Origin of the sequence: Bacillus cereus group sp. BfR-BA-01350 (genome assembly GCF_022663775.1) — a bacterium.
Lineage (GTDB): Bacteria > Bacillota > Bacilli > Bacillales > Bacillaceae_G > Bacillus_A > Bacillus_A paranthracis.
Window position 1 is genome coordinate 57672 of sequence record NZ_JAKUGD010000008.1, and the last position, 115343, is coordinate 173014.

Here is a 115343-nt window from a genome sequence, read left to right on the forward strand (position 1 = left end):
ACTAAAAAATCAAAATATTTAATATAATAAAAATAGAAGGAATTAACCTTCTATTCTGTTAATGCATATAGAAATTTTTGTAAAATTTTCTCTGTTGTTTTATTCAAATTCGGTAACTTATCTACCGGAAAATATTGAAGCTGTAATCCTTCATGGTCAAGCCTTAACTCCCCGCTCACATGATGTCCCTGATACAGATGAATGACATTAAAAATTTCATCTCCATTTGGATATTGGAAGTACACTTCTTTTCCCGAAAGAACCCCGATAAATTGCATAATTTTCGCATTTAGTCCCGTCTCTTCAAATAGTTCTCTGCGAGCAGTTTCTTCTGTCGTTTCTCCTAGCTCCATCGTTCCACCAGGTACACCCCAATCATATGTATCTGAACGATATTGAAGCAATACTTCTTGATTATCATTTAAGATAATAATTGCTGATCCTACTAGAATAAGCGGCCTTGTACCAACGACTTTGCGTAACTCTTCAATATACCCCAATATGTAAACTCTCCTTTCCTCACCCTCCCTTATCATAACAAAATTTTTCTCCTTTTGTTGATGTAATTTTAAAGAAAAAAAGGAAGCTTTCGCCTCCTTTTTTCACCTTTATTTCTTAAAACTTTCATATTTTACAGCTTCAAAAGCTTCTTCTATTTCATCATTACGATAATGGACATATGTAAAACGCCCTAATTCTACTAATCTTGCTATTTCTTGTAACGCTTTATGTTGCTCATATGTTTCCTCAAGCTTAATATGTACATAAAATTTCATTAATGGATGTTCGTATAAAGGTTCTCCCACCTCTACATATACATCTTCCACTCCTTGTACAACTCTTACATAACTTGCAAATTGATAAAGAGCTTCTCTGTCTGAAACGATTTTTAATGTATACATATATTCTCCCCCTTTCCTTTACTATATCAAAAAGACGGCCAAACCATGTTATAGAACTATGAAATTTTTTCGACTTGTAATAAACAAGGCGTTTATCCATACGTAGGATCTTTTCCCAACATATATTATAGGAAGAATTTTTTCAGTTGAGGTGTTCCTTATGGATCCATACGTCAATATATGTATTTGCATTACTCCAGGCGCCGATATTTCTGATGACCGTATTGCAAAGGATTTAGCAGTTGCAGAGTCAATTTGGCACCCGATTACATTTCAAATTCAAGAAGTAATTGTTTTAAATGAACTCTTCCGCTTTTCTGACCGTGAAATTAGTTATAAAGATTCTATTCAAAGTCAGGAAAAATTAGCATCCTTTTTTCAAACTTGTGTAAATGAAGCTCCTGAATGCGATCTTTACATTTGTTATATTGGCAGTGATTATTTTAAAGAAACAGCAGTAATTGCCTGTGCCTACTCTTTAGCAAAACAACAGCAACTTACAGGGTATATCGTTTTAACAAACTCGGCTGCTCCTATGAAAAATATATATACGCTCGCTCATGAAATTGGTCATATTTTATTTACAAGACGTGTTCACGGAAAACTTACTCACGCAGATCCTCATTCCCCAACTGGCTCGGAGCACCATCCTTCTCCAACAAATCTTATGTATCCGATCGTCCCTCGCCCTGAAAATGTCCATATTCAGTCTCTATTAACGAGCGAACAAAAAGCACTCTCTTTACAAAGCTCTTTATTGCAAAGAAAAAAACAGTAACAATTTTGTTACTGTTTAAAACAATAGATTCCAATCAATAAACCAAATTCCGGCTGCAACGGATGCAAATATACAACTAAACATAAATACAATTACTCTAAAAATCTCTATATAATATTTCTTTGGAAATAATTTTTTGCATATCCAGAGCAGCCCTTTACCTATTAAACCGAAGAACAAAACATAACCTGAAAATCGCTAAACCTAAAAATACAATAGACAATATACCTTAAAATATACTTTGCATATTAGTTCTCCTCTTAATAAAAATTAGAATTCAACTAATTTACACTTTTTCTCTCTTCAATTTTTAAAGACCATCTCATTAATCCATATATACTTCCATACATAAGTAAGATCTTTGCAATTCCCCAAAATACATTTCTTTCTTCTAAGTCTTTAAATAAGAACATAATCGCAAGAGGAACAATAAGTACCGCAACACCCATCCAACCAAGAACATATACTTCACCAATAAGAAGTAATAAAAATATAGTTACTGCTAATATATATGTCTGCATTGTCGACAATTGTAAAATTGGCGTCCCATACCATTTATTCATAAACATTAATAACACTAATAATAAAATAGGTATCATCACTATTACATAAATAATTCCAAACTCTACTAATTTACTTTTAAAAGAAGACATTCTAAACGCAACAATCGTTCCAATAATCGTAATAATTAAAACAATAGGATAACCAATTAACTGTACATTTGTTAACGTAAATTGTTGATTCGGATTTCCAAATAAAATATTTGTAAGTAACCAATACCCGCCAATACCAATTATCATTCCTAAGATACTTTTTATACTCCCGCCTTTATCCTTCTCCATCTCTTTCGCTAATTCTTCCGCATACTCTTTTGGCGAATTACCAAATATATCACTTACCGTCTTTCCCTCTTTCTCACCTTCAATTAAATGAAACTCTGCATCTTCTAGAAAGGCATCCACATCTTCTTCTTTCATTCCTTTTGTTATTAAATACACTTTCGTATCGATTAAAAACTTTTCTCCTTCTTTAGAAATCTTCATGATCATCCCTCCCTTATTAAACCGTTTCTCTTCTATTCGTCTTCATCATAATTTCAAGGAAAATTAAAATAAATAAACTTCCGTATAAACATATAATTTGAAATAACATTGGAACAAGGTCTTCTGATGTAAATGTTTTAAACAGTAACATAATCGAAAGCGGGATGATTAAATATAAGTTTTTAAACCATCCATTAAAATATATATTTATTGCTACTGTAATGATGAAAATACCACCAGCTAATATATAACTTTGCATTTGGGTGAATATAAACATTTTTGTAGGATAAATCACATCTAATATCGTTACAGCCCCTATTAGAAACATTGGTGCGATTATGACTAACGACCACATAGCAAACCATGTTTTTGTAAAACTTGTTACGAAAGTCATTTTGCGAAGTAGAAAATTAGGACCTATCACAACTAAAATTAATGACAAACTATATCCAACGCACTGAATAAGTGACATCTGTAATAGTCCGTTATTCACTATTAGAATAGAAGCAATAATCCAAAACGATACGATATTCATTACTGTAAAACCAATTTGCTTCCACGTTTCCTGTCTATCTCTTTCCATCACTTTTACAAGTTCATTTGCGTATTCTTTCGGTGAGCTTCCGAAAATTTCTTCTACACTTTTCCCATCACTCTCACCTTCTATTAAATGAAGTTCTGCGTCTTCAATAAAGCTTTCAATATCGCTTTCTTTCACACTCTTTGCAGTCAAAAACAACCTCATATCTAATAAAAACTTTCGTGCTTCATTTGATAGCATTATCTTCTTCTCCCCTTTCCTTCAAGTAGACGTTCCACACTACTTTGCATCGCTTCCCAGCGATCCATAAATTCATCCAGTGCATCTTCGCCATCTTCTGTTAACGTGTAATACTTCCGTTTTGGACCAGATGGGGATTCCTTCATTACACTTTTTATGAATCCTTCCTTTTGCATTCGTATTAATAACGGATAAATACTTCCCTCACTCGCCATTGTAAAGCCATACTTTGCTAGCTTCTCACTCATTTCATAACCGTATATTTCACCTTCAGAAATAATAGCAAGTAAGCATCCTTCTAAAATCCCTTTCAGCATTTGACTTGTCGACATAATTCAAATCCTCCTACTATCTTGTTTTACAAGATAGATAAGCGTAAGTATCTTGCTTTACAAAATAGTATAGCAAAGACTATTTTGCAAAACAAGATAGCTAGCAATATTTTTCCAAACCTTTGCAGGATTTTTCTTATCCACTCTCTAAATAGAGCAATATGAGAACTTTATTATGAAGGGATGTTTTTCATCATGGTTACAAATCGAGTTGTTTTTTTAACAGGTGCTGCAAGTGGTATTGGATATGAAATGGGAAACGCTTTTGCAAAAGAAGGGGCAAAAGTTGTTATTACCGATCGTCTTGAAGAGCGTGCAAAAGAAGCTGCTGAACAACTACAAAAAGAGGGCTTTCAAGCTATCGGCTTAAAATGTGATGTTACATCCGAAGAAGAAATAGAAGCATCCATTTCCCAAACTGTTAATCATTTCGGTTCATTAGACATATTAATTAATAACGCAGGAATGCAACACGTTTCACCAATTGAAGATTTTCCAACCGAAAAATTCGAGCTACTAATTAAAATTATGCAAATCGCTCCTTTTATCGCCATTAAGCATGCCTTTCCCATTATGAAAAAGCAAAAATATGGCCGAATTATTAATGTAGCTTCCATTAATGGCCTCGTTGGATTCGCTGGAAAAGCTGCTTATAATAGCGCAAAACATGGTGTAATTGGATTAACAAAAGTTGCCGCTTTAGAAGGGGCTACTCACGGAATTACTGTTAATGCACTTTGTCCCGGTTATGTCGATACCCCTCTCGTACGGAATCAATTACAAGACTTGGCCACTACACGAAATGTACCACTCGAAAATGTTTTAGAGGATGTCATTTATCCACTTGTCCCACAAAAACGCTTATTACAAGTACAAGAGATTGCTGATTATGCGATGTTTTTAGCGAGCGAAAAAGCTAAAGGTATAACTGGCCAAGCTGTCGTTATCGATGGTGGTTATACCGCTCAATAAAAAATAAAGTTTGCTCACGAAGAGCAAACTTTATTTTTTATCGCGAGGATCATCGTACTTTAGTAATTGCCTTGGCAACTTCTCTATTGCAACAATTACCCCATCTAATTTACTTTCAATTCGATGAAGTAAATATAATGTTACAACAATAGGAAACCCTACATTACCTATCATCTTGATCCACTCTTCCATCTTTTTCTCCTCCTTTCATTATATAAATAAGAGAAAAGAACACATTTAGGCATAAAAAAACAAGCTATTAAGTATTAGCTTGTTTTTTCAAACAATGATGCAATTTCTCGCTTATAATCTCCGCATATAATACCTTTCTCAGTAATAATACCTGTAATTAATTTATTTGGTGTTACATCAAATGCAGGATTATAAACAGTAGTTCCAACTGGTGCCACCTGTTTCCCAAAAATTTTCGTAACTTCTGTTTCATCTCTTTCTTCAATAACAATTTCTGCACCTGTTTGTTTCGTAATATCAAATGTCGATAGTGGAGCTGCAACGTAGAACGGGATATCGAAATACTTTGCTAATATAGCTAAATTCATCGTTCCGATTTTATTTGCTGTATCCCCATTTGCGACAATTCGGTCCGCTCCTACAATAATTGCGTTGATTTCTTTCGTTTGAATAGCATGAGCTGCCGTATTATCTGTAATAAGTGTTACATCAATACCTGCCTGTTTTAATTCCCAGGTCGTTAAACGTCCGCCTTGTAAAACCGGTCTCGTTTCACACGCATACGCATGTAACCGTACACCCTTTTCTTTCCCAATATAAAACGGTGCTAATGCAGTACCATATCTAGCAGTTGCAATACTGCCAGCGTTACAAATTGTTAAAATGTTATCACCGTCTTTAAAGCATGTTAATGCATGTTCTCCAATACTCCGGCATACCGCTTCATCTTCTTGCTGAATACGAAGCGCTTCTTCTTCTAATATTTTTTGCGCTTCTTTTATTGTAGTAATTTCTTGAATAGATTCTCTCATACGATCGATTGCCCAAAATAAATTGACTGCTGTCGGGCGTGACGTCCCTAAATAATTACAATCTCTATTAAACTTCTTTTGAAATTCTTCAATATGTAAAGTAGTATATTTTTTTGATGCAAGCGCCAAGCCAAATGCAGCTACAATTCCAATTGCAGGTGCTCCTCTTACTTCTAGCATGACAATACTTTTCCATACCTCTTCAATCGTCGTTAATGTTTTGTATTCTGTGCTATGCGGCAACTTTGTTTGATTTAATACTGCAATGGCATCACCTTTCCAACTGACAGACCTCGGAATCGTAACAACTGTACTCATGCTTTTATCCCTCCAGAAACTGTCTGTTGAAATAATGTTCGGAACAGTTGAATATCGGCGTTCTTAGACTCATATTTTATTAGTTCTTTCCCTAAGGATAACGCTTGTTTCTTAGCTTGAATTCTCGTTTCTTTATTTGTTATTTCATCTAAATCAGCTACATGTGCTAAGCCAATTGTTCTACGGATAAGCTCACATCCTGCAAACCCGACGGCATCCGTAAAAATGTTTTGCAAAATAATTGGTAGCCATTGCTTTTCTTTCGTATATGCTTCTACACCTTCTCCAATCCATAACTTCGTAAAAGTTTCTACAAAATAACTCCATGTCTTCTCTACATGAAAAAATAATACACCTCTCTGTTCTTCTTCTCTAGATAGAGCATTTAATAATAGATTTGCAATAAATTGCCCGATGTCAAATCCAAATGGACCATACGTTGCAAATTCTGGGTCAATCACTTTCGTTTCAGAAGGTGATGAAAAAATACTTCCAGTATGTAAATCTCCATGAATGAGTGCCTCTTTTCTCGTTAAAAATTTATATTTATATTGCGCTACTTTTAGTTTTAAAGTTTTATCACTCCATAGTTCATCTACAGCCAATTGTAACTCCGGCTCATAATCATTCGTATCGTAATGCCCAAACGGATCTGTAAACACTAAATCTTCTGTTATTTTGCAAAGGTCTGGATTTACAAATGTACCTTCTAGTACCCTTTTTTCTTCTGACTCTAACCCGAAATCTGAAGTATAAAACAAAACATGTGCTAGAAAACGACCAATATGTTGAGATAAAAGTGGATACTCCTCTCCATCTATTAATCCTGTTCTTGTAATGGTTAGCCTTGATAAGTCTTCTATAACTGTTACTGCTAACTCTTCATCATGACTGTACACTACCGGCACATATTCAGGTACATACTTCGCGAAAATTTGTAATGCTTTACTTTCAATCGTTGCTCTTTTTATAGACAACGGCCAGCTCTCACCAACTACTTTCGCATATGGTAGTGCTTGTTTTATTATAATTGACTTCTCTCCATCATCTAATTTGAACACGTAATTTAAATTTCCATCTCCAATTTCATGACAAACTACATTTGCTTTCTTTTCAAAATAACCGTGTTCTTTCGCATATTGTATAGCTGTTATTTCAGTTAATGCATAATATCCCATCGTCTTCTCCCCCTTTTTTCATTCAGAGGTTTTTCTGACGTAGAAAAACCTCTTTCCACTAAGAAAGAGGTTTGAAGTTTATCTTCTCCCCTCTTATCTGCCAGAAAGTTTTACTTTCTGCTGGAATTAGCACCGTGCCTTTTGGCGTCATAAACGCCCCATTTCACAATGGTATTACGGTCGGTTGCTGGGCTTCATCGGGCCAAATCCCTCCACCTGCTCTTGATAAGAGTTGTATAATTTTTTAGAATTTTTAACTTTATGTTGAAGACTATACCAAGAATAAAAATCACTTGTCAACATTTTATTTGTATAATTCTGGACGTCGATCTGCAAAAACTGGAATTCCTTTGCGTACTTCTTTAATTTTCTCGAATGTAAGCTCTCCAAATAGAATTGATTCTTCTTCATTCGCTTCTACAACAACTTCACCCCAAGGATCGACAATTAAAGAATGGCCAGCAAACTCATTATTTGGATCCTTCCCTGCCCTATTACATGCTACAACATAACACTGATTTTCAACTGCTCTTGCTTGTAATAGTAAACGCCAATGCGCTAAACGAACTAATGGCCATTCAGCTACAACAAATAAAACTTTTGCACCTTTAGCAGTATGAACACGCATCCACTCCGGAAAACGAATATCATAGCAAATGGTGCCGGCGCACTCTACATCATCTAACTTAAATTCACCAGTACGATTTCCAGCGATTAAATATTTATGTTCATCCATAAGCTGAAATAAATGCACTTTACTATATTCATTGACTAGTTCTCCTTTATTCGTTACAACATACATTGTATTTGTAACACCTTGTTCCGTTTGCTTTGCTATAGAACCACCAACAATATGTACACCATATTGTTTCGACCATTCTATCAACTTTTCTTTCGTTTCCAATCCATCCCTATCTGCAATTTCAGAGAGTCTCGTTAAATCATAACCTGTTGTCCATAGTTCTGGTAAAACAATAACATCTGGTCTTTCTTTCATCGCTTCACTTATTTTATTTTTAGCATTCTCAATATTTTTTTCTACATCTCCAAAGACAATATCCATTTGAATACATGCGACTTTCATTTTTTCAGCCCCATTCTCATTTTTTTCTTTACAAAATACTGGAAAGATTATATCATTTGTCACTAGAATTGTAACAACTTTCAAAAGAGGTGGAAAGTATGAAATTATTTCAACCTTCTGAGATAGTAACATCATTGCCAACACAATTTTTTGCTTCACTTGTTGCAAAAGTTAATAAAGTCGTTGCAGCTGGTCACGATGTTATTAATCTAGGTCAAGGTAATCCAGATCAACCAACACCGCAGCATATCGTAAAAGCTTTACAAGATGCTGCAGAAAAGACCATTCATCATAAATATCCGCCATTTCGCGGACATGAAAGTTTAAAAGAAGCCGTGGCAACATTCTATCAACGTGAATATGATGTAGTAGTAAATCCAAAAACTGAAGTTGCTATTTTATTTGGTGGAAAGGCTGGATTAGTAGAATTACCAGTTTGTTTTACAAACCCTGGTGATACGATTCTCGTTCCCGATCCAGGCTATCCAGATTATTTATCAGGAGTTGCTTTAGCGAAAGCACAATTTGAAACAATGCCGCTTATTGCAGAAAATAATTTTTTACCAGATTATACGAAAATCGATGACTCTATTTCCGAGCGTGCAAAATTAATGTTTTTAAACTATCCAAATAATCCGACCGGTGCTACTGCATCAAAAGATTTCTTTGATGAAACCATTCATTTTGCTAATAAACATAATATATTAGTCGTTCATGATTTTGCTTACGGTGCGATTGGATTCGATGGTCAAAAACCTGTTAGTTTCTTACAAGCAGATGGTGCCAAAGATACAGGAATCGAAATTTACACATTATCGAAAACTTTCAATATGGCTGGCTGGCGCATCGCTTTTGCAGTAGGGAATGAAAGTGTCATTGAAACCATTAACTTATTACAAGATCATATGTATGTTAGTATTTTTGGTGCCATTCAAGATGCTGCCCGCGAAGCACTATTAGGTTCACAGTCTTGCGTCATAGACCTTGTAAATAGTTACGAATCTCGAAGAAACGCTCTTATTTCAGCTTGTCACTCAATTGGTTGGAATGTAGACATTCCAACAGGGTCATTCTTTGCATGGCTTCCCGTTCCAAAAGGATATACTTCTGAGCAATTTGCTGATATTTTACTAGAAAAAGCACATGTTGCAGTTGCTCCTGGTGTTGGATTTGGTGAACATGGCGAAGGGTACGTCCGTGTTGGTCTCTTGCATACAGAAGATAGATTACGAGAAGCCATTAATCGAATTGATAAATTAAATTTTTTTAAAAAGTAATTGACAACATGAAAAATATCTGACAAAATTCAGTTATCTTAAAAATTTAAACATTTCTAAATACTTCTTATCAAGAGCAGGTGGAGGGACGAGCCCGACGAAACCCGGCAACCGATCTACAATTGTAGACACGGTGCTAATTCTCGCAGCATTACGCTGACAGATAAGGAGCTGGTTGTAAAAAAACCTCTCCTTAGCTGAGAGGTTTTTTTATTTAACTAGGAGGTTATAACAATGAGCGGAATTATAGCGACATATTTAATCCATGATGATTCACATAACTTAGAAAAAAAAGCTGAGCAAATTGCACTCGGTTTAACAATTGGCTCTTGGACTCATTTGCCGCATTTATTGCAAGAACAGTTAAAGCAGCATAAAGGCAACGTCATTCATGTTGAGGAATTAGCTGAGCATGAACATACCAACTCGTATTTACGTAAAAAAGTAAAGCGCGGGATTATTAAAATCGAATATCCGTTATTAAACTTCAGTCCAGATTTACCAGCAATTTTGACAACTACATTTGGAAAGCTATCACTTGATGGCGAAGTAAAATTAATTGACTTAACTTTTTCAGATGGGTTAAAAAAACATTTTCCTGGTCCAAAATTCGGGATAGATGGTATTCGAAATCTTTTACAAGTACATGATCGTCCCCTTTTAATGAGTATTTTTAAAGGAATGATTGGACGAAATATTGGGTATTTAAAAACGCAATTACGCGATCAAGCAATTGGTGGTGTAGATATAGTAAAAGATGATGAAATATTATTTGAAAATGCATTAACACCACTTACAAAACGCATTGTATCTGGAAAAGAAGTTTTACAATCCGTATATGAAACGTACGGACACAAAACGTTATATGCCGTAAATGTAACAGGACGAACTTTTGATTTAAAAGAAAATGCAAAACGTGCAGTGCAAGCTGGAGCTGATATTCTATTATTTAACGTATTTGCTTACGGACTAGATGTACTACAATCACTTGCAGAAGATGATGAAATCCCAGTTCCTATTATGGCACACCCTGCTGTAAGTGGCGCTTATTCAGCATCCAAGTTATATGGAATTTCATCTCCATTATTACTCGGAAAGCTGCTACGTTATGCTGGGGCTGATTTTTCATTATTCCCATCTCCATACGGAAGTGTTGCGCTAGAAAAAGAGGAAGCTCTTGCTATCTCAAAATATTTAACTGAAGACGATGTGTTTTTCAAGAAGAGCTTTTCCGTTCCGTCTGCTGGTATTCATCCTGGCTTCGTTCCCTTTATTATACGAGATTTCGGTAAAGATGTTGTTATTAATGCTGGCGGTGGGATACATGGACATCCAAATGGAGCGCAAGGTGGCGGTAAAGCTTTCCGTACTGCCATTGATGCTACTTTGCAAAATAAACCACTCCATGAAGTAGATGATATAAATTTGCATAGTGCACTACAAATATGGGGAAATCCCTCTCATGAGGTGAAATTATGAGTATTCAAGTATTTTGTGATTTCGATGGCACGATTACAAATAATGATAACATTATGTCCATTATGGAGAAATTCGCACCACCAGAAGCTGAAGAAGTAAAGAATAGAATTTTATCACAAGAGCTATCTATTCAAGAAGGTGTTTCTCAATTATTTCAATTCATACCTACTAATCTGCACGATGAAATTATTCAATTTTTAATAGAGACTGCTGAAATTCGTAATGGTTTTCATGAATTTATACAATTTGTAAATGAAAACAATATTTCCTTTTATGTTATATCAGGTGGAATGGATTTCTTCGTCTATCCACTCTTACAAGGACTCATTCCAAAAGAGCAAATTTACTGTAATGAAACAGATTTTTCAAATGAATACATTACGGTGAATTGGCCTCATCCTTGTGATCGTCTTTGTCAAAATCATTGCGGATTATGTAAATCATCACTCATCCGTAAATTGAGTGATACGAATGACTTCCATATTGTAATTGGAGATTCAATTACCGATTTACAAGCTGCAAAACAAGCGGATAAAGTGTTCGCTCGTGATTTCCTTATTACAAAATGCGAAGAAAATCATATTTCTTATACACCATTTGAAACGTTTCACGATGTTCAAACTGAATTAAAACATTTGTTGGAGGTGAAATTATGAAACAACTTTTTCGTCAATGGTATGACTTAAGCGAGATAAAAAAAGAATTAACAACACGAAATTGGTTTCCAGCAACGAGTGGTAATATTTCTATAAAGGTTAGTCATGAACCACTCACTTTTCTCATTACAGCAAGTGGTAAAGATAAAACCAAAACGACTCCAGATGACTTTCTACTAGTAGATCATCTAGGGATTCCCGTATTAGAGACTGAATTACGTCCCTCAGCAGAAACAATCTTGCATACACATATTTATAACAATACGAATGCTGGGTGCGTCCTTCATGTTCATACAACTGATAACAATGTCATCACAAATTTATATAGTGATGCTGTCACACTTCAAAATCAAGAAATTATTAAAGCTCTCGATATTTGGGAAGAAGGTGCAACAATTCACATTCCTATTATCGAAAACCACGCTCATATCCCAACGCTTGGAGAAAACTTCCGCAAACATATACAGGGAGATTCGGGGGCAGTATTAATCCGTAACCATGGTATTACCGTATGGGGCCGAGATAGCTTTGATGCAAAGAAAAGATTAGAAGCTTATGAGTTTTTATTCCAATTTCATATAAAACTACTATCAATTCAAGGAGGCGTTTCTAATGGCACAAATTCGTATTCATGAAGTAAATACTCGCATTGAAAATGAAGTGGAAGTATCTAAATTTCTACAAGAGGAAGGTGTTTTATATGAGAAATGGAATATTTCTAAACTTCCTCCTCATTTAAATGAAAATTATTCGTTAACAGATGAAAACAAGGCTGAAATATTAGCTGTGTTTTCAAAAGAAATTGCTGATGTTTCAGCACGCCGAGGTTATAAAGCACATGATGTAATTTCACTTTCAAATAGCACACCTAACCTTGACGAACTATTAATTAATTTCCAAAAAGAACACCATCATACTGATGATGAAGTTCGCTTTATTGTTAGTGGTCATGGCATCTTTGCCATTGAAGGAAAAGATGGGACATTCTTTGACGTTGAACTTGAGCCAGGCGATCTCATATCTGTTCCTGAAAATGCAAGACATTATTTTACCTTGCAAGATGATCGTCAAGTTGTAGCTATTCGTATTTTTGTTACAACTGAAGGTTGGGTTCCAATCTATTAAGGTAGTTAGTTGAATAAAAGGTCTTGGACCCCCTTTTCCAACCTTTTATTCACTCTACATATATACATCCTCCTATGGAGCAGGCTTATTTCAAAAAAAATGAAATAAGCCTGATTTTTTATTTTCTCAAACATATGCGTCCCTCCTTTCAAAAACGATCTTATCCTTCTGTTTTTCAAGTGTATTTCTTAACATTTTTTGAACATTTATTGAACTTTTTTTGACTTTTTTCTGAAAATTCTGTTTTGTATATGGTATACTACAATTAACTAAGAAGGAAAAAATATCGCAAACAGAGGGGGATAATCATGAGTTTACTTATCGCACTTATACTAGGGGTTACGTGTGGAGCACTTCCTATTATTCTAGGAGCTATTATGGAAGAATTAGAAGTTGGTGTTTTAGGTTTTGTCGCATCTTGTGTAAGCGCTTTATTTTTTGGTTTGTTCGGTGCTATTCCTGTTTCAATTCTGTGTGCATTTTATATAATACGCCATGCTCGTACAAAACAATTTGGTCCTAATCACATCGCGCAAGTTATTCCATTCCCAATTGAACGATGCCGCCGTGCTTCTAGCTTATAATTATAAAATTAAATATACTTAAATAAATAAAAGCCCTCAAATGAGGACTTTTATTTATTTTCTTCTAGAAATTGAAACAATTCTTGTAGGTGCAAAGCGTCTTCACTATAGCTAACAGATACATGATATATACTATCAATCTCCGCTTCCATGTAAAGATCAACTCCATCTCGATCATATTTCAATGCCAAATAAAATTCCATTTCTTCTAGCATCTTTTTTGAAGTTCGAATAACGTAATGCCCTTTTTCATCTCTTCCATATTCGAATTTCGGTTCAAAATCATATTTTTGTTTAAAAGCTTCTATTTGTTTTTCATTAATTTGTACACAAGTTGCTCGTTGTACAGCATCAATCATCTCATCAAATTTTTGAAGATCCATCTTACTTACCCCCTATGTATTTTTTGTATAACACTTGTGTTCCGCTATTCTCTTCTCCATCTTTTATTAGCTCTTCATACAATTCCTTCGCCAAACTTAAACCTGGTACTGGTAATTGTAATTTTTCAGCCTCATCTAAAGCAATCTTCATATCTTTCATAAAATGCTTTACATAAAACCCCGGTTCAAAATCTCCCTTTAACATGCGAGGGGCTAAATTGCTTAATGACCAGCTACCTGCTGCACCCGTTGAAATGCTCTCTAACACTTTATCTGGATCTAGTCCAGCTTTTTTCGCATAAGCAACCGCTTCACATACTCCAATCATATTAGAAGCAATTGCAATTTGATTGCACATTTTTGTATGTTGTCCACTTCCAGCTGGTCCTTGCAACTGAATATTTGTTCCTAGTTTTTCAAATAACGGTAAACATTTTTCATATATTTCTTTCTCGCCACCGACCATAATTGCGAGTCTTGCCTCTTTCGCACCGACGTCTCCTCCAGATACAGGCGCATCTAACGTATATATATTCTTACTTTTACCCGCTTCATTAATACGTTTTGCCAATGTTGGTGTAGATGTCGTGAAATCAATTGTAATTGTACCTTCATTTGCATTCTCCAAAATCCCATCTATCCCAAAATACACTTCTTCTACATCATGTGGATATCCTACCATAGTCATTACAACATCCACTTGCTTTACTAAGTCTTTCGGTGTATCACACCAATTTGCACCATCTTGCACTAAAGAGTCTGTTTTCGATTTTGTTCTATTATATACATATACTGTATGACCGTCTTGCATGAAATGACGCACCATACTTTTTCCCATTACACCAATACCAATGAAACCAATTGATACATTTTTATGTTTCATTTTCTCATCCCCTTTGTTCTAATAAATCACTTACCATCTTTCGGAAATCTTTATTGAAGTCATCATCCATACTATTTTTCACATTTGAAAATAAAATAACAAAAGTCCCTTTTTCTTTATTAAAATTATTGAAAGTGTTCCAACCAGATAGTACACCATGATTATGAAAATAATCCGGATATATGTAAAAACTAAATGCATATTTTCGTTCTGTTGAAGGTGAAAACATCGCTTGTATACTTTGTTCAGAAAGAAGTTTTCCATTTATAATTGCTTCGTCTAATTTCTTCATATCTCCAACTGTCGTATACATCTCACCACAACCATATAGCCAATCCATGCCTACCTTCTGCGCTGGTACAAGCTCTTGATTTTTTTTCACATAACCCTTTGTAAAATTTTTATCTCCAGGTACCATATTTCCCATACCAGATTCATGCATATCTGCTTTTGTAAATATATTTTCTTTTATATAATCTCCTAAAGGTTTTTTCGATATATGTTCTATTATATAGGCAAGCACCATATAATTATAATCTGTATATCTCCAACCTGTTCCTGCAGGAAATTCTAAATTTTGACGTCCAATCCAATTAATTAACTGTAAACGGGAAGCAGCATTAACATTGCCTTTTGCGTGTTCAGGTAAACCAGAGGTATGCGTTAATAAATGATATAACGTAATATTTTTATTCTCCGGAAATGAAGGAATATATTTATTTACATTATCTTGAATATTTAGCTTACCTTGATCCTGCAGTTGTAAAATAGATGTAGCCACAACTGTTTTTGTAATAGAACCGATACGATATTTTGTGTGAGGCATATTTTCTATTTTATTTTGAACATCAGCATACCCATATCCTTTATTCAATATAACATGCTCTTTATCTGTTACCAAAACTGTTCCATTGAATTGCTTTCCGACTAAATATTGATCTAATTCTTGAGATATGCTAGCGTAATCAATTTGCTTTTCTTTTTCTTCTTCTATATTCTCTTGTACTTCTGATTCAACAGCAGGATTCACCTTAGTTGTTAATTCTTTATTTTCCTTTATATTAGAATTATAGAGAAAATAGTATACTCCTCCACAAACTAAAGCACATATTGAAACTATCATCATTATTTTTTTTATCATTTTGTTCCTCCATAATTCCTTCGTTCAAAATCCCCCCTACACTCTATTATCAAGTAATAAAAAAAAATCGCAACAATTTGTTGCGAAAAATCACTTTTTTTCTTTTCTATATACACACACTTGATTTTTCCCATTTTTTTTCGCTTCATATAATGCAATATCCGCTCGTTGCATTAATTCTTCTCTTGTAATCCCTTTTTCATATAATGCAACTCCAAAGCTCGCTGTTAATTTCGAAATTCCTGAGAATTGCTTTGTTTCAATGAAAAATCGTAATGATTCCGCAACTTGAAATGCTTCTTTTTCTACTGTATTCGTTACTAAAATAATAAATTCTTCTCCTCCCCACCTAGCAAATACATGTTGCTGCTCCACTTTAGATTTCATGAGCTCTGCAAGCTCAATTAATGCTAAGTCACCAAAATCATGGCCATACGTGTCATTTACTGCTTTAAAATTATCTATATCAAATAAAATAAGTGCTATATTTTCATTATTACGCATCGCATTATCCCATTCTGCCTCGAGTATTTGTTGGAATTTCAAACGATTATAAATCTCTGTTAACGAATCTATCATAGCAAGTCTTTCTTGTTCTTGATAGATTTCATCTAATTCGGTAATCTCTGTACACTTCACAATAAATCTTGATAAATCTTCTGGCAATGGTGTCGCACGCAATAAAAAAGTTGACACTTCCCCTTCATAGTTGGACATCTTAATTCTTCTATCATATGATAATGTATCATCTAACCATGTTATATCATGAGTTGTTGAATAGTATCCATTTTCTCTAATAAGATGTTCAGCAAATACTAAATGTTGCTCACGATAAGCAAACAAATTTTCATATCCGAAAAACTCTAAAAAATTTGTATTACAATCAACAATCTCATCGTCTTCTACTATAAATAATAGATCATTTCGAAAATCAAACATCGTTTGAAGTAGTTCTTGTTGCAAACTTACTTGCCGCACTAAAGAAAGCTGATATAAACTTTTATTTACTTCCTCTAACACCATTTGCGGAGTCACAGGGGCTATCACAATATTACGTATTCCTAACGTAAGCACCTCTGCAAACTCGCTTGTTATTTGTTGATCCCAAATGACAATAAATGTACTCTGTGGATTATACATATTCTTTATATATTTTATTTGAGAAAAATCTGTTACATACATAATTACAATATGTGGTTTAGTCCTCTGAAATAATACTTCTCCTTCTTCAAAACTATTTGCTATAAACATACATTTTGGATGGATATTTTCTATCGTTTGTTGATGTGTGCATCCATTTTCTATATAAAGGACATTTAACTGAAGATCTTGTAATACATTTTGGAAAACCGTATTCTCTAATAAAAAATGTAGTATGTTCATCACTAGTCTTCACTCACTTCATATATCTTGTTCTACAGAATTCCTCACAAACATTTTATAAAAAACTGTTCTCTAAAAACTTTAATGAGTGAGGGATACATGTTAACAAGCTAATTGAGAATGTTATCTTTGCTTTTTCACTCTATAAATTCCTTTTTTAGTGTATGATTATAGGAATTGTATCGTTTGTATGAATGCCCTAGCTTCCGCTTGAAAACTTGACAATTAAAATAAAGATATTATATTCTTAAATTCGATAACTTACAAAATGTAAGTAGAATATATTACATGTATTTTTTTCATAATTTGATATGTAATTTGGAGGATATATAATGACAAACGAAAACTTTTTTAATGTTTTATATGAACGCACATCTACACGTGCATTCAACCCAGAGAAAGAAATTTCATCTACAGAGTTACACGAGATTTTAAAGGGAGCTGCTCAAGCACCTTCCGCTTGGAATTTACAGCATTGGAAATTCCTTGTATTCCAAGGTGAAGATGTACAGAAACGATTACATCCAATTGCTTATAACCAACAACAAATTCTTGATGCTTCTGCTGTAGTCGCTATTTTAGGTGATTTAGAAGCTTATAAAAACGTTGAACCCGTTTATGGTCCAATTGTAGAACAAGGATTTATGAAAGAAGAAGCAAAAGAACGCTTAGCTAAAAATATTGAGTCTGCATATGCTCGTGAGCAATTCCCAAGAGATGCAGCCTTTTCAAATGCATCTTTAGCAGCAATGCAACTTATGCTTGCAGCTAAAGCAACTGGCTGGGATACTTGTGCGATTGGTGGTTTCAACCCACAAGCACTTACAGAAGAATTCAATGTTTCATCTCGCTACGTACCAATTATGCTTATTACAATTGGGGAATCAACTTTAAAAGGCCATCCTGCACCACGAATGAGCGTAGAACAAGTAAGTGAATGGGCAAAATAATAAAAAACGAAGGTAATTTCATTACCTTCGTTTTTTTATGTTCTGTCACACATCCGTAATATTACAATGTATTATTCGACAACTACATATAAAAAAACATTAAATTTTATGCTGTTTTCATACACAAAAATGACGTTTTGTGTCGAATCTTGTTAAAACATCGAAATATAATCGTGTTTTTTTGTTACAATTATGATACAATGATAACAAATAGATAACAAGAGAGGGATTTTCATTGAGTTCATACGGAAGCTTTATTGCACTTTTATGTTACATAGTAACTGTACTGCTTCTATATTTTATTGGCGATGCTGCAAATATTTCAGTATTACAATTTCCAAAAGAAGAAGCATTCCAATTAGAATCAGAAAAACATACTGCACGATCCATTGTACCGCTACTCTTAGCTCTTCCTGTATATATCATCGTTTTATATAAAAGCAAAAAAGTGTAAAGGCTACCTATTTCATTCATTTCGGTGGTCTTTACACTTTTTTGTGATATCTATCCTATTTTAAACATCATTCCGTAATAAACACCCAGCTAGTCATTTAAAATGAGAAAATCCCCTAGAAAAAATTCCACTCTCTGTCCAGTCACTCACTACCGAACTTACATAGATTATAAGTGTGAAGGGGGTGATGAGGATTATGTTTGGATCATTTGGATGCTGTGATAACTTTAGAGACTGTCATCATCATGAAAGAGAGTGCAGACATCATGAGAAAGAGAAAGAGAAAGAAGTAGTTAGACCACAACAACCAGCTGTATGTAACGTACTTGCTAGCATTTCAGTTGGAACAGAGCTTTCTCTTTTAAGCATTAGAGGTAACGGCACTTTCAACAATGTAATTTTTGAAGGTTTCGCTAACGGTGTTGCTCTTTTCTCTGCTTTAGCTCGTAATAACAATGACAAAGACAATAAAGATAACAACAAAGATGATAAGCACAATCAAAACCGTAATACTTTTACTGGTATTTTACGTGTATGCCCAACTGATATCGTTGCTATCGCTATCTAATTCTGTTCCTTATCCTCTATAGTAAGAAAATAAGATTTACTTTTCTCATAGAAAAAACCTGAGACCGATTTCAAATCGACTCAGGTTTTTTTATTGATTATATGCTTTTAACTAGTTCAACAACTTCTTCAGCAGTTGACATCATTAATGCTTTTTCTGCTAATGTTTCCATTTCTGCTTTTGACAACTTGCTTAGTTGTGTTCTTGCAGGAAGAATAGATGTTGCACTCATACTGAACTCATCTAAACCTAATCCTAATAATAATGGGATAGCAAGTGAATCGCCCGCCATCTCACCACACATACCAGCCCATTTGCCTTCTTTATGAGCAGCATCGATAACCATTTTTACAAGACGTAAAATAGATGGGTTATATGGTTGGTATAAGTAAGATACTTGTTCGTTCATACGGTCTGCAGCCATTGTGTATTGAATTAAGTCGTTTGTTCCGATAGAGAAGAAATCAACTTCTTTTGCGAATTGATCTGCTAATACTGCTGAAGCTGGGATTTCAACCATCATACCAACTTCAATAGAATCAGAAACAGTTGTACCCGCTTCTACAAGTTTTGCTTTCTCTTCTAATAAGATCGCTTTCGCTTGACGGAACTCATCAAGAGTTGCAATCATTGGGAACATAATTTTTAAGTTACCGTATACGCTAGCACGAAGTAATGCACGAAGTTGTGTACGGAACACATCTTGCTCATCAAGACATAAGCGAATTGCACGGTATCCTAAGAATGGGTTCATTTCTTTTGGTAAATGTAAGTATGGAAGCTCTTTATCTCCACCGATGTCAAGTGTACGAACAACAACAGGTTGACCTTCTTTTACACCTTCAAGAACTGCTTTATATGCTTCGAACTGCTCTTCTTCTGTTGGAAGATTGTCACGGCCCATGTATAAGAATTCTGTACGGTATAAACCAACGCCTTCTCCGCCATTATCGATAATACCTTGTACATCATTTGGTGTTCCGATATTTGCAACAAGCTCAACGTGATGTCCATCACTTGTTACAGTAGCTTGGTCTTTTAGTTTTGCCCATTCAGCTTTTTGCTCTTCAAATTTCGCTTTCTTTTCTTCAAACGAGCGAAGAGTTTCTTCTGATGGATTAACAATTACTTCTCCATCTAAACCATCGATGATTACGATATCGCCGTTTTGGATTTTCTCCATAACAACTTTTGTACCAACAACAGCTGGAATTTCCATAGAACGAGCCATAATTGCAGAGTGAGATGTACGTCCACCGATATCAGTTGTAAAACCTTTTGCATACTTACGGTTTAACTGCGCTGTATCAGATGGTGTTAAATCTTCAGCAATAATGATTACTTCTTCAGAAATTGTACCTGGATTTGAGAAGTTAATGCCTAGTAAATGTGCAAGAACACGTTTTGTTACGTCACGGATGTCCGCAGCACGTTCTTTCATATATTCGTTATCCATGTTTTCAAACATAGAAATAAACATTGATGCAACTTCATCCATTGCAAATTCAGCATTTACTTTTTCGCTATTTACTTTATCTTTTACTGGGTTTACTAGTTCTGGATCATTTAACACTAATAAATGTGCTTCAAAGATCGCAGCTTTGTCAGCACCTAGCTCAGCAAAAGCGTGGTCCTTAATTGCTTCTAATTCAGTTTTTGCTTTCTCAAGCGCAGCTTCTAAGCGTGCAATTTCTGCAGCTTCGTTTGTAATTGATTTCTTTTCGATGTTAAATTCAGGATTTTCAAGTCTGAAAGCCTTTGCAATAGCAATCCCACTTGATGCAGCGATCCCTTGAATGTTAAGAGTCATTATTCTCCTAATCCTTCGTTTTTCATAGTTTCTTCGATAGCTGCTAGTGCTTGAGCTGCATCATCACCATTTGCAGTGATTTTAATTTCCGCGCCTTGTTGAATACCTAAAGACATAACGCCCATGATTGATTTTAAGTTAACGTTCTTTCCGTTATACTCTAAGTTAATGTCAGAACCAAATTTGCTTGCAGTGTTTACAAGTAGAGTTGCTGGACGAGCATGAATTCCTGAGTCGCTAGTTACTTTAAAGATTTTTTCCATGATAATTTATCTCCTTTAAATTACAGTATTTTTTTAGTTGTATAGACGTGAGTACTACATCATCTATTGTATATAATAGGCGATGTTCGGTCAACCACATCACCTATTATAATTATAAACATTTTGCGTCAAATTCCTACTGAATGTCAATAATAGCGTTTTCGCCCTTCTTAACATTTCCATCTTTTTTCAATTCGACTTGCTGCCCTTGTTGTAAATTCGTAAATACAATTGGTGTAATTATAGATGGTGCATTTTCTTTTACAAATGCAAGATCTACTTTTAATAATGGTTGTCCTTGTTTCACTTTGTCACCTTGCGCTACAAGTGCTTCAAAACCTTCACCATTTAATTTTACAGTATCAATACCGAAGTGGATTAAAATTTCTTTTCCACCTTCAGATTGAATACCAATTGCATGCTTTGTAGGGAATACGTTGACAATTTCACCATTAACTGGAGAAACTACTGTTCCTTCTGTTGGCTCAATTGCAAATCCATCTCCCATCATTTTTCCTGAGAATACTTGATCCGGTACCTCTGTAATTGGTAGGATTTTCCCTTCAATTGGTGAAACGATTGTTTCGTTTTCATCAACTTTTTGAGGAGCTTCTTCTACTTTTACAGGCTCTGCTTTTTCAACATGAGGTGTACGACCTGACATAATATCATGAATTTGTGATTTTAATGTGTCAGATTTCGGTCCAAAAATAGCTTGAATGTTATTTCCAACTTCAAGTACACCAGCTGCTCCAAGTTCTTTCAAGCGATCTTTATTTACATTCTTTTGTTCGTTAACTTGAACACGTAAACGAGTAATACAAGCGTCTAAAGAAGCAATGTTTTCTTTACCACCAAGTGCTACTAATACTTCACGAGGAAGTTCACCAGCTTCTGCTTTTCCTGCACCTTCATTCGCATTTGCAACTTCACGGCCAGGTGTTTTTAAATCCCATTTACGGATTGCAAATCGGAATCCGAAGTAGTAAATAACCGCTAGTACAAGACCAACAATAATTACCCACCACCATGCCGTACGGCCTGGTAGTACACCGAATAATAGGAAGTCGATTAAACCACCAGAGAATGTCATACCAATTTTAACACCTAAAATTTGCATTGTCATAAATGATAGACCAGCGAATACAGCGTGAATTCCGAATAATACTGGTGCTACGAATAAGAATGAAAATTCAAGTGGCTCTGTAATACCTGTTAAGAAAGATGTTAATGCAGCAGAACCTAAAATACCAGCTGCTAATTTTTTATTTTCTGGACGTGCTTCATGGTACATTGCTAAAGCTGCTGCTGGAAGACCGAACATCATAAACGGATACTTACCAGTTGTAAATGTACCTGCTGTTAATTCTACACCGTCTTTTAACTGTGCCATAAAGATTTTTTGGTCACCACGAATTAATTCGCCAGCCGCATTTGTATACTGACCGAATTCGAACCAGAACGGTGAATAGAAAATGTGATGTAATCCAAATGGAATTAATGAACGTTCAATTAAACCGAAAATAAATGCTGCTAACGTTCTATTTGCATCAATCATTTGATGTGAGAACGTGTTTAAGCCACCTTGAATGTATGGCCAAACGAAGCACATGATAATACCTACTATTAAAGAGAATGTTGCAGTTGCGATCGGTACGAAACGCTTACCTGCAAAGAAACCTAAGTATGATGGTAATTCAATGTTGAAGTATTTATTATAGCAATATGCCGCTACTATCCCGACGATAATACCACCAAACACTCCAGTTTGTAGCGTTGGAATTCCTAATACGTTTGCATACGCCGGATCTGCAAATCCAATTTTTACTGGGTCTGCTCCAGAACTTGTTACTTTCACTAGCTTATCTACTTCTAAGAACACACTCATCGTTTTGTTCATAATTAAGTAGCCAACGAATGCTGCTAAACCAGCTACTCCGTCTCCACCAGCTAAGCCAATTGCTACCCCAACTGCGAATAGTAATGCAAGGTTAGCGAAAATAATATCACCAGATTGTTCCATAATTTTTGCTACCATTACGAACCAATCTGCTTTTAAAGCAGGAATAACATTTGTTAACTGTGGATTTTGAAATGCATTACCAAATCCAAGTAAAATACCTGCTGCCGGTAAAATCGCTACTGGAAGCATAAGCGCTTTTCCGACTTTTTGAAGAACACCAAAGATCTTCTTAAACATGGAAACCCTTCCTCTCTTATCTATATTGATACCTTCCGACAAACGCCAAAAAGGCATGAGGAAAAAAAGATAGAACGATAGCTATACAAAGGGTAGTATATCCCTTTCTCTAGCTTACATTCCTTACTTTTCTCCACTCATGCCTGATCGAATCAGTAACACGTGTCAAAAATAGGTTTACGTATAAGTTCACTATAATTAAGGCAAACGTTTTCGTTTTATCCCTTAATGTGTTTGTCGAAATTTGTATAACTTTGCAATAGTTATTATACATAACTATTGTAAGCGATTCAATGATTTTTTTTAACGTTTTCATTTTCGACAAAAATATATGTCTTTTTACACATGCTCTGCCTTCACTAAGCGCTGCAGGTGCATCGTTAAATATATACTCTCTGCTTCATAAACAGGAAGTTGCAATTCTTTTTGCATAACCTTAACTAACTTCCAAGCTAAATTATAACAGACAGGATATTCCGCCTTTAATAAATCAGCAAAACTTTGCGATTCCTCTACTTTTTCTCCTTTTTTCACCCTCTCAATAGCATATTGAAGATGACGAATAAGGCGTAAATAGTGAATACTTTCTTGGTCTAATGTAATTTGTAAGTTCGTCTCAATTAAAGATACAAGCTGTGCAATGAGACGGGAGTTTTGATTAACTGAAGATAAATCTGAATTTGTAAGTGAACTGTAAATATGGAGTGCAATAAACCCGATTTCTCCTTCTGGCAATGTAATTTGCAAACGAGAATTTAAAAGGTTTACAACACCTTCAGCAATTTTATATTCCTCTGGATAGAGCATTTTCGTTTCAACTAAAAAAGGATTATCAATTGTAAACCCTTGTTTTAAACGCTTAATTGCAAAAGAAATATGATCTGTTAAAGCGATATGAATATGTTCATTCAATGGAGATTTTGCTTTTTCTTGAATATAGAACATAATATCATTCATTAATTCAATTAATTTTTCACTCACATGTGGAACTAGCAGTTTGTATTGTTCACGATCACGTTCATTTTTTAGAACAAACATTTTTTCAATTTGTTCTTGCTCCAATACATCTTTCGCTTTTTTTCCAAATCCAATTCCTTTACCAATCACTACTACTTCCTCATGTTCAGGATGGCTAGCAATGATGACATTATTATTTAAAACTTTTTTAATTTCTAGATAATTACTCATATAACACCACCCTCGTACTTAAATAGCCTGCTTTTATGTTACAGAATATTCTTCTTTGTCGTCAATGTAAAACATCTACCATTTCATAAAAATTCATTTTTTAGACATGTTTATATATGATGCGTATAATGTAAGAGCAACTGTACATAGAAAGGAGATAACAACATGATTAAAATGTTTGTAAGTGATATCGACGGTACAATGATGCAACACGGAGGTTTAATTGACGAACAGGATATTGTAGCACTTCGTAGTCTTGCTGAACAAAATGTGATTCTTTGTTTCGCTTCTGGCCGACTTGATAATGAAATTGCAGACTTAATGAAAGCTGTAAATACAAATTTCCACCGCATTAGTGTTAATGGTGTTTTTGTATATACAAATGAAAATAAGCAGCTATTATCTGCAACTTTTGATTCCAGCATTCTTCCTGAATTGTTACACATGACGAATGAAGATCCTTATTTCCGTTATGTTAGTGATGAACATAATTACTACATTGAAGAAAAAACACCGTTTATTCACGAACTTGAGCAACAAGTAACGATGACTTCTGTCGAAGAACCAAATTTATTACAGAAAATAGATGATACAATTTTCCCGAATAAAATTTCTGTCGGTGGAACAAAGGAGAGCTTACAACTCCTTCAGAAAAAAATTGATGAAAAATTTCATGGAAAAGTTAGTACGTTCATTTCAGCAGAACAATGTTTAGATGTAATGCCACCTAATATTAGTAAAGGTTCTGCTATTTCTGTTTTATTAAAAGAGTTTCAATTACAACCAGAGGAAGTTGCTTGCATAGGGGATTCTTATAATGATATTCCAATGTTTGCTTTAACTCCTCACAGTTTTGCTATGGCTCAAGCAGATGACGCAGTAAAAGAACACGCTCACTATGTAGTAAATACAGTTAAAGATGCTGTTAACCACGTAATTGCTCATAATAAAAATACGACTCACTCCTTGTAAGGATGAGTCGTATTTTTTCTTTACATGTTAAACAATTTGACATTTACTGTACTTCACAAACTGAAATATATTATTTGTTACGTGCGATGTTTGTAATAAACTTATAACGATCTCCACGATAAATACATTTCACATACTCTAACGGTACTTCACCTTCTGAATATGACCATTGACGCATGACAAGCACTGGCGCCTTTTTAGGAATATGCAGATGTTCCGCTTCATTATCCGTTGCAATTGAAGCTTCAATTGATTGAGTAGCGCTAACAAGTTTGAAGCCCAGTTTTTTCTCTAAATGTTCATATAAAGATTGTTGCAATATTTCTTCGTTAATATCTTTTACAAGAGCTGGCGACAAATATGTCGTCTCAAAAGCAATCGGTTCATCGTCAGCTAAGCGAATACGCCTCACTTCATAAACCGACTCTCCCTCCTGTATTCTCAGCCGGTCTGCTATTTTCGCAGTAGCTGGAACTAGGCGGAAACTTAATAATTGACTACTTGGGTTCATCCCACGAGAAATCATATCTTCCGTGAATCCTGTCATTCCTTGCAGTTTTTGTTCCACTTTCGGAAGTTGGACAAACGTACCGATTCCACGTTTCCGATATAAATAACCTTGTTCCACTAAATTATTAATCGCCTGTCTGATTGTCATACGACTTACTTCGAACTTATCGCAAAGTTCATTCTCAGATGGGATTTTATCTCCCGGCTTCCATTCGCCGTCCTCAATTAGCTGTTTCACCCACTCTTGAATCTGATAATAGATCGGAAATGGTGAATACTTGTCGATGTTCATCAGCAATCGCCTCACTGCATAAAGATAGAGCTTCTTGATCAGCGATTACGGTTACATTCGGATGACGTTGTAAAACTGTAGCAGGACACGCTTCACTATATGCACCTTGCAATAATTCTTTAACAGCTTCTGCCTTTTTAGAACCCATAGCAACAAGTAGAATTTGTTTCGCTTTCATAATGCTTCCAATTCCCATTGTAATTGCATGAGTTGGCACATCTTCTTCTTTTTCGAAGAAGCGAAGGTTTGCTTGGCGTGTAGATTCTGTTAATTCAACAATGTTTGTTGGAGAATTAAACGGTGTTCCTGGTTCGTTAAATCCGATGTGACCGTTTTCACCGATTCCAAGAATCTGTAGGTCAACTGGGTTAGCAGCTAGAATGCCCTCGTAACGTTTGCACTCTTCCTCTAAATCACTTGCCATCCCGTTTGGTACATAAGTTTGTTTAAATGGAAGATGATCAAACAACTGTTCTTGCATGAAATAGTGATAGCTGTTTTTATCTTCATGTGGTAAATTTACGTACTCATCTAAGTTTACAGTGGTTACACGGCTTGTATCAAGTTTATTTTTTCGCATTTCTGCATAAATACCTAATGGAGAGCTTCCTGTAGCCATTCCTAATGTTGGATTTTCTTTTGTTTTTACAACCTCTTCAATTAATTTATAACCTGCTTCTGCTAGTTCTTCTGGAGTTTTTACAACAAGAATATTCATTTCATTACTTCCCTTCCTTCATATGAATTCCTAAACGAACCGTATCATATACATGTAAATCTTCATTCATCACAACAAAGTCTGCATCTTTTCCTACCGCTAATGCACCTTTATTATTTAATCCAAACTCTTCTGCTTGGTTCACTGATGTCATTAGTACTGCATCTTCGATTGAACAACCTGTAAATTCAATTACATTTCGGAAAGCTTGATCCATTTTTAGAATACTACCAGCTAACGTTCCATCTTCTAATCGAGCACTACCATCTTTTACATGTACTGGCTGTCCGCCAAGCTCATATAATCCATCTTCAAGACCTTTTGCACGCATTGCATCAGTAATAACACTTACTTTTTTCGGTCCTTTTAATTTATATGCTAATTTCACCATATCCGGGTGAATGTGAATACCATCTGTAATTACTTCAACCATTACATCTGGATTTAATAACACATGACCAACAACTCCTGGTTCACGGTGATGTAATCCACGCATTTGATTGTATAAATGCGTTGCATGTGTAATGTTTCTGTTTTTTAGTTGCGCATCAATTGCATCTGTATGCCCCATTGTGCCGACAACACCAGTTTCAGCAAGATACTGCTCAAACTCTAACGCACCTTCTTCTTCAGGTGCATATGTTACTAATTTAATTAAATTTCCGCTTGCTTCCTGCCATTGTTTAAATTGTTCAATATTCGCAGGAACAATATGTTCAAGTGGTTGTGCACCTGCACGTTTTTTTGAAACATACGGTCCTTCTAAGTGAATATATTCGAAATGCGCTCCTTTTTCTTTCGCTTCCTTCGCAGCATGTAGTGCTGCTTCGATTGCTTCTGGAGCTTGTGTCATTGTTGTTGGGAAGTAAGTTGTAACTCCTTCTTTTAACATTTCTTTACCTAGAGTTACTAACCCATCGCTATTTGCATCCATCGCATCAATATCGTATCCACCATGAATATGAACATCAATCATACCTGGAATCACAATTTTCCCTGCCGCATCTAAAACCGCTTCATTTTCTTGTGATACATATTGAGCCATCAAACCAATTTCTTTAATTGTTTCTGCGTAACGAATAAATCCGTTTTCCACTACTTCTTGACCTGTATAAATTTTGGCATTGATGACAACTTGCGTTTTCATTTTCATCGATCCTTTCCCATGAAATACCTACTTGTTATTATTACCTTATTCGCCTAATTCCATCTTAATATATGCACGAGTAGTTGTCTATACATTCTAATGAAATTTCCTCTTTGTTTAACAAAAAGGAAACTTAGTACGTCTCTCGCAATTATAATATATGTTATTCATTTTTTCCAAAAAGGAACAATATCATCTATTGTATGAATCACTTAAGTAATGGCATTAATCCGCTAGACCCAATTGTAATATGTTCGCCGTCTGTTTCCATTTCTACTGTACGCTTATTTGTTCCATACATCATTATACCATGCTGTTTTAATCGTCTCACTACACTTTGATGCGGATGTCCATACGGATTTCTGCTACCATAAGAAAGAATCGCGAACTGTGGTTCTACCTTCTTTATAAACCTTTCACTTGTTGAAGTGTACGAGCCATGATGTCCCACCTTTAACACATCTGCATGTACATCAAATCGCTTTAATATTTCCGTTTCCGTCCGCACATCAGCATCACCCATTAGTAAAAAATCTGCCTTACCATACCGAATCTTTAATACAATTGAAGATTCATTATTTTCATCTTTGGACTTCCCATTGTTTAATACTTGTATGGAAACATGCGGATCTAGCGGTATGTATTGGCCCTCTTTTACTGAAATGAAAGGGATTCCCCTTTTCTTTATATGATTTCGATACGTATGATAAGTAAGAGAACTATATGTTTTTCCACTATCTAATATAAGTGATACTGGCATTTGCTCTACAATTGGAATGAGTCCCCCAATGTGATCCATATCAGGATGAGTACTGACGATAGCATCTAAATGGTTAATTCCTTTTTCAATTAGCTTTTGGATAATAACCTCACCAGCTTCATAAGGCCCTCCATCAATTAACATCGTTTGTCCATTTGGCAATGTAATAAGTGTTGCATCACCTTGTCCAACTTTTAAGAAACTCACTTTCATTTTACCAAAATGTTGCCGCTGCATATGTAAAGGAGACGCAGTATGAATAGACATCATATACCTTTTTGCCGATGCACTATTTAAAGAAAAGCATAACAAAACAGAAACTAATAATAAAACACTTCGTATACCTCTCATAACTCGTCTCCTTTTTTCAATTAGTATGGCACGGTATATAATTGATATACAAAAAAAGCTTAGCAAAATGCTAAGCTTTTATTTCGATATCTCTTGTAAAGAACCGAAGAATAAATCCGCTTCATTCATTTGTTCGTTTTCTTCAGAAAGCGGAGGTAAATCATCTAATGTTTTTAATCCAAACGTGTCCAAAAATTCTTTCGTCGTTCCATATAAAATCGGACGCCCAGGTCCTTCTGCTCTTCCCATTTCTTTTATAAGTAAGTGTGATACTAACGTTTGTAACGCCTTATCGGTTTTTACCCCTCTAATCTCTTCCATTTCAGTTCTTGTAATTGGTTGACGATATGCAACAATCGCTAACGTTTCTAGAGCGGCCTGAGAGAGTGAAGCAGCTGTTGGGATATCTATTAGTTTTTGATAGTATGACGCATGTTCTTTCTTTGTAGCAAAACGATACACTTTTGCATACTGTACAATTTGCAAACCGCGGTGTGCACCTTCACATTCTTTTTGCATTTCTTCTAAAATATCGATTACTTCGTTTCCTTCAATTTCAAGGACTTTTGCTATTTGTTCAGGATAAATCCCTTCATCACCAGAAACAAATAAAAGCCCTTCAATGATTGATTTCTGTTCTGTTCTATCCATCTTACGAGCTCCTTCCTCCTATTTTCTCCATAAAAATACACATCAAAAAACCGAATCACAATCAATGCGTTCGGTTCAATATTTTTTCTCTTGTTCCAAACGATACATTCAAACCTAGCATGAGATATACTATTTCTATCCCATTTTCCATACTAACTCTATGCAGATTTAGTATAGCTTGATACGAAAATTTCATCAAAATTATGTTCTTGTTCAATTACGATTTGTTGATTTTTCATAAGCTCAAGAACCGCTAAAAATGTTACAACCATTATTTCCCGTTCATCATCAACAAACAAATCATAAAAACTTTGACGACCACCTTGTATTTCTAACTGCTTTAAAATATCCGTCATACGCTGTTCAATTGGTATTTCTTGACGAGTAATACGTGTTGTCACAGGTTTCTTTGCTTTTTTACGGCGCATTAATTTTTGAAATGCCGCTAGCATATCATATAACGTAACATCAAGAGGCAAGCTTGTCTCCTCTTCTTGTTGCAACGATGTAAAATCAATTGGCGGACGTGTATATAGCTGTGCTCTTTCTTGTTCTCTTTCTTTTAGTTCAGTAGCAACTTGCTTATATTTCTTATATTCAATTAACCTCTCCATCAATTCCTGACGAGGATCATCTATAAAGTCATCACCGTTATCAAGTACATCTTCTTCATGTTTCGGCAACAACATTTTACTTTTAATTTGTAATAACGTTGCAGCCATTACTAAATACTCACTTGCAACATCTAATTGTAGTTCTTTCATCGTATGAACATAAGATAAATATTGCTCTGTAATTTCCGCTACAGGAATATTATATATATCAATTTCATAACGATGTATTAAATGTAACAATAAATCTAAAGGCCCTTCAAAAGCCTCTACTTTAAAATTATACTGCACAAAGCATCCCACCACATTTTTTCTATAACAACATAAGTATAGAGCATACTCATGTTCTATCCAACCTTTTTAAGAAATTTAATTAAAAATAGACCGATGCCTATGTCATCATGCCCACCACTTCATATGATAACAGTGTAGTAAGAACAATGTAGGAGGTCAAAAAACTATGGGTCACGTTGATTGTGGTTTTAGCGGTGGGTTCGCATTACTTGTTGTATTGTTTATTTTACTAATTATTGTAGGGGCGGCTTGCTTCTGCTAATATGAACAATAACGACTAGGGAGAAATTCCCTAGTCGTTTATTGTTCATATTTCTATGATAAACTTATACTTATAACCGTTAGATAGGGGCGAAGAAAATGTATCCTACGGAATACATACAGTTTTTAATTCATTTTCACGGAGATTATGATTATTTTGAATGCCACGAAATACTGGAAGAATATTGGAAAACAAAACCGAGAGGAAATCGGGATCATTATTTAGTCGGCCTCATTCAAATTGCAGTTTCTTTATACCATCACAGACGCTCTAACTGGAATGGCGCAGAGAAGATGATGAAAAGCGCCATAACGATTTTAGAAAAAAACAGTGCACATTTACTTCGTTTAGGAATAGATGAGGCACAACTTCTGTTCTTACTCAAAGATAAATTGCAATCTATCCAGAAAGAAGAAAGTTTTACACCGTTATTTTTACCATTGGTGGATACAACATTAGAAAAGTACTGCATAGAATTATGTCAGAAACAAAACCTTCCTTGGAAAGACGTGAATGCTACTTCTAATGAATTTATAATACATAAGCACACATTACGTGATCGAACAGAAGTCATCGCTGAACGAAACGAACAATTACAAAAAAGAAAGCAGAGATAATAAACTACTTATCTCTGCTTTCACGAATGTATATTTTGTTCAAGCCCTTTACACTTTTTGCAAAAACTTGCTGTTTGCTCATTTCCGCAAATTGTAAATTCAAGAAATTTACTCTTTAACTCTTGAACCATCTTCGTCCCAATACCCATATGACGGTGAGATGGATTCACACTCAAATGCTGAATTTCCAAAACTTGATTCTCTTTTTTTACAATCCCCATTATCCCAACAAAATCTTCGTTTTGTTTCCACAAATACAATTGCCAATCATCCTTTGCTTCATAATCTTTCATAGTCAATTGTAATGTTTTCACATCTTTTTCAGTTGGCATAAATGAAAGAAGCCCCATTGCAATCTTTTCATAACTTTTTTTAAAACGAATTAACATAACCCTTATCCCTTCTTACAAAAGTTACAAACTATTAAATCCCCTCAATCACTCTTTTCATATCACATTCATTTTACAATATTTTCAACAGAGTGAGAAGAGCTTAAAACAACTTGATAATCATACAAAGCGAAAAGAAGAAAGTCAAATATACGTTTCATTACTATTTTTGTTAAGTAGATAAAAGAAGAAACACTGTTATATGAAAGTGAAAAGAAACATCCACCGCTCATTATCACTTCACTATTCATCACCTTAGAGCAGATGAATTCTAGCAAAATGAATGTAATAAACAACTTTTATTGAAATGTGTAATCTAATGTATTCTATGTAATTTGTTAATATTTTGTTCTCATAAGCGACTTATTTCACTACAATCACATTACTACTTGTATCATGTACCGTAAACGAAATACCCATTCCTATTAAAAAAAGAGAGCAATAGCTCTCTTTTCTCATTCACTTATTCTTCCCAAACTTTAACTTCTTTCATTACATCACCTTGACGCATGTTTAATACTGTTTCAATACCGCTTGTTACTTTACCGAATACAGTATGTACACCATCTAAGTGTGGCTGTGGCTCATGAACGATAAAGAATTGGCTACCGCCTGTGTTACGGCCAGCATGAGCCATAGAAAGTGATCCTACAAGGTGTCTATGAGGATTTCCATCAGTTTCACATGGGATAGAGTAACCTGGGCCACCCGCACCTGTTCCTGTTGGGTCTCCACCTTGGCTTACGAAGCCAGGAATAACGCGGTGGAATGTCACACCATCATAAAATCCTTGCTCTGCTAGTTTTTTAAAGTTTTCTACTGTTTTTGGTGCCTCTTCTGGGAAAAATTCCAAATCGATTTTTTCACCATTTTCCATTACTATGTATCCTAAAGTTTTCATACGTATATGTCTCCTTTCAACTATCTCAGCACTATATTACCACATTCATGACTAGAAACAAAAAGAATCCGACAATCTACATACTTCTTTTTTGAAATGTGGAAAAAGCTAGGTGACAAATAAGAAATATATACTATAATAACTGTGTTGCCCGAAAATTTTAGAAAGAGAAAGGGAGCGATTTTTCGTGAAAACGAAATTACTAGCTCTGCTATTAGCTGTAGCAGTATTTATTATGCCAACAGCTTCGTTTGCAGACATCATCGAAGGAGAATCAATTGTTACACTAGGAGAAAACTTGTCTGAACAACAAAAACAAGATCTGTTAAAAGAAATGAAAGCACCAAAAGATGCTACAATTATTACTGTGTCTAATGCGGAAGAACATAAATTTCTAGAAGGGATTGTTCCAAAAGCGCAAATTGGTACGAGAGCAATTTCCTCTTCTATGATCACATACACAAAGCCAGGTTCTGGTCTCATTGTACGTTCAAAAAACATTAATTCAATAACAGATGCAATGTACACAAACGCACTTATTACAGCAGGTGTGAAAGATGCAGAAATTCAAATTACTGCACCATTTAAAGTTTCTGGAACTGCTGCTTTAACTGGTTTAATGAAAGCCTATGAAACAACATCAAACAAAGCAATTCCTGAGGAAGTAAAAAAAGTAGCCAATGAAGAAATGGTGCAAACATCCCAGCTCGGCGATAAAATTGGTGAAGAAAAAGCAGTTCAACTTGTTGCGAAAATTAAAGAAGAAATTGCCAAAGAGCAGCCAAAAACGACTGAAGATTTACGTTCATTAATTAAAAAAATTGCGGATCAACTTGGTATTACATTAACGGATGAACAGTTAGATAACTTAGTTGCTCTATTTGATAAAATGAAAAATCTTAACATTGATTGGAATCAAGTTGGCAGTCAGTTAAATAAAGCAAAAGAACACGTTTCTGCCTTTTTAGGATCTGAAGAAGGGCAAAGTTTCCTAGATAAAGTGAAAGATTTCTTCTCAAGTATCATTGATTTTGTTAAATCGTTATTCAAGTAAAAAGAAGCTCGCTAGTAGCGAGCTTCTTTTTTATACAAGTAACGGCAATTTCATAATAGCTTCTTCAACCGAACGAACAATATGATTCGCTTTCTCCTTCACATATGGATGAGCATGGTGCAGAGTAAATGAATGCGGGGTTACTTCAAACATAGAAATATCATTAAAAGAATCTCCAATGCATGCAACTTCATTTGCTTCAATTTGCAAATGTTCCATTAGTCGTCTTAAAGCACTCCCTTTACTTACTCCCCTTGGCATAATGTCAACATAGCGTTTACCAGACATAAAAACTTCCGCTTCGTTCTGAAATGTATCTCGTAATTCTTGATCTAATGCTTCAATTGTCTCTTCTTCCCCAAAAACAAACAATTTCGCAGGATGTACAGTTTTACCAAATTCCTCTTCTAACGCTTCAATTTCAGCGATATGCACGCCCATATACGCTTCAAAATTATGGTGATGTTCATTCTTCCTTTTTGTATATCGCTGCTCATTTGCACAAACAATATCCGCTAGTCCTTTTTTATGTATATATCGATATATTTCCTGGGCAACCGTATTTTCAAAACTCGATTCATAAAATAAATTCCCATCCGGAAGTAACATTGTCGCTCCATTTAAGCCAGTTGTGTAATATGGGAATTCAAACCTATTTACGACTTCATCAATTCGATGAGTAAAGCGGCCTGAGGCAAAACAAATATTTGTCCCTTTTTCAGCTAACCAACAAATTGCACGTTCATCTTCTTTTTGCATATGATTTACATTGTAAACGAGCGTGTCGTCTAAATCACTTACAAATAATTTAATCATGTCCTCTTCCCCTTCCATACACAATATCTACTCTAAGTGTACACAAAAAATGTTTGATTTTTGTTAAAAAACAATAAATTTTTGCTAAAAAAATAAACGGGTGTATAATCCCGTTTATTTTTGTCTTTTTACATTTTGAGGTCTTACAATACTTGGTCGTACTTTTAAACTAGACATCGTCGGACGGAGTAGAATTTTTGTTAATGCGCCCCAATCAAATGGTAAAAACGGCCATAAATAAGGGGTTTGCAAACTTTTTATAGACGTTAAAAATAAAATCAATATCGTCATACCAATTACAAAGCCCATCTCATGGAAGAGACCTGTTAAAATAATAACAAATAATTTTCCAACCTTATTCCCTAGCCCTAATTCATAGCTCGGTGTTGCATAAGCACCGATCATAGAAACTGCTACATACAAAATAACTTCTGGTACAAACAAACCTACATCGATTGCTATTTGACCAATTAATATGGCAGAAATTAATCCTGCTGCTGACGATAACGGCGTTGGAGTATGAATGGCTGCCATCCTTAAAAATTCAAGTCCTACTTCTGCCATTATCACCTGTAATAAAATTGGTAAATGTGTCATCTTAGTCGGTCCAATAAAAGCAAGATTTTCTGGTAAAAGAGTTGGGTCAAATACAAACACTAACCAAAACGGTAGTAAAAACAAGGAGAATAAAACACCTAAAAAACGTACCCAACGTAAAAATGTTCCGACAGCTGGATTTTGTCTAAACTCTTCTGCATGCTGTAAATGATGAAAATATGTTGTTGGCGTAATCATAGCACTCGGTGATGTATCAACTAGTACTAGAACATGTCCTTCTAATAAATGATTAGCTGCTACATCCGGTCTTTCTGTATATCGAATAAGCGGGAATGGATTATAGCTTTGCTTTACAACAAATTCTTCCACTGTTTTATCCGCCATCGTAATGCCATCGACATCGATGTTATTTAATTCTTGTTTTATAATCTTTACTAAATCTGGATTTGCAACATCTTGTACATATGTAATACAAATATCCGTTTGCGATCTATCCCCTACTCGAATAATTTCATTTCGAAGACGTGGATCTCGAATTCTTCTACGAATTAACGCTGTATTTACAACGATATTTTCAACAAATCCATCCCTCGCACCGCGTACTACTTTTTCAGTATCTGGCTCTGTCGGTGTTCGTCCTGGATAGCTACGAACATCTATCACGAACGCTTCTGTTTCGCCTTCCACAAATATAACAATAAGCCCTGATAACGCTTGAAGCATTACTTCATCCATCGTTTTCACTTTACTTACTTGCTGATGAATTAAACGATTCTCTAAAAGCTTTACAGTATCTTCTTCAACATCCCTTATTTCATTCGTATCCACAGCTTCTTCTAAAATAGGAATAATATAATTTGTATCACAAAGTCCATTTACGAATAACACTGCAATTTCTTTATTCAAAATTTGAAATTTACGAATACCAACATCAAATGTGACGCCTAATCCAGCCGTTTGTTTTAAATAATTTTCATTGTCACTTATGAAAGTTGAAATCGGAATATCTATTTTTTTAGGCTTCGTCATAAAATCCACTCCTTTCCAAAATTAACTGAATTGCTTTTTTCGTAATTGGTGAGCCTCTCTCCCATTCATCGTTTCCACACATCTTACCAATATCACCAACACCAACAATGACGGGAACATTCAAATCATCTAAACAATAAATTGTATCTCCGCTAATTCTGCCAATTTCACCATCTGGAAGTCCAAATTTATCAACACCATATTCCGTTAAATTCCCGTTCCGATCTACACTTACATCTACACGTGCCCATTCCCAATGGTGTGTATTAGACGCTACTGCCAAAATCCCAAGTACATCAATTTGTTTATGCGTGGCTACATATTTTAAAGCTTTTTCACCAGATCCTTCTCCAATAAATCCACTGTCATCAAACATGACAAATACAGGGTCATATGGCGTTTGCATAATAAGCTCAACAACTTTCTTCCCTGTCAATTTGGTTGGATTACTTTGTGATGCTGAAATACACCTTCCCCCAAATTCCTTCGTTAAAAGCTCAATTGTTCGCTTTGCATATTCATCTCCATCTGTGACCAAAACAACCCTTCGTCTCATTTGATTTATCCTTTCGGTTTACATATAAGTGCTATAAAAAATGAAAATAATATTGCTGCTGAAATACCTGCAGACGTTAAACTAAACATACCCATACCAATCCCTATATATCCGTGTTTCTCTGCAGCATGCATTGCCCCGTGTAATAGGGAATGTCCAAAACTTGTAATAGGAACTGTCGCCCCAGCACCCGCAAACTTTATAAGCTTATCGTACAATCCGAATCCATCTAAAACTGCTCCTATCACTACAAAGGTAGCCATTAAATGGGCTGGTGTTAACTTTGCGAAATCTAACAATACTTGCCCAACTACACAAATAGCGCCTCCTACAAGAAATGCATATATATAATCCACAATTCACTCTCCCTTCACTCTCTCAAATACGACACCATGTGCAATTGTTGGAATTGTTTCTTTTTGCTGCATCATCATCGGGCTTAATAACGCACCAGTAGCAACGACAAAAATTCGTTGTAAATTCCCTTTTTGCATCTCGCTTAATAAATGACCATATGTGACAACAGCTGAACAAGCACAACCACTACCACCAGCAAATACTTCTTCTTGACCGGGATCATAAATCATTAATCCGCAATCGTTATATATATGCCCAATATCATAACCTTCTTCCAGTAACAGTTGTTTCGCGATTGGTGTCCCAATAGCTGATAAATCACCGGTAACAATCAAATCGTAATCGGCTGCACTTCTCTTCAAATCCTCAAAATGTTGCTGAATTGTATGAGCTGCAGCAGGTGCCATCGCCGATCCCATATCTAAAGGGTTCGCAATTCCTAAATCTTGTACTTTTCCAATCGTAGCCGACGTAATTTTAATGGCACTTTTTTCTTTACTAATTAATATGGATCCCGCACCTGTAACAGTGGAATTTGCTGTCACTGGTTTTTGTCCCCCATACTCTGTTGGATAACGAAACTGTCTTTCAGCTGTTGCATTATGACTACTTACCGTCGCTAAAACACGATTTGCGAATCCACCATCTATAAAGGCTGATCCGACCGCTAAAGTCTCCATCGAGGTCGCACAAGCACTAAACATGCCTAAAAAGGGAATTCCCCACCTACGCGCAACGTAATTTGCTGTCACTGTTTGATTTAATAAGTCACCCGCTAAAAAGAAATCAATTTGTGATGTTTTTACATTTCCTTTTTCCAAAACTTGTTGAATCGAATCTGACATTAATCTTCGTTCAGCAAGCTCCCAGTTTTCCTCTCCGCAATGTAAATCATCATATGAAATATCAAAATCCTTTCCAAGAGGGCCTTCAGCTTCTTTTGGACCGACAGCAGTACCGGTTGCATTCACATAAATATCATTTTGAAATACCCACGTTTGTTTTCCTGTCAACCTCATATTAGCCCCTCCTTTAAGACATAAAAATTTTAAACGTATATCTTATTAACCCAATAATATATGCTCCAACGACCCCAAAAACGATAACACTTCCCGCTAGCTTAAACATGTTTGTAGCAATCCCTAGCACAATGCCTTCACTCTTATGTTCTAGCGCAGCGCTCGCCATAGAATTCGCAAATCCTGTAACAGGTACGGCCGATCCAGCTCCAGCAAATTGACCGATTTTATCATATACACCACAACCTGTTAAAATCGCCGATAATAGTACAAGAGTTGCGACTGTTGGATTCCCTGCCTCTTGTTCACTAAAATGAAAATAATGTATATAAAATTTCATCAATACTTCTCCGATTGTACAAATGAGTCCACCTACAAAAAATGCCTTAACACAATTTATAAAATAATTTGGCTTCGGATGGTATTCCTTCACTTTATTTACGTAATCGTCCTTTAGTTTTCGCCCTGTCATTTATATATTGCCTCCTACTTTACGAAATAAATCCAGTGAAACAACGAGCCTATTACTTTTCCAAGTACAAGAGCAACGAGTAAAACAACAATCTTCCCCTCTACCCCTACTCGTTTCGCTAAAATAGGTAGAACATTTAACACTTCCGTTAATGCGGCAGCGAGCATTCCAATGAATGTGCCACAAAATATTCCTAATATAACAAGCCAATATTGCGACGTTTGAAATGTAATGTTTTTCAAACTACACCAAGCTCCTGTTAATGTACCTGCAATAACTGCCCACTCAAAATATTGAATGTGCTTTCCACTTCTCGTTAATTGAGCTAGACGGGGGATTATACCAAGTACAGCTAAAAATGCAACATATCCGCTACCTACAGCAATTCCTCCTGCTAAAGCAATTAAAATAACGAATCCAGACTCAATCATCGGTAAGTTGTTTCATATTATCCTTGTTTTCATGAACAATTACATATTGGTCAAGTGACTGCTGATATTGGAACATTTCCACTTCTAACGGACTCGGTTCTTCATTAATTCGCTTTTGAAATACATGATTAAAAAATAAGACCATACCTAACCCAAGACCTAATGAATAAGGAATTTGAAATAAGAGTGGTTGCGCCTTAAATTCTCCCGTAATCATGTAGTATAACCGTTGATGCACTTGTTGCATGCTTACATCTTCATGGAAATATATGATGGCAAGAGCCGCTCCAATGAAAAGTAACAACCATACAAGTCCGAAGAAAATCGGATGTACTTTCTTTTTTTCATATATAATTTCAACAAGAGTTTGTCCAGAACCGAGTAAATTAATTTGTATATGAGCGGCTTTTTGCCTAATAATCTCAATTATTTTCATAACATCAATGACAACATGCGTTTTATCACGCGCTGTAATTTTATAAATTACCTCATCCTGTAACGACTGAACTACTACAGCATCTCCGGCAAGTTGAGCAACATCACCAAGCTTTACTTCATACGTAGGAGAAACTTTTAATCGATTACGCATTTTAATATAAATTGTTTGTTCCAATTTCCATTCACCTCTTCACTCTTCCTCGTAGTTGTAGTATGGTTATTCAATTTTTTTCTAATACAATTTTTTCACAAAAAAACATCTGTACCATTTCGGTACAGATGTTTTTTTGTTTATGCTTTTTTCTTAAATAAGTTTGCAATGCTTAATGCGAGCCCTCCCCAAATGACTACTATTCCAATAACCATCATCATAATCGCTGATCCACTCATTATGAAACACCTCGATCTTTCCATTCTTTTTCAAGCTTAGCAGAATCTGAATGTATTTGTGCATTCCATTTTTTCAGACTAATAATTAGCGCAACGATAAGGAACGCTGCTGCAATTGACCAACCATATGTTACGACAAACTCCGTTGGGTAACCTCCATAGTTCTTTTTAATATTTTGGATTGTACCATCAATTAACATGTAACCTAACATAAGCGGAGTAATAACGAGTAAACTCACTCTCCAAAACGTCCCTAACTTAATATCAGATACGAAGTTTGCGTGATTTTGATAAACTGGTAAACGGCGTAGAATGAGCCCTATCGTAACTACTTCCACTAGTGCAATTGTGATTAATCCAAAGTTATTAGCGAAATAATCGACAACATCTAGGAACATAAGCCCGCCACGTGTTGCAAAAACTAGAGAAACTAGTACGAGAAGCGTCCCCATAATTCCAATTGTTTTTTGGCGACTTAAGCTGAACTTTTCAGATACAGCAGCAAAACATACTTCCGCAAGCGAAATGAGGGATGTAATTCCAGCAACCGTTAATGATAAGAAAAATAATACACCAAATAACGGTGACATCGGTAATTCATTAATAATTTGCGGGAATACTACGAACGCAAGCCCTACACCCGCACTTGCTACTTTATCAACCGGTACTCCCATATTGTGTGCCATAAATCCAAGAGCCGCAAAGACCCCAATCCCTGCTAATAATTCAAATCCTGAGTTTGCAAATCCAGTAATAAAGGCATTATTTGTTGTATCTGAGTTTTTCGGTAAATAACTAGAATACGTAATCATAATTCCAAATGCTAAAGATAAACTAAAGAAGATTTGACCGTAAGCAGCAAGCCATACTTTCCCATCAAAAATGCGACTCCAATCTGGTTTAAAGAATGCATCTAATCCTTGCATCGCACCTTCCATTGTCACCGCACGAACTACGATAATAAGGAACATAACAACTAGTAAAGGGATGAAAATACGGTTCACAACTTCGATTCCTTTTTTAACTCCTTTAAATGCAACACCAAGCACAATAATCCAAACGAGAGCTAGTGGAATTAATACTTCCGGTACGAGCCCTCCAAACTGTCCAGGCTTATCTGCAACATGCAAATACTCTTTAAATAAAAATGATTCCGTGTCTTTCCCCCATGCGCCAGTAATTGCAAAATACGTATACGAAATAGACCAAGCAATAATTACTGCATAATATGTTGAAACGATAAATGTTACACACATTTGCCACCAACCGATAAATTCAGCACGCGGATGAATACGGAAAAACGTAAGTGGTGCTGAACCACGGTGACGGTGCCCAAGAGCAAATTCGAATGCTAACAATGAAATACCAGTCGTTAATAATGCGAATAAGTACGGTAAAAAAAATGCGCCTCCTCCATTTTCATACGCTGTATAAGGAAAACGCCATATGTTTCCTAATCCAACGGCAGAGCCGACCGCTGCGAAAATAAATCCAGCCCTCGTTCCCCATTGTTGCCTCGTTTCCATATTTCCTTCCCCCTTTGTGACAAGTTCATAATTGGATTATATTTTAAATTTACTAAATTATCAATAAATTCTGTTAATTTTTACGAAAGTTTATAATACCCTCCTATTACATTCATAAAAAAAGATCGAATAGATAACTATTCATCTATTCGATCTTTCATCTGTTTTAATATTTTCTTTTCAAGTCTTGAAACTTGTACTTGCGAAATACCTATTCGCTCTGCTACTTCTGATTGCGTTTGATCTTTATAATAGCGTAAATATACAATTAAACGCTCTCTCTCATCTAATTCTCTAATTGCTTCTTTTAAAGCAATTTTATCAAACCATTTCGTTTCAGATTGATCTGCAATTTGATCTAAAATAGTAATTGGATCTCCGTCGTTTTCATACACCGTTTCATGTATGGATGAAGGGGCACGACTCGCTTCTTGCGCCAGAACCACTTCCTCTGGCGTTAGTTCTAACGCTTCAGCTACTTCATTAATCGTTGGAGCCCTTCCGAATTCTTTCGAAAGCTCATCTCTCATCTTTCGAATTTTGTTTCCTGTTTCTTTTAAAGACCTACTTACTTTCACCGATCCATCATCACGTAAAAATCGTTGTATTTCGCCAATAATCATGGGAACTGCATATGTTGAAAATTTCACGTCGAAAGATAAATCAAATTTATCTACCGATTTTAAGAGTCCAATACATCCAATTTGAAACAAATCGTCTGGTTCGTATCCGCGATTAAGAAAACGTTGCACAACCGACCATACGAGACGCATATTACTTTGAACAATTGTATCTCTTGCTTGTTGATCTCCATCTTGACTTTTTTGAATTAACGCTTTTAGCTCGTGGTCCTTTAACTGAGGTTTCTTCTTCTCATTTTTGACCTCTATGTCCATAGGCTATTCTCCTTAATTGCATAGAGCGTTACTATTTGATAAGTATTTTGTCAAATGGATTGTTGTCCCGAAAGATTCGTTTGAAATAACTTCTACTTCATCCATAAAATTTTCCATGATAGTAAATCCCATTCCGGAACGCTCTAATTCAGGTTTAGTTGTAAAAAGGGGTTGTCTCGCTTCATCTAAATTAAAGATGCCAATCCCTTCATCTCGAATCGTGAGTTTCACCATTGCTTCTTCCAAAATTACAGAAATATAAACAACACCTTCTGCATTTCCTTCGTACCCATGAATAATTGCATTCGTAACCGCTTCTGACACAACTGTTTTAATCTCTGTAAGTTCTTCCATCGTAGGATCTAGTTGTGCAATGAAAGCAGCTACTGTAACGCGAGCGAACGATTCATTTTGACTTAATGCTGAAAATTGAAGGTTCATTTCATTTCTCATTTATGCCACCCCCAACGTCGCGAGCGCATGCGCTTCACTTTCTTCTAGACGAACAATTTTAAATAAGCCCGACATTTCAAATAAACGTTTAACAGGAGGTGAAATTGCACAAACAACCATTTCTCCACCTAATCCCTTTACATGCTTATATCGGCCTAATATAACACCTAAACCAGAACTATCCATAAACGATAAGTTCTCTAGGCTCAAAACAATATGATGAACACCATGTGTCTCAATCATATCTGTTACTTTCGTTCGCAACTCTTCAGCAGTATGATGATCTAATTCACCCGCTAGTCTCACACATAGGACGTCACGTTTTACTTCTAATTGCATGGAAAGACTCACACGATTTCCTCCTTATGCTCAAACTTTACTCATTTACATACATAAAGATTTTCGTGATACAACATAAGAATCCTTCCTACTGACAAAAGAAGAACTATTTCGCCATAAAGTGAAACCATTCAGCAATTATTTACTTACATACGAATAGAAAAGCGGCAAAATATTTGCCGCTATTTTGATGTTGAAAACATCCCAAAACTTCTTTTAAATAACTCCCACCAGCTCGCTGCAGCAACATCTTCTTTTGCTACAATTGTTTGTTTTAATAAAACATCTTTATCTTTTTTAATAACAAGCGTACCAAGTGCATCACCTTTTTTAATCGGCGCTTTCACTTTCTTTTCAGCAATTACTTCTTGCTTTACCTTGTCCATATTTTCGCCCTTCTTCATAAGAAGAGATACATTGTCTGACGCAACTAAATCTACTTTTTCTTTTTTCCCTTTTCCTACTTGGACAGTTTTAATTTTTTCGCCTCGTGTATACAATTTCTTTGTCATATATTGACCAAATGCGTAGTCAAGAAGCTTCGTTACTTGATTGTTCCGTTCTTTTGATGTAGGTGCTCCCATAACAACTGAAATAACACGCATCCCATTCTTCTCAGCCGATGCTGTTAAACAATATTTTGCTTCTGTCGTAAAGCCCGTTTTTACACCATCTACTCCAGGATAAAAACGTACTAACTTATTCGTATTAACGAGCCAAAACTTCTTATCCGTATCTTCACGTAAATAGTCTTCGTATTTACCTGTGTATTTGCGAATAAGTGGGTACTTCATCAATTCTTTCGCCATGATAGCCATATCATTTGCTGTAGAATAATGGTCTTTAGCCGGAAGACCTGTTGGATTTTGAAAATGAGTATTTTTCAGCCCTAAATCTTTCGCTTTTTTGTTCATCATATTTACAAAACCTTCTTCTGAACCAGCGATATGCTCCGCTACTGCAACAGACGCATCATTTCCAGATGCAATTGCAATACCCTTTAGCATTTCATTTACAGTCATCTCTTCTCCAGGCTCTAAAAAGATTTGTGATCCACCCATTGAAGCTGCATGCTCACTCGCTCTAACTTTATCGGTCAGTTTTAATTTTCCTTTTTCAACTTGTTCCATAATTAATAGCATTGTCATAATCTTCGTCATACTAGCAGGCGGTAATTTCTCATTTGGATTTTTATCAAACAAAACTTTACCTGTATCTTGTTCAATTACGATTGCTGACGACGCTTGTTCTGCTAACTTCGGCGTTGTTTCTTCTGTTTTATCCTGCTTCGTTTTCTCAGATTGTGCGAAACTAACTGAAGTACCAGAAAGCAATAACATGAAACAAACAAGTATTCCAAAAACTCGCTTCATGACCAACCCTCCATTCTATATCAAACCTATTTTTTCCAATTTATTATTTTTTAATACCATATTTTTCTAACATTTTCAGTTGACAAACACATTCATCACCTATATCGTATTAAGTGTACTACACACATTAGTACACTTAATACATGTCAGGAAGGAGACATTGCTCTTGCATATTCAACTTGATCCAAGAAGCAACACTCCGATATGGGAACAAATTGTTCAAAATATAAAAGAACTCGTATTGAAAAACATGTTAGCTCCAAGTGATAAACTTCCTTCTGTACGTGAACTCGCTTCTTTACTCGTTATTAATCCAAATACAGTGAGTAAAGCGTACCAAGAGTTAGAGCGACAAGGGATTATTGAAACATTACGAGGAAAAGGAACATTTGTATCCCAATCGATTACCCCAACATTAGACGAAAGGAAAATCGCGATGGTTGAAAAGCAATTTCATCAATTACTATTAGAAGCCTCTTATCTTGGTGTTACGAAAGATAAAATTCATGATTGGATAGATTCATACTACAAAGAGATTGGAGGAAATGCGGATGTTGAAAGTGACAAGCTTGAAGAAAACGATTGATAGTCAAACGATTTTAGACGATGTTTCTTTCACATTACAGAGAGGAAGTATCATCGGATTACTCGGAAGAAACGGTGCGGGGAAAACAACTTTATTACGAACGATGGTCGGTATTTTAGACCCTGATGAAGGATCTGTTACATATGGGGATACTGACATTCATAAGAATCCTGAAACGAAACAAAAAATCGTATATGTTCCGGATTCTACTAACATATTGAACGGATATACAGTAAAAGAAATTGTAAGGTTTTATAAAACCGTTTATACCGCGTTTGATGAAGTATATTTCTATGAACTGTTAGAACGTTTTAACTTACCAAACAAACGAATTCGTAGTTATTCAAAAGGAATGAAAGCACTGCTTGCCATCATTTTAGCTATTTCTACAAAAGCAGAATATATCATTCTAGACGAACCGACAAACGGACTTGACCCTATCGTGAAAAGGCAAATTTTACAGTTTCTCGTAGGAGAAGTGGCAGAAAAAGAGATTACGATTTTCGTCTCAACTCATCATTTAGATGAAGTAGAACAAATTGCAGATACAATCATTATATTAAAAGGCCATACTATATCTTCTATTACATCACTAGACGATGCAAAATCACGATTTGCTAAAATACAAGTTGCTTACGAACGTTCATTACCTCAAAAACTAGAAAACTTAAGCAATATTAAAATATTAAATCAAACAGGAAAAGTGTATACAATCTTAATCGAGGGAAATGTGGCTACAACACTGGAGAAGTTTTATAAAGAACAACCTATACTCATTGAAGAATTAACAATGTCACTTGAAGATGTCTTCGTTACAACACTGGAGGAGGATGGGTATGTTTCATAAGGCGTTATGGATGTGGAATTGGAAGCGCGGAAAATATGCTGTGTTACTATTCTTCTTTAGTTCGTTTTACTTGTTACCTTTTGGCTACTATAGAAGTGCTCAGCAACAACTTGATGCGTATTATGAATTACAAGAAAAAGGGAAACAGTATTATTATTTTTATATTTTTTCTTCAGGAGAAAGTAATAGTTTTTGGTTAACTGTTCTTATCATTGCTTTAGCCTGCTTATTGATAGGATGGGAACGCAGCTACCAATCTAATACACTACTTATGACATTGCCATTTAAAAGAAAAGATGTTTTCTTATCTAAATGGGCTTTCGGTTCATTTTGTATTGTGGGCTCATTACTTATCAATTGGGTTCTTATGTATGTTATTTATAGAACAACGATTCATTTTGATTATCAATCTTTTAGTCCGTTTCATCGATACTTTCTTTATGCGATAGTTTCTTATGTTGCAGTCTATACAGCTGCCTTATGTATCGGTACTTTTACTGGAAGCATCGTTTCGCAGATTATTTTTTGTGTTCCATGGTTACTAGCAGGGGTTACATTTATTACATTACTATACACTTTTACAACTAACCATTTATACGCTGCAAATATTAAAAATGAAAACTTATATCGACAACTTTATGAAATCAATCAAAAAACAAATACAGCTGCACCAATTAGTCATTTTTCTATCAATTATTACTATGATCCGGAATCCCGTAAGATCGAGAACAATCCAACTGCTTTAAGAGATCCAGCATCTCATATATATTATTCAGCAAAATCAATGTTAGTCCCGATTTTTTATACATTAGTTTACTTACTACTTGGAACATATTTATATACAAGATCACCAAATGAAAACACTCAGAAGATATTTATGTTCCAAAAGAGTTTACCGATATGGATATGGGGCTCAACCATTTACTTTGCATTACTAGGCGGCTATAAAATAAACCATTTTAATTTCTTACCTAGTTACTATATCGGTTTGTTTCTAACCGGAATCATTACTTATGTTATATTATCACGCCTAACAAATTATAAAGTTTTTTAAAGGAGAGATCCTATGTTTCAAAAAGCACTGTGGCTAAGAACGTATCAACAAAGTAAATATATTGTATGGTTATTTTGGCTCGTCAGCTTCTATACTTTGTCATATCAATACTATATGACTTCTATTCAAGAGCAACAATTTCTAAATGACAATAAAAAGTGGAACTATGTATATCATTACCATTTTGATTTAACACTTCTAGATTCTGTTCTGCTGTTAGGTAGTGTACTTATCGTTCTAGCTTGTACGTTAATTGGATGGGAAAGACAAAATAACGCTAGCGACTTGTTATGGTCTATGCCCTTTAAACGTTCGCACCTTTATATAACAAAGTGGTTATTTGGAATCTGTAATATCGTCGCAGTTGTCATTTTAAACTGGGGGCTATTTGCTATTATGAAAAAGTTAACTTTTCATAATAAATATCAAGTATTCTCTCCCTTTCATAGTTATTTTATATACATGTTAATTGTATTAATCGCTATTTATACAATTACCTTATGTGTAGGTACAATTACAGGGAATATTATATCGCAAGGATTTCTCACTACAACTATATTAATCTTTCCAGCTTTACTTCCATCACTTATCTCCGGAGTCATTGCTGTTCACTCAAACACTGAATTTCATGAAGACAACAGCCTTATACATGATGTGATGGAAAACATACGTATCTCTAGCCCAGCAGAAGATTTTCGTATTTACTTTAATTATGATCCACAGAGCGCTTATACTGATCAAAATGGAGTACGTCATAACGAACCAAACTTTACAAAGATTCCACCGGCAAAAACATTGATTGGACCTATTGCACATATTATTCTTTTATTACCACTCGGTATATATTTATATGCCCGTTCAATCAATGAGCGAAATGGTAACTATCTATTATATCCAAAGTTACAAAAGTTAGTAATGGCATGCGCTATTTTCTTTGGTGGGATCGTTGGAGGTTTAATACTAAGTCGAGCGCACTCATTGTCCAGCTTTTACATCGGATTTTTAGTAACTAGTTTCATTACGTATTTCTTCCTACCTAAAATATTAAAATGGAAAGTCTCTTGGAATTTTAAATAAAATAGCCTCCTCTTATTGAGGAGGTTATTTCACATTCTCTCTCCTATCCCCATACACCATCTCTTCTTTCATCCCAAATCCATCACCATTTTGCACAATTTGCTCTGTCGGTGCAACTACACTTTCAGCAATTTTCCATTCCCCACGCTCTTTCACAAATACTTGTAGAAAATAGTTCATGCCATCTAATTGATATGCATTTTCTTTTTTCACATTATAGTGAATCGCAATGTAGTACACTTGAATATTTTCTTTTCCTATTTTTGATACGTATTGCGATAGTCTCGGTATATAGAGTGCTGCTTTCTGAAAAGATAGTTGCTTCGCTTTAACAAGCGATGAACTTGTTACATTACGTAATGTGTCCTGATTACGAATATTATCGCTATGGTGGAATAATACTGTGTTTTGCATAGAACGAACCCATAATTTTGAATATAAGACTGTATTATCGTTTTCAATGTACTTCACTTCTTTTCGCACCACTTGGATAGGCGTATCTGCGTACGCGAATGTTTGAAAATAGAAAAAACCACCAAATAAAATGGTAAGTGCAGCAATATATCTCATAATCTTTCCTCCGATCTTTTAATTAAAGTATTGGAGTTTCAAAATGTTTTTATTCAAAAGAAAAAGGATAGGAAAGCTGTCGCTCCCTATCCTCATTTATTATAATACGCGGCCAAATAGCTCTAACACCATTTCTATTTCTTGGTCGCTCCAACCTTTAAATCTCTCTTTATAATATTCTTTTCGTACAGCTTCTAGTTTTTCAGTTACTTCTCTTCCGTGCTCTGTAATTTCTAAGTACACGATACGACGATCTGAATTAGAACGTTTTCTTTCTACTAATCCTTTTCGTACAAGACGATCTGTAACAGCTGTAATATGACTGGAGGTTACGTTTACTTCACTCGCAATTTGCGAAGCCATCTGTGGACTGTTTAAAAATAACGCGCGTAATACAGAAAATTCATTATATGGCATATGTTCTGCAAAACGTGTATTAATATCATTTTGTAATAAACGTATCATCTTTCGAAATGATCCGGATAACTCTAAAATCAGTGTTTCTCTTTTTTCGTTCACTAGCCTCGTCCCTTTTTTATCATATTTACACATATTATAATCTATAAATACCCTCGTTGTATATGCTTTCTTTCTTTAACATTCCCATTTATGTAACTTTTTCATACAAATTTCTTTTTTGTTCACACATATACATATAAAAAGGATGGTGATGGAAAATGCAAGGTGGAATGAATCCTTATTTACACAACGTACGCACAGCTAATACTGGTAAAGAAGCGACTATTACTGTACAAGGTGAAGGTGTTGTCAAAGCAAAACCAAATGTCGTTATACTAACACTTGGCATTCGAACTGATAGTAAAAATGTGAAACAAGCGCAAGAAGAAAATGCAGTACAATCAACACAATTGCTGGATGCACTTAAACAGCTTGGTATCGCTGATAAAGATATAGAAACGATTTCTTATACGATCACTCCTCAATACGAGTATGTAAATGATAAAGCATTACTACAAGGATATCGGGTGGAACATTTGTATGAAATTACCGTTTTAAATGTACAAAAAGCAGGGGAAGTATATGATATAGCCGTTTCAAATGGAGCAAACGTAGCAAAAGGTTTACGGTTTCGAATATCTCACCCAAATAAATATTATGAGCAAGCTCTCATTCAAGCTCTGCAACAAGCTGTAGAAAAAGCTCGTGCTATTGCGAGTACATACAATTTAAACATTAATCCTGTTCCACTCTCATTCGTTGAAGAATCTGCTCAATTACCAAGGGAAGTCGCTTCCTATGCTACTTTACATGCACAAGCGTCTCCTCCCATTCAATCGGGAGAATTAGAAATCATTTCTACAATACGGGCAATTTTTACGTACTTATAAATAATTTCATTTATAAGTAAACGTTATCATTTTCCTTGTTGTAAAAACATGATGTTCTGATATAATAAAGGACGGTGAGCTCTTACGAAAGAGATATCACGGGTGGGAGAGGGATATGAAAAAGAAGGTTTAACATGAAAGGAATACTTGAAAGAACATTTAAATTAGGTTTACACGAAACATCACCAAAACAAGAAGTTTTAGCTGGAGTTACGTCATTTTTCACAATCGTATACATTATGATTGTAAATGCATCCATCTTATCCGATGCTGGCATTCCTCTTGAAGCTGGAATTTTAGCAACTGTTTTCAGTTCATTTGTCGGATGTCTGCTCATGGCATTTTGGGCAAATGCACCTGCTATTCTTGTCCCTGGTATGGGTGTAAATGCATTCTTCACGTACACTGCTGTCCATACGCTCGGATTAACTTGGCAGGAAGCATTAGCAGCTGTCTTCATCTCTGGTATTATTTTTGCAATTGCTGCGTTTACACCAATCGCTCGCGTGCTTTCCGTATCGATTCCAAAGTCATTAAAGGAAGCTATTACTGTTGGTATCGGATTGTTTTTAGCATTTATCGGATTGCAAAAAGGTGGTTTAGTCGTTTCGAATCCAAATACTGCTGTTGCAATGGGGAAATTAAGTAGCCCTGTCGTTCTTGCGACCGTGCTTACTCTTATCGTTGCACTCGTATTATTTATTCGTAACGTACGTGGAAACTTTTTATGGACGATTGCAATAGGAACTGGTATCGCATGGCTATTTGGTCTTGTGGATACAAGTCAAATTGGAAATAGTTCATTCTCATTCGCTAATTACGGCGATGTGTTTGGAGCTATGTCATTTGGCAAACTCTCTTCCTTACCGTTTTGGATTGCAACATTCTCCTTAAGCATGGTGCTTATTTTTGAGAACATGGGACTTCTGCACGGTTTATTAGAAGATGACCGTAAATTCCCACGTGCTTACCAAGCCAATGCAATTTCAGCAATGACATGTGGTCTATTTGGCACAAGCCCTACCGTATCAACAGTAGAGAGTGCCGCAGGTATTACTGCAGGCGGAAAGACAGGTCTGACGTCTATCGTTACAGGGTTGTTATTCTTTGCATCACTGTTTGCACTTCCGTTTGTCAAACTAATTCCTGATAGTGCCATTGCACCAATCTTAATTATTATTGGCGGCCTGATGATTACAAGCATTCAACAAATTCCTCTGAACGATTTTTCAGAAGGATTTCCAGCGTTCTTAATTATCGTCATGATCCCGCTCACATATAGTATCGCTGATGGCATTGCGTTCGGATTTATTGCTTATCCTATCTTAAAAGTTGCTCTTGGAAAGCGTAAAGAAGTCGCACCGTCTATGTATATCATTACATGCTTATTCTTAGCCATGTTCGTATTACATGCTATTGGTTAAGTAAAAACACCGAGGAATTTTCCCTCGGTGTTTTTTACTTAAACCATCCTTTTTTATAAAACCAAACCATCATGCCACCGCCAATTAAAGCCATGATAAGTAAACAAATAAAATAACTATATTGTCCACCAAGCTCTGGCATATGCTCAAAGTTCATTCCGTATACTCCCGCAATAAATGTTAATGGCATGAAAATAGTCGAGAATACAGTTAATGTTTTCATAATGTTATTCATATGATGCGAGTTTAATGAAAAATAGCTATCTCGAATATCTGCTGTTAACTCCCGGCTTGCTTCAATCATTTCGGTCAGTTTAAGCAAATGATCATGTATATCTTTAAAATAAATTTCATGATCACTTATACCGTAAAAACGAGTCGAATTTAAAATACGATACAATAAATCACGCATCGGAATAATTGTACGTCTTAACTTCGATAAATCTGCACGTATATCAAATACTTCTTCTAGTACACTTCCTGCCGTTTCACCCGTTAAATTATCATCAATTGCATTTAAATGATCCTCAATGTAATATACAGGCGCAAAATAGTCATCTACAATTTGATCGATAATTGTATGCGCTACGTGCAGGGGACTATTTTTAATACGCTTCTTTTCTCCAAGCGTTTTCCATACTCTTTCAATTGCATTGTTATGAGAAAAGTGGAAAGAAACAATATAACGATCACTAATAAATAAATCAATCTCGTGCGGTTCTAATCCATCCTCACCAAATGCATGAAGAACTAAAAAGTTATATCCATCATAAAAATCAACTTTTGGCCTCTGTACATATTCTATGCAGTCTTCAATTGCAAGGGGATGGAACTTAAAATGATCTTGCAAAATGTATGTATACTCTTCTTTCGTTGGCTTATATAAATCTAGCCAATACCATACAATATGGTCTTTCTTTGTTTCCTCTAGCGAAACATCATATAATACTTCATCTGTTTTTGTTATTGCACAAATTCTAATCATATTTTCACCCATTATTATTATAAACAAAAAATAGTAAAAAAAGCCAAGGAGAAATACTCCCTGGCCCTTCTTTATTATTCAGTAACGATGCCGTGCACTAATGTTGGTGCATCTACATGCTCTTTAGAGATCTTCATGTTCTCATAAATTTTTGCTTTTACGTCTTCTACATTTTCACGGTTTGCGTAAATGGTAACAAGGGATTCACCTTTTTTCACGCTGTCCCCTACTTTTTTACGAAGCATTAAGCCAACTGCTAAATCAATTTCAGATTCCTTCGTCGCACGTCCTGCTCCTAAAAGCATTGCTGCTGTTCCGATTTCATCCGCAACGATTTCTGATACATAACCGTCTTCCTTCGCTTCCACTTCAATTTTAAATTGTGCTTGTGGTAATTTAGAAGGATCATCAACAACAGATGCATCGCCGCCTTGCGCTGATAAGAACGTTTTAAATGATTCTAGCGCCTTACCGTTGTTCATTACTTCAATTAATTTCTCACGTGCATCTTCTAGAGATGAAGCTTGTCCAGCAAGGTATACCATTTGACTTCCAAGCGTTAAACATAACTCTTCTAAATCTTTCGGTCCTTTACCTTGTAATGTATCAATTGCTTCTTGTACTTCAAGTGCGTTACCAATAGCCTCACCAAGTGGTTGACTCATATCAGAAATAACAGCCATCGTATTACGACCAACGTTATTACCAATGCGCACCATTGCTTCTGCTAAACGTTTTGCATCTTCATCTGTTTTCATAAATGCACCTGCTCCAGTTTTTACATCAAGAACAATTGCATCTGCACCAGCAGCAATTTTTTTACTCATAATTGAGCTTGCAATAAGCGGAATTGAGTTTACTGTTGCCGTTACATCACGAAGTGCATACAATTTTTTATCCGCAGGTGTTAAGTTTCCACTTTGACCAATAACTGCGATTTTATTTTCATTTACAAGACGCATGAATTCATCATTTTCGATTTCAACATGGAATCCTGGAACTGCTTCTAATTTATCAATTGTACCACCAGTATGTCCTAAACCACGTCCAGACATTTTTGCAACCGGTACACCTAAAGCGGCTACTAATGGACCTAATACAAGTGTTGTTGTATCACCAACGCCACCTGTCGAATGCTTATCTACTTTTACTCCTTCAATAGCTGATAAGTCGATTGTATCACCGCTATTTACCATTGCCATCGTTAAATCTGCACGTTCTTGATCGTTCATATCTTGGAAGAAAATTGCCATTGCAAGTGAACTTACTTGATAATCAGGAATATCACCATTTGTATATCCTTCAACAATAAAGTTAATTTCTTCTGTCGTTAATGCATGTCCGTCACGTTTTTTTGCAATTAGGTCCACCATTCTCATTGTGAGGTCACCCCTTCATTTGTTTTACGATTGCTTTTACTAATGCTAAGAAGTTAGCTTTAACACGTTCTGTCGTTTCGATTACTTCATCGTGGTGAAGTGGCTGATCTAAAATACCAGCTGCCATATTTGAAATACAAGAAATACCAAGTACTTTCATACCAGCGTGACGCGCTACAATTACTTCAGGTACTGTTGACATACCAACTGCATCTCCACCAAGTGTACGAAGCATACGAATTTCAGCAGGTGTTTCATATACAGGACCTGTCATTCCAACGTATACGCCTTCTTGTACTTTAATATTTAAGTCTGCTGCAACTTGTTTCGCCATTTCGCGAAGCTCTACTGTATATGATGTAGACATATCAGGGAAACGTACACCCATTTCAGAATCATTTGGTCCGATTAATGGATTTGTGCCCATGAAGTTAATGTGGTCTGAAATTAACATAAGATCGCCTGGTTCGAATGATGTATTTACACCACCAGCTGCATTTGTTACAACAACTGTTTCTACTCCTAGTTCTTTCATAACACGAACTGGGAATGTTACTTTTTGCATATCGTATCCTTCATAGAAGTGGAAACGTCCTTGCATTGCTACTACTGTTACACCTTGAAGTGTACCGAATACTAGTTGACCAGCATGGCCTTCTACAGTTGAAACTGGGAATTCAGGGATTTCACTGTAAGGTACTGTTACTGCGTTCTCGATTTCATCTGCTAATACACCTAGTCCAGATCCAAGGATTAGTCCTACTTGTGGTGTCTCTTGAAATTTCTCTTTTAAGTATGAAGCTGATTTTGTAATAAGTTCACGATTCATTTGTTTATCCCCCTATTTCTTTAGCTCGTTTAAGAAGCTTGTTCCGTATTCTGGCATTTTCACACCGAAGTTTTCTGCTACAGTTGCACCAATATCAGCAAATGTTTGACGAAGTGGTAATTCTTGTCCGCCTTCTTTCATGCTTGGGCTATATGCTAATAACGGTACATATTCACGTGTATGATCAGTACCATGATGAACTGGGTCATTACCGTGGTCTGCTGTAATTAATAATAGATCATCTTCTTTTAGTTTTTCGAATACTTCTGGAAGACGTGCATCATATTCTTGCAGAGCTTCTCCGTATCCTTGTGGGTCACGACGGTGACCGAATAGCGCATCAAAGTCAACTAAGTTTAAGAAGCTAAGACCTGTAAAGTCCATATTTAATGTATCTACAAGCTTATCCATTCCATCCATGTTAGACTTCGTACGAAGTGATTCAGTTACCCCTTCACCATCATAGATGTCAGAGATTTTACCGATAGCAATCACATCATAATCACTATCTTTTAATTCATTCATTACTGTACGGCCGAATGGTTTTAATGCATAGTCATGACGGTTTGGTGTACGTGTAAAGTTTCCAGGCTCACCAACGAATGGACGAGCAATAACACGGCCTACCATGTACTTCTCATCTAACGTTAATTCACGTGCAATTTTACAAATTTTATATAACTCATCAAGCGGCACTACTTCTTCGTGTGCTGCGATTTGTAGTACGCTATCAGCAGAAGTGTAAACAATTAAAGAGCCTGTTTCCATTTGTTCTTGACCAAGTTCATCAAGAATTTCAGTTCCAGAAGCTGGTTTATTACCGATGATTTTACGGCCTGTTTTTTCTTCTAATTCATCAAGTAATTCTTTTGGGAAACCTTCTGGGAACACTTGGAATGGTGTATCAATGTAAAGACCCATGATTTCCCAGTGTCCTGTCATTGTATCTTTACCAGTAGATTTCTCTTGCATTTTTGTATAATATCCAAGTGGTTTTTCTACTTTAGAGATGCCTTTCATTTCACGAATGTTACCAAGACCTAATTTCACCATGTTAGGCATTTGTAACCCATTCATATGTTCAGCAATGTGACCAATTGTGTCAGATCCTAAATCACCAAATTGTTCAGCATCTGGTGCTTCACCGATTCCAACAGAGTCCATTACGACTAGGAATATACGTTTATATTTATTCATAACTGCGACCTCCTATAAGTTCAGTTCTACTTCTTGTAGTATGTTCAAAACGCTATAAAGTGAAACTGTTCTCCATAAGAATTATCTTTCGTTCTCATTATCAAACAGTACTTCTTTAAATCATTCTCTAACCTATTTCGTTTACCTTGAAACGACGCAAAAACATTTCTAGTTTTTTCTAAGTCAGATGTCAGACATCTGATACTGATATCATAACATGTTTACGCTTTCTTTTTAATACATTTTCGTAGAATTTCTCATTTTCTTCACACTTCTATTGTAATCCATTATGCACAGAAGTGCTAATCATTTTATGATTTATTTCTTCATATAAAGTGAAATTTTAATCAGTGGCGGTTTTGTTCTTTCCCATTAATCATTTTCAGAATAAAAATAAAAAAAGCAGCTCTCAAGAGCTACCTTTTTATTTTACTTCTACTGTTTCTTCTTTATGTTCATGCAATTCGCCTTTTTTAACATGAACTTTCACTTTGTAAGAACCCTTTTCTTTGAAAGTATGTTTCGTTTCATACTCCCCTTTATTTCCTTCTTTTGCTGGAATGAATTCGTGTTTTTCCACACCATCTTTCCAAATTTCAAGTTGTACTTCAGCACCAGTTAAAGCTTCTTCTTTTTGTTTTAAATGAACTTTCATTGTTGATTCAGCATTTGCTTTTATGTCACCAGCCATAAGGTGAATCATTGTATCGCTTTTATGATCGCCATGTCCTGCACCATGATCACTATTTTCTTTTTTCGCATCTTCTACTTTCGCATTTCCTACAGCCACTTTTACTTCTGGCATAACATGCATTTCACGCGCATTTGTGTGAGCGATAATATGGTATACGCCATCCGTCTCGAACATTTTCTCTACAGCATAAACACCTTTTCCTTTATGCTTACCTTCTAGCATCTCGTGCTTTTCGTCGCCAGCTTTCCAAATTTCAAACTTTACATCATCAGCATCTGTTACCTTTTCTTTTCCTTGTGTAACAAGTGCTTGTACTTCTGTTTTTTCACCAGGTTTAATTTCTTTCGGATTTGTTTGAACTGCTACTTTTACAGCTTCTAGTTTCTGTTCTTTTTTCGGTTCTTCTTTGTTTGTATTACAGCCAGCCAATGCTAGCATCGCGATAAATAAAGTCATAATAAGTTTTTTCATCATCATTTCCTCCTTCATACTTTATTTAGTATAGAGGAAATACATTGTAATATTCTAGTCTTCTGCTGAAAACAATGTACGAAATGTTTGTGAAGTTTCTGTGAAGTGCTATAGCCTTTTGAATCTATGAAAAAAGAGCATAGTACCTATGCTCTCGGATGAAACTGTTTATATACATCTTTTAATCTAGTTTTTGAAACATGCGTATAAATTTGTGTCGTTGAAATATCTGCATGTCCAAGCATTTCTTGCACAGCACGTAAGTCTGCTCCATTTTCTAATAAATGCGTAGCAAAAGAATGACGCAACGTATGAGGTGTAAGCTCTTTTTCAATATTTGCTTCTTTCGCTAATCGTTTTAAAATTTTCCAAAATCCTTGTCTTGATAATCGATTGCCATGATGGTTTAAAAAGAGTGCATCTACTACTTTTTTCCCCATCAATTCTCTTCTTCCCTTTTCAATATACTTTTGAATCGCTTCCGTCGCTAAACTTCCTAGTGGAATAATTCTTTCTTTATTCCCTTTCCCTATGCATCGAACAAATCCCATCGTTAAATGTACATCTTCTAAATTTAATGCAATTAATTCTGAAACACGAAGCCCTGTTGCATACAATAACTCTAGCATCGCTTTATCACGAACCCCAAAAGCGCTCGTCATTTTTGGTGTCTGCAGTAACGCCTCTACTTCATCAACTGACAATACTTTCGGTAATTTCCGTTCTCCTTGCGGCGTTTCAATATGTACGGATGGATCGTGCTCTACCGCTCGTTCACGAAGTAAAAATTGGTGAAACGAACGAATCGATGCAATATGACGTGCTAATGTTTTCGAAGATTTTCCGTTTTCTTTTAAGTGCTGCAGAAAGTTAACAATGTGCAAGCGTGTCACTTCGTGAAAGCTTTTCGCTTGTTCTACATTTTGCAAATACTTTACATAACTTTTTAAATCACGTTCATAAGATACTACTGTATTTTTCGCTAGTCCTTTTTCAACAACCATATAATGAATAAAATCTTTTAATTGATCTTCCAATCTACACTACTCCCCATTTTCATAGAAAAACATCATTCTATTTACGAAAGCATCCTTTGCCGGCTCTTCATTCCCTGATACTTTTTCTACAGTCTCTTCTTTTGGCTTTTCATAACGATGATAGCTTTCATATTCTTCATTTATCCATAGTATAGCGAAATAAAACAAAATCGTACAACTTGTAAATAATAAAAATACTTTTATCCCATCAAAAGTTAATTTTAAAGCTCGGCGCATTGTAAATTCCTCCAAAATATAAGTTATTACAACATATGCCAAGCTTTCACCAATTTATACCTTATTCAAATAAAAAACCTCTTCCTAGTTAAATAGGAAAAGGTTATTTTTCATCCGTTTCATTTTCTTGACAATTTTTACAAATCCCATGGAATGTTAAACGATGATCCTTCACCTTAAAGCTCCAGTCATGTTCTACTTTCCTTTCCACTTCACCAAGTAAATCTTCTTGTATTTCTTGTACAGCACCACATTGTGTACAAATCAAATGATGGTGGAAACGCTGCGCACCTTCTTGGCGTAAGTCATAGCGTGAAACACCGTCTCCGAAGTTAATCTTATCGACAACTTTTAACTCAGATAATAGTTCTAAAGTTCGATAGACGGTTGCTAATCCGATCTCTGGCGACTTTTCTTTTACAAGGAGGTAAACATCTTCTGCGCTTAAATGATCTTCTTCATTTTCTAGCAGCACACGAACTGTTGCTTCACGTTGCGGTGTTAATTTGTAGCTCGCTGCATGTAATTGCTTCTTAATTCGTTCAATTCTTTCTTCCATTCGGTACTACTCCCTCCTCGCCACTCTTACACCATTATATCAGAAGAAGGGCTTCTGTCAAAAGAAAAACAATAAAAACAAATTGATAATTATTCTCATAAAGTATTTATTGTTTATTAATAGCCTCAACGACTTCTTTCATTAAAACTGGTGATGCATAAGCCTCTACACTAGAAGCAAGAGCTAACACCGCTCCAATTACAAGAAAGAAGCATGTATAACGGATCAATAATGGTAATAGCGGCTCAGTTATTTTTCGGATAAATTGATGCCTAATCATGCGTAAGGAAAAACTTGCGGCAATTGTTGTCATAACGAGAAATACTGGGATGATAATGAGATTTTGTGGCAATACAGAAACGAATGCTAATAATAATCCATTCCATCCATGCTGACTTACTAAGAAACCTACTGTAAATCCGACAACTACTCCTTTTGCAAATAATAAAATAAAAATGAGTGGCAATCCAATAATTGAAATCCCTAAAATCCAAATAAATCCAATGTATTTTAATTGTGAAAAGTAACTTTCTCGAAACATTTCGCCTGCAATAGCAAATTCTCCTTTAGAAACTTGTCCAAAAAAACGTTGCAAATAAAATGATAAATCTTGTTTTTGATTTAATTGTAAACTATTTACAAGAATCGCTCCAAATATTACTCCCATCAATAACAAAACAGCGTTAAATATATATAATGAAGAGTTTTCCTGTATGTGAGACATTACACGGTCTTGCCAAGTTTTTCTCCACATTTTTCTTCCCTCCGTTCACACTCTTACTAAAAATGTATGAAAGAAAGAAAAAAGTATGACGAATTAACATTGAAATTCCGCTCTACTTTGCTAAACTAAAAAGTAGAGAATAGGAGGGATTTCTCTTGAAACCATTATTATTAGATTTTCCAACATTATTTCAAACTGAACGCTTACAGGTTCGTAAGCCATTTCCAGGTGATGGTGCAGAAGTGTATGAAGCAATACAAGCTTCTCTAGAAGACTTAGTACCGTGGATGCCAATTAATGCTGAAACAGAAGAAAGTGCTGAAGAAATCGTTCGTAACGCTCACGGACAGTTTTTACTTCGTGAAACACTTGATTTTCACTTATACGATAAAGTATCTGGTACATTCATCGGAGCTATAACGCTCAACCCTGAAAACTGGGATATTCCAAAGTTTTCACTTCACTTCTGGCTACATAGCGCTTATACAAAACAAGGCTATATGACCGAAGCTGTGAAAGGTGCCATTCAATTTGCCTTTGATAAGCTAAGCGCTCGAAGAATTGAAATTCGTATTGATGCAACAAATACAAATGCATGTAACTTAGCAGAACGTTTAGAATTTATTCTAGAAGGTACAATGGAAAATGATTTCATAGCACCAGATGGTAGCTTACGTGATGCACGCGTATATGCAAAAATTAATTAAAAACACTCGCCTTTGGCGAGTGTTTATTTTTGTAGTTGTAAATATTGTACTGCAAACATCGTCTTCGCATCGTGAATACGAAGATCTTTCATAAGAGTAGTTGCTTCTTCTAATGATACTTCCATTAATTCCACAAACTCATCTTCATCTAACGCAGCTTTATTTTCTTTTTTCGTCAAACCTGTCGCTTTATATACATATAAAATTTCATCTGCAAATCCTGGAGATGTATAGAAAGAAGTAATAAGCTCCATATTTTCACATACATAACCTGTTTCCTCTTCTAATTCACGAACTGCTGTCACCTCAGGTTTTTCACCAGGTTCTAACTTGCCAGCCGGAATTTCTATAATCGCCTTTTCAAGCGCTTTACGATACTGCTCAACAAGTACAATTTTCCCCTCATCAGTAATAGCAATAATAGCAACTGCACCAGGGTGATTTACAATTTCACGTTTACTCATTGCTCCATTTGGTAATACTACATCATCAACACGAACTTTTATAACTCTACCATCAAAAATCGGCTCAGTTTTTACTGTTCTCTCTGCAAGATTACTCATACTACTTCATCTCCCTGTTCTATTTCCTATTCTTTCCTCATACATTTTACCACATTGAAAGGAGCGTGATAGAAATGAAAGTTTATATTTTACCAAATCGCGTCACTTTAGTCGGAAAAGCATGGCAAATTCGCCATAAGCTAAAACAATATGGCAAAGAGTATACAACTGTACAAGAGTGGATTACAGCAACTAAAAAGTAAACGTTTGTCAACCTCTTTTCCCTTGCGTACAATAAGAATAAGGAGAAGGAGGTTGAACTATGAAAAAACGTCAATTAGGAAACTCAGATTTATTTGTGACAGAAATGGGACTTGGCTGTATGTCCCTCGGTACATCTGAAAAAGAAGCCCTACGTATTATTCATGAAGCAATCGATTTAGGAATCAATTTTTTTGATACAGCGGATTTATATGATTATGGATTAAACGAAGAATTTGTTGGAAAAGCCTTAAAAGGAAAACGAGACCAAATTATCCTTACAACGAAGGTTGGGAATCGATGGACAGAAGAAAAAAACGGCTGGTCTTGGGATCCTTCTAAAAATTACATAAAGGCTGAAGTGAAAGAAAGTTTACGTAGACTTCAAACTGATTATATTGATCTTTATCAACTTCACGGCGGGACGATTGAAGATCCTATAGATGAAGTAATTGAAGCCTTTGAAGAATTGAAAAAAGAAGGTATCATTCGCTATTACGGTATTTCTTCTATACGTCCAAATGTCATCCGTGAATATGCACAGCGTTCAAATATCGTTAGTGTTCTAATGGAATATAGCCTTTTGAATCGTCGCCCTGAAGAATGGTTCCAGCTTCTTAATGAACATCAAATTAGCGTCATTGCTCGCGGACCACTTGCGAAAGGAATATTAACTGATAACAATACAAGAAAGATAGAAAGAGTAAAAGAAAAAGATTACCTTTCTTATTCTTACGATGAATTATATGCGACGCTTGCGAATGTAAAAGAAATAATTGGAGAAAACTCCTTAACTGGAACAGCTATTCAATATTGCTTACATAACGAAACTGTTGCAGCTGTTATACCTGGTGCAAGCTCTATTGGGCAATTGCAAGAAAATGTACAAGCTAGTAAACAAACACAGTTAACAACAGCAGAATATACACAGCTTCAGCAAATTGTGAAATGTGATACGTACGCATTACACCGATAAAAAGACGCTACCATACTGGTAGCGTCTTTTTATAACGTATCATATTTATCAGGATTCGTTCCTACATGTAAATTACGATTTAACGTATTAATTTGAGTCATCTCTTCTTCTGTTAATGAAAAGTCAAAGATAGAAAAATTCTCCTGAATGCGAGATGGTGTAACAGATTTCGGAATCGTCACTACCCCGCTTTGAATATCCCATCTTAATATAACTTGCGCAGATGTTTTTTCATATTTAGTAGCAATAGCCTGAATAATCGGATGCTGAAATACTTCGCCGCCTCTCATTAATGGGCTCCATGCTTCCATTTGAATTTGCTCACCTTGACAGAAATTACGCAATTCAAATTGTGTTAACATCGGATGAAGTTCCACTTGGTTTACCATCGGCTTTACTTTACAATTTGGTAATAGCAGTTCTAAATGATGTTTATGGAAATTAGAAACGCCAATCGCGCGCACTTTACCTTCTTCATACAGTTTTTCTAACGCTCGGTACGTATCAACATACTTCCCTCTTATTGGCCAATGTATTAAATATAGATCTACATAGTCCATTTGTAATTTTTTTAAGCTTTTCTCAAACGCCTCAAGTGTTTCCTCGTATCCTTGATCGTCATTCCAAACTTTTGTTGTAATAAAAATGTCTTCTCTTGGAATCCCTGATTCACGAACCGCTTCTCCGACACCGCTTTCATTTTCATATACAGTTGCTGTATCAATCGAACGGTATCCAACTTCTAACGCTGTTTTTACTGCTCGTTTTACTTCGTCGCCTTCTTTCGCTTTATAAACACCTAAACCAATCATCGGCATTTTTACGCCATTATGAAGTGTAGTTGTTGGAATGTGCACAGTCGTCTCCCTTTCATTATTACATTTTTTTATAAGCCACCACTTTATTTGAACAAGATTCAACCAAAAAGTCAAAACATACGTACAGTTTACATAATAAATTTATACACATTCATCAATAATACGAATTCATTCATTCACGTTATTTTCTATCCATTTCTTCGCTTTTTCATCAATATTACGTACGAACTCAGTTTTCCCTTCCGAATATAACGCACCATCATATGTATACTTTTCAGCTAATTCTGTCTTTAAAGTTGCATATGCCTCAGCTTCTTCACAATGAGCCATCATATAATCACGAAATGCTAAATGCCTTACTATCTCAGGATCTCCTTTTTCAAACACATGTAAGTGATACGAACGTTTTTCCTCCGTTCCATGAATAAAATAGCGGCGTCTTGAAATACCATTCTCCCCTTTTGCGATGTAACCAAGCTTTTCAAAACATTCATTCCAATGATCTACTCTGTCGATACTCTCCACTTCCATAATCATATCTATAATTGGTTTAGCTGCCAGTCCCGGCACTGACGTACTTCCAATATGATGCATTTTCACCGTTTCTGGCATCGCTGCTTTTAATCTTTCAGCCTCTATTTGAAATTTTTCCCCCCAATGATTTTCATGCGGAACAACTACAATTTTTCTCATTCTAACTCCCCTTTTCTTACAAGCTCGTCAAAAAAATGATCAGCGTTATTTCACTGATCATTTTTGTTATTATTTAAAGTCTTTCCAAGTAAGGTTACTTTCACTTAACAGTTCTTCAAATGATTTATTCTTTTCACGTTCTTTTTGTTCTTGACGCTTTCTTTCCAGTTCTGCTGCCTCTTTTTTCTCTTCTCTCACTTGCAACTCTCTTTTCTTATTCTTTAATTGCTGCATAAGTGAATCATTTAATTGATCACCTAATGTAAGAGATTCTTTCTTTGGTTGATTCACTTGCGATTGTCTTTGCATTTGTCTTTGTTTCTTTTTCTTCATGCTGCTCACCTTTTACTTTTTTCTCCATTATAGTAGATACACCATGAAATCGACAACAAAAAGGAGCGTTACTCTATTATTCACTCTTTGTAAATATGTTAATTTTTCGAAAAAACTAAATTTTTATATAGATATAATCCTATGAATCTATTAAAATTATGTCGTATGATGTCAGATTATAAAAAAAAGGAGAATTATATTATGTGGAAGAAAATTATTCCTACTGTTGCCGTTTTAAGTACCATTACTTTTTCAAGCGTATTTGCCGCTCCCCCATCTCAGACTCCAGCTGAACAAAACCGCTACATAGACGTACAAATTCTTGGTATTAATGATTTCCATGGACAACTAGATACTGTTAAAAAAATTAATAACAAAGAAGCTGGTGGCGCTGATTACTTAGCTACTTATTTAAAAGAACGTAAAAAGCAAAATCCTAATACACTTCTCGTACATGCTGGCGATATTGTCGGAGCTAGTCCACCAGTTTCAGCGTTGTTACAGGACGAACCAACGATTGAATTTTTAAATGACTTAAAGTTTGATGTTGGTACAATTGGAAATCACGAATTTGATGAAGGTATCGATGAAATGAAACGCCTCATTTACGGTGGATATCACGAAAAAACAGGCAATTTCAAAGGAGCTAACTTCCCTTATGTCGCTGCAAACTTCTATAATAAATCCACTGGTCGCTTATTTTTACCGCCATTTACTGTAAAAATGGTAAACGGTGTGCCTATAGGATTCATTGGCGTCGTTACAACTGATACACCAAATGTCGTGATGCCTACTATGCTTAAAAATGTAGAAATCACTGACGAGGTAGAGGCAATTAATAAATCAGCGCAACAATTAAAACGTCTTGGTGTTAAATCCATTATTGTCCTTGCTCATGTCGGTGGAACAACAGATGAGTCTGGTGTGACAAATGGAGACCTTACTCGAATTGCAAATGAAACAGATCCGGAAGTTGATGTTATTTTTGGTGGGCATAGTCATACGTATGTAAATGGTACTGTAAATAATAAACTAATCGTCCAAGCGAACTCTTACGGAATGGCTTTCTCAGATGTAGATGTAACAATTGATCGTAAAACAAAAGATATTGTAAAGAAAAAAGCTGAAGTTGTTACAACATACCATGAAGGTGTAGAACCTGATAAACAAGTAAAGAAAAAACTAGATCAATATAAAGAAAAAATTGCACCGCTTGTAAATGAAGTTGTCGGAAAATCTACAGCACCTATCGACCGTAAACAAAACGATGCTGGTGAGTCCACTCTTGGAAATTTAGTTGCCGATGCCCAGCGCCAAACGATGCAAACTCAAATCGCACTTATGAATCCGGGCGGCATTCGTAATGACTTAGATGCTGGCGATATTACATGGGGCGAATTATACGGCATTCAGCCTTTTGGAAACCAATTAATTAAAGTAGATTTAACAGGTCAAGATATTCGCGACATTTTAAATCAACAATGGCAAAAAGGAACGACGAGAATGCTTCAAATTTCAGGTATTCAATATACGTGGGATGCAAATAAACCCAACGGTGAAAAAGTTACAAATATACGTTTAACAAACGGTGAAGAATTATCTCCATCTAAAACGTATAGCGTAGTGGCAAATGCCTTTTTAGCTTCTGGCGGTGATGGATTTGTATCATTTAAAAATGGTAAAAATCCAGAGACTGGTCCAAACGACTTTGAAGCGCTAGTCGATTACGTAAAACAATTAAAAGAACCTATTCAGCCAATTATCGATGGTAGAATTCAAAAAACAAATTAAGTACACTCATAGATAAACAATATTAATTTTTCATCGTAAAAGATATACACATAAACCTTTTATCCGTCATATATGTGAAACCTAAAAAGGATACTCGTTCTTACAATGAACATAGTATCCTTTTCTTTATTTATCAATATGTGATGTGTTGTTAAAATCATATTGTTGTAAAAATTGTTGTAACGCCTCTTCTACAAGTTTAGATTTTTGAATTCCTTTCGATTCTGATATAACGTCTAGTTTTGCTAATATTTCTTTATTAATAGAAAAGGTACGTTTCTTTTTTTCTGTACTTATATTCATCATGGGCGCAATTACTTCTTCTTTCTTTCTTAATAACTCATAAATACTTTGTAATTGTTCATAAATTAATAGTTGATAATCCGTTTTCGCATATTGAAGGGCTGTCGCTTCTTGGAGTTGTAAGTGACGCGGTTCTTCTCCATCTCCTACAAAAATACGCTTTTTCTGTTCTCCATCATATTCGTATCCAATCAATCTTAATTTCTTCGATAATGTATACGGGCTTATTTCAAGACGTTTTGCTATAATAGCGATGGATTCACGCCTATTTAAACAATCGATAATTTCTCCAATCGTCACAATTTCCCTCCTCCCATATTGAAATGACACTAGTATGGTATGTTACAATGATTTTCTAACAGTATATGCAAAACGAATAGCCTGTGCGATTCATACGATTTTAGAAAAGGAGGTTTTCAATATGCTTTTTCGTAGCAATACCCCGCAGTTCTATAATGAAAATAAAAAACTCATTCCTAATAGTATCGCTACGATGGAAAGCGTTATGATTAACAACCGAAAACAAACTCTCCTTATGCGCGGGCAAAACGTAGAGCAGCCTATTTTATTATGCTGTCACGGTGGACCAGGCATGGCACAAATCGGATTTATTCGTCATTTTCAAAAAGAATTGGAGAAACACTTCATCGTAATTAATTGGGATCAGCGCGGGGCAGGTAAATCCTTTTCAATGAAAGATTTCGGAGCAAATTTTACAATCAAACAATTCATTTCCGATGCAAAAGAAGTGATTCAATATGTACTTAAAAAGTTCAATAAACAGAAACTATTTCTCGCTGGTCATTCTTGGGGAAGTATTATCGGGCTTAACATAGCACACCATTATCCACAATATATCGAGGCTTATATCGGTATTGGGCAAATTGTACATATGAAACAAAACGAGGAATTACTATATCAGCATTTAATTCGTTCTGCAAAAAAATATAATCATAAAAAAGCATTAGCGTCCCTTTTAAAATTAGGAAAACCGCCATTTTTAGATACGAGACGCCTTATTATTCAAAGAAAATGGCTTGGCACATTCGGAGGAGCAATCCAAAACGGATCTTCCTTTTCGTTCATACGAAAAGGCTTCTTTTCCCCTGAATATACGCTATTAGATTGGTTCAAGTTTCTCGCAGGGAATTTAAAATCTGGCGTTTTATGGGAAGAAATGTTGACAATCGATTTCTTTTCTTCTATTACGAGTTTATCTATTCCAGTTTATTTTTGTTCTGGTCGCTATGATTATCAAACTCCTTATGCACTCGTTCAGGAATATTGTGATGTAATAGAAGCACCGATAAAAAAGATGATTTGGTTCCCAAATTCAGCACATTCTCCCGATTTAGAAGAGCCAGAATTATTCGCTCGTTCTTTACAATCCATTAAACAAGAGCTAGCTTTTCACCATTAGTAACAAAAGGCTCTTTTACATTTCATAAAAAACAATTTATAATAATATGTCGCAACTATGTATAAATCTAGCAAGGTGATTCATATTTCCTTGCCTTAACACAATAAAATTTTGGGGAGATTACATTTATTATGAATGCTGTACTCATTGCAGTAGCAGTTATGCTATTGCTTAGTTTGTTACGTGTCCAGGTCATTGTCGCCATCATTGTTGGAGCTTTAACAGGCGGACTTATCGGTGGACTCGGTATTTCAGAAACGATTAACACTTTTACAACTGGTCTTGGAAACAGTGCTCCAATCGCTTTAAGTTATGCAATGCTTGGTGGTTTCGCTATTTCTCTTTCCAAAACCGGACTTCCAGATGCTATGATTCAAACGGCATTAAAGTGGATTGGCAATGAACAAGACACGAAAAAACAAGTTTACTCTAAAATACTTATTCTATTTATCATTTTAACGATGGCTTGTTTCTCACAAAATGTGATTCCTGTTCACATCGCTTTCATCCCCATCTTAATTCCAGCACTTTTAAAAGTATTAAATGAGCTGAAAGTGGATCGCAGACTTGTTACATGTATTATTACATTCGGATTGATTACTCCTTATATGTGGATTCCAGCAGGATTCGGAAAAATTTATCATGACGTATTACAAACAAATGCTGCGCAAAGCGGTCTTACATTTGATGTCACACTTATTCCAAAAGCAATGACCATTCCAGCAATCGGTATGATTATCGGATTATGTGTGGCAGTATTTATTACGTACCGAAAACCTCGTACGTATGAAACAGAACAAATTCATACTACTGAAAATGAAATCGTTCCCTATACAAAACGAAGCATTACTTTCGGGCTAGTATCTATCTTAGCTACATTAACTGTTCAATTAGCAACAGAATCAATGATTTTCGGCGCTCTAGCGGGGATTATCGTTTTATCAGTTAGTGGTAGTCTACCTCTTAAAGAAGCTGATGCAATTTTAACAAGCGGAATGCGTATGATGTCCTTTATCGGATTTGTTATGATTTCTGCCGCTGGGTTCGGAGCTGTTCTTCGAAAAACAGGACATGTTGAATCTCTTGTACAAACGAGTGCACATATAATTGGGAATAACAAACCACTCGCTGCATTTCTTATGCTTGTAATTGGACTGCTCGTTACGATGGGGATTGGATCATCTTTTTCAACCATCCCTATTTTAACAACAATTTTTGTACCTCTTTGTATTCAGCTTGGATTTAGTCCAATGGCCACCATTGCAATTATCGGTACAGCCGGAGCGCTAGGAGACGCAGGATCTCCAGCATCAGATAGTACACTTGGACCAACATCCGGTTTAAATGCTGATGGTCAACACCATCATATATGGGATACGTGTGTACCAACTTTTTTACATTACAATATACCGTTACTTATATTCGGCTTTATTGCCGCAATTACATTATAAAAGGTGCGTTTTATACGCACCTTTTACTTTTTTATTTTTCCCTTTAATTGTTGCAATGCTATTTTCCCATTTTCTTCGATACAACTTTCCATTTGCATAAATGACGGACCTGCCCACTCACTGTCTATACTCCCGTTCATTCCAATAATTTTCAATTTATCCGGTATACGGATATTTAATTTTTTTGCTGCTCGAATTAACTCAAAGGTAATCTTATCATTTGAAGTTACAATTCCATCTATATACGGATAAGTTTGCAATAATGTAACAAACTTTTTATTCGTATACCCTTGTACACATTCTTCTCGATAAGAGATTCCTTCCTCCCAAACAGCGTCTAAAAATCCTGATATGTACTCTTCCATTTCTTCACTATCTTCGCCCTCACCGAAATAAGCAAGAAAGTGACAACCTTTTTCTTTTAATAAAAAGACCGCTCTTTGGCCACTTTCATAATAATTTGCATGAGATTTTTTTTCATCAATCACAACAAACGGAAGTGGGATTTCTCCTATACTTTTAAAAACGGATCTTGTCAAAATAACACCTGCAACGTTATTTTCCTTCAACATATGTATGTATCTATCTTTATTCTCTATATTACAAACAATAATTTGATATCCTTCTTTATACGCTATTTCCTCAATACAATGTAGCAAAGTGATGTTTGATGGGTCATATAGATTATCTACAAGTAATGCAATTATCGTTGAATTCTCTTTAAATAGTGGCTTTGCTGCACTATTTGGCCTATAACGTAATTCCTCAATTGCTTCCTTTACTTGTTTTACTGTGTCCTCATGAACGTATCCTTTTTCATTTATAACTCGTGAAACGGTTGCGACTGAAACACCTGCCAATTTTGCAACATCACGTATAGTTGCCACATCGTCACCCCTTAATATGGTAATAGATTACAATTTTACGGTAACCTAAATTACAATATTCGTCAAGGTTAATAATTTATATTTCTGAAAATTGTTACATCATTACACTAAACTATATTCTAATTGAATTTCATGTAAAATCGGGATATTATCATACCCAATGCGCGGAATTTCTTTCTTTATTTTTCGTGCCTCTTCCACCGCATTTACATATAAATTCGTCATCAAAAAATTACGTTTTTGGTAAAAACGTAACGCATTCATATTATCATTTGTTGTTATAAGCCAAACCTGCCTGCACCGTTCTTCTTCTGCAACTCGTAATACACAATCCACAAGTTTTGTCCCTATTCCTTTTCTTTCTTCAAAGCTATCTAACGATACAATTTCGCACATATTTCCGATCAATTCATACGTTACAATTCCGATTATTCTGTCTTCTGAGAGCGCAACAAATCCTGGCAACTCTTCTAACTGATGTCCCTTACCACGTGAAACCATCAATGAGCTCCCCCAGTTCTCACACATGAACATTCGAATTGTTTCTTTCATCGCTGGCGTAATTTTTTGTATATGCACCATTTCCTATTTCTCCCCTTTTCTATCCTTGTGATACAATATAAGTGTATCACATGTAACGGTATTTGGAGGATGAGGTAAAGTATGAAACGTTTTTTTGCAGCATTGTTTACTATACTAGGTGCGATAACTGCCCTTGGGATTTTCTTTACAAATAAGGTGATGTACTTAAAGAAAAAAACAGAGGAAGAAATACTCGAAAGAGAAACGAAAAAACATTTTCGTATAGAGGATTTTGATGCTCTTCATAAAGAAGAAATTCATATTCCTTCGCAATTCGGATATGATCTTCACGGATATTACATTCCTGCTGGTCATTCCAATAAGTTTATGATTTTCTGTCACGGCGTAACTGTAAATAAAATGAACTCTGTAAAATATGCAAGGTTATTTTTAAACAGAGGATATAATGTCGTTATTTATGATCATCGTCGTCATGGTAAAACTGGCGGAAAAACAACAAGCTATGGCTACTATGAAAAGCATGATTTAAAATCTGTAGTTGACTGGCTAAAAGGTCGTTTTGGAACAAATATAACACTCGGTATTCATGGTGAATCGATGGGCGCTGCAACACTTCTTCAGTACGCAGGACTTGTAGAAGATGGTGCTGACTTCTATATTGCAGATTGTCCTTTCTCTGATTTCTACGGACAATTACAGCACCGTTTAAAGGTTGAATTCCATTTACCAAAATGGCCTTTATTACCTTTAGCAAATGCTTTCTTAAAAGTGCGTGACGGTTATACGATTCGTGAAGTTTCACCAATCGATTGTATAAAAAACATTAACAATCCCGTCCTCTTTATTCATAGTAAAGATGATGATTATATTTTAGCTGATATGACGAAAGCGCTCTATGAAGCGAAGGAAAACAATAAACAACTTTATATTGCAGAACACGGCGCACACGCTTGCTCTTATAACGAAAATAAAGAAGAGTATGAAGCAGCCGTTGATCAATTTTTAAACTCATATGTAAAAGAAACAAAAAACAGGCTTGCATAAGCCTGTTTTTTTATTGCGCTAAAACGTCTGTAACTTGTTCCATATTTTCAGAAATCCACTTTATTGCATCATCTAGCGTTGGAAATTCTGTCGTTTGAAATGTTACCTCATCTTGCAGTAACCAAACATCCTTTGACTCTTGTCCTACACCAGCAATGGACCAGTGTAACAAACTATATGGATGATTATCATTCAAAAATGATGCCCACGTGCGCTCATTTGCAATATTTCGTAATGTACGTAATTGTTTATCCATCTTTCGTCACCTTACTCTAGTCAGTTATAAAAAACATTATAACACTCTCTTCTCTTCCAAAGAAAGTGCTCTTTTCATATTGTCAAGTACTTCTCTTGATTATATGATGAAATTAAGCGTTTGGGAAGGAGGGATAGCGTTGGCTAAAGTACAAATTAAAGTAAATGATAATGGCTCTTTTCGCGTTACAGGGGACGTGGAATTAGTTGATTCACAAGGGAATGTATTCCCAGCAAAACCGGCATTTTCTTTATGCCGTTGTGGTTTATCAAAAAATATGCCTTATTGCGATGCTTCGCATAAAGGTAAATTCGAATCTGTTGTTAGAGCACCAGAGGCAGAATAATTTCACATGTGACATGCACATTTTTTTGTGCATGTTTTTTCTTTTTAGCAACTCCGTTATATCCCTTCTCCTTACAACATTTCTAATACTTTTGTCTCCATCTCAGCCTACATATATTTTCACACAATTCTTCACATTCGAATACTTTTTACTAGCCTTTTATTTTTTTTGTGCTATAATTTGAGCAAACAGCATCCTTCGGGGTCGGGTGAAATTCCCAACCGGCGGTGATGAAGTGCAAACTTCTAAGTCCGTGACCCGTTTTCAACTCGAAAACGGTGGATCTAGTGAAACTCTAGGGCCGACAGTATAGTCTGGATGGGAGAAGGATATGTTTTCTAGTAATTTTATATAGCGAATACACTTTTATTTCAGTATGCATATTTTTATAGATTCAATTCAAATCTATATATATGTTTTATTTTGTATACTTATCTTTCTATACTGAAATAAAAAGATACGACTAGCGTTTGAAAAATTTGATATTTTTGCTAGGTTTCTTCCTTATGCCAAAATATCAATCATCGTTAGGTTTCTTTCCTATACTTTCGTATTCGAACTATATTTCTAGAAATCACGTCTCCCAAGCCCCAAGGATATTAAAATCCTTGGGGTTTTTTGATTTTTTTAGGAGAGGTGAAGAAAATGACAGATCAAGAATATATGAGGATTGCTCTGCAATTAGCAGAAGGAACATCTGGGCAAACAAGTCCAAATCCTATGGTTGGTGCTGTTGTTGTAAAAGACGGAAATATCGTCGGTATGGGAGCTCATTTACGTGCTGGTGAAGAACACGCAGAAGTTCATGCTCTTCATATGGCTGGTGACAAAGCAAAAGGAGCCACAGTGTATGTAACACTTGAACCATGTAGCCATTTTGGAAAAACACCACCTTGCTGTGAATTGCTCATCAAAAAAGAAGTCAAACGGGTTGTAATTGCTACTCTTGATTGCAATCCTCTCGTTTCTGGTAATGGAAAAAAAAGATTAGAGGAAGCTGGCATCGAAGTAACTACCGGTGTTCTGGAAGCAGAAGCAGTTTTATTAAATCGCTACTTTTTTCACTACATGAAAACGAAACGTCCGTTTGTAACAATAAAAACAGCGATGAGCTTAGACGGAAAAACAGCAACCGTAACCGGTGAAAGTAAGTGGATTACAAGTGAAGATGCACGAGCTGATGTTCATCAATATCGTCATACACACGATGCAATTCTTGTTGGAGTGAATACAGTTATAGCTGATAATCCGCATTTAACAACAAGAATTCCTAACGGGGGGCAAAATCCTATACGCGTTATTTTAGATACCCATTTACGAACGCCACCATCTTCTCATGTCATAACAGATGGTTTAGCACCGACATGGATTATAGTTGGTACGGATGTAAATCCAGAGAAAATAGCTTCTTATGAATCTGAAAATATAGCTATATTCCAAATGAAAACGAAACAGATTGAAATACAGGATGTTTTACACCTACTCGGCGAAAAACAAATTCTTTCTCTTTTCGTCGAAGGTGGTCAAACCGTTCATGCAAGTTTCTTACAAACAAAGTATTTCAATGAAATTGTAACTTATATAAGTCCAAAATTAATTGGTGGAAAAAATGCCCCTACTTTATTTGGCGGCAATGGTTTTTCAACATTACAAGATGCACTTTCCTTGGAAATTCAAGAGATGAAACAAATTGGCGATGATATAAAAATTGTTGCGCATGCCCGAAGTGAGGTGATGGAATGTTTACAGGAATTGTAGAAGAATTAGGAACGATTGCAAACATGCAACAAAGCGGCGAAGCGATGAAGTTAACGATTCATGCCAATAAAATTTTATCAGATGTTCACTTAGGTGATAGCATCGCGGTTAACGGTATTTGCTTGACTGTAACGAGTTTCACAACAACTTCATTCACAGTGGATGCAATGCCCGAAACGATGAAATCGACATCACTTCGCCTACTCAAATTACACTCTAAAGTAAATTTAGAGCGAGCAATGGCTGCAAACGGACGATTCGGTGGACATTTCGTTTCAGGACATATTGATGGCATTGGGACGATATTAAACAAAAAACAACACTATAATGCCATCTATTACAAAATAGCTATTTCTGATGAACTGCTGCGCTATTGTTTGCATAAAGGATCCATTGCTGTTGATGGAACGAGCTTAACAATATTTGATCTAGACGAATCTTCCATTACAATTTCACTCATCCCGCACACAGTAAGTGAATCTGTTATCGGAGAAAAGAATGCCGGTGACATCGTAAACATTGAGTGTGACATGATTGGTAAATATATCGAACGATTTATTACTAAGCCTGTAAAACGAACAGGTTCAATGACCGAAAACTTTTTACAAGAAAACGGATTTCTATAAGGGGGAAGCATTATGTTTCATCGTATTGAAGAAGCTCTAGAAGATTTAAAACAAGGAAAAGTCGTGATCGTATGTGATGATGAAAACCGTGAAAATGAAGGCGATTTTATCGCTTTAGCAGAGTATATTACGCCAGAAACAATTAACTTTATGATTACACATGGACGTGGTCTCGTTTGTGTACCAATTACAGAAGGGTACGCAGAACGTCTACAATTAGAACCAATGGTAGCTCATAATACAGATTCGCATCATACTGCATTTACAGTGAGCATTGATCATGTTTCTACAACAACTGGGATTAGTGCCCACGAACGTGCAACTACGATACGAGAAATGTTAAATCCTGCATCAAAAGGTGCTGATTTCAATCGTCCCGGACATATCTTTCCATTAATTGCGAAAGAAGGTGGTGTCTTGCGCCGGGCTGGTCATACAGAAGCTGCTGTCGATTTAGCACAGCTCTGCGGAGCAGAACCAGCTGGCGTCATTTGTGAAATTATTAATGAGGACGGTACGATGGCACGGGTACCTGATTTACTACAGTGCGCAAAACAATTTGATATAAAAATGATTACAATAGAAGATTTAATTGCTTATCGCCGCCACCATGAAACATTAGTGACACGAGAAGTGGAAATTACATTACCTACAGATTTCGGTACTTTCCATGCAATTGGCTATTCTAATTCCTTAGATTCGAAAGAGCATATCGCACTCGTAAAAGGTGATATTTCAACAGGAGAGCCTGTACTTGTACGCGTTCATTCAGAGTGCTTAACAGGAGATGTATTTGGCTCGTGCCGATGTGATTGCGGACCACAACTCCATGCTGCACTTGCTCAAATTGAGCGTGAAGGAAAGGGCGTTCTTCTTTATATGAGACAAGAAGGACGAGGCATTGGGCTTCTGAATAAGCTTCGCGCTTATAAGTTACAAGAAGAAGGATTCGATACTGTAGAAGCAAATGAAAAGCTTGGCTTCCCTGCTGATTTGCGGGATTACGGTATTGGCGCTCAAATATTAAAAGATTTAGGTTTACAACATTTACGATTATTAACGAATAACCCAAGAAAAATTGCTGGCTTACAAGGTTACGATTTAGAAGTAATCGAGCGTGTACCGTTACAAATGCCAGCAAAAGAAGAGAATAAAACGTATTTACAAACGAAAGTAAACAAATTAGGACATTTACTAAACTTATAATTAAAGGAGAGATTTATTATGGTATTCGAAGGTCATTTAGTTGGTACAGGATTAAAAGTTGGGGTTGTTGTTGGACGTTTTAATGAATTTATTACAAGTAAATTACTTGGCGGCGCTTTAGACGGATTAAAGCGTCACGGTGTAGAAGAAGCTGATATCGATGTTGCTTGGGTTCCTGGTGCATTTGAAATTCCTTTAATCGCTAAAAAGATGGCGAATAGTGGGAAATATGATGCTGTTATTACGTTAGGCACTGTCATTCGTGGTGCTACAACACATTACGATTACGTTTGTAATGAAGTAGCAAAAGGTGTTGCATCTTTATCACTACAAACAGACATCCCAGTTATTTTCGGTGTATTGACGACTGAAACGATCGAGCAAGCGATTGAACGCGCGGGCACGAAAGCTGGTAATAAAGGCTATGAATCTGCAGTTGCTGCAATTGAAATGGCTCACTTATCAAAACAATGGGCATAAAAAAAGAGGCTGCGGCCTCTTTTTTTATTTCTTCACTTTTCTCCGTACATCTTTTATTAATTCATCCATTGTCTTTCCTTCTGTTTGTATACGAAGCGTCTGTGCTGTTTTCCATACATTCTCTCTTTTCTTCGCTTCTTCTATAATAGTAATTTCTTTTCGTACTTCCTTTAAATCTTTCCCTTCTGTTTTCAATCCAAAATGTTCAGCTTTCGTTCGAAAATGTTGTTCAATTCGTTGTTGCATCTCTTTTTGTTCAGGATTTTCGGCGGCCTTAACTGGATCAGCGCTTATCGCTTTTAGTAAAATGAGACAAGTCATAATCGCTAATATATATTTGTGCATGTAAAATCCTCCAACCCAATGTAAAGTGAAACTTTAATCAGTGGGGGGCTTCATCCCCCACTGATTATTAGTTGAACCAATCGGACTTTTATGGCAGCCCGACCCCCACCTAACTTCTTTGCTTTCGCTGCTTTTTGAGGTGTGGGTCTTACTGCCCATTAAAGTCGGATAAATTACATATTTACTATGTACAATTGGGGCTTGGAAAATTCGTCCACCAAAATTCTTTTTTTCGCTCAAAAGCCAATAGTATCAAGAGTTCACAACTATTTATTACATTTTATTTACAAAAAAAGCAAACTCTTTTACAAGTTTGCTTTTTTCTATCTTAAAGTGCACATTCTTCAATCTCAAATCCTAAATCTTCAATCATACCCCAGTCTGCAGTCGGTTCTTGTCCAGCTGTCGTTAAGTAGTCTCCAACAAAAATAGAGTTTGCTGCAAATAAACCGATTGGCTGTACAGAACGTAAATTGATTTCACGCCCTCCTGAAATACGAATTTCTTTTGTTGGGTTTACAAAACGCATCATTGCCAGTACTTTTAAACATTCTACTGGCGTTAACTCCTTTTGTCCTTCAAGCGGCGTACCCTTTACAGCAACAAGGAAATTGCATGGGATTGAATCTGCATCTATACGTTGTAATTCAAATGCAATTTCAGCGCGCTCTTCTATTGTCTCTCCCATTCCAAAAATCGCCCCAGAACATGGTGAAATACCTGCTTGTTTCGCTTTTTGAACTGTACCAACACGATCATCATACGTATGAGTGGAGCAAATGCTTTCGTAATTATTCGCATGTGTATTTAAGTTGTGGTTATAACGATGTACACCAGCTTCAGCTAAACGTCCTGCTTGATCTTCGTTTAAGAAACCTAAACAACAACAAATCTTTAAATCTGTCGTTTCACGAATCTCCTTAACGGCTCCAATTACGTGATTCACCTCTTTATCCGTCGGGCGACGACCAGATGCTACAATACAATATGTACCAGCTTTACGGCGTATTGCTTCGTGTGCTCCTTCTACAATCTTTTCCTGCGTTAACCATGCATATTTATCAATCGGTGCTTCTGAAATAATCGATTGTGAACAATATCCGCAATCTTCAGGACATAATCCAGATTTCGTATTAATAATCATATTTAATTTTACTTTCTTACCAAAGTAATGATGGCGAATAATGTAAGCAGCATTCATAATCTCTAAAACTTCTGTATCATTAGCTTCTAATATCGCTATTGCATCCTCTTTCGTAATCATTTTTTCTTCTACTACGTCGTATGCAAGTTTTTTCCAATCCCTTTTTGTTTGTACTTGTTTCATTTCATCTCTTCCCCTCTTTTGTTATATGCACAAATAAAGCATGATACGTTGCCATTATCCCTTCATTTCCCGTGAAGTCTCTTTCGTATATGCGAAGCATCGCACGAAAGAGTGAGGGACTTTGACAATATGATTCTTCATTACTATTGGTCGCTCCTACTTTACGAATAGAATGTAGAAACTCCCTAACTTCTGTAAATCTCTCTATGTAACACGTTTCAGAAACATGTACATCCCCTGTTTCTATCTCACATATATGGCGCAACTGATTTTTCGAATAAAAACGTTGCCCAATCGATGTTTCATTTTGTATATTTTTTTCTTCTTTCGCCCGCTGGAACGAAGCATGCAATTCTTGAAATGTTTCCTGTCCAAATGTTGAAAAGAGTAATATCCCCTCTATAGATAAATGACGAAATAAATTTCTTATCACTTGTTTTAAATCATTTAGCCATTGAAATGTGGCATTTGAAATAATGACATCATACGTTTCTTCTAGTCGTAATCTTTCGATATCCTCACAGTAAAATGTTACATTGTTTACATTTTGTCTAGTTCTCGCAACTGCAATCATACTTTCGGCAAAATCAATAGCTGTAATTTGTGCTTTCGGAAATAAGTTTGATAATTGCTCTGTAACATATCCTGTCCCGCATCCAAGTTCCAAAATACGTATCGATGAATTTGCACTATATCGCCGATTCAATGTAGAAAGTAATGAATGCGCCATCTTTTTTTGTACATTTGCATATTGATCGTAGGATACAGCTGCCACGTTAAATCGTTTTTGTAGTAACGTTTTGTTGATCATGTCGTATCCCCTCTACAAATTGAATGATTTCATTTGCGCAATATTCGAAATTCGTTACGCATAATGCATGTCCAGCCTCACTTACTACTTTTAACTTAGCATTCGCATTCTTTGTCATACTATGAGCTGCAGATAATGGACATATCACATCCTGTTCTCCATGAAGAAGTAACAGCGGGACTTTGACATCTATTAATTCGTTTCTCATATCTGCTTCTATTAAATAATCTAAGCCTAATTGTAATGACTGAATCGAGTCTCCTTTAAAATTCAGCGCAATCTCTTCAAAACTCGTATTCTCTTTCAGTTCATCTTTTGTAAACATATTTTCATAAAACCGCTTGAGCGTATCTTCTTTCTTTCTCGCCACATTCTTTTTCAGCCGCTCTACATGCAAAGCATTCCATCCACTCATATAGTCGCTCGAATTTGTAAATTTGGCAGTACCACCAATTAGTACAATACCTTTTGTCTGAATCTTTTTATGTGCTTGAACTGCTGCTAACGCCCCTAATGACCATCCAACTAAAATGACATTTTCATCCTTTGCTACATCTATTACTCGACCTGCAAACTCACTTTGTTCTTTCACATTACGCCAATTGATACATTGAACAGAATATTCTTTAAAATACGACAGAACTAAAGTCCAAACACCTTCTTCCATTCCCCACCCAGGAATAAAAATAATCTTTAGCTCTTTCATACGAAAAACCCCTCTTCTTTACCAATACGTATAATATGGTGGATAGCCCATTGCAAATCAGCTATTGTATGTTGGGACGTAACTGCAAAACGGACTCGTGAACTATTAACTGGAACCGTTGGTGGACGAATTGCAATTGCAGCAATCCCTACCTGTTGCAACCTTTTACTAAACCGTAAAGCTGTTTCATTTGAACCGACTACAATCGGTACAATATGAGTTGAGCTATTTCCAATATCAAAACCAGCTTCTCGTAAATGGTGTCTGAAATATGCTCCATTCTCTATAAGTCTCTCTCTTCTTTCATTATCTTCTTTCACAATTTCAATTGCTTTTTGCACTGCTCCTAACGTACTTGGAGGTAAAGCTGTAGTAAAAATAAAACTTCTCATCATATTGTGTAAATACTCTATATAAATTGCATCGCCTGTCAAATACGCACCATAACACCCTAAAGCCTTACTAAACGTCCCCATATGTATATCTATTTTTCGAGCAAGATTTTCTTCTATATGAGATAATCCAGCTCCGCCAATTCCATATATTCCACTCGCATGTGCTTCATCAACTATAAGAATTGCCCCGTATTTCTCTTTCAGCTCTACTAACTCCCTTAAATATGCAGTATCACCATCCATACTAAAAACAGTATCTGTTACGATTAATTTCCGCTTTTCAGGTGACGCTGTTTTCAATAACTTCTCTAAATGATCCAAATCATTATGACGATACCTTTTATGCTCTGCCCCACTTAATATAATTCCATCAACAATGCTTGCGTGATTTAATTTGTCACTAAACACAATATCGTGACGACTCACTAATGAAGAGATCACTCCAATATTTGCGGTATATCCACTATTCACAACTAAGGCTTTTTCAGTGCCTTTCCAATCGCATATACTTCTCTCAACCTCTTCATACAGTGAATAGTTTCCTACCACGAGCCTTGATGCTGTCGCCCCAGTTCCATATTTTCTTGTACATGCGATAGCAGCTTCTTTTAATCTTTCATCTCCAGCTAACCCTAAATAATTATTTGACGCTAAATTTAGCATCCTTTTCTCATCTCGAATAAGCCATGTCTCTTCTGCTTGTTCTGTTACATGCAAATTACGATACTGCTCTCGCTCATGTAATTGTTGCAATTTAGATTGAAGATGTGTGCGCCACGTTTGATTCATTTCGGATAAGCTCCTCTAATTTTGAAATCATTATATATTCTTTAGCAGATTCCAAGACTTCTTCTCTTGTAAACTCACCTGCAAAGAATGGTAATAAACCTAAAACCGGTACCCCACTTAGCTCTTCAATCATTTCTTTATTTTCTTGCACTCTTTCCATTTCGCATTCTTTGCAGCCAGATAAAATGACACCTGCTACTGTTAAACCATATGCCTTTGCGTAAGCGATCGTTAAAACTGTATGATTTACTGTTCCTAATGTAGGGCGTGCTACTACAATAAGTGGAAGTTGTAATTCTTTTGCGAAATCAATTACTAAAGCGTCCTCTGTATATGGAACAGCTAATCCACCTGCTCCTTCTACAAGTAGACTATTAAAATCTTTCAATCGTTCATTATAGTGATGAATAATGTCTTTTAACGTTACTGTCCTTCCAGCTCTTTTCATGGCAAGTCTCGGGGCAAGCGGCTCTTCAATAGAGTAAGGGCAAATTTCATCTTCTTTTGTCGGTACACCTGATAATGCCTTTAGCCTTGCTGCATCTCCTTCTGGATTTGATGCAACATGTCCACTTTGCAACGGTTTATATACCCCGATGTTATATCCCAGTTCTCTAAATACACCTGCTAATGCACCGGCGACTACAGTTTTCCCCACTTCAGTATCCGTTGCTGTTATAAAAAAGCCACTCATTATTCTCCCTCCGTAACATCCGAGATTGCTTTATACAAAATACGTAACATATCATCAATCTCATCAATTGTAGAAGCAAGAGGGGGCATAAATACAATCGTATTACCGAGCGGGCGCAAAATCATACCTAGTTCTCTTGAGCGTTTACATACTTGAACACCGACTCTCTCTGTCCATTCAAACGCTTCTTTCGTTTCCTTATTCTTCACAAGTTCAATTCCAACCATTAACCCGCATTGACGAATGTCCCCTACATGTTTATATGCAAAGAGGTCTTCTAATTGCGTTGCCACATATTCTGTTTTACGTGCCACCTCTTCTATTAAATTTGTTTTCTCGTATAGTTCTAGATTTGCAATTGCTACCGCACACCCTAACGGATTCCCTGTATAACTATGTCCGTGGAAAAATGTTTTTTGTTCTTCATAGCCTCCTAAAAAGGCATTATAAATTTCATCTGTCGTTACAGTAATTGCAACTGGTAAATATCCGCCTGTTAAACCTTTTCCGGCTGTCAAAATATCCGGTGTTACATTTTCATGTTCACATGCAAACATTTTTCCAGTACGCCCAAATCCAGTCGCTACCTCGTCTGTAATAAATAGAACATTATATTTTGTACATAAATTACGTAGCCCTTTTAAGTATCCTTTTGGCATTGTAATCATACCGCCAGCACCTTGCATTAAAGGTTCTACAATAATCGCCGCAATCTCTTCATGTTTATCTTTCAGCAGCTCTTCCATTTCTTCTAAATGTTTTTTTACAATTTCCTCCTTATTATTTCCATAAGGAGAACGATATGTATATGGATAAGGCATTTTAATTGCTTCAAATAAAAGCGAACTATACACTTGGTGAAACAAGTCTATTGCTCCCACTGAAACAGCTCCAATTGTGTCACCATGATACGCTTCTTTTAATGTAACAAATCTTTGTTTCTTCGGTTTTCCTTTATGCTGCCAATATTGAAAGGCCATCTTAATTGCAATTTCAACAGCGCTAGAACCGGAGTCTGAATAAAATACTTTCTTCAAACCTTCTGGTACAACTCCAATTATTTTTTCGGCTAATAAAATAGATGGAACGTTAGCAAGCCCTAACATAGTAGAATGGGAAATTTTATTTAATTGCTCACGAATTGCCTCATCTAGTTCTGGCACTTGATGTCCATGAACATTTAACCAAATAGACGAAACACCGTCCCAATATTCATTTCCATTTACATCGTATAGCTTTCTTCCCTCTCCCCGTTCAATAATGACAGGATCTTCTTCTAAATAATCCTTCATTTGTGTAAATGGATGCCATACATAGGCTTTATTTTTCTCCGATAACTCTTCATATGTATGTGATGGTTTGTCAGTCGTACTCTTACTAAAAGTCACAATTGTCACCCCTAATGTTAACTAGTTTATAAATATAGTTAACATTAAATCTAAATGACTGTCAATTATTTTTAAATCAAGTAGTTCTTAAAAAAGAACAACTTATCATAAGATAAGTTGTTCTACTTTCCATGTTGTATCTTTCCGATTTCTAAAATAATCTCTTCATCTTTTTTTCCTTCTGTTTCAATTCCAAGTTGTTTTGCATGTTCAATCAATAGATCATGGCGCTTCTCAAATCTTGCGGTATTTACTTCTTTCGCAACCTCTTCTTTTGTTTTTCCTTCCGTAGAAACCCCTAGTTTATCAGCTACTTTTTCCATCGACTTCTTCTCTTCAGCTTCTTTCGCTTTCTTCACTTCTAACTGCTGTATTTGCTTTTGCTTCGCCTGCTCTGATTCAGCTGCAAAAGCTGTGTAAATGCCAGCACTTCCGCCAATGACTAGTAAAGTGGTAAAAAGAATTATTTTTTTCTTCACTCTTTCCTCTCCTTTCAAATTCATTATAACGCACATTTTCATAGGATTAAAATCGTTCTCCTTTATTTCCCTAAAAAATCATTGAATATTTTTATTGACATGTGAGACGAATATATGATAAAAATTTAACTAACATCATATGAATCGGCATTGATAGGATTTAGTAGTATTTCGATTTCTGCTTTCAGAGAGCTGGTGGTCGGTGCGAACCAGTACAGAGCGAATTATGAATTACCCCCTGGAGCTTCTTTTGCGAAACGTAAGGAGTAGTGAAAGACGGTTATAGACCGTTATATCTAAAGAGTGGTGAAACGACACTGTTTCACAATTTAGGGTGGTACCGCGAACTTTTCGTCCCTGCATATGTTGCAGGGGCGTTTTTATTTTATTAGCGCATATCATACGACCCTTTATTTTGTGATACATTCATTTCACAAGCTAGGGTGGTACCGCGATTTCTTCGTCCCTGCATAATTATATGCAGGGACGTTTTTTTATCCATTCATTTCCGTATCATATTAAAGAAACAACAATTACCGGTAATTTGTCACAAAATTCTAAAATTTAGAAGGAAATAAACAATATTGGCGAATTTTATATAAAAAAGATCTATTTTAGATTACTTAGGAGGGGAAAACAATGGTTTCAAAAATTGAATCTGTTCTTTTAACAGTATTTATCTTTTTCTGCATTGGCTTTAGTGTTATTCAATTAGAAGTTTCACCACACATCCCAATTTTATTTGGTATCGTTCTTTTATTAGCATTTGGATTTATGAAAAAAATTGATTGGTCTACGATGGAAAAAGGAATGATAAGTAGTATTTCAGCTGGTATTCCATCTATTTTTATATTCTTACTTGTAGGCGTATTAATTAGTGTTTGGATCGCTGCTGGAACAATTCCAACTTTAATGGTATACGGCTTCCAGCTTGTATCCCCAAAAATTTTCATTCCAACTGTTTTTGTTGTTTGTGCAATTGTTGGAACAAGTATCGGTAGTGCCTTTACAACTGCCGCAACTGTAGGACTTGCCTTTATGGGCATGGGTAGTGCTCTCGGATACGATCCTGCTCTAATCGCTGGTGCAATTATTTCTGGTGCATTCTTTGGAGATAAAATGTCTCCTTTATCTGATACAACAAATTTAGCGCCAGCTGTAACGGGTGTAGATTTATTTGAGCATATTCGTAACATGCTTTGGACAACAGTTCCAGCTTTCATTATTGCTTTTATCGCATTTTTCATTTTAGGAAGTGGTACTAGTGGAGACGTTGACTTCACAAACTTCATTAGCGCATTAGAGAAAAATGCAACGATTTCTATCTTTACACTTATTCCAATTTTATTACTGTTCCTATTCGCATTTAAAAAAGTTCCAGCAGTTCCAACATTACTTGCTGGAATTATAGTAGGGATCATTATCCTATTTATATTTAAACCTAGTACTTCTTTAACTGATTTAATGAAAATTATGCAAGACGGTTACGTTTCTAAAACGGGTATGAAAGATATTGATAGCTTATTATCTCGCGGTGGCCTGCAAAGTATGATGATGTCAATCGCTCTTATTTTCCTAGCTCTTTGTATGGGAGGATTATTACAAGGAATGGGTATTATTACGCAGCTAATGAATATCATCTCTAGCTTCGTAAAAACTAGCACACGCTTAATTATTTCTACCGCTTCAACTGCAATCGGTGTGAACTTCTTACTTGGTGAGCAGTACTTATCTATCGTTTTAACAGGACAAGCATTCGCTAATAAATATGATGAAGTCGGTTTAGAACGTCGTAATTTATCACGTGTATTAGAAGACGCAGGTACAGTTATTAACCCGCTCGTACCATGGGGAGTAAGTGGCGTGTTCTTATCGAACGTCCTTGGCGTTCCAACTTTTGATTACGTTCCATTCGCAATCTTCTGCTTAGCTTGTCCAGTTGTAACAATTATCGTCGGCTTTACTGGATTTGGCCTTTCATGGAAGAAGGAAAAAGCTGTAACACTTTCATAATATATCAAAAAGGATTACCTGAATCGGTAATCCTTTTTATATTTCTCCACTATCTATTTGCTTTCTTTCTTCTAAATAACAGAAGGAATCCTGCTCCAACAAACGCCAAACCTGCTCCAATTGTAGAAACAACACTTGTACCTGTTTTCGGTAAATCACGTTCTTCTTTCTTTTCACTTACAGTTGTTGTTTCTTTTGCGTTTTGATTATCCGTTGTAGTTTGTCCAGATCCTGTATTATTACCTTCATCTGTTGGTGGTGTCGTTGGATTTTCTCCATTATTTCCTTCACCTGTTGGTGGTGTCGTTGGATTTTCTCCATTATTTCCTTCACTTGTTGGTGGTGTCGTTGGATTTTCTCCATTATTTCCTTCACCTGTTGGCGGTGTTGTTGGATTTTCTCCATTATTTCCTTCACCTGTTGGCGGTGTTGTTGGATTCTCTCCACCAGTTTCCTTATCATCATCGTTCTTCTTCGTTATATCAATTGCATATTTAGCAAATTCATTTTCAGATGGTCCAACATATGATATGTTCCCATCTTTCTTTATATACTTTTGTGCATTCGGTGAAGAATCAAATGTTGTATTTAATTTATCTGCAACAATCGGTTTAAATGCCCAATTTTTATCTGCTGCCGGATCAATAACTGGTGTTTCTTGCATATACTTCACAATGATTTGACGTGTTTCATCTTGTGATTGGTATACAACTTCCCCTTTACTTACACCTGGGAACGTTTGGCTACTTCCACGATAGTTATTTGTAGCGACGATAAACTCTTGATTGTCAGCTACTGGCTTACCTTCATATGTCATATTTATAATACGATTCGTATTAGCATTTACAACTTTTCCATCTTTATCGTATTTCGCTGGTTGTGTTACATCAATTTCGTATTTTAAGCCATCTAAAATATCAAAGTTATATGTAGGGTATCCGATATTTACTAATGGCTGTTCTTCTGTTTTCTTTGGATCAATTTGATTAAACTGACCTGCAGACATTTCAAGCCATTCTTTTACTTGTGCCCCATTTACTTTTACAGCATATAACGTATTTGGATATACATATAAATCTGCAACGTTTTTAATCGCTAACGTTCCAGCTGGAATATCCGTATAATATGTAGCACCGTTTCGGCCACCTGCTTTAAATGGTGCACCTGCAGATAAAACTGGAATTCCTTTATATTTACTATACTGTCCATTTTCAGCAAATAACTTTTCTACATACCATTTCTGTGCATTTGTCACAAGTTGTACAGAAGGATCATCTTGTACTAATGAGAAATAACTATTAATTGGCGCTGTCGTTTTTCCTACAGCTGTATTCACATAATCAATTGTCGCTTGATGATCATCTTTAATTTCATTAACTAAATTTTGATCAGATTGTACGAGTGGGTTTCCTTTACTATCAGCAATCGGACGAAGTTGCGGCTTCGATTGCTCTTTTTGTACTTCCCATTTTCCATTTACTTTTTTCAATTGCATATCAATAATACCTAAGTTACTTCCAAAGACACCAGGCATTACAACTGGAACACCATTAAATACATCCTTCACTTCAGTATGTGAATGTCCCATTAATACTGCATCTACACCAGGAACCTCTGTTAAATAATACGACGCGTTTTCCATACCGACGTTGTATCCACTCTTATCAACACCGGAATGCGCTAGTGCAACGATAACATCTGCACCTTCTGCTTTCATTTTTGGCACCATTTTCTTCGCTGTTTCAACTATATCTTTCGCTTTCACTTTTCCTTCTAAATTTGCTTTATCCCAGTTCATAACTTGAGGTGGAACAAATCCCATTACGCCAATTTTCACTTTTTGTTTTTGCCCTGATTCATCTTCTACTTCTTTTTCAAAAACATGATATGGTTTAAAGTAATTTTGGTCGTTCTCTTCATTATTATCTTTATCATCTTTATAGACGTTTGAGTTAATAACCGGGAACTCTGTTTTACTAATTACTTTGTTTAAATAATCTAAACCGTAGTTAAATTCATGATTCCCAAGAGAGATGACGTCATACTTCATTAAATTCATTAAACGATATAATGGATGTGTATAACTAGGATCCACAGGCTTCTTCGGATCATTTATTTTATTCGCTACATAATCTCCAAGCGGTGTCCCTTGTAATGCATCCCCATCATCAAATAGGACAGAGTTCTTCGCTTCTTCACGCGCTTTATTAACAAGTGTTGCAGTTTGCACGAGACCTACTTTATTATCTGTTTTCGTTTGATAATAATCATAATTCATTAAGTTAACGTGAATATCTGATGTTTCTAGAATTCGTAAGTTAACTGTACTCTCCCCAGCTTTCTCATCCGCATGAGCTGTTGTTGGCAATACTTGCGGCGCTATGACACCAATAGCAAGAGTTGCTCCAGCCAGCATTTTTTTTGACTTTTTCACAAAAAATCCCCCTTATACAATTACCAAAGAATAATGAAATGAATTTCTAGCATTCTCTAACCACATACCTTTTTTCTTCTAGTAGATACACGATTTTCATTTCACCCTACGCTAACGAGTAGTCTCCTTAAACGATCCATTGATGGAGACTAGCAATTAACGGGAGATAAAGCTCCCACTATGTAGAATTTCACCTTATCTGACATTATCATATATAATGTCCTTTCATATCGTCAATATTTTTTGACATACTTCTACAAATTTTCTGTAAAGTTATTGTAAACTTTTCATAAACATATAATATGCCCTTACATTGCTAATACTGCTGAATATGATACAATTACCAATTACAAGGAGGATGAATTATGAAAAAAGTCATCTTAACAATTGTTTGTCTCCTCCTTCTAATCATTTCTTATTCTTATTTTGAAAAGAACGATGAGACAAAACAAAATGAACCCGAAGAAAAAACAGAAAAAACATCTACTCCAAGTTGGATTGATAAGCAAACAAACGATTCCTTTTATCATCTCGTACTAGGTGATTCGCTTGCCAAAGGATATGGATCGACACAAGGGGGATTTGCTGAATTAGCCTCTACACAAATAGAAGCACAAATTCATAAACCAATTACTGTAGAAAACCTTGGGATAAACGGTCTTACAACAGATCGTCTCGCTAAAAAGGTTCAATCAGAAGATGTAAAGCAAAAAATTAGAGCAGCAAATATCATTACAATTAATATTGGGGGAAATAATTTGTTTCGCTTAAATCGTGATGTCGGTGTTATAGACGGTATTAAAATGTTAAATAAAGAAAAAGCTCATTTTGAAGCGGATGTAAAAAGTATTGTAAAGACAGTCCGAGATCAAAATCCGGATGCTTTACTCATTCTTTCTGAACTCTATAACCCGTTACAACTCGATGACTCCATCGCAAGTTATGCAGATATGTTTTTAGACGGCTGGAATGAATCCGTTTATTCCATTGCAAAAGCGAATCAACCATCTATCGTTTTACCAATTCGCAAATTAATATCGAATGATAAGAAAGATTTACTCTTTGACCAAGTACACCCAAATGATAAAGGCTATTCGATTATTGCCGATTCCTTTACAAAAAAAGTGTTGGCCTACAAATATTAAAATTCGCATGAAACAATTCTATTTTTATAACATGTCTTTTTTGTTACAATGAGAGTGGAAGGGGGCCTTTATATGGAATCACGCGAGTGGGAACGTATTGTTGATCATCTTCTTTCGCTAGTGCCTCTTTTTTATCGCAAATTTATGCTTCCTGGAGAATTTTCTTCTCAAAGACATATGCCGCCATCACATACACAAGTATTACTGCTTCTGCATGAGAATGGCACATTAGCAGTTTCCGAAATCGGCAAACGGCTAGCGATTTCACGGCCTAACATGACACCTCTATTAAACAAACTGATTCAAGAAGAACTAATAGAGCGTCATTATAGCGAAAAAGATCGACGGGTCATTTTAATTTCCCTAACAGCTGAAGGGAAATTGTTAGTAAATCAGTATCAGCAATTCATTTTAGACAAACTAAAAGAAAATTTTCAAACATTATCTGAGGAAGAACGTGAAAAGCTCATTCACTCTCTTCAAACCATTCAAAATTTAATTTTGAAAACAAACGCATAAAGCTGCTTCTAAATAGAAGCAGCTTTATGATTCGTAATAATTACCATAATATACATTTGAATATGGCCATGTCGTTAAATATGGTTTTTGATCTTGCGTAGGTTGTTGCGATGGTATTTGCGGTAATTGTTGTTGTCGATATAATTCGTATTGCCTACTCGTATCATAAACCGGATAATAATTTACATATGGATATACTTGAGGTACGTAATAATAATACATTCATTCTCTCCTCCTTTTTCTTAAACATATTCAAAGGAGAAAATGAGTGTGACACTCTTTATATTTGCATGAGTGGTTCTCTCACTCTTTTCTTTCTGTTCTTCAAACGTAACTTACGGTTCTTTTCATATAAATAATGCACAACGAAATATGAAACTACACCAAACACAACCCCTAAAATCGTCATTCCAATTAATACATACACTTCACTCTGTAATAAGCTCTTTAATATCGTAAAAATGTGACTTGAAAACAAGTCCGATATCGTAAAGGGTTCATGATGTATTTTTTGTACATGAAATGGATAAATCATTTTCCCTAGCGCATACGCAAGCGGAAATAAAACTACTGGGAGAAACGATATTTTCCCAATAATATTGCCAATAACCGCGGCAGGAAAAGATCCCTTTGCTAACCTGACGATTGGATAAAATATTAAATAGACGAGCGATGCCGTATATATAACCAACATTTCTAAACCAAAACCAATCGCAAAACCTAACGATACTTTCTTTGCTCCTTCTGGTGATCGAAGCAACTTATAATATTGAAACTTTAATATTCTCCATATCCGCTGAAAAAACGAATATGTTTTCTTAGTTGTTTTCACTCTCATCATCTCTTTAACTATATTTTTATACCTAGTATGCCCTTACACACTCCGAAAAACAAATTTCATTTTCTCTTTTATTATAGATGATATCGAAATAGTTAACTAAATATACATATGACATTTCAATAAAAAAAATACACCTCCAATTGTTATTTGCGTCTCACAACTGGAGGTGTACATCATTTAGGAAAGCTCTTCTACATTTTTAAATAGACTTACTAATAATGCTTTTTGCGCATGCAATCGATTACCGGCTTGCTCAAATACGATAGATTTTGGCCCATCTATAACTTCGCCTGTTACTTCTTCTTCACGATGGGCAGGTAAACAGTGTAAGAAGCGATATGTTTGCTTCGCATGCTTAACAAGTTCGTTATTAATTTGGTATGGTTGAAACAACGTATATTTCTCTTCTTCGCCCTCTTGCCCCATGCTCATCCAAACGTCAGTATAAATGAAATCTGCTTCATTCACCGCTAATTCAGGGTTATGCAAAATTTCAATTTCAGCTCCTGTTTCCTTGGCAATCGCTAACGCTTTTTTTACAATCTCTTCATTCGGTTCATACCCTATAGGCGTTGCAACAGTCATATGCATTCCGACTTTTGCACTCGCTAACAACAATGAATGACATACATTATTTCCATCACCTACGTAAGCCAATTTTATTCCTTTAAATGTATTTACTTCTTCATATATTGTCATTAAGTCTGCCAATGCTTGACAAGGATGATGATCATCCGTTAAACCGTTAATAACAGGAATGCTCGATTCTTTTGCAAGCTCTTCTACATCCGCGTGTGAGAATGTACGTATCATGATCCCGTCAATATACTGCGATAATACTTTCGCAGTATCTGAAACAGTTTCTCCTCTGCCCATTTGCATCTCTTTTCCACTTAAAAACATACCATGTCCCCCGAGCTGTACCATTCCTGCTTCAAAAGATACACGAGTACGAGTCGAATGCTTATCAAAGATAAGGCCTAATATTTTTCCTTGTAGTAAAGGCTCTTGCTTATTATTTTTTAAATATATAGCGAACTCAATTAAAGAAATAATTTCTTCTTGCGTTAGTTCTTCTAATGTTAAAAGATCTTTCGTATTTAATTTCGGTACTTGTACAGTTGACATAAAACTTCCCCCTTATATAATTGATACGTTTTTTGTACAAACTACTTTTTTTATCATATATACTGCCTGTTCTAACTCTTCATTCGTTACAATGAGTGGCGGTAATAGTCTTATAACATTAGGCCCTGCTTGTAATACGAGAAGTCCCTCTTTTTCTAGTTGTTCTATAAAACTTGCAACTTCATGCGTACATTCAATTCCAATCATAAGCCCCTTACCACGTATATTTTGAATACATTCGACATGTTGTAATTCCTCTTGCAACTTCTGTAATACGTACTCGCCCTTTTCCTTTACTTCTTTTAAAAACGATGGTTTCTTAGTTATTTGCAATACTTCTTTCGCCGCAGCCATTGCAATATAATTTCCACCAAACGTTGAACCATGTGACCCTGCAGGAAACGATATTCCAAATTCTTTCCGGCCAATCATTGCTCCAACTGGAATGCCATTTCCAAGCGCCTTAGCGGTAGTAACGATATGAGGTGTTATTCCCATTTGTTCGTAAGCAAATAATGTCCCTGTTCTTCCGATTCCTGTTTGAACTTCGTCTATAATAAATAAGGACCCGAACTTCTTACATAATGCTTCAATCGCTTTCAAAAAAGATAGATCAGCAGGTATGACTCCTCCCTCTCCTTGAACAACTTCTATCATTACTGCCGCAACTTCTTCATTCATTACTTCCTCTAATGCCTTTATATCGTTAAAAGGCGTATGTAAAAAAGATGGAAGGAGCGGACCAAATCCTTCTTTCACTTTATTTTGCCCCGTCGCACTCATCGTTCCGAATGTTCTACCGTGAAAAGATTGCTCGCATGTTACGACGAGAGATTTTTCAGTATGCTTACGGGCTAGCTTCAAAGCAGCTTCATTCGCCTCTGCCCCGCTATTACAGAAGAACACATAATCTAATGCTATGTTTTCTGTTAATAATGACGCGACTTCTTCTTGTAAGCTGTTTGTAAACAGGTTAGATATATGCCATATTTCATGCAGTTGCTCTTGTACAGCTTTCATAACAGTAGAATGACAATGTCCTAAATTACATACACCGATTCCTGATGTGAAATCTAAATATTGCTTACTGTTATTATCAATGACTTTCGTTCCTTTTCCCTTTACAAACTCAATCTTTCTTCTCCCATACGTTTGAAAAAGATGACTTATCATGCAATACTCACGCCCCTCGTTACCGTCGTTCCGATACACTCACCTGTAACCTCGGTAAAATCCTTCATCCCATTTACGATACTAACCTTTTGCACTCCCATTTTTAATGATGCTAGTGCTGCCTGTACTTTCGGAATCATCCCACCGGTAATAACACCGTTTTCTATAAAATTAACAATCTCAAATTCATCGGTTTTCTTTACTAACTTTCCTTCATGTAATACCCCATCTACATCTGTAATAAAAATGAGTTCTTTTGCAGATAACGCGGCCGCAATTCCAGCTGCGGCGGTATCTGCATTTATGTTATAAATCTCATTATCATTTATGCCGACTGGAGCAATAACAGGAATATAATTCATATTTATTAATCCTTTTAGTAAGGCCGTTTCGACATACCTTACTTCTCCCACATATCCTATCTCCTCACTAATAGCTTGAACTTGAAGTAGATTGCCGTCACATCCTGAACAACCTACCGCTCGTAAATTATGCTTTTGTAAATTCATTACGAGTTTTTTATTCGTACTTCCACATAACACCATTTGAACAACATCCATAACTTCTTTTGGCGTTACCCGTAATCCATCTCTTTTTTCTACGTTGATGTTACAATCTTTTAATTGGGCATCAATTTCTGGGCCACCACCATGAACAATCACTACTTTATACTTCTGTTGTAATTTCTTTATACAATCAAAAAACACATCATTTAATTGATCCAACATACTACCGCCGCATTTCACTACAACATAATCGCTCATCTTCCCTCTCCTTATGTACGATAACAAGCGTTTATTTTCACATATTCATAACTTAAGTCACAGCCCCAAGCTGATCCGGCCTCTTCTCCTAAATGTAAATACACATCAATCATAATTTCATGTTCTTGTAATCTCATTTTCATTTCCTCTTCAGAAAACATTTGAGGTTCACTATTTTTCAGCACAACGATAGATTGAAGAGTAATATCAATTGTATTTGGATTAATCGCTACTTCACTTTGTCCAATGCTGCTAATAATTCGCCCCCAATTTGGGTCTTCACCATGTATTGCTGTTTTCACAAGACTCGAACCGACTATTTGTTTTGCGATTTTCTTTGCCTCTTCATTCGTTTGAGCTCCTAGCACATTTACTTCTATTAACTTCGTAGCGCCTTCACCATCTTGTGCAATTTTTTTTGCTAAATCTTCACATACCTTCTGTAAGGCAAATACGAAAGTTTCCCAATCTGCATGTTCCATATCGATTGGTTTCGTTTCTGATAATCCACTTGCCATAACAATGACCATATCATTCGTAGAAGTATCGCCATCCACCGTAATTTGATTAAATGTATGATTCGTTATTTGTAATAATGCGGTTTGCAATACGTCATGCTCTATATGAGCGTCTGTCGTAATAAAACTTAGCATCGTTGCCATATTTGGATGAATCATCCCTGAACCTTTCGCAACACCAGCAATTAGCACTTTCTTCCCATCAATAATCATTTCATAGCAAGTTTCTTTCGTTATAAGATCCGTCGTTAAGATTGCTTCAGAAAAAGAATGAGCTTCATTTTCTTCCTTGGCCGGTATAAGAGTTACAATTCCCTTTCGGATTATCTCCATCGGTAGCGGAACACCAATTACACCTGTTGAAGCTACTGCAACGTAATTTTCTTTCACTCCAAAATGTTCCGCCCCTAATGCACGCATCTCGTATGCATCTTGTAATCCTTTCATTCCTGTACAAGCATTTGCATTTCCACTATTGACGATAATAGCTTGTAATTTCCCTTCAGCCGCTATACTGTCTTTCGTTACTTGCAAGGGAGCTGCTTGTATTTGATTTGTTGTATAAACAGCAGCACATGATGCTGGTGTATCACAAACGATTGCCCCTAAATCCTTTTTCTCCTTTTTCAAACCAATTGCATTGCCAATGGCCGAGAAACCTTTTGGAGTTACAATCGAACCATTTTCTACTTTTGTAATAGACGCTACTTTAATCATCATGTCCCCCCTTATAGATAAAGCGGCATATGTTGTAAACCTGTTGTTTCTTCTAGTCCCGCTATTATGTTTGCATTTTGAATTGCTTGCCCAGCCGCACCTTTCATCATATTGTCTATAACAGAAACGACTGTCACTCTTCCTGTTCTTTCATCGTAAGCTATCCCCATATCACAATAATTTGAGCCCCTCACTTCTTTCGGACTTGGAAACTCTCCTTGCGTACAAATTCGAATGAAAGGCGCTTGTTCATACGTTTCTTCATATAATTTTTGAAGTTGTTCTATTTCCATTTCTCGTTTTACTTTCGCATAAAGTGTAACCATAATTCCCCGTGATATCGGTATTAAATGTGTACTAAACGTGATTGGCTTCGTTTCTCTATTCCACTCCGCAAGCATTTGCTCAATCTCAGGAACGTGTTGATGCTCATTTACTTTATAAATACGCAAGTTATCGTATAACTCAGGAAAGTGAGTCATCGTTGTTGGCGTTTTTCCTGCTCCAGATACTCCTGATTTCGCATCAATGATAATGGAATCTTCTTCAATTATGCCGCTACGAACTAACGGTAATATCGCTAATAATGCAGCTGTAGCAAAACATCCTGGGTTTGCAATTAAATTTGCCTTTTGAATTTCGGACCTTTTCCATTCACTTAACCCATATACAGCTTCCCTAAGGACTCCTTCTTTTGCAGCTGCCCTTTTATACCACTGTTCATATATGAAAGGATCTTTCATACGAAAGTCTCCAGATAGGTCAATTACTTTTAAGCCTACTGCTAATAATTTGGGAGTTAACTCTGCTGATACTCCTGCTGGGGTTGCTAAAAATACAATTTCTGCTTCCTTCTCTATTTCCTCCACATCAATTTCTTGTAACGTATGAACAAGAACATTTTGAAAATGCGGATATACATTTGTTATACACTCGCCAACTTGTGAAAAAGAATGGAGAGATGCTATCGAAAAATATGGATGTTGTTCTAATAACCGAATTAACTCAATACCTCCATACCCAGTTGCTCCAATAATCGCGACCTTCATATGCTCCTCCTCATATTGATTCTTTAAATTAAGTATGATTATAATATTGTATATTTATAGAGTCAATTAAATATTTATAAATTTTATAAACTTAAAAAACTTAATTTTATTAGAAAAACAATATACACAACCGAATTTTTATACATAAATAGTGTATAGTAGTTTTTTTATTCCACTTCAAGTACAATAAAACAATACATACGTACATACAGGCGGGGAAAGCATGAATGAAAAATTAATTGAGAAAATGATTATAAAAAGTTTTCAGCAATATCAAAGTAATCCTGTGTCAAATGGGGATCAAGAACTGCTTGTTAAACACATTCAAGCAATAATTCATTCAAATACTAAAATTGATGTATACGAGGCAGTTGAGGATATCGTTTACGATTATGTGACTGGAAAATAAAAAAATAGGAGATTTCCATATGGAAATCTCCTATTTTTTACTTAATGATTTACCTGCAACACGCTCAAATAAACCTGGGAATAATGCATAAAGTTTCGGACCAATGCCCATCCATTTCGGTAAATTTACTTCACGCTTTTTCGTTTGCATCGATTTTACAATTTGCTCTGCTACATATGTTGGTTTTAACATGTATCGTCCCATATTTTTCACATATGTACCGGATTGATCAGCTATTTCAAAAAAGTTTGTATCTATCGGACCTGGATTAATCGCTGTTACGAAAACATTCGTACTAGACAACTCCATGCGTAAACTATTCGTAAATCCTAGTACTGCATGTTTCGTTGCTGCATACGCACTCGATTTCGGCGTTGCAATTTTCCCAGCAAGTGAAGCAATATTAATAATATGCCCTTCGTTTCTTTTCACCATATAAGGTAGTACCGCTTTCGTACAAGCTACTAATCCAAATACATTTACTTGGAACATATCTTTCACTTCATCCATTGACGCATCTTCAAACGTTTTAAAAATACCAAATCCTGCATTGTTTACTAATATATCAATACGTCCTACCTCTTGTAATACTTTTGAAAAAACAGATTTTACCCCCATCTCTTCACTTACATCTAATACATAATAATAGCAAGGCGTATTATAAGTTTCTTTAATTTTGTCTGCTAGCGCTTTTAATTTCTCTTCTGTTCTAGCCATTAATACTGGAGTCGCTCCCTGCTCTGCAACTTGCATTGCAACTTGCTCTCCAATTCCACTAGAAGCACCTGTAATGACGATTACTTTATTTTGTAAACGTCCCGTCATTGCTGTCACCTACTTTGCATAATAAATCAATTGTTGCGAAGATTCATCAATCATCACTTGTTGATTATATGCTAAAAAGTCTAATTGTCCAACCGTTTCTGAAATAGTAAGTGGCAATTGTTCCTTATATAATACCGGAAATAGTTTTACACATACTTCAAATGCTGTCATTGGTTTTTCCTTTAATAACTCAAGCACTTTAAATGCACGTGTTTCTTGCTTTTGTAATCTCGTTTCAATAAGTTGCTTCACATGGAGAACATCTTCTCCATGTCCTGATAAAATGCGCGAAATATTCATTTCACTTAAACGCTTTAACGTTTGATTGTATTGTAATAATGGGCGTGCCCTTTCTGTTTGTCCTTCATATGGTGGTTCTAATATTGGATTCGAAGAAATATGACTAATGAGAGCATCTCCGCCAATTAATATTCCATCAGATTCTCTATATAATGAAATATGAGTGGAAGCATGACCCGGTGTTTCAATTACTGTAAACCCAGGTAAGGAATCAATACGATCTCCCTCTCGCACAGTATGCGTTAACGATCTATTACAAGAATATTTCAGTGTTCTTGTCGTTAATAACGCCTCATCTTTCAAAAATGCTGCTGGAACACCAAATTGCAAGGCTGTCTCTCTAAAAAACTCATGATACCGCTTTAAAAATTCTGGATTTTGCGTAATCCAAGGCTCATTCCAAGGGTGTCCAATAATGTTCGTTTTCTCAGAAAATATATTTAAAAGCCCACAATGATCCGCATGATGATGCGTAATAACTACTGTTTTAATATCTTCTATCGTATATCCTAATGCACCTAATTGACTTTCTAACGCATTTCTTGCCTCTTCTGTATTCGTCCCTGTATCAATTAATGTTAATGTCTCCCCCTCAACTAAAAACACATTTACAGTTTCAACTGCAAATGGCACAGGAATCTCCATTCGGTGAATCGCCGTCATGCTTAGCCCCCCTGTCTCTTTCCGGTTCAAAAATGAATACTTCTTCAGTTTACAACTTATACATATATTTGTCATTATTTTCAGATAAAAAGAGGTGTTTCCTATTAAAAAACGAATGTATGTACATTTATAAGAATTTCTACCAAATTTAAAGGAGGAACATCATGTCTATTCAAAACATTTCCTTTCTCGGTGCAGGCTCTATTGCTGAAGCGATTATTGGTGGCTTGTTACATGCAAATGTTGTGAAAGGCGAACAAATTACTGTAAGTAATCGTTCTAACGAGACAAGGTTACAGGAGCTACATAACAAATACGGTGTCAAAGGTACACATAATAAAAAAGAACTACTTACTAATACAAATATTCTTTTTCTAGCAATGAAGCCAAAAGATGTTGCAGAAGCGCTTACCCCTTTTAAAGAAGACATACATAATAACCTGCTTATTATTTCGTTATTAGCAGGTGTTTCTACTCATTCAATTAGAAATCTACTTCAAAAAGACGTTCCGATTATTCGTGCCATGCCAAATACATCTGCAGCTATTTTAAAATCAGCTACTGCTATCTCATCTTCAAAACATGCAACAAAGGAACATATTCAAACTGCCATAGCTTTATTTGAAACGATCGGTCTCGTCTCTGTTGTAGAGGAAGAAGATATGCATGCTGTCACTGCATTATCCGGAAGCGGGCCTGCTTATATTTATTACGTAGTAGAAGCGATGGAAGAAGCTGCAAAAAAAATCGGTTTAAAAGAAGATGTTGCAAAGTCACTTATTCTCCAAACGATGATTGGTGCTGCTGAAATGCTAAAAGCAAGTGAAAAACACCCGTCTATTTTGCGAAAGGAAATTACCTCTCCTGGTGGAACGACCGAAGCGGGCATTGAAATATTACAAGAACACCAATTTCAACAAGCGCTTATTTCTTGTATTACACAGGCAGCGCAACGATCACATAATCTTGGGAAAACGTTAGAACAATTAACAAAAGAAAAATAAAAAATGGAGCTCAATCTTACTTGAGCTCCATTTTTTATAAACATATATTTTTAGTTATTCGTCTTCCCAAAAATTTCTTCTTGTAGACGACGACCAGTCGGTGTTGCTGCAAGTCCACCTTCTGCTGTTTCACGAAGTGCTACTGGCATCGTTTGTCCAATTCTAAACATTGCCTCAATTACTTCATCACATGGAATGGTACTCGTTACACCAGCTAATGCTAAATCAGCTGAAATCATCGCATTTGCAGCTCCTGCTGCATTACGTTTTACGCAAGGTACTTCTACAAGTCCTGCCACCGGATCGCATACTAAACCAAGCATGTTCTTTAATGAAATTGCCATCGCTGTAGCTGCTTGGTCTTGTGTTCCACCAGCCATTTCAACTGCAGCCGCGGCCGCCATTCCACTTGCTGAACCAACTTCAGCTTGACATCCTCCTGCTGCACCAGAAATACAAGCATTATTTGCAACAACCATACCGAAAGCTCCTGCTGTAAATAAAAATTCAATCATTTCTTCACGTGTAGGTTGCAACTTTTCTCTTAGTGCAAATAGCACACCTGGCACTGTTCCAGCAGACCCTGCTGTTGGTGTTGCACAAATAATTCCCATCGCTGCGTTTACTTCATTTGTTGCAACAGCTTTACTCACCGCGTCCAAAATCGTATCTCCAGATAAGCCTTTTCCGCTCTTCATATACGCCTGAACTTTTACAGCATCTCCACCAGTTAAACCAGTTGGTGATTTCACACCGCGAATACCACGTTCTACTGCTTGCTCCATCACGACTAAGTTCTTTTCCATACCAGCGATTACTTCTTCACGTGAAATACTTCTTGTTTCCATTTCACATTGAATCATAATTTCTGCGATTTTTACATTTTGTTCTTTAGCTTGCGCCACTAGTTCCGCTGCGTTCCGAAACATGGTGTGTCCCCCCTGCAATTATTCCATAATAGTTACTTGACAAATATTTTGTTGCGCTTTTATTTCTTCAATTACTTCATCTGCTAATATTTCATCTGTTTCGATGACCATTAGTGCTCTTCTTCCTTTTTCTTTACGAGAAACACTCATTGTACTAATGTTAATCTCGTGTTTCGCAAGGATTGAGGCTACTGCTGCAATAGCACCGAAGCGATCGTTATTTACAATAAGTAGTGCTGGACTCGTGCCTGATAATTGAAGATCGAATCCGTTTAATTCTACAACTTCAATTTTACCGCCACCAATTGAGCAAGCAACAACTTCAATTTCTTCTTCACCTTTATACAAGCGAATTCTCGCTGTATTTGGGTGAGGTGCATTTGCATCTTCTTCAATGAATTCCACTTCAATTTCGCGCTCTTTTGCTATCTCTAGCGCCTCTGGAATACGTAAGTCATCTGTTTCAAATCCTAATATCCCACCTATTAGCGCTACATCTGTACCATGCCCACGATACGTCTTTGCAAATGATCCATATAATGAAATGCTTACTCTTTCTGGTTCATGACGAAACAGCTGGCGAGCAACTTGCCCCATTCTTGCTGCACCTGCTGTATGTGAACTTGATGGACCAATCATAACTGGACCAATAATATCAAATACTGAGCGATACTTCATTATAACTCCCCCTAAACCTCTATGAAAAAATTTTTTACTATTCTATTAAGCTACCGGATTGGTTGCTTTTCCAGTTGTACTACGAATTTGTCCTGCTGTACGAATTGGATCGTTTTTGAATAACAGTGAAGCGATATATCCTGAAATAATACTAGTTATAATATGAAATAAGAAACTTAGCATTACCTTCATTTACACATAATATAAGATAATCTACAGTAAAGTCTTGTAGCAATCCAAAGTTTAACACAGAACCCCTTACAAGCATAGCACAAACAAGTGAAACGCCCATTGCTTTCATACCTTTTGATGCCTTAAAGCTAAAAAGTGAAAAAGGCTTCATACAAATAATAGTAATGTCCTTCCTATTATAATTTCCATGTTGCTCTCTCACAATTTATTCAACTTCACTTGTTATGATAAACGTCTCAAACACATGTAGCCTACAGTAAATTATAATCTGTCCTCATTATAGCTTGTTTTTAATAAAACGCTTACTTTTAATGAATTTTAAAAGTTCTGAATAACAATCCATTTTTGCTATTTGTACTACTTGTATGTCGTCCGACTTATATAACAGTTTTTCTAAATACTCGATACTATGTAGTTTCATCTTATATCTTTACATCATTAAAATTTTCTGTTTCATCCTATATAAGCATAAAATGATAACAGTTTTATTTTTATTTTTTTTTAGAAATAAAAAAATGGCAACCTTTCGTCACCATTTTTTCACAACATTATTATCTGTCCACTGGAAATGATTTTAAATCTGTAGCTATTTCTGTATTAGAAAATAGCTCTCTTGCCTCTTTCAATAATTCCTTATATGTATCCCCTTGATAACGGGAACTAATATGAGTTAATATTAATCGTTTTGCATTTGCCTGAAGTGCAATACTCGCAGCTTGCTTAGATGTGGAATGAAAATAATCATAAGCTTGTTGTTCATCTTCTGCCGCAAAAGTGGCTTCATGAACTAGTACGTCAGCGTCTTGTGCCAGCTCTCTACTCGCTTCACAATATCTCGTATCACCTAAAATGGTAATAATTCTTCCCTTTTGAGGTGGGCCGATAAAATCTTTTCCGTTTAATATCGTACCATTTTCCAATTCAACCACTTCTCCATCTTTTAAACGTTTAAAGAGTGGACCTGGTTTCACGCCCATCTCCAGCAATTTATCGACTAAAAGGGCGCCTTGTATATCTTTCTCTATAATACGATACCCAAAACATTCAATACCGTGTGACAATCTTTTCGTTTCCACATGAAATTCATTATCTTCAAACACAGTACCTTCTTCTGTTATCTCAACAATTTCAAGCGGGTATTTTACATGTGTCGTGCTTACTGATAATGCGACTTCAATAAACTGTTTAATTCCTTTTGGTCCATACACTGTTAAAGGTGTAGTCCCTCCTTGGAACGAACGGCTTCCTAATAAACCAGGCAAACCAAAAATATGATCCCCATGTAAATGCGTAATAAATATTTTTTCAATGCGGCGTGGACGTACTGATGTATGTAATATTTGATGTTGCGTCGCCTCACCACAATCAAATAACCAAGTCTGTCCTCGTTCTTCTAACAATTGCAAAGCAATTGCCGAAACATTCCTTCCTTTTGAAGGAACACCTGCACCAGTTCCTAAAAATACAAATTCCACTTTCTTTCCTCCAGCTCTTTATATAATCTATCTTTCATCTTACGGAATGTTATTTCAAATGGCAAATCGAATTTACATAACCAATCATCTAGACAACTATATATCACGAACGTTATACTTAAAAAACTTAGCAATCGTTCGTGTTTTATGTTAAAATGATTATACTACATTTTAAGGGAGCGTTTTATTATGAAAGAAGCATTTCGTTTACAAACTGATTTTTCATCTTCATTTGATCGCTGGGTACGTTCTTTCGTGTCTGATCACCCAGCACAATTAGAATGGACGACTTTGAAAGAGTTAATCCATGAATATACAACAACACATACAAATGATTCGTTACCAACATATATTTCTTCAGCTTTAACATATTATGCACAACGCGTTTCAACTGCAAACAGTTCAGAGATTGTTATTTTTGAAAATCATACAATCTCTTAATCTATCGTAAAAAGCACTGGTTACAGTGCTTTTTATTTATACTTATTTAGCAAATCGGCATATTCCGTCAAAAAATTTGTATACATACTTAAATCAAATTCATCTAAAATTATCTTTTTACTTGAGTTATTACATAATTGTTTTGCTTGTAGTGCAAAAACGACAATTTGTTTTTTATAAAAATAAAAAGTGTCATGATATGTACAGCTTCATGACACCTTCTACATAAACTTATTTTCTAATTTTTGCTGAAAAGACTTTTCTTGCTTACGTAATAATTGACTACCTCGTTGTAAAAGCGGCATTCCATACTTATCATTAATTTGATCAATGACAGCAAGTAGCGGCTCTTCTTTCGCATCTTCTTCAAATGAAAACAAATCTAATTGCTTCACCGATTCAGTCTTCCACTCTATTTCAGTAGCTGTAACACCTAATAAACGAACGGAATCGCCATCCCAATGTTGCTTCCATAAACGAGAGGCCGCTTGAAAAATATCTCGTTCTTCCCAAATGGCATTTTTTAATTGCTTACTCCTCGTTACTGTCCGCCTATCATGATATTTAATCATAATTTGAATATTATAGCTGACAAGAGTTCGCTTTTGTAATCTTTTACTCACTGATTTTGATAGCCTTTCTAACATATCAAGTAATTCTTTTTCTTCATCCATATCCTTTGAAAAAGTCATCGAATTACCAACGCTTTTATGTTGTCCCATTTGACTCGGATCAACTTCTCTATCATCCACACCTTTTGCCCTTCTTTGTAAATCAACACCATGCTTTCCAATTTTAGCGCGAATGATATGTTCATTTCCTTTTGCTAACTGTTCAATTGTTTGTATATGAATATCTTTTAATTTCTCAGCTGTTTTTTCTCCAATTCCATGCATCGCTCCAACCGGAAGCGGCCAAATCATTTCTGGAATATCTCGTTTTCGGAGCACGGTAATACCGAGAGGCTTTTTCATATCAGAAGCTGTTTTTGCTAAGAAAAGGTTCGGAGCAATCCCGATGCTACACGGAAGCTGCAATTCTGTTAATAACGCCTGCTGAATCATCTTTGCTATTTCAAGAGGTGAACCAAGTGCGTAACAGTCTGTAATATCTAAATACCCCTCATCTATAGAGACTGGTTGTATTTTTTCCGTAAAACGGGAAAGAATTTGAAACATTTGAAATGAAGCTTCGCGATATAATGTAAAATTAGGGCGCCTTACAATTAATTGCGGACATAACCTTTTCGCTTCCCAAAGTGGCATCGTTGTACGTATTCCATATTCTCTCGCCTCATAACTACATGTTATGATAATTCCTTTTCTTTCTTTTTCATTTCCAGCAACCGCTAACGGCTTCCCTTGTAATGATGAGTCATGAGCAATTTCAACAGATGCGAAAAAACAATTCATATCTACATGTAAAATAACACGACCTTTTTTTGGATACATTTCTCGCATAGTACTCACCCCCTAATCAGAACGTTCGTTCTTTTATTATAGCAAATTTTGCACAATAATTATAATTATTACTTGTTCTTTTCCATCATATTTATTGCTATAATTTAAATGAAGTGGATATTTTTGTAATTAGGGGTGATTATTATGAAATCAACTGATAAACTCAATTATACGTTTCTCATAATTATACTAATCGTCGCAATCAATTATTTACTTCTTCCTATATTTGATATAAACATAGCTGGTTTCTTTCCTCGTCTAGTCCATGTAGTAACAACTTACATACTGCCATGGATTTTCTTGTATTGGCTTATCCGCCTTGTAAAAGCAATCGAATCAAAGTAAAAAGCGTGTAAATCACAATTGATTTACACGCTTTTTTGTTATATTATTTCGCTACTTCCTCTATGATTGCAACAACTAATTCTGCTGTTTTCGCTAATTCTTCAACAGGAATCTTTTCGTTTGTTGTATGAATTTCTTCATAACCAACTGCTAAGTTAACTGTTGGAATTCCGTGTCCAGCAATTACGTTTGCATCACTTCCGCCACCACTTTGGTGAAGAGAAGGTGTACGACCAATTTTTTCAGCTGCGCGTTTTGCAACTTCTACAACGTGATCGCCATCAGCAAATTTAAATCCTGGATACATAACCTTTACTTCAACATCTGCTTGGCCGCCCATTTCTTTTGCAGTTGTTTCAAATGCTTCTTTCATTTTCGCAACTTGTACTTCCATTTTTTCATTGATTAAAGAACGCGCTTCTGCAAAGATTTGTACATGATCGCAAACGATATTCGTTTGTGTACCACCTTCAAAACGTCCAATATTTGCAGTTGTTTCAGAATCAATACGACCAAGTGGCATTTTCGCAATTGCTTTCGCTGCGATCGTAATTGCAGATACACCTTTTTCTGGTGCTACACCAGCATGAGCTGTTTTCCCGCGAATAATCGCGTTCACTTTCGCTTGTGTTGGAGCTGCAACAACGATTTCGCCAACTTTCCCATCGCTATCTAACGCGTAACCATATTTCGCTGTAATGCGCTCACGATCTAATGCTTTTGCACCAACAAGACCAGATTCTTCTCCAACTGTAATAATAAATTCAATTGTACCATGAGGGATATTTTTTTCTTTTAAAACACGGATTGCTTCGAACATGGATGCTAATCCCGCTTTATCATCCGCCCCTAAAATCGTAGTACCATCTGATACGATATATCCATCTTTAATAGAAGGCTTAATTCCATTACCAGGAACTACTGTATCCATATGAGAAGTAAAGTAAATTGTATCAACACCATCTTTTGTTGCTGGTAATGTACAAATTAAGTTACCTGCACCATGCCCAGTAACAGCCATTGTGTCATCTTCAAATACTTCTACACCTAAATCTGTAAATTTCTTTGTTAATACTTTGCAAATTTCTGCTTCAAATTTCGTTTCAGAATCTACTTGTACTAACTCCATAAATTCATTTACTAAACGTTCTTGATTAATCATAAGACTGCGCCTCCTGCACTACCATTATGTATGTAACACTATTAATTATAACAGAATTTCGCAAAAGTTTCGAAATACAAGACAAAAAACAGACGGTTTATATGTCTAGATAACCATCTGCTTTCTATTACTCATTTAACAATACCCAGCGCATATGATCTTCCCACACTCCATTAACCATTAACATCTTCCTAGACACGCCCTCATACTGAAAACCTATCTTCGTCACGACTTGTATAGATGCTAAATTTCGTGGCATAATCGGTGCTTCTATACGATGTAATTGAAATTCCTCAAAAGCAACTTGAATCGCTTTTCTAAGCGCTTCTGTCGTATAACCTTTGTTTAACTCTTCCTTATCTAATTTATAGCCGAGTACACAAGATTGGTAAATTCCACGAACAATTAAATTAAATGAAATACATCCAATTATTTTCGTATCATCACCTTTTTTAAAAATCCAAAGTCTGATGATTTTACCTTCTGCGATCTCTTTTCTATCCTTTTGTAACTTTTTCTTTTGATAATCTAACGTAAAAAAATCATCCGGTCTATACTCTTCCCAGGCTTTTAAAAATTCACGATTTCTGTCGTAATATTGAAGAACTTTTTCAGCATACGACTCATCAATTTCCCTTAAATGTAAACGATTTGTTTCATATATTTTCATCATCGTATCTCCATTCTTCAGCTTGCATAACAAAAAACTTATACCCTATCATTCTTATATATTCTCTACGTACATACAAATTTCCTGTTATACTTTACACACACTTCTCGAATTTTGTCATTTCTCTCCCCCTTGTCCACAATATCATTTCTCGTTACAATGATATTGTACTGATTTGCAAGGAGGTTTAACGATGCATAAAAAAGCTCAAAAAGTTATGATTTATGTAATGCTAATTTCTATGCTTGTAACAACATTACTTGCTGGCGCAAGTATGTTTTGGTAAAAAGGACGACCCGTTCGTCCTTTTTTTACTTTTTATACATAACAAAATAAACCATCTCGAAATCGAGATGGTTTATTTTATGTAAAGCACAATCGCTACAATACTAAAGAAAAATGACATTACAAGTGCTATCACAAAACTTGTATATTGTTTCTGCTGAAATGCCCCAATAACAAAAGTAAGGTTGAGTAACGCCATACATACAATCGCTACAAGATAAGAACATATATTAAAAGTTGCCAATATGAATGTAATAATAAATAGAAATCCCATAAAAAACTGCATATACGAAAGTTTTGGATTCAAGTACATATGAGCAACCCCTTTATCTCATTTTATCTTTCTATACTCTCATTAACGCATGGTTATGTACACATGTCAAGACAACTTATTACAATAGAAAAAGCCAACTTTTTCGTTGACTTTTTCATATGCAATGGCTCCTTTTTCTTTTGCCAATTGCTGAAATGACTTTTTCGATTTTACAATCCATACTTTCGTTCCAATTGGAATGCGATCAAATAAATATTCCACATCATTTTTCTTCATTCTTATACATCCTTGTGAAATATACTTTCCAATTGAACTCGGTTGGTTTGTTCCATGTATTCCATATTTACTCCCATCAGTTCCTCTTGCATTAAATCCCATCCACCTAGATCCAAGTGGATTTTTCGGTGATCCCCCAGGAATATTCTTCGCAATATAATATGGGTCCTTTGCTTTCATTACAATATCAAAAGTTCCCTCTGGTGTTAATTCATTTGTTTTCCCTGTCGCGACTGGAAAAACCTTTTGAATCTTTCCATCGTCAATATAAGCTAGTTTATTCGTCGCTTTATTTACAATAATGAAAGGATCACCGGCACGCGGATTATCACCAAGAGGCCAAATAGGCGATAAAGAAAGACATAATATGAAAGAGAGAAGATACGGCATAGATAATTCCTACCTTCTATATAAGTTCTTTTATATTATCCTTTCCTTTAAAGCGACTTTTAATGAGTAAATATTGTTCCATTTCGTATACAAGTTGAACAAGTTTCGCACGTATCTCAAATTCTTCACGTGTAGCCGGCAATGGCATATCTCTAAATAATTCTCGCATTTCTTGAAGCTGCCTTAAAGAAATAACCCCGGTACTCTGAGGGCTAATAGCATTTCCAATGTTTTCAACCACATCCGCAATCATGTCCGCCTGTTCATATGTCCACGATAAAGAAGCTGCTAACGGAATCATTCGCTCTAAAATTTCGAATTGTTGCATGCGCATATTAAAATAACGATAGTAATAGTCATCTTCTCGCATAAATGCATTCTCAAGTTTCTTAAACGATAAATCTCTAGCTTCATTTAGCATCTGTTCAGTTTCAATAAGTTCTGCCCCGCTCCAACTACTTTCTCGGTTTCGTAAATATACAACCATTTCAAACAAAATCTTTTTAAAATTATTTTCTATTTTACCTTGATACTCTTTTAGCTTATTTTCACTACTTGGCATATACATATTTACTAAGAGAGCCACGCTAATCCCTATCGTTAATATCGCAATTTCATTCCCAACAATAAGCCATGTAATTTGTTTCAATGAATATAGATGCATCACAATAACTGAACTCGTAACAATACCTTCTTGAATTTTAAGCATAACTGCAGTCGGAATAAATGTAAGTAATAGTACGCTAATTGCTAGTGGTGTATATCCAATTGTTTCAAAAATACAAAACGCGAACACCATTGATAATACACAGGCTAAAAAACGGTGTAACGACACTTGAAGTGATTTACGTTTCGTATTTTGTACGCATAATATAACTAAAATACCCGCTGAACTATAAAATTCCAACCCTAATAACTGTGCAATAAAAACGGCTGCGCCTGTCCCTATTGCTGTTTTTACTGTACGGTATCCAATTTTGAACATATCATTGCTCCTATATGTATAAACGTATTTACAGTTAGTATAAAAAAAGGATGACACAATGTCATCCTTTTCTACTTATTATTCACGTAACCTTTACATATTACAATATCTTTTGTAAAAATTGTTGCGCACGCTCACTTTTCGGTGCTGCAAAAAATTCTGCTGGCGCACTATCTTCTACAAGCTTTCCACCATCTAAAAAGAGAACACGATCTGCTACTTCTTTTGCAAATCCCATTTCATGTGTAACAATCGCCATTGTCATTCCTGTCGTAACTAATGATTTCATAACTTCTAACACTTCTTTTACCATCTCTGGATCTAGTGCTGATGTCGGTTCATCAAATAACATTACTTCTGGTTCCATTGCTAACGCTCTTGCAATTGCTACACGTTGCTTTTGTCCTCCCGAAAGACGATTTGGATACGTATCTTTTTTATCTAATAAGCCGACCTTTTCTAACAGTTTTTCGGCTTTCTTTTCAGCTTCTTGTTTCGTTACTCCTTTTACATTGATAGGAGCATACGTAATATTTTCTAATACAGTCATATGAGGGAATAGGTGAAAATGCTGAAATACCATTCCGACATTTTCACGAACGTGCATAATATTCGTTTTTGGATTCGTTACTTCTTCCGTTCCAATCCAAATGTGACCATTTGTCGGTGCTTCTAACACATTCATACAACGTAAAAATGTTGATTTCCCTGATCCAGACGGTCCAATAATTGCTACTACTTCCCCTTTTTCAATCGTTGTTGTAATTCCTTTTAATACTTCGTTTTTTCCAAATGATTTATGAAGGTTTTCAATTTTAATCACTTTTCTTCATTCTCCCTTCAATTGCCTTCCCGACTAATGTAAGAATAATGACTAGCATATAATAAATGAGTCCAACAAAAAGTAATGGTTCAAGGTATTTAAAAGTCTCCCCGCCTACGATATAAGCACGACGCATTAAATCCGTTGCTCCTATTACCGTTACTACAGCCGATTCTTTCGTAAGTGTCGCAAACTCGTTCACAAGCGCTGGTAATATATTTTTTAATGCTTGAGGGAAAATGATATTTCGCATCATTTTTCCGTAAGGAATTCCTAAAGCCATCGCCGCTTCTGTTTGTCCTTTATCAACCGCTTGAATGCCAGCACGGATTACTTCTGACATATATGCACCTGAATTTAAGCTAAATGCAAGTACAGCTGCTAAAAATGCCGGTATTTCATAACCAATTATTTGCGGGACACCGAAATAAATAATCATTAATTGCAATACAAGTGGTGTACCACGGAAAATTGATGTATAAAGATCTGCCGCTATATTTAATGCTCGTATTCTAGCAATTTTGCAAAGTGCTAATAGCGTCCCTAAAATAAACCCTGCTAAAGCTGATACTGCTACAATTTTCAAAGTAACTTCTAGACCTTTTAATATATACGGTATCGAAGGCGTAATCGCCGAAAAATCTAAGTTCATTCTTTTCATTCCCCTCACAGAAAAGTGAAAGGCAGCTTATTTTTCGCTGCCAAACCATTTCTTCACTAATTTATCCATTTCTCCATTTTCTTGCATTTTTTTAATTACTTTATTAAATTCAGCTGTTTTATCACTGTTTTTCGGAAGGGCAATTGCTGCTCCAACTTCTTCTGGAGCTTCTTTAATTTCAATTCCTTGTAAATCTTTCATTTTCTCTAAATAATTTTTAGCAACTGTGTCTTCTATAATTGCAGCATCAAAACGACCAGCTTTAATTTCTTGTACGATTTCTGGTATACGGTCACGTCCCTCAACTTTGAAATCTACTTGTTTTTTAAATTCTGCTGCTTTCTCTTCTTGAATAGATCCTGTTTGTACCCCTACTTTTTTCCCTTTTAAATCCTCTACAGATTGAATGTTAGAGTCCTTTTTAGAAACAATCATGTTTTTCGCAACAAAGTAAATATCTGTGAAATCAACATTATTTTTACGCTCTGCAGTTGGCGTCATACCTGCCATTACGAAATCAACTTTTCCTGAGCTAAGAGATGCTAATAAACCACCAAAATCCATATCTTTCACTTTCACTTCATAACCAAGTTCTTTTCCGATATATTTAGCAACATCAACATCAAAGCCGATAATTTCATCACTCTTTGAAGCTTCTACGTATTCATATGGTTTATAATCTGCTGAAGTCCCCATAACGAGTACTTTTTTATTTTTTCCAGTAGCCTTTTCTTCCCCGTTACTACAAGCACTGAACATACTTACAATTAAAATAAGTGCAAACGATATTGATAATAACTTCTTCATATTTCTTCCCCCTAATGATGTATATTTAAAAGTTTAATAGAATATTTATTCGATGTTTGTATTGTATCAGTACTTTTATTTTTATGCAATATATAAAATAAAAATAAATAAAAAATCATTAAAATCACTGTTAATAATGCATAAAAAGATGCATAAAGCAACCAACTACTGTATATCCTATCATTTTGAATAACAAATAAAAAAGGCGCTACACCCACTTAATTGTGAGCGTAGCGCCTTTTCAATTTTTTATAGTTCTTCGCAATTCTCTTCGAAATACGATTGTAGTTTTGCAATAACTTGCATCGGTTCATGACCTTCAATTTCATGACGCTCTACCATTGTTACAATTTTTCCATCTTTTAATAAAGCAAATGATGGAGAAGATGGTGGATACCCTTCGAAATATTCACGAGCTCTTGCTGTCGCTTCTTTATCTTGACCTGCAAACACCGTTACAAGGTGGTTAGGACGTTTATCATAATGTACAGAATGCGCAGCAGCAGGACGAGCAATACCGCCTGCACAACCACATACAGAGTTTACCATTACAAGTGTTGTTCCATTTCTTTTAAACGCTTCGTCTACTGCTTCTGGCGTCGTCAATTCTGTATATCCAGCAGAGACAATCTCTTCACGCGCTTGGCGGACAACATCATTCATAAAAAAGTTAAAATTAATCAATCTTTTCCCTCCTCTAAAACTACCTATTTGTATCTTACCAGTTAATGTTTATGAAATACAAGTAAGTTTACTTGTATTTCAGCATAGAAAAGGTGTTAGAGCTCTTGCTCTAACACCTTTTCTTAATGACCACGATGTTTTTGCTTTGCTTTTTGTACTTTGATTAAACGTCTTCTTTGTTTTTCAGCCTCTCGCTTCTCCTTAGATTGCACTTTCTTTTCTTGTTTATGCAGTTCATAAGATAAGCTAATTGCCTCTTGCGCCTTAGTAAAGCGGTTTACATTTACTTCTTTTGCTGCTTGTCGTATGATCCGCTTTATATTTTTGGGACGCTGTTTTTCTTTCACTTCCACGCCACATTTTGCAAAGTGCTGAAAATACGCTAACATTGAACCGTTCACAAATATAAGCACTTCTTCGTCTGAAGGTTCCGTTCCAAAAATATACCTCGCTCCATACAACTTCCCTTTTTCTTTACATGTAATGATTCCAACAAAAAATTGGCCATCGTGATATACTGTCAAATCCATTGACAGCCCCCCCTAAAAAAATTAGAAATACGGGACATCCCGGAGGGGAAGGTTACTGACATGAAATCATGCGTCTGGACTACCAACCAGAACTGTGTTTTTGTATTTCTTTCACTATTATTATATCTTTTTTTCCATAATCTTCATATATTCACTAATCATTTTTTTATGCGACCCAACAATATAGTCAGGTAGTTCTGTTAGTGGGAAGAATTTAAGCTGAACCGCTTCTTCTTTGTTCATAACAAAATCTCCATCGTATTCGTCCGTATAATAAGCGGTCGTTACAGATTGAAATTCATCACCGTTTGCTAATTTTGTAAAATAGTTCGCTCCAGAAAACACATTGATTAATCGTAGGTTCTTCACCTTTATTCCTGTTTCTTCGTATACTTCACGAAAAGCAGTTTCTTCTGGTGATTCACTAAGCTCCATTAATCCGCCAGGCAGCCCCCATTTTCCGTAAGGCTCTGTTCTTTGTTGTAATAATACATATCTATTTTCATTTATAACGAGTACAACAGCACCAACTAAAATTAAAGGGCGATGACCAACTATTTTCCGTAATTCTTCTACATATCCCATCGTATCCCTCCTTTTTCGTTGTCCACACTATTGTATCATATGTATGAAACGACAAAATGCGTATATTTTTCATTTTTTTAACAAAATATTTATTTTATGTGTTTCATCAACTGTAGCTAACAAAATGGATTCAACTTCTGCGTTTTTCTCTAGAAATTCTCTCGCCCATTCTTCTGTTTTCCCTAATAAAGCAAGAACATCTTGCTGAATGCTCCCATCCTTTACTAATACAAAAGAAACTGGAGATTTTTTTCCCGCCACTTTTAGATCAAGTCGGGAAACTGCCTCATATTCTGGATACCGAAATATAGAAACGACACCGTTCGCTTCCCATAATGCTAATTTGATTGTTTGAATATCGCTCACATTTCGCATACGAAGTTCTGAAAATAAATATTCCACGGTAATTCTCGCTTTTTTCAAATTGCTAAAATCAATGGAGCCGTTGTGTATAAGAATGATAGGTGCTGGCTCTAAAAAGCGTCTCCATCTATCCCATTTCAACATTAAAACTGAACTTATAATATGAAGTACAACGAGTATAAACGTTGTAATCATCGAGCCCATTAATCCTACTTTTTCATCAGACAATGCGTTAGAAATATTCCCGCCAAGCAATAACACCAATACAACATCTAAAAAGCGAAGTTGTGCGATGGACCTTTGCCCCATCGCTTTCGCAACTAATATTAAAAATATGTATGCTATAATAGCCCGAATAACCCATTCACTATTAGAAAGATGCCGTGCTCCCTCAAAAATATGCATATGCATCACTTTGCACTCCTTACATCCCAAACTGCTAGTCTGTTTTAGTTTGCAACGTTTATGAGTATATATGTAAAAAAAGCTGGTTCGTTTAAAAACGAACCAGCTTTTTTTACTTAACGGAAAACATATACTTTTTATACGTTTTTCGTACCGATAATATGAGACCCATCATAATCATATTCGAGAACAAGGAACTTCCCCCATACGATAAGAAAGGTAATGCAATCCCTTTTACAGGCATTAATCCAACAATCATACCGATATTTTGGAATATTTGAACCGTTAATATCCCAATCGATCCAGCACATAATAATGTACCGAATAAATTATCAGCAGAATAACCGATAATAATTGTTCTATATAGTAGTAATAGGAACAAGAATACAACTAACGCTGCTACGATAAATCCACCTTCTTCGGCAATTGTAGCGAAAATAAAGTCTGTATGCTTCTCAGGGATATAAACATTCCCTTCGCCAAACCCTTTCCCTTCCATACCGCCACTACCTACAGCTAAAATTGATTGCTGTGTTTGATAACCTTGATCTGTATGTTCAAATGGATCTAACCAACCTAAAATACGTGATTGTTGGTGCGGTTTTAGTAGCGTAACTAACTTATTAAAGAAGAAATCCTCATACCTTACGTAAATAAATATTAACGTGGATAGTATGGTGACTGGAATAACTGTACATAACGCTATCAATTTCTTCTGAATACCTGACATAAATAAAATACATGCAATGGCAGCAGCGTATAAGAACACCATCCCCGTATCCGGTTGGCTATATACAACAGCCATAGGCGGGAGGGATACTAACACAATTTTACCTACTAATTTTAAGTCCGTTTGGAATGTCCTTGCCATATACTGTGCATTATGTTTCACTGCTATACTTGCTACTACGAGAAGCAATGAAATTTTGAAAAACTCAGATGGTTGAATTTGTCCAACTAACGGAAATACAAACCATCTTTTTGCACCTAATTTTTCAGGTGTGAAAGTGGAAACCGGTAGTATTTTCAAAAGAATAAGTGAAGCAAATCCAACGATATAAAGTGGCCAAGACAATTTTTGCAATTGATCTAAGTCAATGCTTGCAACAAGCAATAACAATACAACTCCAATTATGTAGTTCAAACCCTGTTTCATCGCAAAGTTTGCCTCTCCATATTGGCCAGTTTGCTGACTGCTATATATAGCAGCTATACTCGTGACACATAATGCAAACAAAATTAATATTAATTTTACATCTAAACTTTTTAGAAACTCGGTACTTCTTTTCATGACATCCTCCTGAAACATTGTTACAGCAAAATAAAAAACCAGGAGTCAACATTCTTCATGTTTTGACGACTGATTACACATTATCTATAAAACACTTATATAGAATAACCCTCTTTTTCATACAATACAATATATTATACTACAGTTTCGTCAGTAAGATTTGCCAAAAAAATTATTCTTTTCTTATTTTATATCCATATACCATATATCAGCAATGTATTTTCATAAATTCCTAATACATAATCGTTCATTGTAAGATTACTGGGAAAGGTATTATACATATAGTAGGATGTAGATGAAGAAATAAGATGATAAAAAGCTCGCATAAGCGAGCTTTTTATTTAATATACAGATGTATTATTTTCTGACGTATTTTCTAAAATTTCTTTTACACGTCCTAAGAACTTACCACAAATTAAACCATCTAGTACACGGTGATCAAGTGATAAACATAAGTTAACCATGTCGCGAGCACCGAACATACCATTTTCCATAATTACTGGGCGTTTTACAATTGATTCAACTTGTAAAATAGCCGCTTGTGGGTAATTAATAATACCCATAGATTGAACAGAACCGAATGATCCTGTGTTATTAATTGTAAATGTTCCGCCTTGCATTTCGTCTGCTTTTAACGATTTCGTACGTACTTTTCCTGCAAGTTCTGTAATTTCACGAGCGATGCCTTTAATTGTCTTCTCGTCCGCATGTTTAATTACTGGTACAAATAGTTCGTCCTCTGTTGCAACAGCGATAGAAAGGTTAATATCTTTCTTCTGAACGATTTTATCGCCAGCCCACATTGAATTAATTTGAGGGTATTCTTTTAACGCTTGTGCTACTGCTTTTACGAAGAA

The 115343-nt window shown here is 35.7% G+C and carries 137 protein-coding genes, 2 pseudogenes, 3 riboswitches and 1 other annotated feature (1 of these 143 only partly in view); of the genes and pseudogenes, 41 read left to right on the forward strand and 98 right to left on the reverse strand.

Annotated features, from left to right (window positions below; translation table 11 throughout):
• Positions 1-50: 50 nt before the first annotated feature.
• Positions 51-500: an NUDIX hydrolase gene (locus MR147_RS17675; RefSeq protein ID WP_139302726.1), complete on the reverse strand. Its 450-nt coding sequence runs from the start codon at positions 498-500 to the stop codon at positions 51-53.
• A gap of 108 nt (positions 501-608) precedes the next feature.
• On the reverse strand, positions 609-902 hold the full coding sequence (locus MR147_RS17680) for a DUF3928 family protein (RefSeq protein ID WP_000288327.1): 294 nt from the start codon (positions 900-902) through the stop codon (positions 609-611).
• Positions 903-1062: 160 nt separating this feature from the next.
• On the opposite strand from MR147_RS17680, the gene MR147_RS17685 reads away from it, so the two are divergent.
• Positions 1063-1680, forward strand: a complete 618-nt coding sequence (locus MR147_RS17685; protein WP_000371613.1) for an ImmA/IrrE family metallo-endopeptidase — start codon at positions 1063-1065, stop codon at positions 1678-1680.
• Positions 1681-1695: 15 nt separating this feature from the next.
• On the opposite strand, the pseudogene MR147_RS17690 reads toward MR147_RS17685, so the two are convergent.
• The 4 genes and pseudogenes from MR147_RS17690 to MR147_RS17705 all read right to left on the reverse strand — a co-directional run bounded on the left by MR147_RS17690 (position 1696) and on the right by MR147_RS17705 (position 3836).
• A pseudogene (locus MR147_RS17690) lies at positions 1696-1906 on the reverse strand (DNA-binding protein).
• Between the two features lie 55 nt (positions 1907-1961).
• Positions 1962-2723 (reverse strand): DUF1129 domain-containing protein, encoded by a 762-nt coding sequence (locus tag MR147_RS17695; RefSeq protein ID WP_074606877.1) that lies wholly within the window; start codon positions 2721-2723, stop codon positions 1962-1964.
• Between the two features lie 16 nt (positions 2724-2739).
• The gene (locus MR147_RS17700) at positions 2740-3504 is read right to left on the reverse strand and encodes a DUF1129 domain-containing protein (RefSeq protein WP_074606879.1); all 765 of its coding nucleotides are present in this window, start codon (positions 3502-3504) and stop codon (positions 2740-2742) included.
• The gene (locus MR147_RS17705) at positions 3504-3836 is read right to left on the reverse strand and encodes a PadR family transcriptional regulator (RefSeq protein WP_000107964.1); all 333 of its coding nucleotides are present in this window, start codon (positions 3834-3836) and stop codon (positions 3504-3506) included. Before MR147_RS17705 ends, MR147_RS17700 begins: the two co-directional genes overlap by 1 nt.
• 195 nt (positions 3837-4031) lie before the next feature.
• Between MR147_RS17705 and MR147_RS17710 the strand changes: the two genes are divergently transcribed.
• Positions 4032-4808 (forward strand): 3-hydroxybutyrate dehydrogenase, encoded by a 777-nt coding sequence (locus MR147_RS17710; protein ID WP_000258436.1) that lies wholly within the window; start codon positions 4032-4034, stop codon positions 4806-4808.
• Between the two features lie 30 nt (positions 4809-4838).
• Here the strand turns inward: MR147_RS17710 and MR147_RS17715 are convergent, their stop codons facing one another.
• From MR147_RS17715 to MR147_RS17730, 4 genes are all read right to left on the reverse strand, one after another.
• Positions 4839-5000 (reverse strand): YvrJ family protein, encoded by a 162-nt coding sequence (locus tag MR147_RS17715; protein WP_000393329.1) that lies wholly within the window; start codon positions 4998-5000, stop codon positions 4839-4841.
• Positions 5001-5074: 74 nt separating this feature from the next.
• On the reverse strand, positions 5075-6130 hold the full coding sequence (gene mtnA, locus MR147_RS17720) for an S-methyl-5-thioribose-1-phosphate isomerase (protein WP_000109056.1): 1056 nt from the start codon (positions 6128-6130) through the stop codon (positions 5075-5077).
• Entirely contained in the window at positions 6127-7308 is a 1182-nt protein-coding gene (gene mtnK, locus MR147_RS17725; protein WP_074606881.1) for an S-methyl-5-thioribose kinase, read from the reverse strand. The genes mtnA and mtnK overlap by 4 nt, the downstream gene beginning before the upstream one ends.
• A gap of 90 nt (positions 7309-7398) precedes the next feature.
• A riboswitch (SAM riboswitch) is annotated at positions 7399-7540 on the reverse strand.
• Positions 7541-7612: 72 nt separating this feature from the next.
• Entirely contained in the window at positions 7613-8476 is an 864-nt protein-coding gene (locus tag MR147_RS17730; protein ID WP_044821791.1) for a carbon-nitrogen family hydrolase, read from the reverse strand.
• Between the two features lie 14 nt (positions 8477-8490).
• Between MR147_RS17730 and MR147_RS17735 the strand changes: the two genes are divergently transcribed.
• The 6 genes from MR147_RS17735 (at position 8491) to MR147_RS17760 (ending at position 13513) form a co-directional block, all read left to right on the forward strand.
• Positions 8491-9669, forward strand: a complete 1179-nt coding sequence (locus MR147_RS17735; RefSeq protein WP_074606883.1) for a pyridoxal phosphate-dependent aminotransferase — start codon at positions 8491-8493, stop codon at positions 9667-9669.
• A gap of 64 nt (positions 9670-9733) precedes the next feature.
• A riboswitch (SAM riboswitch) is annotated at positions 9734-9839 on the forward strand.
• Positions 9840-9903: 64 nt separating this feature from the next.
• The gene (gene mtnW, locus MR147_RS17740) at positions 9904-11148 is read left to right on the forward strand and encodes a 2,3-diketo-5-methylthiopentyl-1-phosphate enolase (protein ID WP_000014189.1); all 1245 of its coding nucleotides are present in this window, start codon (positions 9904-9906) and stop codon (positions 11146-11148) included.
• Positions 11145-11804: a 2-hydroxy-3-keto-5-methylthiopentenyl-1-phosphate phosphatase gene (mtnX, locus tag MR147_RS17745; protein WP_042512219.1), complete on the forward strand. Its 660-nt coding sequence runs from the start codon at positions 11145-11147 to the stop codon at positions 11802-11804. The genes mtnW and mtnX overlap by 4 nt, the downstream gene beginning before the upstream one ends.
• A complete protein-coding gene (locus MR147_RS17750; RefSeq protein ID WP_242304606.1) occupies positions 11801-12439 on the forward strand; it encodes a methylthioribulose 1-phosphate dehydratase in 639 nt (212 codons plus the stop codon). Before mtnX ends, MR147_RS17750 begins: the two co-directional genes overlap by 4 nt.
• A complete protein-coding gene (locus tag MR147_RS17755) occupies positions 12417-12929 on the forward strand; it encodes a 1,2-dihydroxy-3-keto-5-methylthiopentene dioxygenase (RefSeq protein ID WP_000057309.1) in 513 nt (170 codons plus the stop codon). The genes MR147_RS17750 and MR147_RS17755 overlap by 23 nt, the downstream gene beginning before the upstream one ends.
• A 308-nt stretch (positions 12930-13237) precedes the next feature.
• Complete coding sequence (locus MR147_RS17760) at positions 13238-13513, forward strand: hypothetical protein (protein WP_000054668.1); 276 nt, start codon at positions 13238-13240, stop codon at positions 13511-13513.
• 50 nt (positions 13514-13563) lie between these two features.
• Here the strand turns inward: MR147_RS17760 and MR147_RS17765 are convergent, their stop codons facing one another.
• From MR147_RS17765 to MR147_RS17780, 4 genes are all read right to left on the reverse strand, one after another.
• A complete protein-coding gene (locus MR147_RS17765; protein ID WP_074606885.1) occupies positions 13564-13896 on the reverse strand; it encodes a DUF3909 family protein in 333 nt (110 codons plus the stop codon).
• A 1-nt stretch (position 13897) separates the two neighbouring features.
• Entirely contained in the window at positions 13898-14779 is an 882-nt protein-coding gene (locus MR147_RS17770) for an NAD(P)-dependent oxidoreductase (protein WP_074606886.1), read from the reverse strand.
• A 4-nt stretch (positions 14780-14783) separates the two neighbouring features.
• Positions 14784-15920 carry a serine hydrolase gene (locus tag MR147_RS17775; protein WP_074606888.1) on the reverse strand — a complete coding sequence of 379 codons (1137 nt, stop codon included), beginning with the start codon at positions 15918-15920 and terminating at the stop codon, positions 14784-14786.
• 90 nt (positions 15921-16010) lie between these two features.
• A complete protein-coding gene (locus tag MR147_RS17780) occupies positions 16011-17303 on the reverse strand; it encodes a GGDEF domain-containing protein (protein WP_001023204.1) in 1293 nt (430 codons plus the stop codon).
• Positions 17304-17635: 332 nt separating this feature from the next.
• Between MR147_RS17780 and MR147_RS17785 the strand changes: the two genes are divergently transcribed.
• The 3 genes from MR147_RS17785 (at position 17636) to MR147_RS17795 (ending at position 19275) form a co-directional block, all read left to right on the forward strand.
• Positions 17636-18253 carry a nitroreductase family protein gene (locus tag MR147_RS17785; protein WP_000180604.1) on the forward strand — a complete coding sequence of 206 codons (618 nt, stop codon included), beginning with the start codon at positions 17636-17638 and terminating at the stop codon, positions 18251-18253.
• Between the two features lie 235 nt (positions 18254-18488).
• Complete coding sequence (locus MR147_RS17790) at positions 18489-18707, forward strand: hypothetical protein (RefSeq protein ID WP_000100487.1); 219 nt, start codon at positions 18489-18491, stop codon at positions 18705-18707.
• Between the two features lie 196 nt (positions 18708-18903).
• Positions 18904-19275: a DUF3915 domain-containing protein gene (locus MR147_RS17795; protein WP_000468012.1), complete on the forward strand. Its 372-nt coding sequence runs from the start codon at positions 18904-18906 to the stop codon at positions 19273-19275.
• Between the two features lie 97 nt (positions 19276-19372).
• Here MR147_RS17795 and ptsP read toward each other — a convergent pair whose 3' ends face one another.
• From ptsP to glcT, 4 genes are all read right to left on the reverse strand, one after another.
• Positions 19373-21085, reverse strand: a complete 1713-nt coding sequence (gene ptsP / locus MR147_RS17800; protein WP_000174221.1) for a phosphoenolpyruvate--protein phosphotransferase — start codon at positions 21083-21085, stop codon at positions 19373-19375.
• Positions 21085-21348 carry a phosphocarrier protein HPr gene (gene ptsH, locus MR147_RS17805; protein WP_000411079.1) on the reverse strand — a complete coding sequence of 88 codons (264 nt, stop codon included), beginning with the start codon at positions 21346-21348 and terminating at the stop codon, positions 21085-21087. The genes ptsP and ptsH overlap by 1 nt, the downstream gene beginning before the upstream one ends.
• A gap of 136 nt (positions 21349-21484) precedes the next feature.
• Positions 21485-23548 carry a PTS glucose transporter subunit IIABC gene (ptsG, locus tag MR147_RS17810; protein ID WP_044793864.1) on the reverse strand — a complete coding sequence of 688 codons (2064 nt, stop codon included), beginning with the start codon at positions 23546-23548 and terminating at the stop codon, positions 21485-21487.
• Between the two features lie 339 nt (positions 23549-23887).
• Positions 23888-24736, reverse strand: a complete 849-nt coding sequence (gene glcT / locus MR147_RS17815) for a glucose PTS transporter transcription antiterminator GlcT (protein WP_000073863.1) — start codon at positions 24734-24736, stop codon at positions 23888-23890.
• Positions 24737-24901: 165 nt separating this feature from the next.
• Between glcT and MR147_RS17820 the strand changes: the two genes are divergently transcribed.
• Entirely contained in the window at positions 24902-25708 is an 807-nt protein-coding gene (locus tag MR147_RS17820) for a Cof-type HAD-IIB family hydrolase (RefSeq protein WP_000594235.1), read from the forward strand.
• Positions 25709-25778: 70 nt separating this feature from the next.
• Here the strand turns inward: MR147_RS17820 and phnF are convergent, their stop codons facing one another.
• The 6 genes from phnF to scpA form a co-directional block, all read right to left on the reverse strand.
• On the reverse strand, positions 25779-26510 hold the full coding sequence (gene phnF, locus MR147_RS17825; RefSeq protein WP_002194085.1) for a phosphonate metabolism transcriptional regulator PhnF: 732 nt from the start codon (positions 26508-26510) through the stop codon (positions 25779-25781).
• Positions 26440-27228 (reverse strand): glucosamine-6-phosphate deaminase, encoded by a 789-nt coding sequence (nagB, locus tag MR147_RS17830; protein ID WP_001024206.1) that lies wholly within the window; start codon positions 27226-27228, stop codon positions 26440-26442. Before nagB ends, phnF begins: the two co-directional genes overlap by 71 nt.
• Positions 27229-27232: 4 nt before the next feature.
• Positions 27233-28375, reverse strand: coding sequence for an N-acetylglucosamine-6-phosphate deacetylase (gene nagA / locus MR147_RS17835; protein ID WP_016086448.1), 1143 nt, complete (start codon positions 28373-28375; stop codon positions 27233-27235).
• A 208-nt stretch (positions 28376-28583) separates the two neighbouring features.
• A complete protein-coding gene (locus MR147_RS17840; protein ID WP_074606890.1) occupies positions 28584-29486 on the reverse strand; it encodes a ComEC/Rec2 family competence protein in 903 nt (300 codons plus the stop codon).
• A 78-nt stretch (positions 29487-29564) separates the two neighbouring features.
• A complete protein-coding gene (gene scpB, locus MR147_RS17845) occupies positions 29565-30137 on the reverse strand; it encodes a segregation/condensation protein ScpB (RefSeq protein WP_000376224.1) in 573 nt (190 codons plus the stop codon).
• A 158-nt stretch (positions 30138-30295) separates the two neighbouring features.
• Complete coding sequence (scpA, locus tag MR147_RS17850; protein ID WP_001199762.1) at positions 30296-31039, reverse strand: segregation/condensation protein A; 744 nt, start codon at positions 31037-31039, stop codon at positions 30296-30298.
• Positions 31040-31208: 169 nt separating this feature from the next.
• On the opposite strand from scpA, the gene MR147_RS17855 reads away from it, so the two are divergent.
• The gene (locus MR147_RS17855) at positions 31209-31304 is read left to right on the forward strand and encodes a YjcZ family sporulation protein (protein ID WP_000510194.1); all 96 of its coding nucleotides are present in this window, start codon (positions 31209-31211) and stop codon (positions 31302-31304) included.
• 98 nt (positions 31305-31402) lie between these two features.
• Positions 31403-31921 carry a DUF309 domain-containing protein gene (locus MR147_RS17860; RefSeq protein ID WP_074606892.1) on the forward strand — a complete coding sequence of 173 codons (519 nt, stop codon included), beginning with the start codon at positions 31403-31405 and terminating at the stop codon, positions 31919-31921.
• 20 nt (positions 31922-31941) lie between these two features.
• Here the strand turns inward: MR147_RS17860 and ribT are convergent, their stop codons facing one another.
• From ribT to MR147_RS17875, 3 genes are all read right to left on the reverse strand, one after another.
• Positions 31942-32310, reverse strand: a complete 369-nt coding sequence (gene ribT, locus MR147_RS17865; protein ID WP_000908397.1) for a GNAT family N-acetyltransferase RibT — start codon at positions 32308-32310, stop codon at positions 31942-31944.
• A gap of 68 nt (positions 32311-32378) precedes the next feature.
• Positions 32379-32561, reverse strand: a complete 183-nt coding sequence (locus MR147_RS17870; RefSeq protein WP_041184137.1) for a hypothetical protein — start codon at positions 32559-32561, stop codon at positions 32379-32381.
• A 212-nt stretch (positions 32562-32773) separates the two neighbouring features.
• Positions 32774-33211, reverse strand: coding sequence for a peptidylprolyl isomerase (locus tag MR147_RS17875; RefSeq protein ID WP_000853792.1), 438 nt, complete (start codon positions 33209-33211; stop codon positions 32774-32776).
• 187 nt (positions 33212-33398) lie between these two features.
• Here MR147_RS17875 and MR147_RS17880 point away from each other — a divergent pair, with 187 nt between their 5' ends.
• Complete coding sequence (locus tag MR147_RS17880; RefSeq protein ID WP_000850502.1) at positions 33399-34265, forward strand: DUF1002 domain-containing protein; 867 nt, start codon at positions 33399-33401, stop codon at positions 34263-34265.
• A gap of 30 nt (positions 34266-34295) precedes the next feature.
• On the opposite strand, the gene MR147_RS17885 is transcribed toward MR147_RS17880, so the two are convergent.
• The 14 genes from MR147_RS17885 to dacF form a co-directional block, all read right to left on the reverse strand.
• Positions 34296-35099, reverse strand: coding sequence for a Cof-type HAD-IIB family hydrolase (locus tag MR147_RS17885; RefSeq protein ID WP_002022291.1), 804 nt, complete (start codon positions 35097-35099; stop codon positions 34296-34298).
• 96 nt (positions 35100-35195) lie between these two features.
• Complete coding sequence (spoVAF, locus tag MR147_RS17890; protein ID WP_000165582.1) at positions 35196-36668, reverse strand: spore germination protein SpoVAF; 1473 nt, start codon at positions 36666-36668, stop codon at positions 35196-35198.
• Positions 36655-37224, reverse strand: coding sequence for a stage V sporulation protein SpoVABEA (spoVAEA, locus tag MR147_RS17895; RefSeq protein ID WP_001254415.1), 570 nt, complete (start codon positions 37222-37224; stop codon positions 36655-36657). Before spoVAEA ends, spoVAF begins: the two co-directional genes overlap by 14 nt.
• 5 nt (positions 37225-37229) lie before the next feature.
• Positions 37230-37580, reverse strand: coding sequence for a stage V sporulation protein AE (gene spoVAE / locus MR147_RS17900; RefSeq protein ID WP_000384636.1), 351 nt, complete (start codon positions 37578-37580; stop codon positions 37230-37232).
• A 3-nt stretch (positions 37581-37583) separates the two neighbouring features.
• The gene (spoVAD, locus tag MR147_RS17905) at positions 37584-38600 is read right to left on the reverse strand and encodes a stage V sporulation protein AD (RefSeq protein WP_242304609.1); all 1017 of its coding nucleotides are present in this window, start codon (positions 38598-38600) and stop codon (positions 37584-37586) included.
• A 13-nt stretch (positions 38601-38613) separates the two neighbouring features.
• On the reverse strand, positions 38614-39072 hold the full coding sequence (spoVAC, locus tag MR147_RS17910; protein ID WP_048530883.1) for a stage V sporulation protein AC: 459 nt from the start codon (positions 39070-39072) through the stop codon (positions 38614-38616).
• A 14-nt stretch (positions 39073-39086) separates the two neighbouring features.
• A complete protein-coding gene (spoVAB, locus tag MR147_RS17915; RefSeq protein WP_000572932.1) occupies positions 39087-39503 on the reverse strand; it encodes a stage V sporulation protein SpoVAB in 417 nt (138 codons plus the stop codon).
• On the reverse strand, positions 39496-40116 hold the full coding sequence (gene spoVAA / locus MR147_RS17920; RefSeq protein WP_074606896.1) for a stage V sporulation protein SpoVAA: 621 nt from the start codon (positions 40114-40116) through the stop codon (positions 39496-39498). The genes spoVAB and spoVAA overlap by 8 nt, the downstream gene beginning before the upstream one ends.
• Positions 40117-40232: 116 nt before the next feature.
• Positions 40233-40331 carry a methionine/alanine import family NSS transporter small subunit gene (locus tag MR147_RS17925; protein ID WP_000016826.1) on the reverse strand — a complete coding sequence of 33 codons (99 nt, stop codon included), beginning with the start codon at positions 40329-40331 and terminating at the stop codon, positions 40233-40235.
• Complete coding sequence (locus MR147_RS17930; protein WP_000450062.1) at positions 40331-41857, reverse strand: sodium-dependent transporter; 1527 nt, start codon at positions 41855-41857, stop codon at positions 40331-40333. Before MR147_RS17930 ends, MR147_RS17925 begins: the two co-directional genes overlap by 1 nt.
• 137 nt (positions 41858-41994) lie before the next feature.
• Positions 41995-42753 (reverse strand): RNA polymerase sporulation sigma factor SigF, encoded by a 759-nt coding sequence (gene sigF / locus MR147_RS17935; RefSeq protein ID WP_000350729.1) that lies wholly within the window; start codon positions 42751-42753, stop codon positions 41995-41997.
• A gap of 12 nt (positions 42754-42765) precedes the next feature.
• Positions 42766-43206 (reverse strand): anti-sigma F factor, encoded by a 441-nt coding sequence (spoIIAB, locus tag MR147_RS17940; RefSeq protein ID WP_001243400.1) that lies wholly within the window; start codon positions 43204-43206, stop codon positions 42766-42768.
• Positions 43207-43557 (reverse strand): anti-sigma F factor antagonist, encoded by a 351-nt coding sequence (spoIIAA, locus tag MR147_RS17945; protein ID WP_000059133.1) that lies wholly within the window; start codon positions 43555-43557, stop codon positions 43207-43209.
• A 170-nt stretch (positions 43558-43727) separates the two neighbouring features.
• The gene (gene dacF / locus MR147_RS17950; RefSeq protein WP_000831985.1) at positions 43728-44918 is read right to left on the reverse strand and encodes a serine-type D-Ala-D-Ala carboxypeptidase DacF; all 1191 of its coding nucleotides are present in this window, start codon (positions 44916-44918) and stop codon (positions 43728-43730) included.
• Positions 44919-45084: 166 nt separating this feature from the next.
• On the opposite strand from dacF, the gene MR147_RS17955 reads away from it, so the two are divergent.
• The 4 genes from MR147_RS17955 to MR147_RS17970 are packed head-to-tail and all read left to right on the forward strand — an operon-like array spanning position 45085 to position 48482.
• A complete protein-coding gene (locus tag MR147_RS17955) occupies positions 45085-45504 on the forward strand; it encodes a GntR family transcriptional regulator (protein ID WP_000548036.1) in 420 nt (139 codons plus the stop codon).
• Positions 45470-46351, forward strand: a complete 882-nt coding sequence (locus MR147_RS17960; protein ID WP_000922161.1) for an ABC transporter ATP-binding protein — start codon at positions 45470-45472, stop codon at positions 46349-46351. Before MR147_RS17955 ends, MR147_RS17960 begins: the two co-directional genes overlap by 35 nt.
• Positions 46341-47405, forward strand: coding sequence for an ABC transporter permease subunit (locus MR147_RS17965; protein ID WP_074606898.1), 1065 nt, complete (start codon positions 46341-46343; stop codon positions 47403-47405). The genes MR147_RS17960 and MR147_RS17965 overlap by 11 nt, the downstream gene beginning before the upstream one ends.
• A 12-nt stretch (positions 47406-47417) precedes the next feature.
• Complete coding sequence (locus MR147_RS17970) at positions 47418-48482, forward strand: ABC transporter permease subunit (protein ID WP_074606900.1); 1065 nt, start codon at positions 47418-47420, stop codon at positions 48480-48482.
• A gap of 24 nt (positions 48483-48506) precedes the next feature.
• Here MR147_RS17970 and MR147_RS17975 read toward each other — a convergent pair whose 3' ends face one another.
• A complete protein-coding gene (locus MR147_RS17975) occupies positions 48507-49052 on the reverse strand; it encodes a hypothetical protein (RefSeq protein WP_074606902.1) in 546 nt (181 codons plus the stop codon).
• Positions 49053-49151: 99 nt separating this feature from the next.
• Positions 49152-49571: a MarR family winged helix-turn-helix transcriptional regulator gene (locus MR147_RS17980; protein WP_001003315.1), complete on the reverse strand. Its 420-nt coding sequence runs from the start codon at positions 49569-49571 to the stop codon at positions 49152-49154.
• A 158-nt stretch (positions 49572-49729) separates the two neighbouring features.
• On the opposite strand from MR147_RS17980, the gene MR147_RS17985 reads away from it, so the two are divergent.
• Positions 49730-50401: an SIMPL domain-containing protein gene (locus tag MR147_RS17985; protein WP_074606904.1), complete on the forward strand. Its 672-nt coding sequence runs from the start codon at positions 49730-49732 to the stop codon at positions 50399-50401.
• A gap of 134 nt (positions 50402-50535) precedes the next feature.
• On the forward strand, positions 50536-51825 hold the full coding sequence (locus tag MR147_RS17990) for an NCS2 family permease (protein WP_000676253.1): 1290 nt from the start codon (positions 50536-50538) through the stop codon (positions 51823-51825).
• A gap of 34 nt (positions 51826-51859) precedes the next feature.
• Here MR147_RS17990 and corA read toward each other — a convergent pair whose 3' ends face one another.
• The 9 genes from corA to spoIIM all read right to left on the reverse strand — a co-directional run bounded on the left by corA (position 51860) and on the right by spoIIM (position 59937).
• Positions 51860-52822: a magnesium/cobalt transporter CorA gene (gene corA, locus MR147_RS17995; RefSeq protein ID WP_139302727.1), complete on the reverse strand. Its 963-nt coding sequence runs from the start codon at positions 52820-52822 to the stop codon at positions 51860-51862.
• A gap of 62 nt (positions 52823-52884) precedes the next feature.
• Complete coding sequence (locus MR147_RS18000; RefSeq protein ID WP_001243079.1) at positions 52885-54189, reverse strand: pyrimidine-nucleoside phosphorylase; 1305 nt, start codon at positions 54187-54189, stop codon at positions 52885-52887.
• A gap of 7 nt (positions 54190-54196) precedes the next feature.
• Positions 54197-55018: a purine-nucleoside phosphorylase gene (locus tag MR147_RS18005; protein WP_001078446.1), complete on the reverse strand. Its 822-nt coding sequence runs from the start codon at positions 55016-55018 to the stop codon at positions 54197-54199.
• 12 nt (positions 55019-55030) lie between these two features.
• Complete coding sequence (gene deoB / locus MR147_RS18010) at positions 55031-56215, reverse strand: phosphopentomutase (RefSeq protein WP_001046083.1); 1185 nt, start codon at positions 56213-56215, stop codon at positions 55031-55033.
• Between the two features lie 424 nt (positions 56216-56639).
• A complete protein-coding gene (locus tag MR147_RS18015; protein WP_139302728.1) occupies positions 56640-57383 on the reverse strand; it encodes a FixH family protein in 744 nt (247 codons plus the stop codon).
• A gap of 143 nt (positions 57384-57526) precedes the next feature.
• Positions 57527-58417, reverse strand: a complete 891-nt coding sequence (gene xerD, locus MR147_RS18020; RefSeq protein ID WP_000390084.1) for a site-specific tyrosine recombinase XerD — start codon at positions 58415-58417, stop codon at positions 57527-57529.
• Positions 58418-58423: 6 nt separating this feature from the next.
• Entirely contained in the window at positions 58424-58654 is a 231-nt protein-coding gene (locus MR147_RS18025) for a YqzK family protein (protein WP_001250432.1), read from the reverse strand.
• A 103-nt stretch (positions 58655-58757) separates the two neighbouring features.
• Complete coding sequence (fur, locus tag MR147_RS18030; protein ID WP_000392655.1) at positions 58758-59213, reverse strand: ferric iron uptake transcriptional regulator; 456 nt, start codon at positions 59211-59213, stop codon at positions 58758-58760.
• A gap of 106 nt (positions 59214-59319) precedes the next feature.
• Positions 59320-59937, reverse strand: coding sequence for a stage II sporulation protein M (gene spoIIM, locus MR147_RS18035; protein ID WP_223290733.1), 618 nt, complete (start codon positions 59935-59937; stop codon positions 59320-59322).
• A 155-nt stretch (positions 59938-60092) separates the two neighbouring features.
• Between spoIIM and MR147_RS18040 the strand changes: the two genes are divergently transcribed.
• A complete protein-coding gene (locus MR147_RS18040; RefSeq protein WP_074606908.1) occupies positions 60093-60644 on the forward strand; it encodes a GNAT family N-acetyltransferase in 552 nt (183 codons plus the stop codon).
• 23 nt (positions 60645-60667) lie between these two features.
• Here the strand turns inward: MR147_RS18040 and MR147_RS18045 are convergent, their stop codons facing one another.
• Positions 60668-61207, reverse strand: coding sequence for an NUDIX hydrolase (locus MR147_RS18045; RefSeq protein ID WP_000067038.1), 540 nt, complete (start codon positions 61205-61207; stop codon positions 60668-60670).
• A gap of 74 nt (positions 61208-61281) precedes the next feature.
• Here MR147_RS18045 and mciZ point away from each other — a divergent pair, with 74 nt between their 5' ends.
• Positions 61282-61410 carry a Z-ring formation inhibitor MciZ gene (mciZ, locus tag MR147_RS18050; RefSeq protein ID WP_000870299.1) on the forward strand — a complete coding sequence of 43 codons (129 nt, stop codon included), beginning with the start codon at positions 61282-61284 and terminating at the stop codon, positions 61408-61410.
• A 59-nt stretch (positions 61411-61469) separates the two neighbouring features.
• Positions 61470-62384, forward strand: a complete 915-nt coding sequence (locus tag MR147_RS18055; RefSeq protein ID WP_074606909.1) for an aldo/keto reductase — start codon at positions 61470-61472, stop codon at positions 62382-62384.
• A gap of 29 nt (positions 62385-62413) precedes the next feature.
• On the opposite strand, the gene MR147_RS18060 is transcribed toward MR147_RS18055, so the two are convergent.
• The 3 genes from MR147_RS18060 to MR147_RS18070 form a co-directional block, all read right to left on the reverse strand.
• Positions 62414-63241, reverse strand: coding sequence for an aldo/keto reductase (locus MR147_RS18060; RefSeq protein WP_000548014.1), 828 nt, complete (start codon positions 63239-63241; stop codon positions 62414-62416).
• A 129-nt stretch (positions 63242-63370) separates the two neighbouring features.
• The gene (locus tag MR147_RS18065) at positions 63371-63895 is read right to left on the reverse strand and encodes a GrpB family protein (protein ID WP_074606911.1); all 525 of its coding nucleotides are present in this window, start codon (positions 63893-63895) and stop codon (positions 63371-63373) included.
• Positions 63896-63964: 69 nt separating this feature from the next.
• Positions 63965-64228, reverse strand: coding sequence for a YqkE family protein (locus tag MR147_RS18070; RefSeq protein WP_074606913.1), 264 nt, complete (start codon positions 64226-64228; stop codon positions 63965-63967).
• 201 nt (positions 64229-64429) lie between these two features.
• Here MR147_RS18070 and MR147_RS18075 point away from each other — a divergent pair, with 201 nt between their 5' ends.
• Entirely contained in the window at positions 64430-66019 is a 1590-nt protein-coding gene (locus tag MR147_RS18075; protein WP_242304611.1) for a bifunctional metallophosphatase/5'-nucleotidase, read from the forward strand.
• Between the two features lie 126 nt (positions 66020-66145).
• Here MR147_RS18075 and MR147_RS18080 read toward each other — a convergent pair whose 3' ends face one another.
• Positions 66146-66622: a ribbon-helix-helix domain-containing protein gene (locus tag MR147_RS18080; protein ID WP_000151910.1), complete on the reverse strand. Its 477-nt coding sequence runs from the start codon at positions 66620-66622 to the stop codon at positions 66146-66148.
• 121 nt (positions 66623-66743) lie between these two features.
• On the opposite strand from MR147_RS18080, the gene MR147_RS18085 reads away from it, so the two are divergent.
• Both MR147_RS18085 and MR147_RS18090 read left to right on the forward strand, forming a co-directional pair.
• Complete coding sequence (locus tag MR147_RS18085) at positions 66744-67742, forward strand: alpha/beta fold hydrolase (RefSeq protein WP_074606916.1); 999 nt, start codon at positions 66744-66746, stop codon at positions 67740-67742.
• 131 nt (positions 67743-67873) lie between these two features.
• Positions 67874-69193: a Na+/H+ antiporter family protein gene (locus tag MR147_RS18090; protein WP_074606918.1), complete on the forward strand. Its 1320-nt coding sequence runs from the start codon at positions 67874-67876 to the stop codon at positions 69191-69193.
• A 23-nt stretch (positions 69194-69216) separates the two neighbouring features.
• Here MR147_RS18090 and MR147_RS18095 read toward each other — a convergent pair whose 3' ends face one another.
• Together MR147_RS18095 and MR147_RS18100 are read right to left on the reverse strand one after the other, a co-directional pair.
• Positions 69217-70080 carry a LacI family DNA-binding transcriptional regulator gene (locus MR147_RS18095; RefSeq protein ID WP_074606920.1) on the reverse strand — a complete coding sequence of 288 codons (864 nt, stop codon included), beginning with the start codon at positions 70078-70080 and terminating at the stop codon, positions 69217-69219.
• 102 nt (positions 70081-70182) lie between these two features.
• Positions 70183-70662 (reverse strand): GNAT family N-acetyltransferase, encoded by a 480-nt coding sequence (locus MR147_RS18100; protein ID WP_046197871.1) that lies wholly within the window; start codon positions 70660-70662, stop codon positions 70183-70185.
• An 81-nt stretch (positions 70663-70743) separates the two neighbouring features.
• Between MR147_RS18100 and MR147_RS18105 the strand changes: the two genes are divergently transcribed.
• Positions 70744-71667, forward strand: coding sequence for an alpha/beta hydrolase (locus tag MR147_RS18105; RefSeq protein WP_074606922.1), 924 nt, complete (start codon positions 70744-70746; stop codon positions 71665-71667).
• Positions 71668-71677: 10 nt separating this feature from the next.
• Here MR147_RS18105 and MR147_RS18110 read toward each other — a convergent pair whose 3' ends face one another.
• Complete coding sequence (locus MR147_RS18110; RefSeq protein WP_000360809.1) at positions 71678-71923, reverse strand: YqkC family protein; 246 nt, start codon at positions 71921-71923, stop codon at positions 71678-71680.
• A 139-nt stretch (positions 71924-72062) separates the two neighbouring features.
• On the opposite strand from MR147_RS18110, the gene MR147_RS18115 reads away from it, so the two are divergent.
• From MR147_RS18115 to ribH, 5 genes are all read left to right on the forward strand, one after another.
• Complete coding sequence (locus MR147_RS18115) at positions 72063-72269, forward strand: CDGSH iron-sulfur domain-containing protein (protein WP_001151582.1); 207 nt, start codon at positions 72063-72065, stop codon at positions 72267-72269.
• A gap of 190 nt (positions 72270-72459) precedes the next feature.
• Positions 72460-72603: riboswitch (FMN riboswitch) on the forward strand.
• A 311-nt stretch (positions 72604-72914) separates the two neighbouring features.
• Positions 72915-74027 carry a bifunctional diaminohydroxyphosphoribosylaminopyrimidine deaminase/5-amino-6-(5-phosphoribosylamino)uracil reductase RibD gene (ribD, locus tag MR147_RS18120; protein ID WP_074606924.1) on the forward strand — a complete coding sequence of 371 codons (1113 nt, stop codon included), beginning with the start codon at positions 72915-72917 and terminating at the stop codon, positions 74025-74027.
• Positions 74009-74653, forward strand: coding sequence for a riboflavin synthase subunit alpha (ribE, locus tag MR147_RS18125; protein WP_074606926.1), 645 nt, complete (start codon positions 74009-74011; stop codon positions 74651-74653). Before ribD ends, ribE begins: the two co-directional genes overlap by 19 nt.
• A 12-nt stretch (positions 74654-74665) precedes the next feature.
• On the forward strand, positions 74666-75859 hold the full coding sequence (gene ribBA, locus MR147_RS18130) for a bifunctional 3,4-dihydroxy-2-butanone 4-phosphate synthase/GTP cyclohydrolase II (protein WP_074606928.1): 1194 nt from the start codon (positions 74666-74668) through the stop codon (positions 75857-75859).
• 18 nt (positions 75860-75877) lie between these two features.
• A complete protein-coding gene (gene ribH, locus MR147_RS18135; protein ID WP_000230889.1) occupies positions 75878-76339 on the forward strand; it encodes a 6,7-dimethyl-8-ribityllumazine synthase in 462 nt (153 codons plus the stop codon).
• Between the two features lie 24 nt (positions 76340-76363).
• Here the strand turns inward: ribH and MR147_RS18140 are convergent, their stop codons facing one another.
• The 8 genes from MR147_RS18140 to MR147_RS18175 all read right to left on the reverse strand — a co-directional run bounded on the left by MR147_RS18140 (position 76364) and on the right by MR147_RS18175 (position 83273).
• Positions 76364-76684, reverse strand: coding sequence for a hypothetical protein (locus MR147_RS18140; RefSeq protein WP_000549777.1), 321 nt, complete (start codon positions 76682-76684; stop codon positions 76364-76366).
• A 328-nt stretch (positions 76685-77012) separates the two neighbouring features.
• Positions 77013-78011, reverse strand: a complete 999-nt coding sequence (bioB, locus tag MR147_RS18145; protein ID WP_074606930.1) for a biotin synthase — start codon at positions 78009-78011, stop codon at positions 77013-77015.
• A gap of 1 nt (position 78012) precedes the next feature.
• Positions 78013-78822 carry a malonyl-ACP O-methyltransferase BioC gene (gene bioC / locus MR147_RS18150; protein ID WP_000608933.1) on the reverse strand — a complete coding sequence of 270 codons (810 nt, stop codon included), beginning with the start codon at positions 78820-78822 and terminating at the stop codon, positions 78013-78015.
• Complete coding sequence (locus MR147_RS18155) at positions 78788-79528, reverse strand: alpha/beta fold hydrolase (protein ID WP_074606932.1); 741 nt, start codon at positions 79526-79528, stop codon at positions 78788-78790. Before MR147_RS18155 ends, bioC begins: the two co-directional genes overlap by 35 nt.
• Entirely contained in the window at positions 79525-80712 is a 1188-nt protein-coding gene (gene bioF / locus MR147_RS18160) for an 8-amino-7-oxononanoate synthase (protein ID WP_074606934.1), read from the reverse strand. The genes MR147_RS18155 and bioF overlap by 4 nt, the downstream gene beginning before the upstream one ends.
• Positions 80678-81406: an ATP-dependent dethiobiotin synthetase BioD gene (bioD, locus tag MR147_RS18165; protein WP_000012488.1), complete on the reverse strand. Its 729-nt coding sequence runs from the start codon at positions 81404-81406 to the stop codon at positions 80678-80680. The genes bioF and bioD overlap by 35 nt, the downstream gene beginning before the upstream one ends.
• Positions 81406-82794, reverse strand: a complete 1389-nt coding sequence (gene bioA / locus MR147_RS18170) for an adenosylmethionine--8-amino-7-oxononanoate transaminase (protein WP_074606935.1) — start codon at positions 82792-82794, stop codon at positions 81406-81408. Before bioA ends, bioD begins: the two co-directional genes overlap by 1 nt.
• A gap of 122 nt (positions 82795-82916) precedes the next feature.
• A complete protein-coding gene (locus MR147_RS18175) occupies positions 82917-83273 on the reverse strand; it encodes a hypothetical protein (RefSeq protein ID WP_139302729.1) in 357 nt (118 codons plus the stop codon).
• A gap of 141 nt (positions 83274-83414) precedes the next feature.
• Positions 83415-83635: a binding site (T-box leader), on the forward strand.
• 277 nt (positions 83636-83912) lie between these two features.
• On the opposite strand from MR147_RS18175, the gene nhaC reads away from it, so the two are divergent.
• Positions 83913-85286 carry a Na+/H+ antiporter NhaC gene (gene nhaC, locus MR147_RS18180; RefSeq protein ID WP_074606938.1) on the forward strand — a complete coding sequence of 458 codons (1374 nt, stop codon included), beginning with the start codon at positions 83913-83915 and terminating at the stop codon, positions 85284-85286.
• Positions 85287-85335: 49 nt separating this feature from the next.
• On the opposite strand, the gene cpdB is transcribed toward nhaC, so the two are convergent.
• Positions 85336-87720 carry a bifunctional 2',3'-cyclic-nucleotide 2'-phosphodiesterase/3'-nucleotidase gene (gene cpdB, locus MR147_RS18185; RefSeq protein WP_074606939.1) on the reverse strand — a complete coding sequence of 795 codons (2385 nt, stop codon included), beginning with the start codon at positions 87718-87720 and terminating at the stop codon, positions 85336-85338.
• A gap of 365 nt (positions 87721-88085) precedes the next feature.
• Between cpdB and MR147_RS18190 the strand changes: the two genes are divergently transcribed.
• Positions 88086-88865, forward strand: coding sequence for a GDSL-type esterase/lipase family protein (locus tag MR147_RS18190; RefSeq protein WP_074606941.1), 780 nt, complete (start codon positions 88086-88088; stop codon positions 88863-88865).
• 72 nt (positions 88866-88937) lie between these two features.
• Entirely contained in the window at positions 88938-89384 is a 447-nt protein-coding gene (locus MR147_RS18195; protein ID WP_000445817.1) for a MarR family winged helix-turn-helix transcriptional regulator, read from the forward strand.
• 24 nt (positions 89385-89408) lie between these two features.
• Here the strand turns inward: MR147_RS18195 and MR147_RS18200 are convergent, their stop codons facing one another.
• The 7 genes from MR147_RS18200 to argC all read right to left on the reverse strand — a co-directional run bounded on the left by MR147_RS18200 (position 89409) and on the right by argC (position 95574).
• A complete protein-coding gene (locus MR147_RS18200; RefSeq protein WP_000291952.1) occupies positions 89409-89606 on the reverse strand; it encodes a hypothetical protein in 198 nt (65 codons plus the stop codon).
• Positions 89607-89664: 58 nt separating this feature from the next.
• A complete protein-coding gene (locus tag MR147_RS18205) occupies positions 89665-90225 on the reverse strand; it encodes a DUF2062 domain-containing protein (protein WP_074606943.1) in 561 nt (186 codons plus the stop codon).
• A 177-nt stretch (positions 90226-90402) separates the two neighbouring features.
• Entirely contained in the window at positions 90403-91353 is a 951-nt protein-coding gene (argF, locus tag MR147_RS18210; protein WP_074606945.1) for an ornithine carbamoyltransferase, read from the reverse strand.
• Between the two features lie 12 nt (positions 91354-91365).
• Positions 91366-92526, reverse strand: coding sequence for an acetylornithine transaminase (gene argD / locus MR147_RS18215; protein ID WP_074606947.1), 1161 nt, complete (start codon positions 92524-92526; stop codon positions 91366-91368).
• Positions 92523-93290 carry an acetylglutamate kinase gene (argB, locus tag MR147_RS18220; RefSeq protein WP_074606949.1) on the reverse strand — a complete coding sequence of 256 codons (768 nt, stop codon included), beginning with the start codon at positions 93288-93290 and terminating at the stop codon, positions 92523-92525. The genes argD and argB overlap by 4 nt, the downstream gene beginning before the upstream one ends.
• An 11-nt stretch (positions 93291-93301) precedes the next feature.
• A complete protein-coding gene (gene argJ / locus MR147_RS18225) occupies positions 93302-94525 on the reverse strand; it encodes a bifunctional glutamate N-acetyltransferase/amino-acid acetyltransferase ArgJ (protein ID WP_139302730.1) in 1224 nt (407 codons plus the stop codon).
• Positions 94526-94536: 11 nt separating this feature from the next.
• Positions 94537-95574: an N-acetyl-gamma-glutamyl-phosphate reductase gene (argC, locus tag MR147_RS18230; protein WP_074606953.1), complete on the reverse strand. Its 1038-nt coding sequence runs from the start codon at positions 95572-95574 to the stop codon at positions 94537-94539.
• A gap of 223 nt (positions 95575-95797) precedes the next feature.
• Here argC and MR147_RS18235 point away from each other — a divergent pair, with 223 nt between their 5' ends.
• Complete coding sequence (locus MR147_RS18235) at positions 95798-95983, forward strand: YqzH family protein (protein ID WP_074606955.1); 186 nt, start codon at positions 95798-95800, stop codon at positions 95981-95983.
• Positions 95984-96013: 30 nt separating this feature from the next.
• Here the strand turns inward: MR147_RS18235 and MR147_RS18240 are convergent, their stop codons facing one another.
• Positions 96014-96808: an SDR family NAD(P)-dependent oxidoreductase gene (locus tag MR147_RS18240; RefSeq protein WP_000147803.1), complete on the reverse strand. Its 795-nt coding sequence runs from the start codon at positions 96806-96808 to the stop codon at positions 96014-96016.
• Between the two features lie 9 nt (positions 96809-96817).
• Positions 96818-97771 carry an MBL fold metallo-hydrolase gene (locus MR147_RS18245; RefSeq protein ID WP_000125129.1) on the reverse strand — a complete coding sequence of 318 codons (954 nt, stop codon included), beginning with the start codon at positions 97769-97771 and terminating at the stop codon, positions 96818-96820.
• A gap of 164 nt (positions 97772-97935) precedes the next feature.
• On the opposite strand from MR147_RS18245, the gene proI reads away from it, so the two are divergent.
• Positions 97936-98775, forward strand: a complete 840-nt coding sequence (gene proI / locus MR147_RS18250; RefSeq protein ID WP_074606957.1) for a pyrroline-5-carboxylate reductase ProI — start codon at positions 97936-97938, stop codon at positions 98773-98775.
• A gap of 50 nt (positions 98776-98825) precedes the next feature.
• On the opposite strand, the gene sdaAA is transcribed toward proI, so the two are convergent.
• The 4 genes from sdaAA to rnz all read right to left on the reverse strand — a co-directional run bounded on the left by sdaAA (position 98826) and on the right by rnz (position 102049).
• Complete coding sequence (gene sdaAA, locus MR147_RS18255) at positions 98826-99704, reverse strand: L-serine ammonia-lyase, iron-sulfur-dependent, subunit alpha (protein WP_000489462.1); 879 nt, start codon at positions 99702-99704, stop codon at positions 98826-98828.
• A gap of 18 nt (positions 99705-99722) precedes the next feature.
• Positions 99723-100382: an L-serine ammonia-lyase, iron-sulfur-dependent subunit beta gene (gene sdaAB, locus MR147_RS18260; protein ID WP_000877446.1), complete on the reverse strand. Its 660-nt coding sequence runs from the start codon at positions 100380-100382 to the stop codon at positions 99723-99725.
• Positions 100383-100427: 45 nt separating this feature from the next.
• Positions 100428-100565, reverse strand: coding sequence for a hypothetical protein (locus tag MR147_RS18265; RefSeq protein WP_172407365.1), 138 nt, complete (start codon positions 100563-100565; stop codon positions 100428-100430).
• Between the two features lie 560 nt (positions 100566-101125).
• Positions 101126-102049: a ribonuclease Z gene (gene rnz / locus MR147_RS18270; protein WP_000397443.1), complete on the reverse strand. Its 924-nt coding sequence runs from the start codon at positions 102047-102049 to the stop codon at positions 101126-101128.
• Between the two features lie 189 nt (positions 102050-102238).
• Here rnz and MR147_RS18275 point away from each other — a divergent pair, with 189 nt between their 5' ends.
• Entirely contained in the window at positions 102239-102490 is a 252-nt protein-coding gene (locus MR147_RS18275) for a DUF3932 family protein (protein WP_074606961.1), read from the forward strand.
• A gap of 32 nt (positions 102491-102522) precedes the next feature.
• Here MR147_RS18275 and MR147_RS27060 read toward each other — a convergent pair.
• Both MR147_RS27060 and MR147_RS18280 read right to left on the reverse strand, forming a co-directional pair.
• Positions 102523-102669 (reverse strand): annotated as a pseudogene (locus MR147_RS27060) (DNA polymerase IV); the annotation flags it as partial.
• 42 nt (positions 102670-102711) lie between these two features.
• Positions 102712-103950 carry a DNA polymerase IV gene (locus MR147_RS18280; protein ID WP_001208839.1) on the reverse strand — a complete coding sequence of 413 codons (1239 nt, stop codon included), beginning with the start codon at positions 103948-103950 and terminating at the stop codon, positions 102712-102714.
• Between the two features lie 144 nt (positions 103951-104094).
• Here MR147_RS18280 and MR147_RS18285 point away from each other — a divergent pair, with 144 nt between their 5' ends.
• Complete coding sequence (locus MR147_RS18285; RefSeq protein ID WP_000842869.1) at positions 104095-104295, forward strand: hypothetical protein; 201 nt, start codon at positions 104095-104097, stop codon at positions 104293-104295.
• 43 nt (positions 104296-104338) lie between these two features.
• On the opposite strand, the gene MR147_RS18290 is transcribed toward MR147_RS18285, so the two are convergent.
• Together MR147_RS18290 and MR147_RS18295 are read right to left on the reverse strand one after the other, a co-directional pair.
• Positions 104339-105457, reverse strand: a complete 1119-nt coding sequence (locus tag MR147_RS18290) for a tripeptidase T (RefSeq protein ID WP_000609811.1) — start codon at positions 105455-105457, stop codon at positions 104339-104341.
• Positions 105458-105584: 127 nt separating this feature from the next.
• Complete coding sequence (locus MR147_RS18295) at positions 105585-106130, reverse strand: GNAT family N-acetyltransferase (protein ID WP_001993297.1); 546 nt, start codon at positions 106128-106130, stop codon at positions 105585-105587.
• Between the two features lie 190 nt (positions 106131-106320).
• Here MR147_RS18295 and prli42 point away from each other — a divergent pair, with 190 nt between their 5' ends.
• Positions 106321-106413 carry a stressosome-associated protein Prli42 gene (gene prli42 / locus MR147_RS18300; RefSeq protein ID WP_000549038.1) on the forward strand — a complete coding sequence of 31 codons (93 nt, stop codon included), beginning with the start codon at positions 106321-106323 and terminating at the stop codon, positions 106411-106413.
• A 72-nt stretch (positions 106414-106485) separates the two neighbouring features.
• Here prli42 and MR147_RS18305 read toward each other — a convergent pair whose 3' ends face one another.
• The 12 genes from MR147_RS18305 to MR147_RS18360 all read right to left on the reverse strand — a co-directional run.
• Positions 106486-106725: a DUF3894 domain-containing protein gene (locus MR147_RS18305; protein ID WP_000281163.1), complete on the reverse strand. Its 240-nt coding sequence runs from the start codon at positions 106723-106725 to the stop codon at positions 106486-106488.
• 66 nt (positions 106726-106791) lie between these two features.
• The gene (locus MR147_RS18310; RefSeq protein WP_074606963.1) at positions 106792-107352 is read right to left on the reverse strand and encodes a L,D-transpeptidase; all 561 of its coding nucleotides are present in this window, start codon (positions 107350-107352) and stop codon (positions 106792-106794) included.
• A 16-nt stretch (positions 107353-107368) separates the two neighbouring features.
• Positions 107369-108337 carry an aromatic acid exporter family protein gene (locus MR147_RS18315; protein ID WP_074606965.1) on the reverse strand — a complete coding sequence of 323 codons (969 nt, stop codon included), beginning with the start codon at positions 108335-108337 and terminating at the stop codon, positions 107369-107371.
• 100 nt (positions 108338-108437) lie between these two features.
• Positions 108438-109160: an amino acid ABC transporter ATP-binding protein gene (locus MR147_RS18320; protein WP_000590218.1), complete on the reverse strand. Its 723-nt coding sequence runs from the start codon at positions 109158-109160 to the stop codon at positions 108438-108440.
• Positions 109153-109812, reverse strand: coding sequence for an amino acid ABC transporter permease (locus MR147_RS18325; RefSeq protein ID WP_001046917.1), 660 nt, complete (start codon positions 109810-109812; stop codon positions 109153-109155). Before MR147_RS18325 ends, MR147_RS18320 begins: the two co-directional genes overlap by 8 nt.
• Before the next feature lie 36 nt (positions 109813-109848).
• Positions 109849-110628 carry a transporter substrate-binding domain-containing protein gene (locus MR147_RS18330; protein ID WP_074606966.1) on the reverse strand — a complete coding sequence of 260 codons (780 nt, stop codon included), beginning with the start codon at positions 110626-110628 and terminating at the stop codon, positions 109849-109851.
• Positions 110629-110877: 249 nt separating this feature from the next.
• Entirely contained in the window at positions 110878-111291 is a 414-nt protein-coding gene (locus tag MR147_RS18335) for a BrxA/BrxB family bacilliredoxin (protein ID WP_001998211.1), read from the reverse strand.
• Between the two features lie 143 nt (positions 111292-111434).
• Positions 111435-111842, reverse strand: coding sequence for a YjdF family protein (locus MR147_RS18340; protein WP_000366594.1), 408 nt, complete (start codon positions 111840-111842; stop codon positions 111435-111437).
• 120 nt (positions 111843-111962) lie between these two features.
• The gene (locus MR147_RS18345; RefSeq protein WP_014481752.1) at positions 111963-112427 is read right to left on the reverse strand and encodes an NUDIX hydrolase; all 465 of its coding nucleotides are present in this window, start codon (positions 112425-112427) and stop codon (positions 111963-111965) included.
• 69 nt (positions 112428-112496) lie between these two features.
• The gene (locus MR147_RS18350) at positions 112497-113201 is read right to left on the reverse strand and encodes a DUF421 domain-containing protein (protein WP_000550968.1); all 705 of its coding nucleotides are present in this window, start codon (positions 113199-113201) and stop codon (positions 112497-112499) included.
• A gap of 106 nt (positions 113202-113307) precedes the next feature.
• Positions 113308-114486, reverse strand: coding sequence for an FtsW/RodA/SpoVE family cell cycle protein (locus MR147_RS18355; protein WP_000831197.1), 1179 nt, complete (start codon positions 114484-114486; stop codon positions 113308-113310).
• A gap of 341 nt (positions 114487-114827) precedes the next feature.
• Positions 114828-115343, reverse strand: the 3' portion of a protein-coding gene (locus MR147_RS18360) for a dihydrolipoamide acetyltransferase family protein (RefSeq protein ID WP_074607159.1). It continues 804 nt past the right edge of the window; the window shows 516 of its 1320 coding nt (coding positions 805-1320); its start codon lies off the right edge, out of view — the gene reads right to left on this strand; its stop codon occupies positions 114828-114830.

Bases quoted from the DNA above. Each gene is read 5' to 3' on its own strand.
- MR147_RS17680 (WP_000288327.1), bottom strand. From the start codon at position 902: ATGTATACATTAAAAATCGTTTCAGACAGAGAAGCTCTTTATCAATTT.
- MR147_RS17685 (WP_000371613.1), top strand. From the start codon at position 1,063: ATGGATCCATACGTCAATATATGTATTTGCATTACTCCAGGCGCCGAT.
- MR147_RS17695 (WP_074606877.1), bottom strand. From the start codon at position 2,723: ATGAAGATTTCTAAAGAAGGAGAAAAGTTTTTAATCGATACGAAAGTG.
- MR147_RS17700 (WP_074606879.1), bottom strand. From the start codon at position 3,504: ATGCTATCAAATGAAGCACGAAAGTTTTTATTAGATATGAGGTTGTTT.
- MR147_RS17705 (WP_000107964.1), bottom strand. From the start codon at position 3,836: ATGTCGACAAGTCAAATGCTGAAAGGGATTTTAGAAGGATGCTTACTT.
- MR147_RS17710 (WP_000258436.1), top strand. From the start codon at position 4,032: ATGGTTACAAATCGAGTTGTTTTTTTAACAGGTGCTGCAAGTGGTATT.
- MR147_RS17715 (WP_000393329.1), bottom strand. From the start codon at position 5,000: ATGGAAGAGTGGATCAAGATGATAGGTAATGTAGGGTTTCCTATTGTT.
- mtnA (WP_000109056.1), bottom strand. From the start codon at position 6,130: ATGAGTACAGTTGTTACGATTCCGAGGTCTGTCAGTTGGAAAGGTGAT.
- mtnK (WP_074606881.1), bottom strand. From the start codon at position 7,308: ATGGGATATTATGCATTAACTGAAATAACAGCTATACAATATGCGAAA.
- MR147_RS17735 (WP_074606883.1), top strand. From the start codon at position 8,491: ATGAAATTATTTCAACCTTCTGAGATAGTAACATCATTGCCAACACAA.
- mtnW (WP_000014189.1), top strand. From the start codon at position 9,904: ATGAGCGGAATTATAGCGACATATTTAATCCATGATGATTCACATAAC.
- mtnX (WP_042512219.1), top strand. From the start codon at position 11,145: ATGAGTATTCAAGTATTTTGTGATTTCGATGGCACGATTACAAATAAT.
- MR147_RS17750 (WP_242304606.1), top strand. From the start codon at position 11,801: ATGAAACAACTTTTTCGTCAATGGTATGACTTAAGCGAGATAAAAAAA.
- MR147_RS17755 (WP_000057309.1), top strand. From the start codon at position 12,417: ATGGCACAAATTCGTATTCATGAAGTAAATACTCGCATTGAAAATGAA.
- MR147_RS17760 (WP_000054668.1), top strand. From the start codon at position 13,238: ATGAGTTTACTTATCGCACTTATACTAGGGGTTACGTGTGGAGCACTT.
- MR147_RS17765 (WP_074606885.1), bottom strand. From the start codon at position 13,896: ATGGATCTTCAAAAATTTGATGAGATGATTGATGCTGTACAACGAGCA.
- MR147_RS17770 (WP_074606886.1), bottom strand. From the start codon at position 14,779: ATGAAACATAAAAATGTATCAATTGGTTTCATTGGTATTGGTGTAATG.
- MR147_RS17775 (WP_074606888.1), bottom strand. From the start codon at position 15,920: ATGATAAAAAAAATAATGATGATAGTTTCAATATGTGCTTTAGTTTGT.
- MR147_RS17780 (WP_001023204.1), bottom strand. From the start codon at position 17,303: ATGAACATACTACATTTTTTATTAGAGAATACGGTTTTCCAAAATGTA.
- MR147_RS17785 (WP_000180604.1), top strand. From the start codon at position 17,636: ATGACAAACGAAAACTTTTTTAATGTTTTATATGAACGCACATCTACA.
- MR147_RS17795 (WP_000468012.1), top strand. From the start codon at position 18,904: ATGTTTGGATCATTTGGATGCTGTGATAACTTTAGAGACTGTCATCAT.
- ptsP (WP_000174221.1), bottom strand. From the start codon at position 21,085: ATGACTCTTAACATTCAAGGGATCGCTGCATCAAGTGGGATTGCTATT.
- ptsH (WP_000411079.1), bottom strand. From the start codon at position 21,348: ATGGAAAAAATCTTTAAAGTAACTAGCGACTCAGGAATTCATGCTCGT.
- ptsG (WP_044793864.1), bottom strand. From the start codon at position 23,548: ATGTTTAAGAAGATCTTTGGTGTTCTTCAAAAAGTCGGAAAAGCGCTT.
- glcT (WP_000073863.1), bottom strand. From the start codon at position 24,736: ATGAGTAATTATCTAGAAATTAAAAAAGTTTTAAATAATAATGTCATC.
- MR147_RS17820 (WP_000594235.1), top strand. From the start codon at position 24,902: ATGATTAAAATGTTTGTAAGTGATATCGACGGTACAATGATGCAACAC.
- phnF (WP_002194085.1), bottom strand. From the start codon at position 26,510: ATGAACATCGACAAGTATTCACCATTTCCGATCTATTATCAGATTCAA.
- nagB (WP_001024206.1), bottom strand. From the start codon at position 27,228: ATGAATATTCTTGTTGTAAAAACTCCAGAAGAACTAGCAGAAGCAGGT.
- nagA (WP_016086448.1), bottom strand. From the start codon at position 28,375: ATGAAAACGCAAGTTGTCATCAATGCCAAAATTTATACAGGTCAAGAA.
- MR147_RS17840 (WP_074606890.1), bottom strand. From the start codon at position 29,486: ATGAGAGGTATACGAAGTGTTTTATTATTAGTTTCTGTTTTGTTATGC.
- scpB (WP_000376224.1), bottom strand. From the start codon at position 30,137: ATGGATAGAACAGAACAGAAATCAATCATTGAAGGGCTTTTATTTGTT.
- MR147_RS17855 (WP_000510194.1), top strand. From the start codon at position 31,209: ATGGGTCACGTTGATTGTGGTTTTAGCGGTGGGTTCGCATTACTTGTT.
- MR147_RS17860 (WP_074606892.1), top strand. From the start codon at position 31,403: ATGTATCCTACGGAATACATACAGTTTTTAATTCATTTTCACGGAGAT.
- ribT (WP_000908397.1), bottom strand. From the start codon at position 32,310: ATGTTAATTCGTTTTAAAAAAAGTTATGAAAAGATTGCAATGGGGCTT.
- MR147_RS17870 (WP_041184137.1), bottom strand. From the start codon at position 32,561: ATGAATAGTGAAGTGATAATGAGCGGTGGATGTTTCTTTTCACTTTCA.
- MR147_RS17875 (WP_000853792.1), bottom strand. From the start codon at position 33,211: ATGAAAACTTTAGGATACATAGTAATGGAAAATGGTGAAAAAATCGAT.
- MR147_RS17885 (WP_002022291.1), bottom strand. From the start codon at position 35,099: ATGGAAGGGGAAGAGGACATGATTAAATTATTTGTAAGTGATTTAGAC.
- spoVAF (WP_000165582.1), bottom strand. From the start codon at position 36,668: ATGACGAAGCCTAAAAAAATAGATATTCCGATTTCAACTTTCATAAGT.
- spoVAEA (WP_001254415.1), bottom strand. From the start codon at position 37,224: ATGAGACGAAGGGTTGTTTTGGTCACAGATGGAGATGAATATGCAAAG.
- spoVAD (WP_242304609.1), bottom strand. From the start codon at position 38,600: ATGAGGTTGACAGGAAAACAAACGTGGGTATTTCAAAATGATATTTAT.
- spoVAC (WP_048530883.1), bottom strand. From the start codon at position 39,072: ATGACAGGGCGAAAACTAAAGGACGATTACGTAAATAAAGTGAAGGAA.
- spoVAB (WP_000572932.1), bottom strand. From the start codon at position 39,503: ATGATTGAGTCTGGATTCGTTATTTTAATTGCTTTAGCAGGAGGAATT.
- MR147_RS17925 (WP_000016826.1), bottom strand. From the start codon at position 40,331: ATGAGTGGATCAGCGATTATGATGATGGTTATTGGAATAGTAGTCATT.
- MR147_RS17930 (WP_000450062.1), bottom strand. From the start codon at position 41,857: ATGGAAACGAGGCAACAATGGGGAACGAGGGCTGGATTTATTTTCGCA.
- sigF (WP_000350729.1), bottom strand. From the start codon at position 42,753: ATGGACATAGAGGTCAAAAATGAGAAGAAGAAACCTCAGTTAAAGGAC.
- spoIIAB (WP_001243400.1), bottom strand. From the start codon at position 43,206: ATGAGAAATGAAATGAACCTTCAATTTTCAGCATTAAGTCAAAATGAA.
- dacF (WP_000831985.1), bottom strand. From the start codon at position 44,918: ATGAAGCGAGTTTTTGGAATACTTGTTTGTTTCATGTTATTGCTTTCT.
- MR147_RS17960 (WP_000922161.1), top strand. From the start codon at position 45,470: ATGTTGAAAGTGACAAGCTTGAAGAAAACGATTGATAGTCAAACGATT.
- MR147_RS17965 (WP_074606898.1), top strand. From the start codon at position 46,341: ATGTTTCATAAGGCGTTATGGATGTGGAATTGGAAGCGCGGAAAATAT.
- MR147_RS17970 (WP_074606900.1), top strand. From the start codon at position 47,418: ATGTTTCAAAAAGCACTGTGGCTAAGAACGTATCAACAAAGTAAATAT.
- MR147_RS17975 (WP_074606902.1), bottom strand. From the start codon at position 49,052: ATGAGATATATTGCTGCACTTACCATTTTATTTGGTGGTTTTTTCTAT.
- MR147_RS17985 (WP_074606904.1), top strand. From the start codon at position 49,730: ATGCAAGGTGGAATGAATCCTTATTTACACAACGTACGCACAGCTAAT.
- MR147_RS17990 (WP_000676253.1), top strand. From the start codon at position 50,536: ATGAAAGGAATACTTGAAAGAACATTTAAATTAGGTTTACACGAAACA.
- corA (WP_139302727.1), bottom strand. From the start codon at position 52,822: ATGGGTGAAAATATGATTAGAATTTGTGCAATAACAAAAACAGATGAA.
- MR147_RS18000 (WP_001243079.1), bottom strand. From the start codon at position 54,189: ATGAGAATGGTGGACCTAATTGCAAAAAAACGTGACGGACATGCATTA.
- MR147_RS18005 (WP_001078446.1), bottom strand. From the start codon at position 55,018: ATGAATCGTGAACTTATTACAAAATCAGCTTCATACTTAAAAGAGAAA.
- deoB (WP_001046083.1), bottom strand. From the start codon at position 56,215: ATGAATAAATATAAACGTATATTCCTAGTCGTAATGGACTCTGTTGGA.
- MR147_RS18015 (WP_139302728.1), bottom strand. From the start codon at position 57,383: ATGATGAAAAAACTTATTATGACTTTATTTATCGCGATGCTAGCATTG.
- MR147_RS18025 (WP_001250432.1), bottom strand. From the start codon at position 58,654: ATGCGCCGAGCTTTAAAATTAACTTTTGATGGGATAAAAGTATTTTTA.
- fur (WP_000392655.1), bottom strand. From the start codon at position 59,213: ATGGAAGAAAGAATTGAACGAATTAAGAAGCAATTACATGCAGCGAGC.
- spoIIM (WP_223290733.1), bottom strand. From the start codon at position 59,937: ATGTCTCACATACAGGAAAACTCTTCATTATATATATTTAACGCTGTT.
- MR147_RS18045 (WP_000067038.1), bottom strand. From the start codon at position 61,207: ATGAGTAATCTTGCAGAGAGAACAGTAAAAACTGAGCCGATTTTTGAT.
- mciZ (WP_000870299.1), top strand. From the start codon at position 61,282: ATGAAAGTTTATATTTTACCAAATCGCGTCACTTTAGTCGGAAAAGCA.
- MR147_RS18055 (WP_074606909.1), top strand. From the start codon at position 61,470: ATGAAAAAACGTCAATTAGGAAACTCAGATTTATTTGTGACAGAAATG.
- MR147_RS18065 (WP_074606911.1), bottom strand. From the start codon at position 63,895: ATGAGAAAAATTGTAGTTGTTCCGCATGAAAATCATTGGGGGGAAAAA.
- MR147_RS18070 (WP_074606913.1), bottom strand. From the start codon at position 64,228: ATGAAGAAAAAGAAACAAAGACAAATGCAAAGACAATCGCAAGTGAAT.
- MR147_RS18075 (WP_242304611.1), top strand. From the start codon at position 64,430: ATGTGGAAGAAAATTATTCCTACTGTTGCCGTTTTAAGTACCATTACT.
- MR147_RS18085 (WP_074606916.1), top strand. From the start codon at position 66,744: ATGCTTTTTCGTAGCAATACCCCGCAGTTCTATAATGAAAATAAAAAA.
- MR147_RS18090 (WP_074606918.1), top strand. From the start codon at position 67,874: ATGAATGCTGTACTCATTGCAGTAGCAGTTATGCTATTGCTTAGTTTG.
- MR147_RS18100 (WP_046197871.1), bottom strand. From the start codon at position 70,662: ATGGTGCATATACAAAAAATTACGCCAGCGATGAAAGAAACAATTCGA.
- MR147_RS18105 (WP_074606922.1), top strand. From the start codon at position 70,744: ATGAAACGTTTTTTTGCAGCATTGTTTACTATACTAGGTGCGATAACT.
- MR147_RS18110 (WP_000360809.1), bottom strand. From the start codon at position 71,923: ATGGATAAACAATTACGTACATTACGAAATATTGCAAATGAGCGCACG.
- ribD (WP_074606924.1), top strand. From the start codon at position 72,915: ATGACAGATCAAGAATATATGAGGATTGCTCTGCAATTAGCAGAAGGA.
- ribE (WP_074606926.1), top strand. From the start codon at position 74,009: ATGTTTACAGGAATTGTAGAAGAATTAGGAACGATTGCAAACATGCAA.
- ribBA (WP_074606928.1), top strand. From the start codon at position 74,666: ATGTTTCATCGTATTGAAGAAGCTCTAGAAGATTTAAAACAAGGAAAA.
- ribH (WP_000230889.1), top strand. From the start codon at position 75,878: ATGGTATTCGAAGGTCATTTAGTTGGTACAGGATTAAAAGTTGGGGTT.
- MR147_RS18140 (WP_000549777.1), bottom strand. From the start codon at position 76,684: ATGCACAAATATATATTAGCGATTATGACTTGTCTCATTTTACTAAAA.
- bioB (WP_074606930.1), bottom strand. From the start codon at position 78,011: ATGAAACAAGTACAAACAAAAAGGGATTGGAAAAAACTTGCATACGAC.
- bioC (WP_000608933.1), bottom strand. From the start codon at position 78,822: ATGATCAACAAAACGTTACTACAAAAACGATTTAACGTGGCAGCTGTA.
- MR147_RS18155 (WP_074606932.1), bottom strand. From the start codon at position 79,528: ATGAAAGAGCTAAAGATTATTTTTATTCCTGGGTGGGGAATGGAAGAA.
- bioF (WP_074606934.1), bottom strand. From the start codon at position 80,712: ATGAATCAAACGTGGCGCACACATCTTCAATCTAAATTGCAACAATTA.
- bioD (WP_000012488.1), bottom strand. From the start codon at position 81,406: ATGAGTGGCTTTTTTATAACAGCAACGGATACTGAAGTGGGGAAAACT.
- nhaC (WP_074606938.1), top strand. From the start codon at position 83,913: ATGGTTTCAAAAATTGAATCTGTTCTTTTAACAGTATTTATCTTTTTC.
- MR147_RS18190 (WP_074606941.1), top strand. From the start codon at position 88,086: ATGAAAAAAGTCATCTTAACAATTGTTTGTCTCCTCCTTCTAATCATT.
- MR147_RS18195 (WP_000445817.1), top strand. From the start codon at position 88,938: ATGGAATCACGCGAGTGGGAACGTATTGTTGATCATCTTCTTTCGCTA.
- MR147_RS18200 (WP_000291952.1), bottom strand. From the start codon at position 89,606: ATGTATTATTATTACGTACCTCAAGTATATCCATATGTAAATTATTAT.
- MR147_RS18205 (WP_074606943.1), bottom strand. From the start codon at position 90,225: ATGATGAGAGTGAAAACAACTAAGAAAACATATTCGTTTTTTCAGCGG.
- argF (WP_074606945.1), bottom strand. From the start codon at position 91,353: ATGTCAACTGTACAAGTACCGAAATTAAATACGAAAGATCTTTTAACA.
- argD (WP_074606947.1), bottom strand. From the start codon at position 92,526: ATGATAAGTCATCTTTTTCAAACGTATGGGAGAAGAAAGATTGAGTTT.
- argB (WP_074606949.1), bottom strand. From the start codon at position 93,290: ATGAGCGATTATGTTGTAGTGAAATGCGGCGGTAGTATGTTGGATCAA.
- argJ (WP_139302730.1), bottom strand. From the start codon at position 94,525: ATGATTAAAGTAGCGTCTATTACAAAAGTAGAAAATGGTTCGATTGTA.
- argC (WP_074606953.1), bottom strand. From the start codon at position 95,574: ATGAAGGTCGCGATTATTGGAGCAACTGGGTATGGAGGTATTGAGTTA.
- MR147_RS18235 (WP_074606955.1), top strand. From the start codon at position 95,798: ATGAATGAAAAATTAATTGAGAAAATGATTATAAAAAGTTTTCAGCAA.
- MR147_RS18240 (WP_000147803.1), bottom strand. From the start codon at position 96,808: ATGACGGGACGTTTACAAAATAAAGTAATCGTCATTACAGGTGCTTCT.
- MR147_RS18245 (WP_000125129.1), bottom strand. From the start codon at position 97,771: ATGACGGCGATTCACCGAATGGAGATTCCTGTGCCATTTGCAGTTGAA.
- proI (WP_074606957.1), top strand. From the start codon at position 97,936: ATGTCTATTCAAAACATTTCCTTTCTCGGTGCAGGCTCTATTGCTGAA.
- sdaAA (WP_000489462.1), bottom strand. From the start codon at position 99,704: ATGTTTCGGAACGCAGCGGAACTAGTGGCGCAAGCTAAAGAACAAAAT.
- sdaAB (WP_000877446.1), bottom strand. From the start codon at position 100,382: ATGAAGTATCGCTCAGTATTTGATATTATTGGTCCAGTTATGATTGGT.
- MR147_RS18265 (WP_172407365.1), bottom strand. From the start codon at position 100,565: ATGCTAAGTTTCTTATTTCATATTATAACTAGTATTATTTCAGGATAT.
- MR147_RS18275 (WP_074606961.1), top strand. From the start codon at position 102,239: ATGAAAGAAGCATTTCGTTTACAAACTGATTTTTCATCTTCATTTGAT.
- MR147_RS18280 (WP_001208839.1), bottom strand. From the start codon at position 103,950: ATGCGAGAAATGTATCCAAAAAAAGGTCGTGTTATTTTACATGTAGAT.
- MR147_RS18285 (WP_000842869.1), top strand. From the start codon at position 104,095: ATGAAATCAACTGATAAACTCAATTATACGTTTCTCATAATTATACTA.
- MR147_RS18290 (WP_000609811.1), bottom strand. From the start codon at position 105,457: ATGATTAATCAAGAACGTTTAGTAAATGAATTTATGGAGTTAGTACAA.
- MR147_RS18295 (WP_001993297.1), bottom strand. From the start codon at position 106,130: ATGATGAAAATATATGAAACAAATCGTTTACATTTAAGGGAAATTGAT.
- prli42 (WP_000549038.1), top strand. From the start codon at position 106,321: ATGCATAAAAAAGCTCAAAAAGTTATGATTTATGTAATGCTAATTTCT.
- MR147_RS18305 (WP_000281163.1), bottom strand. From the start codon at position 106,725: ATGTACTTGAATCCAAAACTTTCGTATATGCAGTTTTTTATGGGATTT.
- MR147_RS18310 (WP_074606963.1), bottom strand. From the start codon at position 107,352: ATGCCGTATCTTCTCTCTTTCATATTATGTCTTTCTTTATCGCCTATT.
- MR147_RS18315 (WP_074606965.1), bottom strand. From the start codon at position 108,337: ATGTTCAAAATTGGATACCGTACAGTAAAAACAGCAATAGGGACAGGC.
- MR147_RS18325 (WP_001046917.1), bottom strand. From the start codon at position 109,812: ATGAACTTAGATTTTTCGGCGATTACGCCTTCGATACCGTATATATTA.
- MR147_RS18330 (WP_074606966.1), bottom strand. From the start codon at position 110,628: ATGAAGAAGTTATTATCAATATCGTTTGCACTTATTTTAATTGTAAGT.
- MR147_RS18335 (WP_001998211.1), bottom strand. From the start codon at position 111,291: ATGAATGATGTTGTCCGCCAAGCGCGTGAAGAGATTGTCTCTGCTGGA.
- MR147_RS18340 (WP_000366594.1), bottom strand. From the start codon at position 111,842: ATGGATTTGACAGTATATCACGATGGCCAATTTTTTGTTGGAATCATT.
- MR147_RS18345 (WP_014481752.1), bottom strand. From the start codon at position 112,427: ATGGGATATGTAGAAGAATTACGGAAAATAGTTGGTCATCGCCCTTTA.
- MR147_RS18350 (WP_000550968.1), bottom strand. From the start codon at position 113,201: ATGCATATGCATATTTTTGAGGGAGCACGGCATCTTTCTAATAGTGAA.
- MR147_RS18355 (WP_000831197.1), bottom strand. From the start codon at position 114,486: ATGAAAAGAAGTACCGAGTTTCTAAAAAGTTTAGATGTAAAATTAATA.